Source organism: Mycoplasma sp. 480 (assembly GCF_051353065.1).
Classification (GTDB): Bacteria; Bacillota_I; Bacilli_A; order Mycoplasmatales; family Metamycoplasmataceae; genus Mesomycoplasma_A.
This window is the reverse complement of record NZ_CP195722.1, coordinates 634,385-749,727: the sequence shown is the minus strand read 5'-3', so window position 1 is coordinate 749,727 and position 115,343 is coordinate 634,385. Positions and strand designations below refer to the sequence as shown.

Below are 115,343 nucleotides of genomic sequence, written 5' to 3'. Positions count from 1 at the left end.
GAAAGCTTATGATGCAATTTTAGGGTTTTCTAATGAAAAATTTACTGATGTAACTGATTATGTAAAACAACAATATGAAAAAGGAATTTATGATGAATTTTTAGTTCCAGCAGTAAATTATGAAGTTGAAAAAAATGACTTTTTAAGAAATAAAAACTCTGTAATATTCTTTAACTTTAGACCAGATAGAGCAAGACAATTAAGTCATTTGATTTTAAGAACTAATCTTTATGATTTTATGCCAGAAAAACAAGTTCATGTACATAATTTTGTTTCAATGATGAAATACGAAGGAATTGAAACAAATATTGCATTTGAAGAAACTGAAGTAAAAGAACCAATTGGAAAAGTTATAGAACAAGCAGGTTTAAAACAATTAAGACTTGCAGAAACTCAAAAATATGCTCATGTAACATTCTTTATGGATGGTGGTAATGATGTAGAATACAAAAACAGTGAAAGAATAATGGTTCCTTCTTTAAAAGTTGAATCTTATGCTGATGCTCCACAAATGTCTGCAAAAGAAATTACTGATAAATTATTAGAAAGAGCAAAAGAATTTGACCTTGTGATTATGAATTTTGCTAACCCAGATATGGTTGGACATACAGGGAATTTAAAATCAGCAATAAAAGCAGTCGAAATTTTAGATGAGCAACTTGGAAGAATTAAAAAATGAGTTGAGGAAAACAATGCAATTCAATTTATAACAGCAGATCATGGAAATGCCGAAATTACAGAAGATGAAAATGGTAAACCAGCAACAAAACATACTTCTCAACCTGTAATGTTAATTACAACAGATAAAACTTTAAAATTAAAAGATGGAAAATTAGCAAATATCGCACCAACAGTTTTAGATTATATGGGTATACAAAAATCCAAATATATGACTGAAGAATCACTGATTATAAAAAAATAATTTAAATTAATAGGAAAAATAAAGAAAATTTCCTATTTTTTTATTTTTTTAAAATTTTTTCACAAAAAAAGAAATATTAAATAGAATGAAAAAAAGAATTGTTAGAATTATTATGTTTTTACTTATTTGTTTTTTATTACCTTTTTTCAGTTTTTCAGCAGGTGTGCAAAAATATGAAAATAAAGATAAAATTTCTATATTAAACAAAGAAAAGTTATTCAGTAACATTAATTATATTGAAACTTTTAAAAAAGACTTTGACTTAGATTCACAAAATATAGCATTTTTAATAAAGAATCAAGAAAAAGAAAAATTTAGTCAAAAAAACAAATTTTTAATTCAAGTTATAAGTGAAATTAGCCCTAAAACAAAAGTCAATATTTATTATTTTAATAATGAAGATGATTATAAAACCATTCTTAATAAGATTAATACAGAAAAAAATAAAGGAATTTTTCATTTTTATGATCAGGTTGATAAAAATGATGAAAAAAATGAAGAAGCTTTAAAATTTCTTGAAAAATTTTCAGATATTAATTATATAGGTAATTTTTTTCCTGCAATTTATAAAGAAAATAATATTTTTTTAGATAGTTTTAATTCTATTTTGGTAGGAAATATAGGAACTCGTTTAAAAGGAAATATTGTTGATTTTAATTCTTTAAAAAAAGAAAATCAGTATGAAAATAAAAAAACAAAAAATGGCAAAATTTCTGCAAGCATTGTAGCAACAACTGCTTGAATTTCAAATACTGAAGAAGGTAGTATGGAAGATGCTTATTTAGCAACAGCAATAATAATAGCTACATTTTCAAGAATGATTATTGAAGATACAAGAAAAAATTTAAAAGAAAAAACTCTTTTAGCAATTAATTCTTTGCTTTCTTCTGCTAAAAATAATTTAAATTTTAATGAAAAATATTTTAATAATTTTTGACTTAAAATAGGTAGTGGAGTTTTTGATTTTGAAAAGTCCATTAAAAACTATCAAAGGTCTAAACTTATTAAAATTGAGAACACATCAAAAGAAAATGAAATAGCATATTTACAGGAATTCTCTTTTTTAAAGGAACAAGACTTAAATTTAACTATTTTTTGATATGATCAAGAAGGAGTGCGAGATAAAGAAAAATATCAAAAATATTTAGAACTTAAAATGAGTCAAGTGGCAGCAAGCTGACAACCTAATCCTGTATTTGGTGATATAACTAGTGAATATTTAAGAAAAGAGTACAAAAAAACTTTTTATTCTAAAAATGACTTAGATTTATTTTTAGATTTTTACGATGGTGGTTGAATAGAAATAGGTAGTTCAACAAGCAAAAAAGCTAATGTTGAGAAAATTTCACTGAAAATTCCTTATTCTGGAAAATATAGAATAAGAGTTAAAAAACCAAAAGAAAAAATAAAAGAGAACAGTAAATTTGTTCTCAATTACTAAGAAAGACCATTTTTTGTGTTTTTTTCTTTATAAAATGTGTTTATTTTCTTTCTTTTTTCAAAAAATAATGTAAAATTTTTATATATTAAAAAATAAAAATAAATTTAAAAGTTTTTATTCAAAATAAAAATTTTAAAAGTAATATAGAAAACAAAATTTTAAAAAAGAGGAAATATGATTAGAAAATTTTATTGTTCTAAAGTAGAAAACCATAATACAAAAACAGTTGAATTTCAATTTAAAGCAGCTAAACAACCAGATCATTTAGTTTTTAACAGTTTAGAAGAAACTATTAATTATTTCAAATCATTAAAATTAAATGCAACAATGTGACTAAGAGAAAACAGAATTTTTGTTAGTTCAATAAAAACAAGAATTGGTGAAGAAGAAGATTCAGAAGTTGAAGTTGAAATTGTTCATTTTGAACCTAAGAAAAAAGAAGTAGAAGTTGAATGAAACGTTTCTGATGATTGTGAAGAGTGCAAAAAACTAGATGCAAGTGTAGAGACTTGAAATAAAGTTGAAGAAGTTAAAAAAGAAGAAGTGAAAGTTGTTTCTCATTCTTCTTCAAATGTTGCAGAAGGAAATTGTAATTGCGAAATGTGTGCAATTGCCTCTTCTATCGAAGATTCAAACAAAGTGGTTGAATTAAAAGATGAAACTTTAGATTGTTCAGAATGTAAAGAATGCTCTGAATTTGAAGAAGAAGATGACAATAAATGTAATTGCGAATTGGAAGAAGAAAAAACTCCAATTTTAGAAACAAAAGAAAATATTGTTGTTGAAGAAGAATGTTTAGAATGCAAATTAGAAGCAGAAGTTGGTTCTGACTGTTATGAATGTAAAGAATGTGATTTAGAGGAAAATACATCTAAAGTTGTTTCTGCTGTAGAAATATCATCTGATTTACCAAACTCTAATTCATGTGAAGTATGTGAAAATAATGTAGAAATTGAAAAAGAAGAATGCAAAGGTTGTCAACTACAAGAAAATGAACAAACTTGTTCAGAATGTGACTATAGTGCAAATGATAATAAAGAAATTATTTCATCTACAAACAAAGAAGTTGAATTGTCACATATAGATTGTGATGAATGTTTAAGATTACTTGAAATTGAAAATCAAAATTTAATAAATGGATGTAATATTTGTGATTCATTTGTTAAATCAAACGTATCACCTTCAACTCAAGTTTTAGCTGAAAATGAAGAAAAATCAAAAGATTTTGTAACTTTAGAAGAAAAAAATAAAGTAGAAATTTCTTCAGATTGTGAAGCTTGTGCAAAAGCAAATCAAGTAGAATTAGAAGAAAAATGTTCAGGATGCGAAATCTTATTCAAAAAATCAGATATTCACCATGTAACAAACTTGGAATCAAAAGAAGGATGTCAAGAATGTTATAATATAGAACAAGAAATCGCTAAATGAAATGCTGAATTAAATAAATATTCAACTATTGAAAAAGAAGAACAAACAATTATTTCTTCTCCAAAAACTTCATCTGTTGTATCTAATAAAGAAAATCCACAACTAATAATAAATGAAAATTCTGAATCTTTAGTTGTTTCAGGTAAGGTTTTAGTTTACCACACTAATGAAAAAATAAATGTAGATGAAGAATATGTTTTAGTTAAAAAATCTACAAAAGAAGCAATTGATGTTGAAGTTGTTGAAATTTCTAGTTTAGATATTAATACAGGTACTCAAAACGTACAACAAACTAAAGAAAGTATCTGAACTAGAACAAACTATGTTCTATGATTTATTTTCTGAATATTACTATTACTTTTATTAGTATCATTATTAATTTTCTTCTTGGCAGTTTAATAATAAAAATTAAAACGTATCAAATTTATTAAGATACGTTTTTTTAAAAAGAATAATAATGTTAGCATTAGTTATACTTACTTTTATACTTGTCTTTATAATATTTCTATCAATAGGAATAAAAGAAATATTAATTTTAATTAAAGATATAAAAAGTAAAAAATCAAAATTCAGAGAATTAGCTGATTCTAATAAAAATAGAGTAATAATAGAATTAAAAAACGCAGTTGATGAACTTTCAAGAACTAAAACAGGAGCAATAATAACTATAGAAAATCACGATAATATTGAAAATTTAAGAACAGATGGAATAAAAATTGATTCCAATATTTCTTCTTCACTTTTACTTTCTATATTTAATAAAAACTCTCCACTTCATGATGGAGCAGTGATAATTCGTGGAAATAAAATGATTTATGCTTCCACCTATTACAAAATAACATCTAAATCAATTAATAATAAATTTGGTTCTAGACATAGAGCGGCAATGGGAATTAGTGAACAATCAGATTCAACAACTATTGTTGTTTCAGAAGAAACAGGAGGAATTACCATTGCAAAAAATGGTAAATTTGAATACGTTTTAATAGATGATTTTAGAAAAATTTTAGAAACAAAACTTAAAAATTAAGAAACAAAGGAGGGCAGAATATGACACCTATTGAAAATGCTATTGAAAAAAAAGATATTTCTTGGATTAGGGAATATTCGAAAAATACTCCTATTGTAACAATCGCCGATGAGGTAGAAAAATTAAATGATATTCATAGAATAATTTTCTTTAGAATGTTAAATACAGAAGTAGCAGGAGATGTTTTTTCTTATTTGCCAATTGAAATACAAGAAAATTTGATTCATAATTTTTCTCAAGATATGCTTAATCAAATTGTTGATGAACTTTATACAGATGAAATTGCAGATTTAATTGAAGAAATTCCACAAAATTTAGCACAAAAAATATTAAAAAACATCGATCCAGAAACAAGAAAAGCATTAAACAGAATCTTAAGATATAATGAAGATCAAATTGGTTCGGTGATGTCTGTAGACATTATAACTTTAAAAGAAAATTGAACCGCAGGACAAGCTTTAGAATATATTAGAAATAAAAAAGATGAAGTAGAGTTAACTCATTATTACTACATTGTTAATAAAAATAAAAAATTAGTTGGTGCTTTAACTTTAGAAGATATCGTTTTTTCAAAAGTATCTTACCAACTTAAAGATATTATGTTTGCAGTTCCTAATGTTTATACAACAGACTCAAAAGAAGAAGTTGCTAATATCTTTGCTGAACACGATATGTCAGTAATTCCGGTAATGAATTCATCTAATAAGCTTGTTGGAATGGTGACTTCAGATGATATTATTGATATTTTTCAAGAAGAAGCTACAGAAGATATTTATAAAATGGCAGGAATTAGTTCGAAGGTAGTTGAAGAAGAATACTTAAAAACTAAAGTATTAACCATTGTAAAATCAAGAATATTTTGATTAATAATTTTGATGTTAGGTTCTACTTTATCACAAGTTGTTATTCAACTTTTTACCGATTCACTTGAAAATAGTTCAAGTTTAAAAGCTTTAGGACTAGGGATATTTATTTCAACAATTGTTTCGATAATTCCTGTAATTTCGGGTTCAGCTGGAAATGCTGGTTCGCAATCAGCAACTACCATAACAAGAGCCCTTTCTTTAGGGGAAATAGAAAAAAGAGGATATTTAAAAAAGGTATTTTTCAAAGAAGTTAATGTTGGAGCAATTATTGGATTAATATTAATGCTAGTCAATTTTTCAAGATTAGTAATTTATTTTATGATAACAAAAGATATTTTTAATACAGAATTTATTACATCCAGTGAAGGAATTGTTACTAAATTACCTAAATATGCCTATATTTTAATAATTTCAGCAGCAGCTTCTGTATCAATGTTTTTGGTAATTATCTTTTCAAAAATTTTAGGTTCTGTAATACCTTTATTAGCAGCAAGAATGGGTAAAGATCCAGCTGTTATGTCTGCACCTATTTTAGCAACTTTAACAGATGCAACTTCAACTTTTATCTTTTTTGGTATAACTATTTTAATATTCTTATTAATTTAGTCTTAATTTAATATAATTTATATAAGGAGAAAATAATATGGATCAAGTAACAATATGAGTTATTGCTGGGGTTTTACTAGCTTTAATTATCGGAGTTCTTTTATTTCAAATAATTTCAGAAAGAATCAAAAGAAAAAAAATCAAAAAAGAAAAAGCAGAATTAAATAAAATAGAGCAAGAAGTAATTGAAGCATCTGTATATAAAGTGAATGCAATAATGGAAATTAACGATGACTTTTTAAAAAAATTTGTAGTTTCTGTTGGTGATAAAAAAATGAAGGACATTCGTAGTTTTGCAGAAAAACAATTAAAAGAAATCACTCATGAAAAAAAATATAAAAAAATTTTTATTCATAATAAATTGGAAAGAGATACTACAATTCATCAAAATATTTTAAATTTAATTGAAAATAAATCAAATTTATGATCTAAAAAAAATCAAGAAGAAATAAAATATTTTAAAGATATGGAAAAAATCTTTTTAGAAAAAAATTCAGAAGAATATTTATCTAAAAAAGAACAATTTAAGCAAGAGGTTTTATCAAATGTCTAAAAAGAAAAATATTCCCAATTATTTAACTATTTTTAGAATGATTTTATGAATTCCTTTTGTTATTCTTTTAGTCATTTATTACAATAATGCACATTATAAATATGCCTTTAAAGATAGTTTTATTAATTTTCATCTTTTAGCAGTTTCTGTTATCATCTTCTTGCTTGCAATGTTTACAGACTTTTTAGACGGATATTTAGCAAGAAAATGAAATGTAGTTAGCAATTTTGGAAAACTATTTGATCCAATTGCAGATAAAGTTATCACAACAACTGCATTAATATTTTTAGGACTATTTAATTTTACAGAAATTTGAGTAGTAATTGTTTTCATTGTTAGAGATATTGTTGTGGATGGATGTAGAAATTTAGCAGCAAAAAATAATTTAAATATTAGTGCTTCTATTTGAGGAAAATGAAAAACCTTTATTCAAAGCTTTGCTATTCCTTTCCTTTTCTGAATAACACCATTTTTTATTAATAATACAAACTGAGTTTGAATCTACTGAGTTGTAAATATCCCGCTTTTTATAGCACTTATTTTCTCTTTATTTTCTGGATTTTTATATGTGAAAGAAATGACAAAAATTCTAAAAAAATAATATAAATTAAACTTCTTTTTCCCAAGAAGTTTTTTATTTATTTTATATTTCTTTTTAGATAAATTTAAAAACTTTTAGATAACTTTATTGTATAATAGTAATAATAAATTAGTTAAATTAAGGAGAAAAAATGACCCCACATATTAATGCAAAACCAGGGAAAATTGCTAAAACAGTTTTAATGCCTGGAGATCCATTAAGAGCAAAATTTATTGCTGAAAAATTTTTAACAAATGTTGAACTTGTAAATACAGTTAGAAATATGTTTATGTACACTGGATTATACAAAGGAAAACCAATTACAATCGCTGCATCAGGAATGGGAGTCCCATCAATTGGAATTTACTCATATGAATTATTTAAATTTTATGATGTAGATAGAATTGTAAGAATAGGTTCTGCAGGAGCTTATACAGCAGATTTAAAATTATACGATGTTTTATTAGCTGATAGTGCTTATTCAGATTCACACGCATTTTCACAACTTGTGCTTGGAGAAAATACACATTTATTAGAACCATCTAAAAAATTAAATGCACAATTATTAGAAAATGCTTTAAAATTAGGAATTAATTTACATGTAGGAAGAGTTCACTCATCTGATGTTTTCTACTCTTCTAGACCATTAAATAAGACAATTGAATTAACAAAAGCAGTTGCTGTTGAAATGGAATCATTTGCTTTATTTGCAAATGCTAAAAAATTAAATAAAGAAGCTGCTTGTTTATTAACCATTTCAGATAATTTAATTACAAAAGAAGAAACTTCATCAGAAGAACGTGAAACTAAATTTTTACAAATGATGGAAATTGCTTTAGAACTTGCATAAAACAAAAATAGACTAACTTTTAGGTTGGTCTATTTTAAAAAAAGAAAAGTGAGAAAAAAATGAGAATAGTTGATTTAATAATAAAAAAAAGAGAAGGTTTTGAACTTACAGATAAAGAAATTGAATTTATTATTCATAATTATGTAAGTGGAGAAATTAAAGATTATCAAATGTCTTCCTTTCTAACAACAATTTTATTTAAAGGAATGACACCTAAAGAAATTGGTAAATTTACTTTAGAAATGATGAAATCAGGAAAAATAATTGATTTATCTTCAATTCACGGAATAAAAGTTGATAAGCATTCAACTGGTGGTGTTGGTGATAAAACAACTTTAGTAGTAGGTCCAATTATAGCAGCTTTAGGTGTTCCGGTTGCTAAAATGTCAGGTCGTGGACTTGGACATACAGGTGGAACTATTGATAAGTTAGAATCAATTCCAGGTTTTGGAGTTGAGTTAACTGAAGAACAATTTATCAATCAAGTAAATAAAATCAAAATTGCAGTTATAGGACAGAGCAATGACTTAGTTCCTGCTGATAAAAAACTTTATGCTTTAAGAGATGTTACGGGAAATGTATCATCAATTCCACTTATTGCATCTTCAATTATGTCTAAAAAACTAGCAACTGGTTCAGATGCAATTCTTTTAGATGTAAAATGTGGAAATGGTGCTTTTATGAGTAATTTAGAAGAAGCAAAAAAATTATCCGAACAAATGATTACTATAGGAAAACAACTTAATAGAGATGTTAGAGTAGAAATAACCAATATGTCTAGACCAATGGGAAAAGCTATTGGAAATAAAAATGAAGTTTTAGAAGCTATTGAAACTTTAAAAGGTAATGGACCAAAAGATTTTGTTGAGCTATGTTATTCTGCTTGTTCTACAATTCTAAAACAAGCAAAAGTTACAAACGATGAACAAGAAGCTTTAAAAATGATTGAAGAAGTAGTTCACAACGGTAAAGCACTTGATAAATTTTATGAATTTGTAAAATTCCAAGGCGGAGATGTTGATAAATTGAAAGCTGCTGATTTTTGAAATCCAAAATACAAATTAGAAGTATTTGCCCAAAAAGATGGATATATGGAAATCACTTCCGCATTAGATTTTGGTATCGTTGCTTCAAAACTTGGTGCAGGAAGGGAAACAAAAGAAGATTCAATCGATTTTGAAGCAGGAATACAAATTAACAAAAAAACAAATGACAAAGTTAATAAAAACGATCTTTTATTCACACTATATTCTTCAAATCCAATAAATGAAGAATTAGTTCAAGAATTAAAAGATTCATATAAAATAAATTCTCAAACAGTAGAAAATAAAATAATTTTAGAAAAAATGGAGTAAAAATGAATTGAGCAAAATTAATTGATCACACTTATTTAAAACCAGAAGGAACAACAAAAGAAATTAATAAACTTGTTGCTGAAGCAAAAGAATACGGTTTTAAAACAGTTTGTGTAAACTCATCATGAGTAAAATATGTAAAAGAAAAATTAGAAAATTCTGAAGTAGGAATCACAGCAGTGGTTGGTTTCCCTTTAGGTGCAATGATTACACAAGCAAAAGCACAAGAAGCAAAACTCGCTGTTAACCACGGAGCTGATGAAATTGATATGGTTATTAATATCGGGAAATTAAAAGACGAACAATATGAATTTATTTTAAACGATATTAAAGCAGTTAAAAAAGAAATCGGTTCTAAAATTTTAAAAGTTATTGTAGAAACCGCTTTATTAACTAAGGACGAAATCAAAAAAGCAACAGAAATAGTTTTAGCTTCCGGAGCAGAATTTGTTAAAACTTCAACAGGTTTTTCATATAGAGGTGCTTCAGAAGAAGATATTAAAATTATGAAAGAAGTTGTAGGAGACAAAATTGAAATCAAAGCAGCCGGTGGAGTAAAAAGTCTAGAAGACTTGAAAAAAATGTATGATCTTGGTGCTACAAGATTTGGAACATCATCAGGTGTTCAAATTATGCAAGGAATAGCTTTAGATAAAAATAATAACTATTAAAAAACCAAATATACAGAAAAATAAAGGAGAAATATAAATGGTAAAAGTTTTAAATCACCCCCTAATTACTACAAAATTAACAATAATGAGAGACGAAAACACAACACACCATTTATTTAGGGAATTACTAAAAGAAATTTCAACATTAATGGTGTATGAAATTTTAAGAGATTATAAAACTGTCGATTGTAAAGTTAAAACAGCAGTGGGAGTGGAAACTATTGGACAAAAAATGGAACAAGAAATTGTCATAGTACCAATTTTAAGAGCTGGTCTTGGGATGGTAGAAGGAATTTTATCACTTGTTCCAACATCAAGAGTTGGACATATTGGAGTTTATAGAGATGAAAAAACTTTTGAAGTTCATGAATACTTTTATAAAATACCTAATGTTTCTAAAGATTCTTTAATTTTAGTGGTAGATCCAATGCTTGCCACTGGAACATCAGCAGTAGATTCTATTAGTAGATTAAAAGCTGATGGATTTAAAAATATAAATTTAGTTTGTCTTGTTGGTGTGCAAGAAGGAATTAATCATGTTTCTTCTAAACATCCAGATGTTAAAATCTTTTTAGCAGCAAAAGACGAAAAATTAAATGATAAAAAATATATATTACCTGGTCTTGGAGATGCAGGAGATAGGATTTTCGGTACAAAATAATGAATAAATTTGCAACAGTTGATATTGGCGGAACTAATGTTCGTTTCGCTTTAATAAAAGAACACAAAATTACAAAAAAAATTAAATTTCAAACAAACACAACTAACTGACAAGAAACACTTGATAAAATAGTTAAACTTATCAATACATATGAAATTAATAAATTAGCAGTTTGCATTCCAGGACCTGCTAACTACAAAGATGGTATCATCTTTAACACTCCTAATTTAAAAGGTTGAAAAAATTTAAATGTTAAAGAATACCTTTTAAATAACACTAAATTAGAAAAAATTGTTTTTGAAAATGACGCTAATGCTATGGCTTTAGCTAACCATCATTTTTATAATCAAAATAAAGAAGATATAACTCAATTTTTTACCATTTCTACAGGATTTGGTGCAGGATTAGTTATTAACAACCAAATTTACACTGGAGTAAATCATTTAGGACAAGAAATTGCTAGAATTCCTCTTGGAGAACCACTTTTTAGCACATTTCATTTATCTAAATATGCTGCAGAACTATTTGTTTCTGGAACAGGTTTTGCACTAAGAGCTAGTCAATTAAAAGATAAAAAAGTAGATGCAAAAGAAGTTTTAGAAAATTACAACAAAGATGAAACTTTTGAAAGAGTTTATAATGAATCTGTTATAACTTTAGCTAAAACTATTGCTACATTTATAGGGATTTTAGCTCCGAATTTAATTGTTTTTGGAGGTTCAGTAACTCACAAAAACAGTTTCTTTGTAAAAGAAGCTATTAAAATGGCAAAAACACTTTGTGATAAACAACAATTTAAACAAGTTAAGTTTAAATTTGATAAATTAAAGGACAATTCAGCACTTATTGGATTAAGTTATTTATTAAATGCATAAAAACTTTTCTTACTCCAAAGAAAGAGTTGTGTTTTCAATTGTATTTACAGCTATTTTTCTTTGTTTATCTTTAATAGCTCTTTTTCTAAGTAAATATATAGCGTGACCACTTGGGGATTTTGGTTTAAAAATTGACCTATCAATTATCTTTATATTTCCAATCGCGTTCTTTTTGCGTTATAGATATACTTTAATTGCTTTATTAATAAGATTTCTTTTAGGACCAGTAATTCAATTAAATATAGATGCAACGGGTTATTTGGGACATTTTATTTTATTAGTAGCAAACTTGATCTTTATATTTAGTTTTTTCTTGTTTAAAAAACTTTTTGAAAAAATAATTAAAAATAAAAACTGGTTTATTGTTTTATCTTTAGTTTTATCTATTATAGTTACAACTATTGTAATTACCACATTAAATATTTTTGTTTTTAATTGACCATATTTTTATTTATATGGTTTAAAAATGAGTTATAAAGAATATTTAACTGAATATTTTACAGTTTCTTTAATTACTTTTATTCCATTTAATTTAGCTAATTACCTTCTTTCTTCAATATTAACCTTTGGAATTATTGTATTTTTAGAAACTTATTATAAAAATCACAGAAAACAAAAACATCATATTTAAAAAACAAAATATGATGTTTTTTTATTGAAACGGACTCAAAATTTAATTAACTAAAAGGGCATAAAATGAATTTTTCCATAAAAATTCATAAAAAATGCAACTTTTTGATTTTATTTTATAAAAATTATTCATATTTTTCTATAATTTTATATGTAATCAAAAATTAATATTTTTAAGGAGAAAAATGAAATTAAAGAATATTTTAATTAAATCAAGTCTAGTGTTAACACCAGCAATCGCTTTTGCAACTGTTGTTTCTTGTGGTGAAAAAACAACAAATCAAACTTCAACTAACCAAAATTCAGAAGATAAAAACATTTTAGATAATCAAAGATGATTAGCTAATGTTTGAAATTCAGTTTCAGCAGAAAAAGATGCTATGGCATACACTTTATACCAATCAGCAATGAAACAATTTGATACTTTAGTAGAAGGACAAACAAGTGTTTTTGAACTTGATAAAGTAAAAACAAATGGAGAACATGTAACTGTTACAAATACAACAGAAGGAAAATCTATTCCAGTTGTATTTATGGATTTAGATGAAACAGTTTTAAATAACTATGCTTACCAAAATTACTTAGTGTTACATAAACAAACATTTAATGCAGATTCATGAAATCAATTTGTTCAAGATAAAAAAGCTAAAAAAATAGCAGGAGCTATTGAATTTATTAAACACGTATGATCAAAAGGTGGAGTTGTTATGTTCAACTCAAATAGAGAACAAGAAAATCAACTAGAACCTACAAAAGCAAATTTAGTAGCTGAAGGATTAGAAGCAAAATACATGCCAAAATGAATTTGATGAATGCAAGGAGTTGATTTAACCAAAGACAAACCATGAGATCACATTCAAAAAGATGCTAATGGAAAAAGGGTAAAATCTGCTAAAGAAGCAAGAATGAATTTAGTAAGTTCTGATAAAAAATTTGACTTAAGTGCTGAACAATCAGGAGCAACTGCTGTTTCCTTTAAAGTTGTTATGAGAGTTGGAGATAACTTTGATGATTTCAACGACATAGCATCAGCTAAAAAATCTAATACAGATAGAAAAACAGTATTAGAAACAACAAAAAAATTATTTGGTAACTTTGATGTTAATACAAAAGGAATCAAATATACAAAAGGCACAGATGGTCAAGTAACTCACGAAAATGAAACTTGAGCAGAAGGATATGTTCTAATTGGTGGTAATGCTTCATATGGTGGATTTGAAGAAGGACTTGCAGAAGGATATTATGGACTTTCTGATGATAAAAAAGTTGCAGCACTAAAAGCAGCACTTAATTCATTAAAATGAAAAGATTAAAATAGATTTTAAAAAAATTAGCACTTTTTATTGGAGAGTGCTAATTTTTATTATATAATTTTATTTATTGTATAATTAAATAATTAAATTAAGCAAAGGGGAGATATGCAAAATAAAACAAAAAACAAAATGTTATTATTAAATTTCGATGAAGTCTTTCTTTTTACTAAAAAAGTAATTAGACTAGATGAACAAGAATTTAAATTTTTATGAAAAGAAAGGGAAAAATACGGGGAAAATAACGATTTAAGTGAAGGTTTTCCTGTGGTTATTTCTCATTTTGATTTATGAATCGACTCTACAATGAATATGGAAGTAATTCCTGATGAAGAAAAAGTTGGTATAGTTTGAAGAATAATTGATATAAAAAGAGAAATGAAAACTTTTGTTGAATTAAATATGTTGCCAACAGCTCAAAAGGTTAAAATTAATTCTTTTTCTCCGGTAGATAAAAGTTTTAGTAGAATTATTGGTCAAGATGTTGATGCAGAATTTATAAAGTTTAATTCTTCTAGTCTTGGTGCTGTAAAAGCTGGTATTAGAAAAATGGAAGAAGAATTTTCAAATCATTCTTTTTTAAAACCAATTAAAGAATTTTTTGAACCACTTTTTTCATTAAAAAATTTAATGGATGAAAATGAAATTATTTTTCCACTTTTAGCAATTGCTGAAGAAGTAGATTTACCAAAAGAATATAAAAAACGTTTAATTTTTGCAACAGATAATTTACAAAGATTAGCAGCAATGGCAGATTTTATTAATAGTTTGATTCAAGAAAGAGCAATTGTTAATGAAATAGAAAATAAAATGAAAAAAACTCTTGATAAACAACAAAAAGAATTTATTTTAAGAGAAAAAATGAGAGCAATTCGTCAAACATTGGGTGATGAAGATTCACAAGAAGAAAAAAATGAAAAAGAACTATTTAAAAAAGATGATGAAAATAAATTTCCTTTAGAAGTAAGAGAAATAATTAAAAATGAAACAAGAAAATTAAAAGGAATGTTGTCTAGCTCTCCTGAAGCCAATGTAACTAAAAATTATTTAGATTTAATTTATAATTTACCTTGAAGAAAAGTAAAAATTGATCATTTAGACATAGAACAAGCATCCAAGGAATTAGCAAAAAAACACTTTGGTTTAAAAGATGTTAAAGAAAGAATTTTAGAATTTCTTGCTGTTTTAACAAACATAAAAAACAAAAATGATGAGAAAAAATTAAATATTATTAAGCCATTGCCAACAGAAAATGCTGCTTTAGATTTAAGTTTATTTGATAAACATTCTAATAAATTAAATAATAATATGCCTATTTTAACTTTAGTTGGTCCTCCTGGAACAGGAAAAACTTCTATTGCTCAATCTATTTCTGACGCCATTGGGAGAAAAATGATAAAAATTTCTCTTGGTGGAGTTAGAGATGAATCAGAAATTAGAGGACATAGAAGAACTTATGTTGGAGCTATGCCAGGAAAAATAATTAATGCAATTAAAAAAGCAGGTGTTTCTAACCCGGTTATCTTGTTAGATGAAATTGATAAAATGTCTTCAGATTTTAGAGGAGATCCTGCATCAGCAATGCTAGAAGTTTTAGATCCAGAGCAAAATAAATTTTTCCAAGATCATTATTTAGAAACAGAATATGATTTATCTAAAGTTATTTTTATTGCAACAGCAAATTACTTTGATGGTATTCCCGAAGCTCTTGCAGATAGAATGGAAATTATTGAATTATCTTCCTATACTTTATTAGAAAAAAAAGAAATTGCTAAAAATCATTTATTAGATAAAGTTTTAAGCGAAACTCAATTAGATAAAAAATACTTTAATATTGATTTAGAAACAATTGAATACATTATTAAATCTTATACAAGAGAAGCGGGAGTAAGGGATTTAAAAAGAAATTTAGATAAAATTGCTAGAAAAATTATCGTTAAACTATTAAAAAACGAAATTAGCAAAGACAAAGATTTTATAGTTGATAAAAAAGTTGTAACAGATATGCTTGGAATTGAAAAATTCTCAGATGATATAAACGAAACTAAACCACAAATAGGGATAGTTAATGGACTAGCTTACACTGCTTATGGTGGTTCAACATTATCAATTGAAGTTAATACCGTTCCTTCTACCAAAGCTGAAATTAAATTAACTGGTCAATTAAAAGATGTTATGAGAGAATCTGCAGAAATAGCTATTAGTTATGTTCGTGCAAATGCTAAAGAATTTGGTATTGATTTTGATTTTGAAAATAATCAAATTCACATTCATGTTCCTGAAGGTGCGGTTCCAAAAGACGGACCTTCTGCCGGTGTAACTTTCACTACCGCAATTATTTCTGCTTTAGCTAAAAAACCTGTTTCTCCAACAATAGGAATGACTGGAGAGATAACATTAAGAGGAAAAGTATTAGCAATTGGTGGTTTAAAAGAAAAAACTCTTGCAGCATATAAATTTGGTATTAAAACTATTTTCATTCCTAAAGATAATGAAAAAAACATTGTTGATTTAGCTGAAGAAGTTAAAGAAAATATTACTTTCCACCCAGTTTCTAACTATCAAGAAATTTACAATTATATTTTTAAATCTCAAACAAAAAATAAATAATTTAAAAACAAAAATTCAACCAAAATCATAATGGTTGATTTTTTATTTAATGAATACCTTTTTTCAAAAAGTTAAAATAATATTAAAAAAACAATTTTTTATTTTGTTTTTTACCAAAAAAATATAAAATTATACATATGAAAAAGCTTGATAAAATTACACCTTGAAAAGAAAACTTTGCACAGTGATATGTGGATGTTATAAAAAACGGAGAATTAATAGAATATGGTCCTGTAAAAGGAACTATAATCTTTAAACCTAATTCTTATGCTATTTGAGAAAATATTCAAACAGAAATGAATAAATTATTTAAAGAAAAAGGAATTCAAAATGTTTATTTACCAATGCTAATTCCTGATTTCTTTATTAATACAGAAAAAGAGCATGTGGCAGGTTTTGCTCCTGAACTTGTTACTGTAACACATATTGGTGATAAAAAATTACACAATAACCTGTATATTAGACCTACTAGTGAAGTTTTATTTGCTGATTTGTTTAAAAAAAATATTGAATCTTATAAGGATATGCCTTTGATTTATAACCAATGAACTTCAGTTATGAGATGAGAAAAAACAACAAATCCTTTTTTAAGAACTAGTGAATTTTTATGACAAGAAGGACATACTGTTCACTCCGATGCAATGGAAGCTAGAAAATTCACAAGAGACATGATTAAACTTTATGAAAGATTTTTAAAAAAATATTTAGCTATTCCTACAGTTGTTGGTAAAAAAACACCAAGAGAAAAATTTGCAGGTGCTTGTTCTACTTATACAATTGAAGCTATGATGAAGGATGGAAAAGCACTTCAATCAGGAACTTCCCATTATTTAGCTCAAAATTTTTCACGTGCTTTCAAAATTATTTTTACAAATAAAGATAATAAAGATGAATTTGCTTATCAAACATCTTGAGGTTTATCCACAAGATTATTAGGTGCTTTAATTATGACTCACGGAGATGATTCTGGAATTGTAATTCCACCAAGAATAGCTCCAATTCAAGTTGATATTCTCGAACTTTTTGCAAATAAAAATCCACAAGTGTCAAAAACAGTAAATCAACTAGAAAAATGACTAGCTAAAAAACTAAAAGTTAGAGTAGATAGAAGCGATAATCAACCAGGATATAAAGCGGCTAATTCAGAAATTCAAGGAGTTCCTATTAGAGTGGAAGTAGGACCTAAAGATGTTGAAGAAGGTGTAGTTACAGTAGTTAGAAGAGATACATTACAAAAAGAAAAAGTAAAAATTTCTATTTTAAGAGATTATCTTGAAGACAAATTAATTGAAATTCAAGATAGTATGTATCAAAGAGCTAAAAAAAGACTTGAAGACAATACAGTAGTTGTAAATAACTATGAAGATTTCAAAAAAGAAATTGCTAAAAATAAATTTGTTATTACTGCATTTAATGGAGATGAAAAAGAAGAAGAAATGATCCAAAAAGAAACTGGTGCTACTTCTAGATGTATTCCATTTAAATATTTAAAACCAGTTGATGAAGGCTTATGTATGTTTTCACAAAAACCTTCAAAAAGATATGTTCTTTTTGCAAAAGCTTACTAAAAAACACAAGTTATTTAAACTTGTGTTTTTCTTTCTTTATGTTCAAATAATTATTTATCACTATTTTGGTTATTTGATTCGTTTTTGTTTTGTTTTTCTGTATTTTTGGTATTTTTATGTTTTTCTTTTTTTTCGATTTTAGTTTGTACTTTTGATAAAAATGCTCCTGCAATAACCCCGGAAGGAATCGCAAAGATAGCTATACCTATAATTGACATAATTACTACTAAACTTCTAGCAATATCAGAATGGGGAGTTATATCTCCATACCCAATAGTGGTTAAAGTAATGGTAGTAAAATAAATAGCTTTAGGAAACGTATTTACATAACTGCCTAAATCTTCTTCTGGTATTTTATTGTTTTTAATATAATCTAACTCTGCATCTAAAATAATTAAAGAGAAGAGTAAAATAACAATTATTATAAAAACAAAAATATTGGTTAAAATTGTTTTTTGTGTTTTAAAAACAGAAAATAATGAAGAAAATGATGAAAATAAATTTAATAATAAAATTATTCTAATCATTCTTAAAAATTTAAAACTTTTTAATAATGTTATTCAAGAAATATTTAGTTCTGTTGGTGTTAATAAATCAATAGAATATAATGAAGGCAATATTGATAATATTAAATTAAAAGATAAGACAGAAAATACAAAGAAAATCCTTGGATATTTATGTTTTTTTACATTTCTAACAGGAGCACTTCACATTCATAAAAGATAATCAAATATCATTAAAAAGAATGTGAACACTTCCATAAACCCTACTAAATGTTTGATTCCTGAAGAATCATTATTATTTAAGTAAAGTGCTAAAATTGTGGTACTGAAAATTGAAAGAATAGAAAAGAAGAAAATCACTGAAAAATATATTATCTTAGTTATTTTAACTTTTTGTTGATGTTCGTCTTTAATACCTTTCATATTTTCTCTAGTAGCAACTATATTGTCCAAAATAGTTAGAAAATAGTCACTTTTTAAAAAAAATAATTTGTTTTTCATAATTGTATTATACTAAAATGTAATAAAATTATATAAATATGAAAGATAAAATAATTTTTATAAAAAAAGAAGAAAATTTAGAAGATATAGTTAACTACATTTTTCAATTTAATTGAAAATATTTATATTTAAATGGAGATTTAGGAGCAGGAAAAACAACTTTGACAAAATTAATTGCAAAAAAGTTAGGTATTAAAGAAAATGTAGTTTCTCCTACTTTTAACAAAATGAAAGTATATTCTAACTTAATACATATCGATGCTTATAATTTGTTAGGTGATTTAGAAGAATTTGAAGATTATTTTGAAGATAAAAAAGTTATAATCGAATGATCTAAAAATTTAAATTTAGATTATGAAAATTTTATTGCCATTGATATAAAATTTTCAAACGATGAAAGAATTTATGAAATTACTATAAATACGGAGGATTAAAATGAAAATTTTTATAGATACAACATTAAATGATTTAGTTGTGGCTCTTTTTGATTCTCAATATAAACTTATTGATTATGTTTTAGAAACTGAATTAAAAGAAAAATCAGAAAAATTACCTTTAGTTTTTAAAAACCTTTTAGAAAGAAATCATCTTAGCTTACAAAATATTAATAGTTTTTACATTAATTTAGGCCCAGGAACATTCACAGGAAGCAGAATAGCTTTAGTTTTTTGTCGTACTATCGCACAATTAAGTAACATTAATATTTACACAACTTCTAGTTTTAATTTAGTCTCTTTACATACAAAAAATAAAGAAATTGCATATATTGATGCCCGTGGTAAATCTTCTTATAAAGCAGTTGTTCAAAAAGGAAAAATTCTTTCAGATATTGAAGTGGTTGAAAGAAATGAAAACTGAGCAATCGATTATTTAGATGTAATAAATAATTTCTTTGATTATCAAAAATTATTTAAACTAGAAGAAAATTTGCTTGAAATTCAACCAATTTATGTAAAAAAACCACATATCGGTTAAGCTGGTAAAAATTTTCCTTTTTGTGTTAAAATTAAATTAGACAAAAAGAGGGAAAAATGAAAAGAAATATTTTTATTAAGAAAATTAAAAATATTATTACTATAAGTATTAGTAATTATTTTTCATTTTTCAAGTAAATTAATTTTTTAATAATTGTTATATTTAAAAATAAATGATTACTTGAAAAAGTAATTTTTTGTCAAAAAAAGAAAGGAAATTATTGTATGAAAAAATATTTTAGCAGTAAATGAATTATCGTATTTTTTACAATTTTTTATTTATTTACTATATTAAGTTCATCTCTATTAGTTTTATATTTGGTAAATTTAATAGATGCAATAGAACAAAAAAATTGGGAAGAATATAATAAATTTATTATTGCAAATGCAGTTTTATCATCTTTATTTGTAATTTCAACGTTTTGTTATTTATTTTTAAAAAATAAATTAAATATGAAAATAAATCAAACATTAACAAAAGATGCTATTACAAAAATTTCTTCTATTTCTAATTATGAAATAGAGAAAAATAAAGAAGGAAAATATTTAATTTGAATTAAAGAAAGAATTCCTGAAATTACTAGTTTAGTTTTTGAACATTCCTTAGAAGGTTTTTTAAAAACTTTGACTAATATTGCAGTTTTAATCATTATGTTTTTTATAAGTTGAAAACTTGCTTTAATAGGAATTGCAGTTTTAATTTTAGCATTTATAATTCCTTTATTTTTAAGTATTTTAGCTGGTAAAATTAATGAAAAATATGTTGTAAATCAAGAAAATCTTATTTCTTCTTTACAGACAGTTTTCAATGGTTTTAAAATTTTATATTATTTAAATAAAGAAGAAAAAATTATTCAACTAGTTAATTCAATTTTGAATAATTGAATAAAAGAAATAAATACTAAAAAATCTAAAGTAATTTTGCTTGAACTAATTAATAGTTTTTTTCAAATTATTTCATCAATATTATTACTTTTTATAACAGGATATTTCATTTTTTATCTAAATGAACCTGTGGGAACAATTTTTGTTATACCTTCTTTCTTTATGGGATTTGCTCATAATTTTAGAGAAATAATTATGTTACTTCAATATTTTGGAACTTATAAAGAATATATTAAAGAATTTACGGGTGCAAAAGAAATTACTAAAGAAAATATTGTAAAAGAAAATATAGATAAAATCGAAGTAGAATCTCTTGATTTTAACTATGAAGAAAAAGAAATTTTCAAAAATTTTAATTTTACTTTTAAAAAAGGTAAAAAATATGCTCTTATAGGAAAATCCGGATCAGGAAAATCTACCTTGTTAAATATTTTATTAAAACAAATTGATGATTATAAAGGAAATATCCGTATAAATGGAAAAGATTTAAGAGAAATTAATATAAATAATTTAAAAGAAAATTTAATATTTTTATCTAATAGGGAAGAATTGTTTTTTGATTCTATTTATAATAATATTTCTCTTTGAGAAGAGAATCAAGAGCAAAAAGTTCAACAAGCATTATTAAAAGTAAATTTAGAAAATTTAGATTTAAATAGAGAACTTAAACAAGATGATGAATTATCAGTAGGAGAGAAGCAAAGAATTAACATTGCAAGATATTTCTTTAAAAAGCCAGATTTATTAATTTTAGATGAAGCAATGTCTAATATTGATGAGAAAAATGCAAAAATAATTTTAGAAAATATTTTCAAAAATAATCCCAATTTACTATTTATAAATTGTACACATCATCTTAAAAATCCAGAATTTTATGATCACGTTATAGAACTAAAAGGAGATGAAAATGAATAAAACATTAAAAAATATGAAATTTACTTTTTCTGTTTTTCTAATTTGTTCTATTTTAATAAGTGTTATAGAAATGGTTCTCTCAATTATTGAAGGTTATGCAATTGATAGTGTTTTAAAAACCTTATCATTTATTAAAAATGATCTTTTTTTAACTTTTGGTATTTTAATAATAATATTAATTTTAGCAAATGTGGTTTTATTTGTAAGTAATTATTTTTACTTTACTTTTTATAATAAGCTTTTGCTTTATGTTGCAAAAAGTATTTCTAAAAACTTTTATAGTGATTTTTTAAATACTAATGCAAAAGGGATGAAAAAATATAGTCCAGATTTAGCTTTTAATTCAATTATAAATAATGGTAGTGCAATTACATCTCAATCCATCATTCCTTTAGCACAATTAACTGCAATATTAGTGAATTTACTATTTATTTTCTTATTTTTTGGAATAACTAATTGAGTAATTTTATTAATAGTTTTAGCAATTTTTACTTTAAGTACTATTCCAAATTTAATTTCAGTTAAAAAAGCAAAAATATATACAGAACAAAAACAAATTTCTTTTAATCAACTCTCTTCTAAACTTACTTATTGAATAGATAGATATACTGTTTTATATTATGCTAATAAAGAAAATATGCTTTATTCCTTTATAGAAAAAGAAATTTTAGATTATTATTTCAAAACTTATAAAAAAGAAAGATTTAATATTTTTAATAATAGTCTTTCACAATTAGTTGTGGAAGCAGGTGAAATAATAGGAATAATTATTTTGGTATTTATGTATTTTAAAAACGATTCTTCTGTAAGTATAGGGATGATTTATATTTTTAAAAAAGTTATTGAAAATTCTAAAACTGAATTTCTAGATTTTATTTCTGAATTTAAAAAATTTGTTGCTTCAAAAGAAATTTATAAACTTTTAGAAACAAATCTTGAAAAAGAAGAAAATCAGTTAAAACTTGATTCAATAGAGCAAATAGAAATTAAAAATTTAAATTTAAGTTTTGATAATAAAGTAATTTTTAAAGATTTCAATCAAACCTTTTCTAAAGGGCAAAAATACGCATTAATTGGTGCTTCTGGTTCTGGTAAATCAACACTGCTTAGTGTTTTATTAAATGATTTAGATAATTATCAAGGACAAGTTCTTATTAACAACCAAGATATAAAAACATTCAACGATAAAAGTATAAAAAATGCTATTTCTTACTTAGATAATCAAAATTTTGTTTTTGACAAAAATGTTTCTGAAAATGTTTCCTTGCTTGAAAATGATGAACAAAAAATAAAAGAAGCATTAGAATTTGTAGACTTAAATAAAGAATTAGAACAAAACGCATTTTCTAGTGATTTTGATAGTTTTACATCTTTATCTTTAGGACAAAAACAAAGACTTGCACTTTCTAGATTGATTTACTTTAATAAAGATTTTATTATTTTAGATGAATCATTATCTAATTTAAATAAAGAATTAGCACAGCAAATTTTAGATAAATTTTTAGATAGCAATAAAACTTTAATTTACGTATCACATCATTTAGATTCAAAACAATTAAATAAATTTAATAAAATAATAAATTTAAATGAAATATAATAAAATCAAGAACACTAAAATAAGTGTTCTTTTCTTATTATTTTTTTAATAAATATGCCTTTAAAAATAAATTTAAAAAAAATTATTAAAAAATATTTTGATTTTTGTATTTTATGTTATAATTTTCAACGGAGAAGTAGCTCAGCTTGGCAGAGCGCTACGTTTGGGTCGTAGTGGTCGCAGGTTCAAATCCTGTCTTCTTCACCATGGGGGGGTAGCTCACTTGGCTAGAGCGCCTGCCTTGCACGCAGGAGGTAGAGGGTTCGACTCCCTTCCTCTCCACCATGGCTCTGTAGCTCAGTTGGTTAGAGCGTTCGGTTCATACCCGAAAGGTCAAGAGTTCGACTCTCTTCGGAGCCACCATATGGAAACCCAGCGGGTTTATTTTGGACCTATAGCTCAGTTGGTTAGAGCAACCGGCTCATAACCGGTCGGTCACTGGTTCGAGTCCAGTTGGGTCCACCATGGGCAATTACCCAAGAGGCTGAAGGGACTAGTCTTGAAAACTAGCAGGGGCTTCACCGCCCGCGGGGGTTCAAATCCCTCATTGCCCGCCATTTATTATTAAATAAGGTAATAACTTAAAAATAATTCCAATGTTGTCAATTTACAACATTTATATAGCGGAGTGGAGCAGTTGGTAGCTCGTCGGGCTCATAACCCGAAGGCCATAGGTTCGAGTCCTATCTCCGCAACCAACGGTTCAGTGGTAAAGTGGTTTAATACGTCTCCCTGTCACGGAGAAGATCGCGGGTTCGATCCCCGTCTGGACCGCCATGGCTCTGTAGCTCAGTAGGTAGAGCAACGGATTGAAGCTCCGTGTGTCACTGGTTCGATTCCTGTCGGAGCCACCATTTCAAAAAATGACCTCACCTTTTGAAGGTGATTTTTTTATTCTTTTTAAAAAGAATGATTAAATTAAAAAATGTAATTAAATCAGATAAATAAAAACCGTTTTGCCCCATAAAACAGGCATAAACGGTTTTTTAATTAACCAAACTGGGAAACTAATAAAAAAAATCAATCTTAATAGATTGAAATATTTCTTATTTTAAAAGTAATTTAATGAATGCATGATTTTCTACCACTTCTTCTACATGTGTTGCTTCGTGAGAGTGGAAAGAAAGCATCATTAAAGTTCCTATAATTCCAATAGCAAAGAATATTAATGATCAATATCATTCTTTTTTTGAACCATTTCTTAAGTGAATGAACTCTGGAACAAGTTCTATTACAACAACAAAAGTTAGGATAGAACCACCAGAAGCATTAATTATTGGTAGTAATCATCAAATTGTTTGCAAATGTCTATTTATAAATGCACCTATAGTCATAATAGGAATTAATAAAAGAGTAGTTAATAAGTTATAAATAACTGCTTTTTTAATTGTTTGACCATATTGTACTTGTCTATAATAAACAATTAAAATTTCAATTACAATGTGAATGTTAAATGTAACAATTAAACCTACATTAATATCTTCACCTACACTTATTCTTGAGACAGTAGCTCCTAAAATAAATCCATCAATTGTTCTATGTGATAAAAGCAATAATATAGCTAATCAAGCAGATTTAGGATTATCGATATCACTAAAGTTTATAATGTGGTCGCTATGACCATGTTCATTATGGTCTTTGTGAACATCAGAAACACCAAAAAAACGCACAAAAATATATCTAACAATAAAAATAGTACCAATTCCAATAATTGCTCCTGAACCAATTATTGCTAAAGTCAATAATTGTTCATTATAAACACTTTTACTTAGAAAATCTTTCAATTCATCTTGATGATGAATTTTGTGTTCGATGGTATCAAAACCTTCTCTTAAAAATCCTACTGTTCCTATAATAATTAGCATTCCTGCACTTAGGGCATATAAGTAAATATTTGAACTTCTTTTAATAGTTGGTTTTAATTTAGCAATTAGTAAAACCATTGTAATTGGTACTATTAATAATATTGATATATATATTAATAGATTAACAAAAATTGCTAAATCAATATTTCCATTAAAAGACTCAGCTTTATATGGGAACATATTTTCCTTTCTACATTAAAATTAATTATAAATTTTAGCATATTTTTTAATTAAACAAGTATAATTAACCTATGAAATTTCCAAAATTATTATTTTTAGATTTAGATGGAACACTTTTAGATAAAGGTATAGGTGTTTGAGCTAAAATGAGTGAAAAAAATAAAGATGCTGTTTTAGAATATTCAAAACAATATCCTGTTGTTATTTCAACAGGTAGAACCTTTAATCATGAAGTAGAAAAAATAGCTAAATCAGTTAATGCTAAATTTATAGTATGTCAAAACGGTTCCATTATACTTGACAAAAATTTTAAGGAAATTCAAAACTATAAAATTTCTCAAGAAGTAATTAAACAAATTTTGGATGAAGTAATTAATCAAAAACTTACTTTTGTTGCAAATCCTGGATCAATAGTTTATGGACGTGGTTTTTGAAATAAAATATATTCTTTATTTTCTCACTTTAGTCATAAAGACTATGAAGAGTTTGAAATCAAAGAATTAAATAAAATTCTTGTAATAGGACATTCAAAAAAGAAAATTAAAAATTTATTTAATGATTTAACAACTAAATTTCATAACCAAATAGACGCAAGAATTGTGGGTAAAAATTACGCAATTGAAATTACAAGACATGATTGTTCAAAAGGAGAAGCAGCAAAAACCATAGCAGAATTTTTAAATATTGATTTAAAAGAATCAATGCACATTGGCGATTCTATGAACGATTCTACAACAAAAAATATTGTAGGTACTTTAGTAGCAATGAAAAGTGGTTCTAAAAGGTTGCAAGAAATTGCGGATGTCGTAGGACCGAGAAAACAGAACGGCGGAGTATCAAAAATACTAAAATCATTTAAATAAACAAATTTATTGTATAATTAAATATGTAATTATACAAGGCACCATAGCCAAACGGCCAAGGCATGGGTCTGCAACACCCTGATTACCGGTTCGAATCCGGTTGGTGCCTCCAAATTGCGCCCGTAGCTCAACTGGACAGAGTGTTTGGTTACGGCCCAAAAGGTTAGGGGTTCGACTCCTCTCGGGCGCGCCAAATCATCTTATTGACCATAAAGGAAATTTTTAAAAAAGTTTCCTTTTTTCTTATTTGTTTTTCTATATAATTAAATTATGGAAATGAAAATAAAATATAATTATAAATTACATAATATTACTGAATATTCTTTTTTGGAATCAACAATTACAATAGATAAACTTATTTATTTTGCTAAAGAAAATAATTTTTCTTATGCATCTATTTGTGATAGAAATAATATGTTTGGAGTAGCAAAATTAATTGATGAGTGTCAAAAAAATAATTTAAAACCCATAATTGGAATAGATTTAGATGTAGAAAAATATAGATTTTTAATTTTTGCTAAAAATTATAAAGGTTACTTAAAATTAAGTAAATTAAGTTCTGAATTTTTTGCAAAAAAAGAGATTTTTATTTCTGATTTAGATGATGAAAATTTGATAGTTATTGACCATTTTGATTATGGTTTTTATGCAACAAATAAAGAAGTTCCAAATATCGTTAACTTCTACAAAAATAGTAAGGAAATAAATGATGAAAAAACTGTTTTTATAAAGGAAAATCGCCTATTTTTAGAAAAAGATAGAGATGTTTTATCTACACTTTTTTCAATTAATAATAAAGAAATAAAAAATGATTTCTTTGCTTTGTGTGAGCAGGATGAAATAAATGAAAAAAACAATAAAAATATAGAAAAAATTATAGATGATATTAATATAATTTTTCCAACACAACTAAATCCTTTACCTAAATTTAAAAATGATAAAAATTTAGATTCTAAAGAATATTTAATGGATATTATTAAAGAAAAAGCTAATGCTAAAAGTGATGAATTAAAAAAATTTGCTGATAGTTTACCAAGAATAAAAAAAGAGTTAGAAATTATTAATGAACTCGGTTTTTCAGATTATTTTTTAATCATTTGAGATTTAATTAAGTGAGCAAAAGAAGAGAATATTTTTATTGGACCAGGAAGAGGTTCAGTATCAGGATCCCTTATTTCATATATTTTAGACATAACAGAAATAAATCCGCTGAAATATGACTTATATTTTGAAAGATTTTTAAATCCAAAAAGAGTAACAATGCCAGATATAGATATAGATATTCAAGATACAAGAAGAGAAGAATTAATTCATTATTTAATTAATAAATATGGCAAAAAAAATGTAGCACTAATTACAACTTTCCAAACTCTTGGAGCTAAAATGGCATTTAGAGATGTTGCGAGAGTTAAAAAAATTTCTGTTTCAGAAGTTAATGAAATTTCCAAATTAATTCCAAATGATTTTTCATTAAAACAAGCATATGAAAAAATACCTAAATTCAAAGCAAAAATTAACTCAAATCCTTTATATTTAGAAGTTTTTGAAATAGCTAAAGAAATAGAAGGACTTCCACGACAACATGGAACACATGCTGCTGGAGTTGTTATTAGTGACAAAGAAATTGAAACAGTAGTTCCAACTTTATATACAGATAATAATTTTTTAGAAACTCAATTTCCTATGGAGTATCTTGAAAAATTTGGATTATTAAAAATTGATTTATTAGGTTTAAAAAACTTAAGCGTTATTCAAGATGTGATTGAACTTGTAAAGGCAAAAACAGGATTGCAAATCAAAATTGAAAATATTCCAACATATGACTTAAATACTAATTTATTACTTTCAAAAGCACAAACAAACGGTGTTTTTCAACTGGAATCACCAGGAATGAAAGAAACTTTGAAAAAAATTTCCGTCACTTCCATTGATGATGTTGCTGCTATAATCTCTCTTTTTAGACCAGGACCAATAAAAAATATTGATACTTATGCTAAAAGAAAAAAAGGTTTAGAAGAAATTCCAATTATCTCTAATGATTTTGACCAAATTTTAAAAAGCACATATGGAATTATCATATACCAAGAGCAAATTATGCAAATAGCTCAAACTGTTGCTAAAATGGATTTTGCTGATGCAGACATTTTAAGAAGAGCAATTTCTAAAAAAGATATTCATTATATGGAAGAGTTAAAAGAAAAATTTTATTCTGGAGCACTTTCAAATAATTATTCCTTAGAAACTGTTGAAAAAGTTTTTTCTCAAATAGAAAAATTTGCAGAATATGGGTTTAACAAAGCTCATGCAGTAGCTTATGCTGTTTTAGCATATAAAATGGCATATTTAAAAAGTAAATATACTCAATATTTTTATGCTGCTTTAATTAATAATGCAAGTGGTTCTCATGAAACAATTAAAAAATATGTTTTAGAAGCTCAAAATTTAAAATTTGAAATCGAATCTCCAGAAATAAATAGTTCTTTAAATAGTTGTGTTATAGTTGAAAATAAATTAATTTTACCTTTTATTATGATTAAAGGTCTTGGTATTATTGCAACACAAAAAATTATTGAAATAAGATCTAAAGGTCAATTCACTTCATTTTTTGATTTTTGTTTAAAAATGAAAATGAATAAAATTACTGATTCAATTATCAAAACTTTAATTTTTTCAAATACTTTAAGAGAATTTGGAAATATCTTTGAACTTGAAGAAAAATATAACCAAATTTCTTTATATATAGATATAATCGTAGAAAAACAAGGTGATGATTTTTCTTTAAATGAAGAAATTTATGAAAAAACAAAAAATGAATTTTTACAAAATGATATAAAAATAGAACTAGATAATGCTAAAATAGAATTAATTCAAAATAAAGAGTTGTCTTATCTTGGAATGACTTTTACAAAGGAAAAAGCAAGTAAATTTGAAGGAAAAATCAAACTTGCAGATATCCACAAAGGAACTAAGCACATTTTAGCTTTAAAAGTAGTTTCCAAATCTTCTTTCCATGATAAAAACAATAATGAAATGGGTAAAATTACTCTTAAAGATAGTTCAAAAATAATTGAAATATTAATTTTTTGAAGAGAATGAGAAAAAATTAAAGAACTAAAAATTAATCATTATTATGAATTTGAAATACTAAAAAAAGAAAATGATGATTTTAAAATTTCATCTATTATAAAGGAGTTATATGAATAAAAAAATATTATTAGTGGATGCCAATTTACTACTTTTTAAGTCATTTTATGGAACAATTTACAACAATTTAAATAATAAAGATGGTGTTCCAACATCAGCAATCAACGCTTTCTTTTACACTTTATTAAATGTAATTGATTACATTGATCCAGATTGTTTATATCTAGCTTTTGATTCTGCTCAAAAAACAAAAAGACACGAAATGCTTGCTGATTATAAAGATGGCAGAAAACAAGCACCAGAAGAACTTTGAATTCAATTTGATTGAATTAAAAAAATATTAACTGAAATGAATATAGTTTTTGAAAACATTCCAACTTTTGAAGCAGATGATTTAATTGCTACCTTAGCAAAAAGATTTTCAGAAAATGAAAATGAAATTATAGTATTTTCAGAAGATAAAGATTTATTGCAATTGGTAGATGACCATGTATCAGTATTAAACAAAAGAAGAGAAGAATATACACTAAAAACAAGAAAAAACTTTTATATTTATGAAGAAATGGATCCAAGACAAGTTATTGATTTTAAAGCACTTGCTGGCGATCAATCTGATAATATCAAAGGTGTTGAAGGTATAGGAGAAAAAACTGCTAAAAAACTATTAAATAAATTTAGTAATATTGACAATATTTATAGAAGAATTGAAGAAGTTTCAGATTCTTTAAAAGAAAAATTACTTGCAGATAAAGAAAATGTTTATTTATATAGAGAAATTGTAAAATTAAACGACCAAGCAACAACTAAACACACAATAGAAAGTACAACTTTTAAATTTAGAAGAACAAAAGAATTAGCAAATATTTTAGAATATTTAGAATTAAAAAATTTAGAAAAGAAAATAGACAATTTTTAAGATGATAGCAGTTATTGGAAAATATGGTTCTGGAAAAACAACCTTTTTAAAAAAAATAGAAAAATACGGTTATAAAGTTTTATACACCGATGATTTTTATAAAGAATGCTATGCAAAAAACGGAGTTTGCGTTTCTATAATTAAAGAAAAATTAGGAATAAATTTTATTAAAAATGATGAAGTAAATAAAGAAGAAATTAGAAACTTTATTCTTAATGACAAAGGCAATATAAATAAATTAGAACAATTAGTTTATCCGGTGCTTGAAGAACATTTAAGCAAGTATAAATATGATTTTGTTGAAATACCAAATTTATTTACGAAAAACGCAAATTTTCTTCGTTTTTTTTCACAAATTTTAAATATTCAAACAACCGAAGAAAAAAGGCAAAAAAATATTGAAAAAAAAGGTGTGAATAAAAAAATTTCTGAATTAAATAATTTCCTAAATAATGGAAAAATAGGCAAAAAAGTTGTTAATATTTCGTGAGAAGATATAGAAAAAGAAAACTTTTTTGAAGATTTTTTTACAACTTTAAAAATACTATAATAAAATAATTTCACTTAAATAAAAAAACAAAATTTTAGGGAGTAAAATGAAAAGCAAATATAAATTAGAATTAGAAAAAAGAATAACAGATTATGATATGGAAATCATAGAGAATTTTTACTTACCTATTATTGGGGCAAAAGCTGTATTTTTGTTTAGTTTTTTACATAATAAAGTTAAAGCAAACTTATCTTTAAGTTCTCTATTTTTTGAAATTGAAGAATTTATTATTGAATTAAATATGAAAGAAGATAAATTCAAAAAAAGCAAACAATTTTTAGAAGCTGTTGGTTTAATTAGAACCTACTATTCAGAAGACTTAGATGAATACATTTTTTTACTAAAAAAACCTTTAGAAGTTGAGACTATTTTAAAAAATAAATTATTTTTAAATGAAATAGAGAAAAAAATAGGACAAAAAAAATTAGAAAAATTAATAAATAAATTTGAAGTTAAATTAACTAATACAGATGATTATGAAGATATTAGTACAAGCTTTTTAGAAGTTTTCAAAATCGATGAACAAAAAATATCTAATACAGTAGAAATTGAATTAACTAAGGTTAATGACAATTCAACTGCTAAAGAAACTTTTAATACTGAAAGATATTTAAATTTTTTAACTAAAAAATCTGTAAAACCTTCTTTAGTAAAAGAAATTGATAAATTTTTAGTTCATATGAGTCAAGAATCTATTAATGAAGTGTTAAGTTTTTGTTATGAAGTTAATGGTAAAATAAATAGAAAGTATTTTATTACCATAATATCTGATTTACTAAAAAAAGAAATAACTGAAGCAAAGGATATTAAAAATGAGTTAGAAGATGCCCTTTCTTTTAAAAAGAGTTCCCAAACTAATATTTTAGATTTAGATGAAGAAGAAACTAATGGTTCTAATAATTCATTTAAAAATAAAGAAAAAGAAGTTTCAGAAAATGAATTAGAAAAAATATTAGATTTTTTATAGAAAAGAGAATGGTATAAAATGAAATTAAATTTAGATATCTTTTCTAGTGAACAAGAAAAAGAAATAATTGATAAAAAGAAACAACTAATAATTCAAGAAATAAAAAGAAATAGTAAAACATCTGAAATAATTGAACAATATTCAATTTTGGATCAAGAAATTGAAAAAAATTTAGATTTATTTATTCAAGTTTTAGAAAAAAATGAAAATTTTGAAGTTTCAATCGTAAGAACTGAAACAGGAACTTTGAAAAAAGTATTTATTTTATCTGAGAAAAGAAAAAAAGAGAAATATAAACAAAATTTTTGATTAACAGAAATTTTTAGTTTTGATGTTGATTTAGACTTAAAAACTCTTTTAAAACAAAATCAACAAAAAGATACAAAAATTAACTCAAGATTTTTAAAAGTCATAGAAAAATATAAAAATTTAGAGCATGGCTTTTATTTTTATGGCGATATGGGAGTGGGAAAAACAAAATTTTTACAAGCTACATCAGTGCATTTTGCTAAAAAAAATAATTCTATAATTTTTTTAAATATTCCTATTTTTCAAACTTATTTAAATAATAAAATAACTTCCAAAACATTAAATTTAAATGAAATTTTAGAAAAATTGAAAAAAGTAGATAAATTATTTTTAGATGATTTTGGTTTAGAAAAAAAATCAATGTGATTCAGAGATTCAGTTTTATACGAAATTTTAAATTATCGTTTAGAAAATTCAAAAATAACTTTTTTTAGTTCTAATTATTCTTTATTGGAACTCAAAAAAATTTATTTAGATTCTTTTGTGGACAACAACAAAAAAGAAGATGAAGAATTTAAAGTTACAAGATTTATAGAAAGAATTAAAGGACTTACTGAAGAGTATAAAATTTTTGGAAAAAATTTAAGAAATAAATAAAAAAATATTCTTATTTTCATTTATAATTTAATTAAAATTATGAATGAAAATAAAGAAAATAGAAGACAAAAATGAAAAAAATATAGAGATTCTATTAATGGATACTCTTTTTTTTATTTTGCTCTTTTAGAAAAAGATGTAAAACTTAAGAAAAATTATTATAAAATTAAAAAAATAGTAGAAAATTTTAATAAAAAAAGCACATTAAAAATAGATGATTTTTTAATTTTAGAAAATTTAGATAGAGAAAAAAAAGCAAATAGTAATTTAGAAGATGACAAAAATATAAGTTTAAATTTTAATTTTTTAAATAATAAAATAAATGAGTTAAATGCTTTTTTAAATGAAAAAAAGGAAAGAATTACATTTGTAGAAAACATAAATATAGATTCACATATTTTTGATGAAGAGATTCAACATGTTGAGTCAATTAATATCGAAAATGAAAGGATAGAAATGAAAAAAATAAATATAGCTATCGATGGACCTTCAGGAGTTGGTAAATCCAGTGTTTCTGAACTCCTTGCTAAAAAATATGACTTAAAATTTATTAATTCTGGATCATTTTATAGAGCAATTTCTTTGTATTTTTTAAATAAATTAGGAGAAAATAATTTTTCTCAAATATCAAATGAAAAATTTGTATTAGAAAATTGAAATATAGACAAATTGCATTTAGATCAGAAAGGTAATTTATATTTAGAAAATAAGCTAATTAATTCTAATGATTTAAGACAAGATGTTATTTCATGAGGAGCAAGTAATATTGCCAGATATAAAGAAATAAGAAAGCAAATAGTAAAATTTTTACAAGATTATTCAAGTAAGGAAAAAGGGGTAATAATGGATGGAAGAGATACAACATTTGTTATTTTACCTAATGCTGAGTTAAAAATATTTTTATGAGCTTCTGCAGAAGTTCGAGCATTAAGAAGAATGAAACAAAATAAAGAAATGGGATTTGAAACAGATTTTGAAAAACTCAAAAAAGAGATTGAAGATCGTGATTTTCAAGATATGAATAGAGAAAATGATCCTTTACACAAAGCAGAAGATGCTATTTTAATTGATTCTTCTAAATTGACTCTTGAAGAAGTAGTGGAAGAAATTTCAAAATTAGTTGAGCAAAGGATGAAAAATGAGTAAGAACATAGTTGCAATTGTAGGAAAACCTAATGTTGGTAAATCAACTTTTTTTAACAAATTAATAGGAAAACGTGTATCAATAGTTCATGATCAACCTGGTGTAACTAGAGATAGACTTTATGAAGAAGTTGAATGAACAGGAAAGAAATTTAAAATAATAGACACAGGTGGAATAGAAGTTGAAGAAAGAATTTTTCAAGAGCAAATAAGAATTCAAGCACAAATAGCTATTGAAGAAGCTGATTTAATTATTTTGATGCTTGATGGAAGAAATGAAGTAGATAAAGACGATTTTTTCGTAGTAAATTTACTTAGAAAAAGTGGAAAAAAAATCCTTGTTGCATGTAATAAATTAGAAGGAAACAAAGAATTTGATTATTCAATTTATAAACTTGGTTTTGAAAAATATTTTCCACTTTCAGCTATGCATAGTGAAGGTATAGGAGATTTATTAGATGAAGTAGTTGCTCATTTAAATTTCGAAAATACAGAAAAATCGGATAAATTTAAACTTTCAATAATAGGTAAACCAAATGCTGGTAAATCATCATTGCTAAATTCTCTTCTTAATGAAAATAGATCTATTGTTTCTCCGATAGCTGGTACTACAAGGGATTCTATATCTTCTTTTTTAACTATTGATAATCAAGAATTTGAAATTATTGATACAGCTGGAATAACAAGAAAATCTAAATTAGTTGAATCGGTTGATCATTACGCCTTAATGAGAGCTATGAATTCCTTATCAGAAAGCAATTTATCTTTAATTATAATTGATGCAACACAAGAATTAAGTCATTTTGATTCAAGACTTGCTGGTTATGCATTTGAAGAAAATAAACCAATAATTATTGTTGTAAATAAATGGGATTTGGTTGAAAAAGAAACAAATACTATGGTAAATTTTGAAAAAAAACTTAGAAAAAATTATAAATTTTTAGATTGAGCTTCTGTTGTATTTATTTCTGCTTTATACAAGAATAGATTAGAAAAATTAAAAGAAGAAATTCTTCATGTAAAAGAAAATTTACAAAGAAAAATTCAAGCAAGTCTTTTAAATGAAGTGTTAATGGAAATTCAAATAAGTCAACCTGCTCCATCATTAAAAGGAAAAAGACTGGAAATTTCCTTTATAAAACAAGTAGAAGGACCTATTCCAACTTTTTTACTTTTTGTTAATAACAAAGATTATGCACATTTTACTTATTTAAGATATATTGAGAATCAACTTAGACAGTATTTTAATTTTAAAGGAACACCAATTAAATTAATTTTAAAAAACAAAGGTGAGAATAAATAATGAAAAGAAAAGAAATTTTAGTTGAACTTTCACAAAGAACTAAATTAAACATAAGACATTGTGATTTATTTTTAGACTCTTTTATTAATTTAGTTATGGATAAATTAAATGAAGAAGAAGAAATTTTGATTCCAAAATTTGGAACTTTTTGTATAACAACTCAAAAAGCAAGAGAAACAATTTATTGAAAAACCAAAGAAAAATATATTGTTGAACCTAAAAAAATTCCAAAGTTTAAACCAGCAAAACATTTTAAAGAATCTATATCAAATAATATTAAATAGATTCGATAAATGGTGCAAAATCAATAATTCCTGGATACATTAAATCTATTTCAATCCCTTCTTTTGATAAAAAATCAATATTTATTGATTGTTCACTATTTAGATCAATTTTATTTGCTGAAATAAGGAAAAATCTTTCTAAGTGTTTAAATAATATTATAAAGAAACTAATACCGCCATGTGCATTAATGTTTTTTAAATATTTTAATTGATGATCTTTTATGTTTTGTTTAGGTAAGTAATTTTCATTTGTGCTTTTAGCTTCAAAACAAATAAAAAAACCTTTATAAATACCATAATAATCAACAGTACTTTTTTTAGAAATAATTGCATTTTCTAACTCATTGTTATTTGATACTTTTTTAAAAGAAATATCTAAATTCTTTTTGTGAAAAATTGCAATATTATTTTCTAAATAAAATTTAATAGTATTATTAATTATTTTTTCTAAGATCATTCCTCTGTTTTTAGTGTTTTGCATACTTATTATTTCCTTTTTTTACTACTTTTGTAAGAAAAAATACAAAAATGAGAAAAATACAATATTTTTCCTATTTTTCGAAAAAAAAGTATAATTATAAATATGATTGGGGTAGATATAATTTCAATTTCCAGATTTAAAGGAAAAAAAGAAAATTTTATAAAAAGAATTTTGTCAGAAAATGAATGAAATTCTTTTATAAAAACAGAAAATAAAGAAAAATTTTTAGCTACAAGGTGAGCAATTAAAGAAGCAATTTTTAAAGCAGATAATAAATATTTTAATTTTAAGCAAATTGATATTTATAAAGAAAACAAAAAGTATAAATTTCAAAATTTTGAAATATCAACCTCAAATGATGAAGATACAGTTATTGCAGTAGCAATTAAAAAAGAATAAAGGAATATTATTATGAATATAAAATTTAAAAAAATTCTGTTTTCTCCTATTTGATTATATAGATTTAATAAAATTAGGAGAATGGCAAAAAAATATAAAAAAGGAAAAATTGAATTAAAACCACAATTTAGAAACGATTTAATTTTAAAATATGCAGAAAAAATTTTAAAATTATACAATGTTGAAATTGAAGTAAAGGGCAAAGAAAATTTAACTAATAAAAATTTTATTGCTGTTGCTAACCACTTGTCTAATGGAGATTCTTTTATTTTATTTAGTGCTTTGCAATCCGATATTGAGTTAAAAACAGATCCAAGAAGAATATTAACCTTTCTTGCTAAAAAAGAACTCACTAAAAATTGAGTTTCTAGAAGTATTTTAAATTTAATTGATACATTTTTTATTGACCGTTCTAAAATCAAAGAATCATTTAAAACTTTAGATGATTTCGGAAATTTTGTTAAAACCAATAAAACTATAGGAATAATTTTCCCAGAAGGAACCAGAAGCAAAGATGGTAAAATGCAAGATTTTAAAGCAGGAGCTTTTAAAATAGCTAAAAAAATGTTTTTACCAATTTTACCTATAACTATTAATTATAGTGGACTAATGTTTGATTCCAAAAGAAAAGGAAAATTAAAGGTAGAAGTTATATTTCATAATTTAATAAAACCACTAAGTTTTAGTTCTCAATCAAATGAAGCAATAGCTGCAAGAGTAAAAAACATAATAGAAAGTAAATATATTGTTAGCGATCCAGAAAAAAGAAGTAAAAAGGATAAATAATGGAAAAATTAGAGAATGAATTAAAAGACAAAACTAAAGAAAATATAGATAAAATAGAAGAAAATCTTGAAAAAGAAATCGAAGCAGAAAAAAATAATGATGCTGATATAAATATTGAAAATTTTAGTGGACCATTAGATTTATTATTATCTTTAGTAAAAGAGAAAAATTTAGATATTTTTGAAATAAACTTAGCAGAACTTGCTACTGACTATTTAAGAGTTATTGATAGAATTAAGGATACTCACTTTGAAATAGCGACTGATTATCTTGTTATGGCAGCAACTTTGATTCAAATAAAAGCAAAAATGCTTTTAGCAGAAAAAGATGAAGTTATAAAACAAGAAATTGAAGAAGATAAAGAAAAATTATTAAGATTACTTGCTGAATACCAACAATTTAAACCAATTTTTCAACTTTTAAGAGAGCAAGAAGAAAAAAGATCTCACATTTTTATTAAAAAAGCAAATGATTTGGAAGAATTTGTTAGACCTATTGACAGAACACAAGTGGATGGAAATTCTTCAAAAACTAAATTAACGCAAATTTTAACTTTAATGTTTGAAAGATTACATGCTGAAAAATTAAGACAAATTAAAATCGATAGTGTTAGTGTTACTCCTGGCGATCAAATGAAAATGATAAGAGAGTTATTTGCAAAACACGGAAAAGTTACTTTTGAAATGATCTTTTCAGTACCTTCCATAAAACACTTTGTAATTACTTTAATAGCATTATTAGATATGAGTAGAAAAGAAGAAATTATCTTAACACAAGAAGAACAATTTGCTACAATAATAATAGAAAAAGGACCAAACTATGAAAAATAAAATAATTGAAGCTTTAATTTATATGCAAGGAGAAGAAGGGATTTCTTCTGAACAATTACAACAAGTTCTAAAGTTAAACACAGTTAATGAAGCAAGAAGTTTGCTAAAAAGATTTGCAGATAACTTTAACAGACTTGAACGAGGAATCTTTGTAGTTGAATTTAATGATGTATTTAAATTTGCTACAAGAGAAGAATTTAAAGAATATATTTCTGATTTAGTAACAATTACAAGAAGACACAAATTATCAAATGCAGCTATTGAAACTGCAGCAATTGTTGCTTACAAACAACCAGTAACTAGATCGATGATTAGTGACATTCGTGGAGTTGCTTCAGATGCAATTGTTGCTTCCTTATTAATGAAAGGAATAATAGAAGAGGTGGGTGTTTCACCAACTGTTGGACAACCAACTTTATATGGAATTACAAATAGATTTTACGATTATTTTAAATTAAAATCTCTTCAAGATTTACCAAAATTTCACGAGTTTGATCAATTTGTAGAACCATCTGGAGAATTCGATGAAATAGAGGAAGTTGAAGAAGAAGCTTTTGATTTATTCGGTTCACAAAGAGAAAAATAATTTTAGGATACAATGACAATAGATAATAATAACGAGCATTTAATTAATCATATAAACGAAGAAAATACAGAAAAAATGGATTCATTAGCAACTGATGGAGAATTTTTTCTTTCCGAAAATGAATTAAAAACTGCAAATATAATTTCATCCGAAATCGTAGCTAAATTAGGCAATTCTGAAGAAGAAATTAATGAAAATAGTGTTTTTCTAAAGGCTACTTTATTTAAAAATATGCTTCAAAAGTTATCAAATAAGAATCATAAAATTTTCATATATTTTGATCATGATGATATCAATTATGCTTTTGCAGAAATTTTTATTAAAATCTTATCAAGTGATCAAAATAATAAAATAACAGTTTTAAATGCAGAAAATAATTTAACTAAAGATTTTGCATTAAACGAAATTTTTAAGCAAAGTTATGATTACTCCATTTTATTTTTAAAAGAAAATGATTTTTATAAAATTGTTTTCAAAAAAAGAACTTGAGATAACTTAACAAAAAAAGAAGAACAATTTTTAAATAAACTAGAATTATTTAATACTTTAGCTTTTAATAAAGTTCAAAACAGAGAAGAAGGTATTGTTTTTTTAGATAAAAGAATTATCAAAAGTAACAAAACCGTTTTTTCTGATAATAAGTATTTAATTTCTATTGACAAAAAAGATGATTTATCTGTATTTTTACCATATAAAAATATTTCTATCAAACATTTTAATGGCTTTTTAAATGGTAAAGAAATTCCTTTAAAAAGAGAAATTAAACAAACATTATTAAAAGAAAAAAAAGAAAAAAAAGATATTCTATTTTTTAATAATATTCAAAAGCAAACAAAAAATATCTTTGTTAAAAATTTAAATAATAAATATATAGAATTAACACAAGATGATATTAACTTACTGACTGTTGAGTATATTAGTGATAAAAATAATGGTTTAAATAATGTTGAATTTCATATTTTAGATGATAAATTATCTATTTTTCAAAGACTTTTAAGAGATAAAGGAATTACTAATATTATACAAAGTCCAAAAGAAATTTCTTTAACTGATTTTGTGTTTAAAAACAAAAATAAGATTAAAAACTTAGTTTTTGTTTATGATGGAATTAAAATTTATAAAATCGATTTTAGCAACAAAAATGATTTAGTTGGATTTGAAAATGTAGCAGATATTTTATTTAATATAGAAGTTTTTGATTATTTTAAAAACAATAAAAAAGATATTTGCAATTCATTAACAAAGATAAAAAAAGAAATTGATATTAATGTTTCAAGATTTAATCAAACTATAGCTATGAGTTTTAACTCCTTTTTAAAATTTGTTAAAAAAATCAAAAGAGAAAAAATGATTTCTAAATATAAAATTTTAGAGTTTGATCTTAAAAAGCAGGAAAATCTTTCTTCAAAAAGAACAATTTCTATAAAACTAACTTTAGAAAATGGATTTATTATTAATTTCTATTTTGATAAAGTGCAAAATTTACTACAATTTTCTACTTTTTCAACCTTTATACACAAACAAGAAATCAATTCAATAATTAAAAAAGAAGATGAAATCAAAAAAGAAATTATAGATTTTTCTATTTCATTAAAAGAAACAAACATAAATAGTAAGATTAAAAACATTTTTAAGTTCGCTTCGTTTTTAGTAATAATCTTTGTGATCTTTGTAATTTTATTTTCAACCATTTATAGAACTAAAGAAAGTGATGCTGAGGGAGTTTTAGGAATATTTGTTATTTTTTACAACATATTTTTAAATAATTATTTAAATAGATTTTTTAGTATTGCAATTGGTTTATCCTTTTTATTTTATTATCTATTTAGCACGTTTATGCTCTATAGAATACTTAAAAAACAAGGAACTAAAGTTAAGTTCAAACATTTATATTTAGCAATTTTTATAGGAACTATTGTTCAAAATATTACTCCTTTTGCTTTTGGTGGTGATTTATCTTCATATTGATATTTACAGAAAAAAGGGTATAATAAATCACATTTAGCTTCTGCATTTGCTTTATCATCACTATTTCAACAAATATCTATTTTAATAACTTCTTTTATTTTTATTCCATTAGGTTTTTATTTATATAGAGATACTCTTTTAGTTGATATAGATGCTAAAAAAATAATAACTTTTATTTCTTTAATTTTAGGAATATTATTAAATATTGTTCTGTTTTTTATTATTCTACTAATTTCAGTTGTTAAACCAGTTCAACACTTTATTATAAGAGTTATCATTTTCTTTCATAAACTTCATCCTTTATATTATTTTAGTAATTTAGATAGAAAAAAAATAGTTTTAGAAAATAAATTCTCTGAATTTAAAAACAATATTAAAAATGTCTTTAAAGATATTAAATTATTTTTAGAGTGTATATTTTTATATAAAATTTTAAATTTCATATTAAATGGTGCTATTTTTATTGCTTTAATGATTCAACCTAAAATACTTGAAGTATATAATGCACCAGGTCAATTTATGTATTGATTCTTAAATTTTTTAGCAGGAAGTGCTCTTGTAAATACAGCAAATAACCTTTCTCCAACACCTGGTGGAATAGGGACATCTGATTGATTATTATTAGTAATTTTTAAAAATATTTTTGTTGACAAAAATGTTGTTGATTTAGAAAACAATCTTAAAATATTTAGTTTTTCACTTAAAATTTTCTACTGATTAGTACCTAATATTTTATCTGGATTAATGTTATTAACACTTTATTTAGGAGAAAAAAGAGTAGATAAATACAAAAACATTGAATCACTTATTAGTATTGATTCTAATTTATCTAAAAACTACAAAAAAACAAAAACAATTTATTTTAAAAATGCTTTAATTATTTGAATAGTTTTTTCAATATCCATTTTATCTATTATATTTTTTCATTAAATAAAGAGAAAATAATCAAAAATAATAAAAAAACCTCATTGTGGAGCAATGGGGTTTTCATTATCTAAATTTAGATAATTAAGTGTAATGAACTATTTATTTAAATATTCATTAATAAGATGTTAACTTTAATTTTATAAAGTGGGACAATTTATTGGGACACATTTTACCAGTGATATCACTGGTAAAATTTTTTTACTTTGAAATTCAAGAATTTCAAATTTCATTTGGGGTTTTTCAATTTAAAATTGATTGTGGTCTTTCTTCATTATATCAATTTATATAATTATTAATCATTTCTTTTAAATTATTAAAAGTTAAATTTTTAATTTTAATGTGTGATAAACATTCGCTCTTTATATTAGAAAAGAAATATTCAATTTCTCTATTATCTAATGAATTACCAACTCTTGACATTGAAATTATTCCATTATTTTTTTCAATAATTTCTACAAATTTATTAGAAGAATAAACGCTTCCATGATCAGTATGCATAATTCATTTTTCATTAAAACTTAAATCTTTATTATGTTCTATAACCAAATTTAAATCATTATTTCTTGATAAATTTCAAGAAACAATCTTTTTAGTTTTGTGATGAATTGTTGCTGAAAAATATACATGATTAGAATCAAATACATCTTTAGGAGAGATTATATAAGAAACATCTGTTGCAAAAATATTGTTGTTTTTTCCTTGAAAATCTCTATTAATTATGTTTTCAAATTTTACTGAAGTATTTTTATCTTCTCTTCTTTTGGATTTTTTTCTAACTATGCAAAATAAATTTAATTTATTCATAATTCTACCTATTTTCCTGTAATTTATCTTTATTTTATGTTTTTTTTCGATAAAAACTTCAAGTCTTTTTCTTCCATACAAACAGTTATTTTCAGTAAAACCTTCATAAATCAATTTTTCTTCTTGATTCAATTCTTTTGCTTCAACATTTTTATTCTTGTTTCTGTAAAAAGTTGATTTAGAAATTTTCATAGTGAAGAGAAATTTTCTAAAATTTCTTGCTTCTTTTTTTTCTTTTTTTTGCTCTTCTTCATGTTCTTTTACAACACGATTAAAAATCTCATCAAAAACTTCTTTAGGTAAAACATCTTGATAAATTTTTATGGATTTAATTAAAATTTCTCTTGGGATACTATCCCAAATTTTTTTCTCTTCTTCTGGTGTTAAGATTTTTCTTTTTCTTCCAACGCCTTTATTTTTCTTAGGTGATTTTCCTGTTTGAGATTCTAAATTCATACCTAAATTATAAAGTTTAACTTTTTCTTTAAAAAACATTTTTTTAAAATTAGTTGGTTCTGTTTTTCTAAAATGAAAATATTGGGTTCAAAATAAATCTAAATTTCTCATTTTCTCACAATTAGCTAAATATTTTTTAATTCAATATTTTCATTCTTCTGGTTTTAATTGTTTTGACATTTTTCTCCTTAAATAAAAACATAAATTTGGTGTCCCAAATTTATGTCCCTGTTTATTAGTTATAATTTTAGTTTTTATTATTAAATTCTTAAGTTATAAATTCTGTAAAATTATATAACTATAGTGTAATGAGAAATCTCTTTACAATATTATTATAACACTTTTTCTAAAGGTGATTATGTAAATTTTACAAATTATTAATCAAAATGTCCCAGGGCATTTACTAATGTAAAAAACTCTATTATTTTTTCATAGAATTTTTAAATGTGTTAATCTTAAAATGACACAAAAATTTTAGGAAAAACAAACCAAAAATCCCAATTTTTTCCGTATTTTCGTAACAAAATAAATTTTGTGGTAATATTAAAATGTGACTAAGTTTTTTGTCACAGAAAGGGGTGATGAATCCATTATTTCATTATTTATAGATAAGGTGTTAACTCTAATTTTAGTTATAATTTTAGTTTTTATAATCAAATTCTAAAATTATAAATTTGTTAAAGTTCATCATCTCAAAAAAAATAATAAAAAAACCTCATTATGCGTCAATGGGGTTTTTCATTATCTAAATCTAGATAATTAAATGTGATGAATCCATTATTCATTATTATTATAACACTTTTTCTACAAATGTTTTGTAAATTGTAAATTTTTTATTAGAACAGAAATAATTTGTCACGATTTTTTAAAAAATTATAAATTAAACTAGTTTTTATTGATTTTAGATTTTTTGGTTTTTATATAGTTTTCAAATTCTTCAAAAATTTTTCATGCATTATTAGAAAATTCTCCTTCTTTTTTAAATTTTCTAATAATTTCTTTTGTGTTTGTATCTTTTTCTACAATATATTCTAAACTATTTAAAATATTTATTAATGACTTGTCAGTAATTTTATCTGAACTTCCTAATTCCTTATAATAAGCTTTTATTTCACTTAATAAATTTTTGAAAACATAAAGGGAAATAAAGGAAAAAAACGCACTTTCTTCAATCTGGTTTTGATTATACACCAACATTGAATTAGTTTCATCATTGCTTTTTAAAGTTTTGAATATTTCTTGGATTTTTTCTTGATTTCAATAGAAATCTAATTCTGCTTCTGATAAAGAAGTTTTATAAACAGAAAACGTTTTTATTTTTTTAGATTTAAAAGAATTATTGGTTTTGATATTGTTATTTTCATTTTTAGAAGCAGTTTTTGTTTTATATGGAATTATAAAATCTATATTGTTAGATTCAAGAAATTTTATATTTTCAGCAGAACTCATTTCTTTATTAATTATTATTGTTAGTTTATTGATAGAAATTCTTTCTTTTAATTCTTCAAATAATGGAATTAAGGTTCCAACATATTCTGTATTTTTAGCAAATGTTTTATAAAAAATAGGTATTCCTTGATCATCGTAAATCGTAGATAAAACAACTTGATCATCATAAAATTCATAATCTTCAAAAAAACTAAAGTCTTGTAAATTGTCCTTTATGATATTTTCTAAATAAATAGTTTTTGAATCAAAAAATAATAAGTTGTTTTCTTTGTTGATTTTATTTTTGAAAATAAAATCTAAAATTTTAGACTTATTTTTAAATAAAATACTTAAAGCTTGATGGAAATTACTTTTGGAATAATCTGAATTTAAAGTTGTTATGTTTTTAATATAGAATTCTTCAATTATCCTTTTAGGATTTATTATTTTGTTGGCTATTTGATAAGAAACCACTTCTTTCATTTCTTTATTTTGGTCAAAAGTAATTTGATTTAATAATTTTATATCTTCAATATATTCTTTTATAAATTCAAAACCATAATATAAGATATCTCAATACGTAACTCGGTTTTCTAATGCTCTGTCTATTTCTGATTTTAAAAAAACTAAATTAACTTTTTCATCGTATTGTTTGATAACCTCTTTAATTATAGCTTCGAAATTTTCATTTTTCTTTTTTAATTGAATGACGTTTCCTAGTCCTAAAAGTTTAACATTTTTTCTGGTTTTTCCATTAACTTGTCAATATCCAATATTTTTATAAGTTGCCTTTTTTGGTCCAGTTGAGTTATATAGCATTAATTTCATAGTATTAATTATATATTAATCATAATTTTTGTTTATAAATAAATTATTAATAAAATTCAAAAGTTGGTTTTTAACGATGTAAAAAATTTTATCATTCTTTCATTGATTGTTAAAAGTTTTAATCTTAAAATGACACAAAAATTTTAGGAAAAATAAACCAAAAATCCCAATTTTTTCCGTATTTTTGTAATAAAATAAATTCTGTGGTAATATTAAAATGTGACTAAGTTTTTTGTCACAGAAAGGGGTGGTGAACTATGTTTTATATTATTCATAGAGAAAATGATAACCTTAATTTTAATCATAATTTTAGTATTTATTATCAAATTCTAAAATTATAAATTTGTTAAAGTTCATTACCTCAAAAAATAATAAAAAAACCTCATTGTAGCGCAATGGGGTTTTCATTATCTAAATTTAGATAATTAAGTGTAATGAACTATGTTTACAATATTATTATAACACTTTTTCTACAAATGTTTATAAAAATGTGAAAACAAAAATTATATATCATTAATAGTGCAAAATTACGGATTTAAAAAAGAACTATTTGAGAATTTAATTTTTATTTAATAAAATTGAATTTTATAACTTATATATTTTTTGTTAAGTTTTTAAGTCAAAAATAAAATGAAATTAAATTTGTTTGTGTATTTTTAAATTTTATAAATAAGGAGAAAGATGAAAGTTAGAGATTTTTTAGAATATTGTACAGAAATTAATTTGTCTAAAAATACAATTAGACAATACGAATATATACTAGGAGATGTTTTAGATGTTGATAATAAAGAATTTAAAAAAGTAATTGAAATTATTATTGATGATAAAAAAGGTGGTGGATACCAGCATACTTTAAAAGATATTTATCATAGTTTTTTAAAGTATACAAAGGATGAAGAAAAATTAGAAAAATTAAGCAAAATCAAACTCAAACCCATCCCGCTCTACTTTAGAGCGATAATAACAAAAGAAGAACTTTATGAAAAAACAACAATTAAAACTAAACGGAAAACAGAAATTTTTTATAAAACAATAATTCGTTTTTTATTTGAAACAGGAATAAGAATTGGAGAATTAAAGCATTTAAATATTAGAGATGGCAGACTATATACTATAGGAAAAGGTAATCGTGAAAGACAATTGTTTTATAAATATGAAACATTAAAAATAATGTTTGAAAATTGAGATAAATATAAAAATGCCAAGCCAAATACAGTGGCTAAGCAAATCAAGAAAATTTTAGGAAAAATTTATTCACCACATAGTTTAAGAAGATCTTTTGCTAGTTTTCTTTTAAAAAATGATGCAAATCCTAAAATGGTACAAATGTTAATGGGGCATATTAAAATTACAACCACTTTTAAATACTTGCATTTTTCTGAAAGGGAAAATCAAGATATGTACAATAAAATCTTTTATGAAGAATAAAAATTTGTTTTCCTGAATGAAAAAAATGCAAAAAAATGCAATTTTTTCATTTGTTTTATTATTTTCTAAGTTTTTTAAATAAAGCTGCTATATAATAAAACTATAAAATATATTTATAAAAAAGGAGAAAAAATGAAAAAATTTGATGTAGTAGTTTTAGGTGGTGGTCCAGGCGGATATAGCCTTGCTAACATTTTAGCTACAAATGGAAAAAATGTCGCTTTAATTGAAAAAAGCGACTTAGGTGGAACTTGCGTTAATAGAGGATGTATTTCTACTAAAACTTTAATTAAATCTGCAAAAGTTTATGAAACTGTCAAAAAAGCTAAAGAATTTGGTATTCATTTAAATGGAAAACACTTTCATTTAAATGAAATTCAAAAAAGAAGAAAAGATAATAAAGAATTACTAAACACTAACATTGAAAAATTATTAGTTTCTAGCAATGTAACCATTTTTAAAGAATATGGTGAAGTTTTAAGTAATAAAACTATAAAACTAACTAACGAAACTATTGAATTTGATAAATTAGTTTTAGCTACCGGTTCTTCTAGTAGAAAATTAAACCTTAAAGGTTTTGAACAAGGTTACCAAGAAGGATTTTTAATTGATTCAGATAAAGCACTAACATTGGAAAAATTACCAGAATCAATGACAATAGTTGGTTCAGGTCCAATTTCTTTAGAATTTGCTTATTTCTATTCAACTCTTGGAGTTAAAATTACTATTTTAGAAGCAAGAAGTTTTATGGGTAATTTTGACATTGAATTACAAAAAAATGTTAAAAATTACTTACTAGAAAAAGGTGTTGCAATTTATGAAAATGTTAAACTTCTAGAAGTGAAAGATAAAACTTTATTAGTAGAAATTGATTCAAAAATACAGGAATTTTCCGATGATTTAGTATTAATGGCAGTTGGTAGAGTTGCTAACACAGAATCATTTAGTAAACTTAATCTTGAATTAACTCCTACTGGTTTTGTTAAAGTAAATGACAAAATGGAAACAAGTGTAAAAAATGTTTATGCAATTGGAGATGTAACAGGTATTTTACTTCTTTCAACAACTGCTTATAAAACAGGAGATATTGTTGCAAAAGAATTATTAAATAAAAAACACAACGAGGTAGTAAATCCTAAATTTATTCCTTGATCTGTTTATTTAAATCCTGAATTTGCAGGAGTTGGTTCAAGTGAACAACAATTAATTAATTCTAATGTAGAATATGCATCATTAGTATTACCTGCTGCTGCATTACCAAGAGTACATGCTGATGGTTTAGATAAAAAACACGGTTTTGTTAAATTTTTAATTGATAAAAAAACAAATAAAATATTAGGAAGTTTTATGTTTTTAGAAGGAGCGCATATTTTAATTAATGAAATTGCTCATGCTATCCAAAATGATTGAACATTTACTGACTTACAAACTAAATCATATACACACCCAACAATTGCAGAAGCTGTTTATTATGCAGCAAGAAACTTTACTTTTAAAAAATAATTAAATCAAGGCATTCAAAAAACTCACTAAATGTGAGTTTTTCTTATTTCCAGTGCCGGAACAATGGAAACTGCTAACAGCAGCTCTACTAATAATAATATAATTATAGCACAAAACCGTTTTTATAATTATACTTTATCAAGTTTCCCAGCAAATAGTAAAAAAGTTAAAAATCACCCATTTTTTGACTAATTTTATTGTTTTTATTTTTTCTTTATACCATTTTATTATTATTTATTACTGAATATAATAGAACTTAAGAGTGATTGAGAAAAATGAAATCTGCCATCTTTTTTAATTCCTGCTTTTTCTCAATCAAAATTATTAAGTTTTTCAAGAATCTCCATAGTTTCATCAAGAGAACAAAAAGTGTAAATCGAAAGAACTGATGCATCATAATGTATAAATTTGTTCTCTTGTGTATTTTTTAAAATATAAAAAGGTTTTTCTTTTCTTGTTAAACAATTAACAAAAATTTGAAAAGAAAAATTATGTGGACTTTTAGGAGTTGGTCTTATCCACTTTTCAGGCTCGTAAGCTATTTTTGTTGTTTTTAATGTTCTTTCAGTTTGTGAATTTATAAATTCTGTAAGTCCTGCTTTAATTTTGCTATTAAAACCAGAAGCGCCGCCTACTTTTACTACTATTTTATGATTTAATTCTAAAGGCTTACCAAATATTATTTTTCCATTATTATAAAAATATTCTAACTTTTTAGGATGATTTTTAGTTTTAACTATTTTTACTATAGAAGTAGGAACTGATGCGTTTTCTCACACGTTTTCAGAAATGGGTTCTCAGTATGTTATGGAAAAATTATCATATATATGTTTTATTAATTTTTTAGCACTACTATTGGAAAATATTTTGCTTGATATAATTCAAATTAATTCTCCATTTTCTTCTAAATCAAATAAAGCTTTTTCAAGAAAAAAATAAAATAAATTAGGTTTGTGATTTAGAAAGTTTGAATGCAAATTTTCTTGAATGTTTTTAAAGTCTACATAAGGAGGATTTCCTATTATAACATGCAAATTATTAATCAAAATGTCCCGGGGTATTTACTAATCAAAATGTCCTCTTTAGTAATATATAATAATAATAATAATTGAATATTTACTAAAGGAGAATAGGGATGAAAAGTACAGAAATTGAAATAACAAAGTGACAAAAAAGAGAGCAAAAGAACTAACTTTTATTAGAAATAACATAGAAAAAACCAATAAAGAATTATCTAATTTGTTAAATATCTCAGTCAAAACTGTCACAAGACATAGAAAATTAATTAAACAAAATGCTGGTAAATCAATTTATGTAAAACATAAAAATGCCAGAAATAATCATTCTAAAAAATATAAAGATGATATTTTTAATCAATTTATTACTAAATATAATGATGAATTAAGAAATATAATAAACAAAAGAGCGATAACTCTTAGAATACCACTTAAATATTTCTATGAAGATGAAATGCAAAATATGAAAGAAAAACCTTCTTATTCTACTGTAATAAGAAGAACAAACCAACAATGTTTAATGACTCCTTATACAAAAAAGAAAACTAAAGCAGACATTAAAAAAAGAATTAGTGGAATTGAAAGCGGAAAAATAAAAGTAAAAATTTCCGACCATATTTTTGCAATTGCTAAAGAAAATGAATTAAGAGATCAAAATAATAACAGAAGAATTATAAGCAAAAATGCTTTAGAATTCGGTGAAATCGTTGAAATTGACGCTTGTTATGAATATTTTATTAAATCACTTGACCAAAAGATTTTTATTTATCACGCAATTGATGCAAGTTCAGGAAAACTTCTTGCTTTTTATGCTGATACACAAGAAACAAACAAAGGTTATATGAAATTACTTGAAATGCTTTTTGAAAAATATGGTTTTCCAAAACTAATTATTACTGATAAAAGAACAACATTTTTCAACTATATAAATCCTGAAACCAATATGGTTCAAGAGTTGAAAAATAGGGGTATACAGGTGTTTTCGAGCAGCATTGCTACTCATAAACCTAATGTAGAAAGATCATTTAAAAGTTCTCAACAATTTTATCCTTTATATTTTTTCAAAAAAAAATTTAAATCCATAGAAGATTTAAATTCAAATCACAATGATATTATAAACTCTTATAACGAGAATTTCAAGAAAAAAGTGACAAAAAATAATGTTTTTACAAAAGCACAGCCAGAACAATTAAGAATTTATCTCCCTATAAAAAGAAAATTCACAGCAAATTGTTTTAGAATCGATAAAAAATATTACACATTAGATAAAAATACTTTTGAAAAAACATTCGGAATTCCTAATACGGAATTTGTTGCTGTTTTAGATAGTGATTTAAATATAAAAATCAGAATTGGAAATGAAATATGAACAACAAGAGAGATAAATGAAGAATTTAGTAGAGAGAACAAAAAGGAATATGATTTTGAACTTTTAGAAAAGAAAGAAATTGAAAAAATAATAAAAGATACTAAAACTCGCGGACAAAGTTTTTATAAAATGATTGACAAAAAAATTTCAACTAATAAAGATAAATTTGATAACCAAGAATTTGAATTATTACAAAAATTTATAACCATAAACGAAAAAATTTTAAACAAAATGGAACAGTGGTACGACAATGATTCCAAAGACACAAGATAAGACGACGAAGTCGGCGTAATCTTGTTTGTGCCTTTTGCTCTTTTTGGCGAAAAAGAGTGCCCCCCTTAATTGCAATTAAGGGGCGGGGGGGTTAAAAAAACTCAGCCCTTTGAGGCTGAATTCATCAAAAAATTAATGTTAAATTTAATTTTTGATATCATTATTTTAATTGAAATAATTATTATTTTCATATCGCTAAAAAAAGGACATTTTGATTAATAATTTACATATTATAACATCACTTTTAAAGTTGGTGTTAAAATATGAATCAATGATGACTTCTTTATGACTTATAGTACTATCTTTTTCAATTGCAATAATTTCCGAATTGCTGTATTTTTCCTTTAATTTATAATAAAAATTACCTGTTCCAGATGAAGGTTCTAAAATACGTTTTGGATTTTGTATAGATATTAATTTAATCATTTTTTCAACAATAAATTCTGGAGTAAAAACTTGACCTAAATTCTTTTTATTTAATTGTATTATATTATTCATTTTCATCACCTTTTTTTGTAAAGTATTTATTAAAATCATTTAATATATTTGCTCTTTTTTCTATACTTTCTCTTAGGTAATGTAAAATAAATTGTCTCACTTTATTCTATAAATTCTCTTTCTTTTTTTCCTAACTTTAATTCTACAAAAAAAGCAAGGATTTGGCAAAAAGTCGTTAAATTCGAAGAATTTACATATATCAAAGTGAATTAATTTAAATTACTCATTATCATTAATGCTAAAAATTAATTTTTCACCTTTTGTGTCAGCAAAAGCAACAACCATTTTTAATCAATTAATTGCTTCATTTTCTTTTAGCATTACTTTTTTTGACAAAAACTTGTTTCACCATTCTATTTTGATTAATAATTTATATAATTTTTTAATCATAAAAATTAAAAAATATATAATTGAATAGTATGAAAAAAAACATAAAAAAATTTTTAACTTTTGAAGAACAAGTTGCAAAATTAAAAAATGATAAGAAAATGAAAATAGAAGATGAAAATGAAGCAACAGATTATTTAAAGAGTAATAATTATATTCAATTTATTACTCCTTATAAAATAGCATTTGCAAGGAAAATTGAAAATTTTGATTTAACCAAAATTAAGGAAAAATGAAATAATTATAAAAAAGAAAATATTTTTACTTTAAAGGATTTATTTATTGATGAAAATAGATTAAAACACTTATATTATAATGATTATTCATTCAAATTATTAAAAAAAATAAATGAAAATCATAAAAATCTAGCAATTAAACTATTTTATAAAATTTTAGAAATAGAAGCTAAAATGAAGACACAAATTGCTTATTATATTGCTAAAAATATACATTTAAATTCAAATAATAATTATAATAGTAATTGATTTGATTTTTTAAAAGAAAATGCTCCAAAAACAGAATTTGAATACAGATTTGAAAATAACAAATTTCATAGTAAGAAAATAATATTTAAATATAATAATGAAAAGTTTTTTTATTCTGTTAACAAAAATAAAAAAACTTTAGTAAAAGAAATAAAAAATTTATCTTTATTGTTCAAGGATTTTAACTTGAATGATGATAATGAACAAAGAAAAATTACAAAATTTTTAAATCAAAGAAAAAAAAGAATAGAAGAATATAATTTTTTAATTTCCAGCATTGAAAAAAAATTTTTAAAATTTAATTTTATTTGGAAGGATATAGAAAAGTTTGAATTTGGATTATTAAATAATTTATTATTTTTTTTGTTTGGAATTAGTAAAGATAATAAACTATTTGATTCTATTTTTCCAAGTAAATTAGGTTTTGATGAAATTAGTAATTTTTTATATTTTACAAGAAAATTAAGAAACCACATTGCTCATCAAGGAAATTTACAATATTTTTATTTGAAATATATAGAAAAAGAATGTTTTTTAAATATAAAAGAAATCAATAAAATTGTCTTTTATAATAAAATAAATTATTTAAAAAAAGTTAATAATTTTAATTATTTCCCTTATAGATTTGATATTTTTTTAAAAAACAGAAAATATAGTTTAAATTATTTTTTTATAGAACAATTAGAAAAAATTCTAAATTTCTAGAAAAATATGGTAGAATATATTTGTATATGGCCTAACTCACCAGGTGTGAGAAGTTTAGAGGTATGAATTCCTTTAAACAAAAAACTGCTTTTAAAAGCAGTTTTTATTTTTTATTTCTTTTTAACTAATTTAAATTTTTAATATATTTAATAATTCCGCTAATTTTATTTAAATAACAGCAAATAATTAATTTATATGCTAAAGGAATTTCCACTAGAGATATCTCAAAAACCTTGAATGAATTATACGGAATCGAAGTAGAACCAAGTTTTATTAGTAGAGTAACCGATAAAATAATGTCACAAATTATAGAGTGACAAAATGGACCATTAGATAAAACTTATGGTATGGTTTTTATTGATGGAATACGTTTTAAAGTTAAATAAGATAATAGATTAGTTGAAAATTTGTGTATATTGTTATGGGTTATTCTCTGGATGAATACAAAGATGTTTTAGGGTTCTGAATAGGAGAATCAGAAAGTGCAAAATACTGAATGCAAGTCTTAAATGACATAAAATTATGGGGAGTTGAAGAAATTTATTTAATTTCCAGTGATAATTTAACAGGAATTTCAAACGCTATAAAAGCAGTTTTTTCAAAAACTCAAATTCAAAAATGTATAGTTCATCAAATTAAAAATTCTGTGAAATTTGTCAACTATAAAGACATTAAAGAATTTACTTCAGATATGAAAAATATTTATCAATCTAATAACATTGATGAAGCTTCTCGATTTCTTCAAATATTTGAAGACAAATGAAATAGTAAATATCATTATACTATAAAAAGTTGGAGAAATAATTTTGATGAACTTTCTACTTTCTTCAATTTTCCAAAAGAAATTAGAAAATTAATTTATACAACAAATGTAATTGAAAATCTTAATAGAAATATTAGAAAAATTTCTAAAAATAAAACTTCATTGCCTACTGAAGATTCACTTATGAAAATAGTTTATTTTGCAATTCAAAATCAGCTAGAAAAGTCAAAAACAATTACCCCGAATTGAGGGCAAATTTTAAATCAATTAAAAATAGTATTTGATGAAGAATAATTAAAAAAATCATAAATAACTTACAAAAATGAAGATTAAATTCCTAACCCGTCTTTCCCAGTTTCCCCTAAGAAATTAGAATAAAATCGGAATTTATAAATTTTTACTATATATATCTATATATATAGTAATTTTTATTAAAAAAAATAAAAAAAATAATTGCACTTAATTGCATTTTGTGGTATAATATAAGGATGGAAAAGAAAAATTTAATATTATTTAATGTTTCAGGAAACAAAAAAGGTGTAATTTATAAATATGTTGGATGAACAACGGGTTTTGGAAAAGCACCAACAAGATGATTCAGTCTTGGAAATTTAGAAAAATTACTTGAGAAAAAAGAAAATGCGGTAGAAATTCTAAAAGAAAAACTAAAATCTTTTTCTTCGCTTGATAAAAAAGAAAGAGTTCAGTCTGCGTTATTAGAAGCTTTGGAAAGTGATGAACTTGTAAGAGTAAATAAAAATGTCGGACATGAATTAATCGAAGACTTGCTTAATAAACACAACATTTTTGAGTCTTTTGAGAAAACAAGACATAAAGATATGAAGAAAATTTTCAATTTTTTAGTTGCAAAAAGGATTTATAATCCTTCAAGTATTTTTTCTTCTTTTAGTGATCAAGGTGAATTTAATAGTGATATTTCAGCATCAAAAAATAGTTTTTATAGACTTCTTGACATTGTTGAAAACAATCAAGCAAATCTTGTAAACGCACTACATCAAATGGTATTGAAAGAAACAAACAGAAATTTAAGTGAGATTTATTTTGACTCATCAACTGTTTATTTTGAATCTTTTCAAAGAACAGGTTATAGACAAACCGGTTATTCAAAAGATGGAAAGTTTAAAGAAGATCAAATTGTAATTGCCTTAGCATGCGATGGAAATGGAATTCCTTTCCATATCAAAGTTTTTAGTGGTAACACTCCAGATTCAAAATTCTTGCTTGAACTTGAGCAAATGTATAAAATTAAAAACATAACTGTAATCGCAGATCGTGGAATGAGTACGTCCGGAAATATCAGATTTTTAGAGCAAAAAGGTTATGGTTTCATCATTTCTTACAAAGCAAAAGCAAGTTCTAAAGAATTCAAAGAATATGTTTTGAATGATAAAGATTATGTTTATGTAAATGATAATTTAAAATACAAATCCACCGATTTCTTTTCCACTTTTAAAAACAAAAGGGTTACAGAAAATGTCAGAAGAAGAATTGTAACTATAAGTAAATCAAGAGCTTTAAAAGATAGAGAAGATAGACAAAATTTAATTAATAATTTCAAAAAGAAACAAAATAAAGATGGAACTGTTGATTCTTCAAAAATGCTTGGAACTAAAAAATGTAAATACTTTACTGAAATATCAAAATTAAAATTTGAATTGGATTACAAGAAAATTCAAAGAGACGAAGAATTCGATGGTGTTTATGTATATGAAACTAATTTATTAAATTTAAGTGAATCTCAAATAATTCATTTATATTCTAAACAATGACAAATTGAATCAAATTTTAGAAGTTTAAAAAGTTATTTAGCAATAAGACCAACTTATGTTTATTTAGATAGTCACATTGTAGCTCACACACTTTTGTGTTTTGCTTCATTAGTCGTTTTAAAATTATTTATTCATAAAACAAATGAATATTATTTTAAACACAGAATAAATAACCACCTTACTGAATGACAATTTATTAAAATTTTAAGTTTAGTAAGAGAAGAAATATTTATAAATAACATTACTGGAGAAGAAATAGAAAGAAAAAGAGAAAAATCAGGAAGCGATATAGATCTTTGAAATAAGTATGATGAGATCAAAAAAATTGTAATTAAATCAGATAAATAAAAACCGTTTTGCCCCATAAAACAGGCATAAACGGTTTTTTAATTCTTGAAACTAGGAAAGACGGGAAAAATAGTATTTGATGAAGAATAATTAAAAAAATCATAAATAACTTACAAAAATGAAGATTAAATTCCTAACTTTTGTTTTGTCTATTTATGATTTTTTGTCTAATTTTAATAGATTTCTGTTTTGCTATTCTCAAATCTCTTACTAAAAAAGTAAGCAAGAGAAATTTAGACAAAATATCTTACACTTCCATTAAAGTAATCAATACAATGTTGTACTTTAAATAATTATTTTTATTTCATTTTTATTATTATTTATTACTGAATATAATTGAACTTAACAGTGATTGAGAAAAATGAAATCTGCCATCTTTTTTAATTCCTGCTTTTTCTCAGTCAAAATTATTAAGTTTTTCAAGAATCTCCATAGTTTCATCAAGAGAACAAAAAGTGTAAATCGAAAGAACTGATGCATCATAATGTATAAATTTGTTCTCTTGTGTATTTTTTAAAATGTAAAAAGGTTTTTCTTTTCTTGTTAAACAATTAACAAAAATTTGAAAAGAAAAATTATGTGGACTTTTAGGAGTTGGTCTTATCCACTTTTCAGGCTCGTAAGCTATTTTTGTTGTTTTTAATGTTCTTTCAGTTTGTGAATTTATAAATTCTGTAAGTCCTGCTTTAATTTTGCTATTAAAACCAGAAGCACCGCCTACTTTTACTACTATTTTATGATTTAATTCTAAAGGCTTACCAAATATTATTTTTCCATTATTATAAAAATATTCTAACTTTTTAGGATGATTTTTAGTTTTAACTATTTTTACTATAGAAGTAGGAACTGATGCGTTTTCTCACACGTTTTCAGAAATCGGTTCTCAGTATGTTATGGAAAAATTATCATATATATGTTTTATTAATTTTTTAGCACTACTATTGGAAAATATTTTGCTTGATATAATTCAAATTAATTCTCCATTTTCTTCTAAATCAAATAAAGCTTTTTCAAGAAAAAAATAAAATAAATTAGGTTTATGATTTAGAAAGTTTGAATGCAAATTTTCTTGAATGTTTTTAAAGTCTACATAAGGAGGATTTCCTATTATAACATCACTTTTAAAGTTGGTGTTAAAATAGGAATCAATGATGGCTTCTTTATGACTTATAGTGCTGTCTTTTTCAATTGCAATAATTTCCGAATTGCTGTATTTTTCCTTTAATTTATAATAAAAATTACCTGTTCCGGATGAAGGTTCTAAAATACGTTTTGGATTTTGTATAGATATTAATTTAATCATTTTTTCAACAATAAATTCTGGAGTAAAAACTTGGCCTAAATTCTTTTTATTTAATTGTGTTATATTATTCATTTTCATCACCTTTTTTTGTAAAGTATTTGTTAAAATCATTTAATATATTTGCTCTTTTTTCTATACTTTCTCTTAGGTAATGTAAAATAAATTGTTTAGCTTCATTATAAGTTCTGTATTTTAAATTTTTATTTTTGCTTCAAATACACTGAAATGGTAAATTATTTCCATTGGAAACTAAAGTTTCTATTTGTTTTAAAGAAGTATAGAATGATTCTTTTAAATTATTTTTATCAATGATCAAAAAATAATAATCTTTATAGTTTTCTTTAATATTGTCGTGAAGTTTTTGAAAATAATCATTTCAATTTATTTGATTTGAAAAATCTGGTTTATTTCCAGTTAAGGCAAAATAAATGCCACCTTTTGAATTCAAATTATCACCAGAATTATTGTCTAGGGAGGTTATTTTTAAGTTTATAGGAACAAAATATTCAGAAGTTTCACCTTCAATAGCTAAATCATATCATTCTCTTGGTTTGCTATCTGTTAGTTTTAATTCCATCTTCGAAATTTTTTGAAAAAGAAATATTAGAAACTTTGATTTCTTCAACTATTGCAAAAATAATTGTTTCTATAATTTTTTTGTCTTTTTCTCTTTCCTTTTCTATCCTTGTCATACTCTCCCACTTAAATATTCCGTTTTTGCTTAAAATATTAAAGAAAAAAACTAATTTAGGAAAAATGCCTTGTTTTTCCTACTTTAATTGATTTCGCTGTAATGTTTTGGTTTAGGTAAAGCAACTCTTTTGTGCTCGCTAATTTTATGTTGTTTTTCTATTAGGGTTATAGTTTTTGAATCAAGTTTACTTTTGTCTTTAAAGTAAGTTTCTAAATCATTGTAAGTAAAACCTAATTCTGCTTCATCACTTTGGTTTTCTCATAAACCTGCTGTTGGTGTCTTATTAATAATACTTTCTGGAATTTCTAAATATCTTGCCATTGCTCTTACTTCACTTTTAGTGAGTTGCACAATAGGCAATAAATCAACTCCACCATCACCGTATTTAGTAAAGTAACCAAGATACATTTCAGAGAAATTATCAGTTCCTAAAACAAGATATTTATGCTCTTGTGCAAAGGAATAAAGAGTAGTCATTCTTAATCTTGGCTTAATATTAGCAAGTGCTAATTTATCATTTAAAGGTAGTGCTTCTACTAATGTTTGGTAGGTTTCTTTTAAAGAAATAGTTTCGGTTTTTAAAGAAAATTTTTTCACAAGAGCAGCAATGTCTTCTTGATCATTTTGCATACTATTGATCGGCATTATGATTCCTAAACTATTATCTGGAAAAGCTCTTTTAGCAAGTGTTGCTACAAGAGCAGAATCAATGCCACCTGAGATACCAACAACAACACCTTTCATGTTTGCTTTTGCAACTTCATCTTGCAATCATTTAACTAAATAATCTGTATATTTTTGAACATTCATAGTGCAAAAATTTTAGCACATTAAACTTTTAAAATTAAAATAAAAATCAGTTTTTTAGCAAAAAAACACTTTTAGTGTGCTCTTTTGCTTATTTTATGATTTTTTTGGCAAAATGTGGTAAAATTTTGTTATTTATTAATGTAATAAATATTAGATTATTATTTTTATAATAATTTAATAGAAATCTTACCATAAATTTTTGGTAAGAAAAATTAGTAAAAAAATTGAAATAAATCTAAAAAGGACAAGTTATGGAAGATAAAAAAAATAAAAAATTTACTAAAAAATTAGCGGCTATAATTGCCTTAGCTTTTGGTGGAGCGGTTATAGGTTCTGGTATATTGGCTCCTTTTTTCATTTTTAAAAATTGAAAAGAAATCCAATATGATGTTATTGATATAGAACAAAACTTTTCAAAAACAACAGATACTAGTGTTGCTTTTGATTTTGCTTTTAGTGATGAACAAACTTATAGACTGAATGGAACACCTATTAAAGTTTCCATCTTAGATGCAAACAAAAATGTTGTGCAATCTGGAGATGCAAGATATGTTGAGAGTTTAAGAAAATGAAGTTTTGATTCAACTGGATTTGAAAACAAACTGTTAGCTGGTAGAAAATATGAAATCTCTTTTGAAACTGATTCAAAAAGCATTACAAAAGAGAAAAAGAAATTTAATGTTTTAAACGAAAACAAAAAAACAGTTGTAACTAAAGCCAACGTTTCTCAATTTGAAACAAGTAGTTTAAACTCTAGAGAACAACAAGTTACTGTTAAATTTGCTGATGAAATTAAATCTCTAGATGGTAAGAAAGCGATTTTAAAATACCACTACACAACAGTGTCACAAGGAAACGCTCCTGACAATCCAAGTGATATTAAAAACGACGAAACAAGAATTTCTTTTGACCAAGCTGTTGAAATTAAAGACGGAAAAGCACAATTTGTTATCAAGGGATTACAACCAGCAAGAAAATATGTAATTGAATATGTAGCAATCGTTGATGAAAACGAATACAACGGGATTGTTTCACAAAGAGAAATTGCCGTTCCTTATGACGTTGAAGCAAAATCAACATTTGAAACTAAACCAGTTAAACTAGAAGTAAATAACGTTCAAACAATCAAAATGGGAACAAATACTGGACAAATTTCAGTAGGTTTTCTAAAATCTAATGACGAACCAGAAATTTCATTAGTTGGTAAAAGCACAAAATTAAAATACAAAATCAAAGGTACAAGTGAAATAAAAGAAATTAGTTCTACAGTTATTGGTAATTCATCTATTTTTGACTTTAATGCCAAAGATGCAGCATCAACTTTACAAGAAGGAACAGAATACGAAATTGTTTCTATTGAAGCAGCAGACTCATCAGTTGAATTTAAAGATACTTTAAGTGCACCAGACTCTAAAGCATTATTCTTTAGTACTCAAGAAGCAGTAAGTGCTATTACTTTTGGACCAAGAGAACCAAAACAAAAAACATTCACAATTGACATTATTTCCCAAGAAAATAAAGGAAATTTAGATGGTGCATCTATTGAAGTTTCATTAGAACCATTTAATGATAAAGCAATTCAAAAACAAGTTTTAACTAAAAAAGAAGGTACAGCAGATGTTTATACCGCTACTTTTACTGCTACCGATTTACTACAAGGAATAACATATAAAATTGCTAAAGTAAAAATTACACCAAAAAACAACCCAGAAGATTCATTCAATTTACCTTTTAATAATGCTATTGATCAAGATGAAAACTTAAGATCATTTACAACAGTTGTTGGACAAGCAGATTTACACATTCAAGGATTTGCAAAAGCAGGACACAACTCTGCTACTGTTAATTTAGTTTATGATCCAGAAAACAACTTTTTAAGTGGAAAAACCCTTATTTTAACTTACAAAAAAATTAATCCTGCAAGCGAGCAAGAATACACTGTTGAAGCTGTTGCTAATGCTTTAAAAGCGACTTTTGAACTTGGAGGAAACTCAACTGTTATTAATAAAAATACAGATGACGCTTTGGCAACACCTGCACCAGCAGCAGAACCATTAGATGCAGGTACAACTTATAAATTACTATCTGTAAGATTAAAAGATACAACAGATATTGAAACTGTTTTAAAAGCAGATGATGAAAGACAAAAAGAATTTACTACAAACTCAAGAATTAGAAGAATTGAATCATTAAATATTACTGACACTAGTGCAACTATTAAAGTAACTTTTGCTGATGCTATTAAAACTATTACCACAACCGAAGCAGAAGATGGTACTAAATCACCTTCACATAGAAAAGCAAAATTAATTTACCAAGTAAACAACTCTAAAGAAGGACAAGAAACTTTACAATCTTCACCTAAATCAACTGAATTAGTTGATATTACTGAAGATGGTGCAACCTTTAATATAACTGGTTTATTAAAAGGTGTAGAATACCAAATTACAGGAATTCAATTTGATATTGAACTACCAACTTTCTATGGAAGTGAAGTAAGTTCAAGAGCAGACAACAGCTTTACTACAACCGCAAAACAATTTGATGTACAAAACATCCGTTTTGAAAACGAAAGTGAAACCAGTGCAGATATCCTACTTTCCTTTGATTTAAACTCTGACATTATTTTAATTAATAAAAAAGTAGATGTTTACTTTAAAGAAGCAGATGATGCAAATGCTACAGAGCAAAAAGTAACAACAACTATTGACGAATTAGGAGTTGCTAATGCTCATGCAACTAATTTAGCTGAAGGTAAAAAATACATAGTAACTAAATTATTACCACACATTGAACCAGAAGCGGGAAACGAAGCATTACAAGAAGCAGACTACCGTTTTGTTATCCCTTCTACTTTAGATTCTAAAAAAACTTTCTATACTAAACCAGCAGTTTCTTTAATTACCAGAACCAACTTAACTGAAAATTCTGCAACTTTTGACTTAAGCTTTGTTAATGCAGATCCTGCATACTTAAAAGCTCAAGGTAAAATTAAAGTGGCATACACTAATGCAGATGGAGTTTCTGCCTTTGTAGAACAAGATTTAACACTAGAACAATTCAACTCTAAAAAGGTAATTGTAACTTTAAATAACTTAGAAAAAGTTACAAGTTACACATTAGATAAAATTTCAATTAACGGAATTGAAGTACCAAGAGTAACTTCTTTTGATCAAGAAACTAATAAATTTACAACACCTTCTACAACATCAAAAGTAATTTCCTTAAATCAAATTACTAATGGTGATAATGATGTAACTTTTGAATTAGCATTCGATAATGTTATTGACAAATTTATGGATACTAAAGAAGTAAATGTTACATTAACTAAAGACAACTCTACCCAAACAGTTGTTGCAAGAGGGACAGTACAAAGTGGAATTTTAAGAATTCACGCAGAAACATTAGAAGCAGGAACTAAATACAACATTACTAACTTTGCATTAGCAGACGCTTCTAGCGAGCCAATTAGCATTGCTTTTGCTGATTCTGTGCAAGTAGATAAAAGATTTGTTTATACAAGACCACTTGTTAATTCATTTAATTTCAACGATGTAGCAGAAAGAACTGCTACTGTAGTAGTACACTTTGCTGATTCACAAAATAACTACAATGGTAAAAATGTAATTTTTTCTATTTTAAATAAAACAACTAATGCTGTTAGTGAAATTAATTCAACAACTTTAAGTTCAGGACAAACAATAGAAAATAACCAAATTTCTATTGCTTTAAGCAATTTAGATAAATTTACAGAATATGAAGTTGTAGGAGTTAAAGTTAATGTTTTAAACTCTAACTTTGAAGACATTACAATTAAAACAGGAATTGCTAAAACCTTTAATACAACTGCAACTAATGTTGCTGTTTCCAGAATTACTGTTGAAGATGTAACTAAAAAATCTGCAACTGTTTCTTATGTATTTGATAACATTGATGCTTACTTAAATGAAAGACAAGTAACTTTACATTACACCGTGCAAGACGGAAGTGAACAAACTGCTACTGCAACTGTTAAAAACACTCTTGGAACCATTCACGCTGATTTTGAATTAACTAATTTAGAAGAAGGTTCACAATACAATGCAAGCAGAATCACAATTGATAATATTGCTAATATTACTAACGATTCTACTACTTTCTACACTTTAGGAGTAGTGCAAAATGTTGTAGCAACAACAGTGCACCAACAAGATGCAACTATTACTGTTACATTTAAAAATGCTGATACTAATAAAACCTTTAATAATAAACAAGCATTGATTAAATTTGCTTCAGCAGCAAATGGAACATTAAAAACCGCTACTGCAACTGTTACAAACAACAGTGCAACATTTACATTAAACTCTTTAGATAAAAACACTAAATACATCTTACAAGATGTTTCATTAGAAGAATCTGCAAATGATTACAGAATTATTGAATTAGATAAATCATTTACAACTGAAAATCAAACTGAGAGAATTAGAGACTTTACTACAAGTGCAACAAGTGCAACTGTAATTAGTATTATTGAAGATGCAAATAGTAAAACTAAATCTTCAACAAGTGTTACATTCCAATTTGATAGAGTTGTTGATGCTTTCCTTGCAGACAAAAGTGCAACTTTAACTTACATTAATAAAAAAGATGGAAGCACTAACCAAACATCAAGTGCAACTACAGTTAACTCTGCAACTAACTCCTTAACCTTTAACTTAGACAACTTAGAAGAAGGAGCAGGATTTAGTGTTGTTTCTATTAACATCGATGGTGTAAGCGTTGACTTTAAAACTAATGTTAATAAAGACTTTTCAACCTTACCAGTTGTAAGTGCTATTACTTCTACTGTTCCTACAACAAATGACAGTGATACACAAATAGGATTAACTTTAACTTTTGGTGATGGATTACATTCACTAAATGGTAAAAGAGCAAATGTTTCTATTAGTAGTGCAACTAATGGTTCACAAACCCTTTACACTTCTGATGCAACCATTACTAATAACTCTGTTTCCTTTAACTTAACTAACTTAGATAAAAATAATCAATTTGTTATTGATGAAGTAATAGTAGATGGAACTACTATTGAATTTAATAGTACAATAAATGATTCAAACAATGCTTCTAGAAGATTTAAAACTACTGCTAAACAAGCAAGAACAACTAGTTTACAAACTATTGAAGCATCTAAAGATTCAGTATTATTATCACTTAACTTTGATATTAACAAAGATTGATATTTAGTTAATAAACAAGCAAAACTTAAATTCACAAAAGGAAGTGAAGAGTTTGAAACTACTGCAGCAACAATTAATGATGAAGGTTCATTAATCATTAATGTTAATGCTCAAACATTAATAAATAGTAAAATCTTATCTTCAGGAACAGGTTATACTCTAACTGAAGTAATCATTAGTGAAAATAATGATACTAATACAACTATTAGTTTAGAAGATCTCAGTGATAAAATCTTTAGTACTTTATCAACCATTAATGCAATTAGTGCTATTACAACTACTGAAAATTCAGCATCATTCACAATGACTTTACAAACTCAAGATACTTCTCTTGTAAACAAAAGAGCATTTGTGCACATTGTAAACAACTCCACAAATGCAATTACTACAGTAGAGTCAACTGCAAACTTTAACGATCAACACCAAGTTACATTCAATGTAACTGGATTACCTAAAAATGATACATACACCATTTTAGGATTAAGTATTGGTTCTTCAACTGCTCAAATTCTTGAATACGAAACCACAGTTCAAGAAAGTGCTAAAACCTTTAGAACACAACCAACAACTGCAACTGTTACAGGTATTAGTTATAAATGACTTGATGCTAATAAATCAAAAGCACAAGTAACACTAAGTTTTGACTCTGACGTTGACTCCTTTATGAACGGTAAAGCACTTAAACTAAAATACTACAAAGTACAACCAGATAACGGAGTACACGTTCGCGATGATGCTATTACCGTAGCAAAACAAGATGGTCAAGACATTATTGTTCGTGGTTCTACAATCAAATTCATCCTCCAAGGAAGAATTGATGCTAACGGAAATCAAATTAATAATACTTCAAGTTATAGTTCTAATATTCAAACTGCTACAGGTGATGGAACTGAACCAAGATCAGCAGCATTTAAAGGACTTATACAAGGGGCAAAATATAGAATTGAAAGTTTACAGACAGTAGATACAAATGAAAATATAACAATTAGTTTTGCTAATAATTTAACACCAGAAATGAAAGATCTATTAACACCAGATGGGGTTATTGGATATAATGTCGGTTTAAGTGCAGCAGAAGGTAATGTTGTGGAAGAAAATGGTGCTAGAGTAACTGTTAAAGCATCTGTAAGTAGTTTAAAAGATTTAGTTGCTATTAATGCTGCAAATCCTGGAAATAGATTACAAAATATTCCCGGTGCTATTAAATTAAAAATTTATAACATAGCAACAGGTAAATATGAAGAAATGGGAGTTAATAAAGTAGTATTCAGAGATTACAACACTTTCTGAATAGAATTTCAAGGATTACTTTCCAAAGAATCTAGATATCAAATCGTAAGTATTCTTATTGATGGAGTTCCTACAGTTAACTCACCAACTGGATACAATTTAGCTGATGGTTCAAGATTTAATAGTAATAGTGATTATGCTACTGTTACAAATATTGAATATGGTGAAAAAACTACAACAAGTGCAAAAATGTCTATAAGTTTTGCTAAAGCAGATGAAAACTTATTAAGAAATAGAAAAAGAATTACTGTATCTTACAGAAAAAGAGGGACAAACGATACACCTACAACAATTCAAGGACAAATCGATGCTAATACAAAAAAATTAGAATTAAATATTACAGGATTAGAACCAGGTGCTGAATATGAAATCACTGCTGTACGTATTGAAGAAGTAAGTATAAGTATAAGTAATCAACCATTCCCAGCATTTACTTTAACTGAAAATCAATATAAACCAAATGTTGTTAGAACATTTAGTACAACTCCTGTAATTGATTTAATAACAAAAGGAACTATTGATCAAACAACTGCTGTTGTTACAATAAGATTGAAAGGTGATGTTTCTGATATAGCAGATAATTCTGCAGGAACAATTGTTCTTTCAAAAGGAGCACCAGATTCTACTGATTTTAGTGCTTATAATACAGCTCAAAATGTTTTCTTTGATAAAACAAATAAAACTATTAGATTTGATTTAAGTAATTTAGATAAAGACACTCAATACAATGTTAGAAGTTTAACTATAGGTGATAATATATACAGTTGAGATAATAACATTACTGTAGAAAACAGACAATTTAGTACTTCAGGAACTACTGCTACAATTACTAATATTGCATATTCTAATATAATAAATACAGAAGCAAGAATTACTGCAACTATTGCAACTATTGATAGTTACGTAAATACAAGGAACTTGAAAGTAGTTTATCAAGAATTAGATGATTCTAATAACCTTGTAGGTCAACCACTTTTATCATCTGATGTAATTATTGAAAACAACAACGCTGTATTTAATTTAAGTAATTTAAAAAATGGTAAAAAATATAGAGTAATTCGTTTTGAAAATACAGTACCTTCAAGTGATTCAGCTCACCAAAGTGTAGGATTTAACATAGATAATGGAGTAAATACAGAATTTGCTTCTTATGTAGGTATTAAAACAGTTGCAAACACAACGCAAGAAGAAAGTGCTACATTAACTGTAACCTTAAAAGATTATGAACCAACAAGAGTAATAGGAAAACTTGCTATTTTAAGACTTCAAGGTATTGATCAAGATATTTATGCAACAGTTGATAGTAATCAAGTAGCAACTTTTGTAATTAGAAATTTAGCTAAAGAAACAACATATACAATTGACACTATAAAAATAGATAATAATACTTTAAATTATTATGAAAGTGTAACAGAACAAAATAAACAATTTACTACATTAGGTAATACTGCAACTATTACTTCTATTAGTAATGCTAATAACACAACAAATAGAGTTGATGTCACTTTAACTTTTGCAGCTAAAGATAAATACTTAAATAATAAACAAGTAAAACTATATTATAAAGAAGCAGAAGATACAACTTCAGCAACCGCTAAAACTAATGCAACAGCTGCAACCGTTACTTTAAATGGACAAATTGCTACTGTAACATTTGCTTTAGATTCTAATGACGTGCAATCAGGTAAAAAATATGAAATATTAGGACTAAAATCACAACCAGATGAAAACGCTATAACCTTTAGTATTTCTAATTCAATTAATATTTCAGCACACGAAACCAAATTCTTTGAAACCAAAATAGCACGTCCTGTTATTACTGGAGCACAAATAACTTCAACTGATAACCCAGAAGGTAAAAATAACACCTTCTTATCACATGTTAGTGTAACTTTTAGTGATCCTAACGATGCTTTAAATACAAACTTAATTAACTCATGAAACTTCCAACTTAAAAATAGTAAATCTGGATCAGAACAAATTGTAAGTGATTTACAATTCATTAATCGTTCTTATACAAGAGATAACTCAACTAATACCACAACTTTAACTTTTGATATTAAAGGAGATATCCTTAAATGAGTAGGAAGAGTTAATAAGTTAGAGATAGACTTTAGCTACTTTGATAACTTAGAGAAAACTCATTCAATTTCAGGAACCTTTATTAATGAAAAAACCATTAATAATACAACAAGTACTATCGACTTAGAAACTCAAGAAAGATATGTAACTACATCTCTTTCTGGTGTTGTTACAACTGGTTATGATATTGAATTCAATCTTAAAGTTTACGATCCAAAACAAACCTTAACTAACTTTGGTTCAGCAACTGGAGCATATAATTATGCTCCTAGTGATAATAGAAGAGAATTTTTATCACCAAATGGACTCACAAATGAACAACCTACAACAACAGGTAATGCTTTAAGTTTTATCTTAAGAGCTAAACAATCCTTTATTAACTTTACAGGACAAGCATGAGCAGGATTAAGTAGAAATAATTTCTATTATAATTCTGGATTAGAACAAGATAGATCAACAACCGAAGAACAAAATCAATGATGAGCAATTGCAAGTTATGGAACTACAAGACCTGCAGGACTTAATACTCCTTATCCTGATGGTGATTTACCAAATAGAAACTATTTAAATAACAATAATTTACCACCATTAGACAAATGAAAATTTAGAGCAGAAGGTAGAGATTGAACTAACGTTACAAAAGCATTTAAGAAAGAAATTTTATGAATTAATCGTGAAACTACTGGTGAAAATGCTGATATGGTTGATATAAAAATTAGAATAACAGCAGGTGGAACAAGAAATGAAGCATCTCGTGATTATTTAATTGCTAAAATATTCAACTTTGATTTAAATGACTTTAAAATTCAAAATGAAAAAACACTGTTTGCTTCTAAATCATCTACTGTTTGAGAAAATTATCAAAGTCCTTTATTAACTGGTTCTGGAACAAGTTTCATAGGAACCGCTGATGGAAGTTCTAATTTCTGAGATTTAAATTTTGGACCTACAATATTTAACTCTAACACCGGAGTTTATGACAAAGGAAAAATTTCTTTAAATAGAGTTGAATACAATGAAAATACAGGGAAATTAAAAGCAATTATTGATTTACCAAATACAACCCCACCTACTGGTGGATTAAATACAGATACAAATAATGGTAAAGGATTTATTGCTTATGCTTTATTTGTTAATTCAAAAGGTGATGAATATGTATTTGGAGATAAAAATGGTCAAGGATTAGACTTTTTAAGAAATATTACTTATAGACCTAGTGCAGATGGAACAAATCAATATGACACTGCAGAAATTGAATTTGATCTTAAAAATACAACAATTCCACTTTCTCAATTACCAGAAGAAAATGAAACACTTAGATTTGTAAATGTTATTTTCTCAAGAAATGGTTATGGAACTTTCTTATACCCAATGAACTGAACAGAAGTAGATAATTCATACAAAGAAATTCAATTCAAAAGATAATTTTAATAAATACATTCTAGCTTTAGGATGTATTTTTCTGTTTTATCAAGACATTAAAATAAGAAAATTTTTCTATTTTTTAGTGCATTTTTGCCCATAAAAATTATAAAAATTTGTTTTTTTGCTAAAAATGATATAATTATTATATTTATAAATATAATAGAGTCAAAAGAAGGGAATTCTAATGAGTAAAAAAGTGAAAATAATTTTATCTGCAATTGCAACTACTGCAGTAGCAGCAGGAACTACAGCGGTTGCTGGATATTATTTTTTCAAAAAAAACGATACACCTACTTCCATTCAACCAACTGAAGCAACTTCAAATAACCAAACAAATTTAGATAAAGAACCAAAAGTTAATGAAAATGGTTCTATTCAAAAAAAGAAAAAAGAAGAAATTGAAACTAAAACAGAAACAAATGTAAAACCTAAAGAAGTAGAAACAGAAAAATCAGTATCACCTTCAAAAGAAAATCCACCCACCACTGTTGAAAATAAAAAAGAAGAACCAATAGTTGAATCAGGAGATCAAGAATTTGAAAATGCTCCGCAATTAGAAGTTAATATTGATAACTCCACTTTAAGATTTAGTGAAATTCATAAAGAAAACTTTTCAATTAACAACTCAAATAATAATTTAAGTTATTCAGTAGAAAGTTTTAGACTAAATGACGATCAAAGATCAATCTCTGTTGTTGTTAAAATAATAAAAGCAGATAAAAGTAAAACTTACACCATTGATAATTTTACTGACTTCAAAACTGAAGAGCAATATTACATTGAATTATTGAATTCTAAAACAGAAGCATTACAAGTGCATCTTATTGCAGGTAATGAAAATAAAAAAGCAAATGAATATACCATCAATAATTTTGAACTAAATAACCAAGATAATAATTTTACTTATGAATTAACTTCACTTTCAACAGTGCAATCAAATCAAGAAACAGGAATAAGAACTACTGTTGTTAGTGGAACTATTTCTAAAGATAATCATTCTCAAAGTTTTAACAAAACAGTTACTTGAAACTTTGAAACAGATAGAGAAGTATTAGCAAGGGTAATAAAAAACAAACAAGTTTATCAAGCAGAAATTGATAAGATTCTAAATAAAAAACTAATCCCTGCTGAAATATCTTTAAGTTCAGAAAAGATTCAATATTATGATTCAAAAGAAGATGTGTATTTTATCTTTAATAGAGCAGAAGAATTAAATGATTTTGAAGGAACTGCAAGATTACAATTTGAAGTAAGAAAAAATGATTCTGCTGCTTCATTATCATTAACATTTAATGGATTTAATAAAATTGTTGCTGAAGATAAAGATTACAATAATACTCATAGATCTGCTACTTGAAATATTAATGCACCAGAATCAGATAGTACAAGTTATAAAAAAGAATATGTATTTACAAGAGTTGGTCTTGGTGGTAAAATAGGGCGAAACTATTGATATGTTAATTCAGATAAATCAAAAGATATTGTTTTTGAAATTACTAAGAAAAACAATAAACCAATTTATGTTTATAATTTAGAATTAATCTTTATGCATTATGGTGGATATTATAATGACAATGATTTCTATCATATTGAATATAAAACTACACCAGATGGACAATGACAAAAAGCAGATATGTCAACAAATGTTAAGTGAGATCAAGTACATAATGCTATTCCACATATTCATAACAAAATTGATATCAAAAAAGATGTTGTAGCAATTAGAGTTGTATTTGAAAAAGGAAAACAACCAACATATTACACACATATTTCAAGTTTAATGCCTTATATTAAACAATATCAATATGAACAAGAAAATATAACTAATACAGATGATAATATCTCAACAACAAATCAAGAAAATCCACCTGTTACAACTAATAGTGATTCAGAACCTGCTGTAAATCAACCAGTAACTCCAGTGCAAGAAGAACCAACAGTAGAACAACCAACTACTTTAAATGATAATGAACAACCTTCTGTTTCAAGCGAACCTTCTTCAAATGATTCTTCTAAAGTTGTAAATACTGATGATTCAATTCAAGAACCTACAACAACTTCAAGCACTGATTCAAATGATAAAACAGACACAACTACCGTTTCACAACCAACAGAAAATGAACCTGCTACAGTTACAGAAAACCCTTCAAATAATTCCGATAATACAACAACAGATAATGAACCAGTTTCAAATAATTCATCAGAACCTGTTGAACCAGCAGTATCAACATCAAACGAAGAACAACCTGTTGTATCAGAACCAAATGGAAACACTGCAAGTGAACCAACTACAGAAGAACCAACAGTTAGCGAGCCAGTTGATGAAGAATTTGAAAATGCTCCGCACTTAGATGTAAGTATAAATAACTCTACTTTAAGATTTAGTAAAATTCAAAAAGAAAACTTTTCAATTAATAATACAAATAATAATTTAAGTTATTCAGTAGAAAGTTTTAGTTTAAATGAAGATCAAAGATCAATTTCTATTGTTGTTAAAATAATAAAAGCAGATAAAAGTAAAACTTACACCATTGATAATTTTACTGACTTCAAAACTGAAGAGCAATATTACATTGAATTATTGAATTCTAAAACAGAAGCATTACAAGTGCATCTTATTGCAGGTAATGAAAATAAAAAAGCAAATGAATATACCATCAATAATTTTGAACTAAATAACCAAGATAATAATTTTACTTATGAATTAACTTCACTTTCAACAGTGCAATCAAATCAAGAAACAGGAATAAGAACTACTGTTGTTAGTGGAACTATTTCTAAAGATAATCATTCTCAAAGTTTTAACAAAACAGTTACTTGAAACTTTGAAACAGATAGAGAAGTATTAGCAAGGGTAATAAAAAACAAACAAGTTTATCAAGCAGAAATTGATAAGATTCTAAATAAAAAACTAATCCCTGCTGAAATATCTTTAAGTTCAGAAAAGATTCAATATTATGATTCAAAAGAAGATGTGTATTTTATCTTTAATAGAGCAGAAGAATTAAATGATTTTGAAGGAACTGCAAGATTACAATTTGAAGTAAGAAAAAATGATTCTGCTGCTTCATTATCATTAACATTTAATGGATTTAATAAAATTGTTGCTGAAGATAAAGATTACAATAATACTCATAGATCTGCTACTTGAAATATTAATGCACCAGAATCAGATAGTACAAGTTATAAAAAAGAATATGTATTTACAAGAGTTGGTCTTGGTGGTAAAATAGGGCGAAACTATTGATATGTTAATTCAGATAAATCAAAAGATATTGTTTTTGAAATTACTAAGAAAAACAATAAACCAATTTATGTTTATAATTTAGAATTAATCTTTATGCATTATGGTGGATATTATAATGACAATGATTTCTATCATATTGAATATAAAACTACACCAGATGGACAATGACAAAAAGCAGATATGTCAACAAATGTTAAGTGAGATCAAGTACATAATGCTATTCCACATATTCATAACAAAATTGATATCAAAAAAGATGTTGTAGCAATTAGAGTTGTATTTGAAAAAGGAAAACAACCAACATATTACACACATATTTCAAGTTTAATGCCTTATATTAAACAATATCAATATGAACAAGAAAATATAACTAATACAGATGATAATATCTCAACAACAAATCAAGAAAATCCACCTGTTACAACTAATAGTGATTCAGAACCTGCTGTAAATCAACCAGTAACTCCAGTGCAAGAAGAACCAACAGTAGAACAACCAACTACTTTAAATGATAATGAACAACCTTCTGTTTCAAGCGAACCTTCTTCAAATGATTCTTCTAAAGTTGTAAATACTGATGATTCAATTCAAGAACCTACAACAACTTCAAGCACTGATTCAAATGATAAAACAGACACAACTACCGTTTCACAACCAACAGAAAATGAACCTGCTACAGTTACAGAAAACCCTTCAAATAATTCCGATAATACAACAACAGATAATGAACCAGTTTCAAATAATTCATCAGAACCTGTTGAACCAGCAGTATCAACATCAAACGAAGAACAACCTGTTGTATCAGAACCAAATGGAAACACTGCAAGTGAACCAACTACAGAAGAACCAACAGTTAGCGAGCCAGTTGATGAAGAATTTGAAAATGCTCCGCACTTAGATGTAAGTATAAATAACTCTACTTTAAGATTTAGTAAAATTCAAAAAGAAAACTTTTCAATTAATAATACAAATAATAATTTAAGTTATTCAGTAGAAAGTTTTAGTTTAAATGAAGATCAAAGATCAATTTCTATTGTTGTTAAAATAACAAAAGAAGATAAAAGTAAAACTTACACCATTAATAATTTCACTAACTTCAAAACTGAAGAGCAATATTATGATGAATTATTAACAGAAAAAGTTCAAAATTTAGCTTTAGTAATTAAACCTGAATCTAAAAACAAAAAACTTAATGAATATGCAATTGAAGATTTTGCTGTTAATATTCCTGATAGTCAATATCAATATAATCTAAGTTCATTTAGTGCAGTAAGTGAGAATCAAGAAACAGGAATTAGAACTACAACTATTAGTGGAACTATTTCAAAAGATAATCACTCTAAACCTTTTGCAACAGAATTAAGTTGAAGTTTTGAAACCGATAAACAAATTGTTGCAAGAGTTATTGCTAATAAGCAAAAATATCAAGCAGAAATTGATAAGTTATTTAACAAAAACTTAATTCCAAGTGAAATTCAATTAAATCCACAAGTATTGCAATATCACGATCAAAAAGATGACGTGCAATTTACTGTTGTAAATAAGGCACAATCATTAAAAGATTTTGAAGGAAGTGCAACACTACAATTTAGAGTAACTAAAAATAATGCATCTGATACTGTTTCATTAACATTTAACGGATTTAATAAAATTGTTGCTGAAGATAAAGATTATAATAATAGACATAGATCAGCTACTTGAAATATTAGTGCACCACAACCTAGTTCAAGTTGAAAAAAAGAATATGTATTTATTCCAGTTGGATCTTGAGGGTATCTTGGTAAAAACTATTGATACACAAATGCAAATCCAAAACAAGATATTCATTTTGAAATCACTAAGAAAAACAATCAACCAATTTATGTTTATAACTTAGAATTAATCTTTATTAGAGATGGTTCTTACTATAAAGATCAAACATTCTATCATATAGAATATAAAACAGCAAATAATAACAATTGACAAAGAGCAAATATGAATACAATTGTTAAGAAAAACCAATGACACCACGGTGTTCAACACGTTCATAATACAATAGACATTAAAAAAGAAGTAACAGCAATTAGAGTTGTATTTGAAAAAGGAAAACAACCTAAATATGTGCATATTTCAAGTTTAATGCCTTATGTTAAAGAAAGATAATATAAAAGGAAGTAATTATGAGTAAAAAAGTAAAAAATAAAAAAGGAATTGCCTTAGGTGCTTTACTTGGAGCATCCATAGGTACAACAGCTGCTTTTGTTCCACATTTATTTAATGACAAAACAAAAAAAGCTGAAACAGTTAATATTAAAGAATTTGAAGCAACCAATATTGGTTTAAATAGTGCTACAGTTAAATTCAAGTTAGATCTTGAATCATTACCTGAAAGATATAAGAAAACCTTATCAAGTAATCCACAATTAAACGTTAACATTATTGAATCTAAAACTAATAGAATTGCCGATACAGAAGTAGCAACATATAATGCAGAAACACAAGAATTTTCATTAGATGTTACTTCATTAAAACCTGGAAAAATCTATAATCTACAAGTTGTTGATTTAGCAAATGATAACTTAACTTTTGAAATGAGTACAAGTGCAGGTTTCATTGTTACAAAACCTGAATTAGAAAAACTAAACTATAACCTTAATAAAAGAGAAGTTTCTCTAGAATTATTCTTTTCTGATGAAGAAAAAATTCTTGTTGGTAAAGAAGTTACAATTCAAGTAAAAGAACAAAATAACACAAGTGCACAGCCACAAACTTTAACAGGAAAAGTAGAATTAGTAGAAGGTAAAGATTTAGCAGGTAACGACAAACACAGTGTTGTATTTAAAACCAAAGTAGAAGGTTTAAAAAGAAACACTACTTATGAAGTTACTAGTGTTAAAATCGATAATAGAGAAGTAGAAGCGAAAGCTGACTTAGATCGTACTTTTAAAACTTCAATACCAACTACAATTGTAAAATCATTAACTCAAACTGAAAGCACCAAAAACACTGCTAAAGGTGAAATATTATTTTCAGGAGATGATGAAGATGTTGAAAATAAACACATTAATGTTACTTATGCACAAATTACCAAAGATGAAAACGGACAAAAAACAGGTTATACAAACATTCAAACCCTTTCTAATTTAACTCTAACAAAAGTTGAAAAAACAATTGATAATAAACAAGAAACATTCTATAAAGTAGATTTAGATTTAACTAACTTACAACCAGGTTCTTCATATGAAATTCTTAGACTTTCATCAGTTAATAGTGATGATTTAGAACACGCAGTAAATGCTATTCTTCCACGTGAAGAAGCAGATAAATGAATTTTATCTACAAATCTAGTTGTTGCTAAAATCTCAACCGATACACAAGTTGAAAAAACAGCATTTATTACAGTAACTCTAAAAGATGATTCATATACTAAAAACGGACAAAGTGCATATTTAAAATATGCTCTAACAACAGAAAAAGATGATGCTACTAAAGTTAAAACCGTTAAAGGAAATGTTATTGGTAACTTTATTAGATTCAATTTACAAGATTTACAAGGATTACTAGAATACACTATTACAGAAATTGGAATAAGTGAACCAGGTAGAACTGCAGATCAAGAAAAACACACTGCATTTGATTTTACTAAAAACTTTGATCAGGCAACCAAAAGCTTTATACCAACTGTTTCAAATATTTTAATTAACGATGTTAATGTAACTGACAAAAAAGAAAGTACAGCAAAAGTTGTACTAGAATTTGAACCAAACAATGATTTTATTGAAAACAGAAAAGCAAAATTACAATTTTCTGCTTTAGGTTCTAATGATGTTGTTACTTTCCCTTCACCTGCTACTGATAATCAAACAGTGGAAGGAAAAGTAATTTTTAAACAAGATAACAAATTAAAAGTAGAATTTGACTTAACTGGATTAATTGGAGGAACAAGTTATTCTATTACTGGATTAACTCTTGATGCAGATTCAACTAAGAGCGCTGTAGAAAATAACTTAAAAATTGATTTTTCAATTAATTTAGATGGTTCTAAAAGAAGATTTATTACTAAACCAGTAATTAAAGATATTAACTATACAAACTCAGATACTTCCGCAAGCCTAACATTTACTTTAAATAACTCATATACAGATAAAGAACAATCCTTTGAAGGAAAAACAGCTACTGTTAAATATAAATTAAGAACAGATGCTAATGCTGCAGTACAACCAGGTGAAGATACGGCAGAAAAAACAGTTACAGCACAAGTAAAAAGTAACTACATTGTTGTTGATTTAGATAATTTAACACCAAACAAAACTTTTGAAATTACTTCAGTAGAAGTTCAAGGTTATACAACTTCAGATACAAATAAACCAAATGATATTTTAGCTGTTTCTAGTGATATAACAGAAGATAAAAAACTATTCTATACAACAGCTGTTTCAGCTAATATTAATAATATTACTAACACACCACAAACAAAATCAACTTCACAATTAGTATTTACTTTTGATGATAGATCTAAATTCTTAGCAGGTAGAACTATTATAATGAAATACAGAAAAGTGAATGCTAGTGTTTCAACCCAAGATTCTACAATTGAAACAACTGTAAGTGCAGATGGAAGCAGTTTAACTTATGATTTAACTGGTTTAGATATAGGAACTAAATATATTGTTAGTTCACTAACACTAAAAAAAGATGCTGCAGATGCAGAAGACAAACCTTTAACTAGAATTGTTTTTGATGCAAAAACAGTTGCAGAAGAAAACAAAATCTTTAGAACAACTAACGGGGTAAGTGGATTTGAATTTAGAACTCCAGTTGAAACAAAAGCTAGAGTTATTGTTTCAATTGCTGACGCTAGTCAAGAATACGAAAATAAACAAGTAAAACTAGTTTATACTAAAACAGATGCAAACTCCACTGAAACAACTACTGATGCAGTTGACATTATTAATGGTAAAGCAGTATTTGATTTAACTAATTTAGAAAAAATCAAAGAATACAAAATTACTCATGTTAAATTAGTAAATAATGGTACTGAAACTGATATTCCTTTAAAAACATCATTAACAGATAATGATAAAAAATTCATTACTTCTGCTCAAAGTGCAAAAGTTGCTACAATTGAAGAAGATGCAACAATGAGAACTAAAAACTCAGCAGTTGTAAATGTTTCATTTGATACTACACACGATAGTTTCTTTGCAGATAACTCTTACACTCTAAAAATGAGATATAAATTAAGAGGATCTAATGAAGCAATTCAAGAAGCAACCGGTGTTTTAGATGCTTCTACTAAAAAATACAAATTTACTTTCTCAAATCTAAAAGAAGGTTCTGTTTACTACATCATTGGATTTAATGGAGAAAAAGATAATAAAAACATTGATGTTATTTTAGATGATGTTACTGAAAACAAAAAACAATTTTCAACTAAAGCAACAGTAAACTCTATTTCTGTAAATACTTCTGAAGAAGCAAAAGCAAGAATCGTAGTAAGATTTAACGATGCAAAAAGAGAAATTGTTAACAAAAAGTTAAAAATTGTTGTTAAAAAACAATCAGAAAAAACTGTTGAATCTGCAATGAAATATGTGTATACATCAACATCAGATTCAGGATTATATGTATTTGATTTAGCAGATTTACCAAAAACAGAAACATTAGAAGTAGTGGGTATTTATGAAAAATCTAATGATTCAGATGCCGACTTTAGTCAACAAATTGATTTTGGAGCAGATCAATCAAGTACATTAGATACAACAAAAGTATTTACTGTTACTGCAATAAGTGCTACAGTTAATAAAGTTGAAGTTTCTTCAATTGAAAGAAATTCTGCTTCAGTAAAATTAACTTTTGATACAACAAAAGATTCCTTTGTTAATGGTAAAAAACTAAAATTAAGATATAAAGGACAAGATTCATCAGATATTATTGAAACCACAGGTGATGGTGAAACCATCGCTACAGACGGTACTGTTACAGTTAATTTAACAAACTTAAAAGAAGGTATCAGATATGATGTTGTAGGATTTACAGTTGAAAACTATAAATCTAACTTTGATTCTTCAACAGGTTCTCTTGCTTTATTAAGTCATAGACAATTTGTAACAAAATCAGCAGTTTCAAAATATGAATTCTTCCAAATTAGTGAAACTTCTACAAGAGTTGTAGTTTCTATTGAAGATAATGCTAGAGTAAAAGAAAACTTTAAAGCTAAATTAAAATATCATTTATCAAGTGATACAAATACTGAATTAGAAACCCAAACAGTAAGCATTTCAAACGGTAGAGCGGTATTTGAATTAACAGGATTAACTAAATCTGGTTCATATACAATTAAAGAATTACAAATTAGTGATCAAGCAAATTCAGATGCTAATTTAACTAAATTAGATGAATTATCTACTGTTACAGAAAATAGCAAACAATTTACTTTAACTTCACAAACTTCTGAAGTAACAACAGTAAATTCAACTACTACTTTAAATAGTGCAACAGTAACTATTAAATTAGGAACTGCTGATGCATTTACTATTGGTAAAACTGCAACATTAAAATTAAGAAAACAAGGTTCAGAAGCTGAAATAACTCAACAAGTTGCTTTAACTGATGATAGTGGAGTTCCAAAAGGAGAGTTTACATTTAATAGTTTAGATGCTGGTTCAATATACGTATTAACAGGAATCTCTATTGAAAGTGTTCCTAAAACAAGTTTTTCACAATCAATTACTGATTCAAATAAACAAGTAGTTACAACACCATTAATTTCTAGAGTAATTATTGCTCCATCAGCAGAAACTACTTATCAATTAAATGCTATTGTTCGTGATCCATTATCTGGATCAAATGACAATAGATCATTTGATAATAAGAAAGTAAAAATTACTTATTATGCAACCGATGCAGAAAGTACTAAATTAACAGTTGATTCAACAATTACTTTATCAAGAATTGATGCAACTTTAACTAATTTAGTTAAATCTAAAACTTATAAAATTGAAAAAATTGAATACAGTGCAACTGGAAATGAATTAACAGGTGATTTAACTGCATTTACATTTACAAGTGAAGTTCAAGATTCTAATAAACAATTTACAGTTGAACCAAAAACAGCACAAATTACAGAATTAAGTTATGAAACTATAACTAATAATAGTGCAACTGTTAAAGTTAAATTCTCAAATGATGTCGATGGTTACTTAAGTACTTCAAGTAAACAACTAAAAATTAAATACCGTTCTTCAGAAGATTCTGAAAGTAAAGAAAGTACTTTATCAAGTGCTACTGTAGAAAATGGAACTGTTGTTTATTCATTTGATTTACAAAACCTTGGACACGGAGCAAATGTTAGAATTATTTCAGGTATTATTGATGGTATAAGTGTTAACTTTGCTTCTACTATAACTGCAGAGCAAAAAGCATTTAACACTATTCCAACAGTTAGAGTTGTTAGAAACTTTAAAGCAGATGAAGAAGAAAGTTGAAACATCGAAGTTAGACTAAAAGACTTAAAAGAAACTTCAACTAATAAACAAATTAAAATTAAATATGTAAAAGAAAGTGCAGAAAATGATGTATTAACTTCAGATGCTGGAACTGTTAATTCAAATAGAGTAACTATTAAACTTTCAAATCTTGAAAAATACACAGGATACAAAATTAAAGAAGTTATTTTAGTTGATTCTTCTTCTTCTTCTTCACAAGAACAATCATTAATTTTTGAATCTTCAGTAACTGATGAAAATAAAAAATTCAAAGTAATACCAAAATTAGCAACAATTGAAGCAGTTGAAAACAAAACTTCAACAACTACAACTTCATCATTTGATCTTAAATTTGCTGATGCAGATAGAAATTATTTAAGTGCATATCACAACATTACTATTAAATATAGACAAAAAGGTCAAACAGACATTATAGAGAAAAATGGAACTATTAACACAACTACATTAAAAGCTTCATTTAGTTTTACTGTAGGAACTGACAACTTTGTTCAAGCTTCTTATGAACTATTATCAGTAATTTTCCAAGGAGATCAATTAAATTCTGGTGTTAAAAACACAGAACATAACCCTGAAGGTGTGTTAATCTTATTTAAGGATTCATTAACTAGAAATGATAAAACATTTGCTACAACAACAGATGTTGCATCAATTTCAACAGTAGGAGATGAAACTACTGCTGAAGCTACTGTAAGAATTAATGATAATTCTCAAACATATGTTGGTTCAAGACTAAAAGTAGTTTATACATTAAAAGATGATACTAATGAAATTACTTCAAGTGATGCAGAAATTGTACCAAGTACTGAAAGTGGTAAATCAGAAGCAGTTGTTAATTTAACAGCATTGAAAAAAGAACATACTTATACAATTAAGAAAGTTTTAATTAATAATACAGAAACTCCTTTTGTTGATAGTTTTGATAACAATAGCAAAACATTTAAAACAACAGGAAAAACCGCTACTGTTGATACTATTACTCAAGATGAAAGTTCAATTGCTAAAGATACTGCAACTATAACATTAATATTTGATGCAGCGGATGTATTCTTAGCAGGAAGTACTATTGTTGAACCAAATACAACTGCTAAAAATCTTTACTTAGTATTTTCTTCAAAAACAACAGGAGCAACAAAAACTTCTGAAACTGCAGCTATTGTAACTAAAGAAGGAGATAAAGCAAAAGTAGTCTTCAATTTAACTGGTTTAGATTCAGGGGATACTTATGAAATCATTTCAGTTCAAGAAAGAACTGGTGAACCACAAGCAAATGATGTGCAATTTAGTTTTCCAGATAATGTTAATAAAGACTTTAAAACATTACCTGCTTTAGGTTCTGTAACTAAAAACCTAAATACAGAGAAAAAAGCAGTATTAACTATTGATCTTGTTAATAATAATGATATCTTAGGGGAACCGAGTGCTTCAACTCAAGGAACTCTAACATATAGAAAAGTTTCAGATAATAGTAGTACTGAATTAACTGCTTCCTTCATTTACAATAGTAAAACTTCAATTTCTGTTGAATTGAATAATTTACAAAAAGATGAACAATATGAAATTGTTAAAGCTACTGTAAATAATAAAGATCTTGTTTTCACAACTGCAACTAACACAGATAATAACAAGAGATTTAGAACTTCTGTAAAAACAGCAGAAGTAACAATTACTGCTAATGATTATAAACAAGTAGGAGCAGGAACCTTTACACTTGCATTTGGAAACAGTGATGACTTTTTAAACAAAGAATGAACTGCTAATATTTCTTACCAAGTAACTAATGAACTTGAAAGAAAAGTTACACATAATACTCCTGTAAATATTACTAATAAACAAGCAGTATTTAGTTTAACCGGTTTAACTGGTGGTCAAACCTATCATATTACCGATATTACTTTAACTAAAGATTCAGCTAACACTGAAGCAAGTGTTGATTCAGTTATTGCAAGAGTTCAAGGAACTCCTGCACAAATCAACACTAAAGCAACAGTTAAAACTATTTCTTATGTTTCATCAACAGAAGGACAAGCAACTGTTAAAGTAGGATTTGATAATACTAACTTAGATATTGCAAACAACGGAACTGTTGCAATTACTTATGAATTAGTAACTCCACTTGGTGATGGAAATCACAGTGGAAATGCAACAGGAACAGTAGTGGTGTCTAATAATAATAATAATAGTGTTGCGACATTCAATTTAACTAATCTTGTAAAAGGACAAGAATACAAAATTACTGCAATTAAAAGAGATTCAACTTCAGGAGAAGATTTAACTTTCAATAGCAATATAAGTGAAGATACAAATTCTGAAAGAAGATTTACTTCTATTACACAAACAGCAGTAGTTTCTGCAATTACTTTCTCAAGTCAAACAGTAAATAGTGCTAGTGCTACTTTAACACTTGAAGATGAATTTGCTAAATCAGGTCAACATGCATCCATTTTATATAGAAAAGTAGGAACAACAGAAAGTTTCAACACTGCACTAGTTGAAGTTAATTCAGATAAAACATTTACAGTTAATTTAAGTAATTTATCAGCTGGTTCTCAATATGAAATAATAGGGGGAACATTAATTCCTTCATCAGCTGCAATAACAATTAAAAATGAATTACAAACTCAAAATAGTCATAAATTCTATACTAAACCAGAAATTTCCGCAATTGAAATTACTCCTAATTCAGAAACTGAAGCAAGAGTAGTATTAACTTTTGCAGATGCAGAAGGTTCACTAAATGGTCACTCACTACATTTAGATGCAATTTTAGCAACAAATGATGGTAATGCAGCAGCAAATCAAGTTCAAGCAAATGCAACTGTTGCAAATAATTCAGTTACATTTAACTTTAGTAATTTAAGTAAATATACCAGTTACAGAATAACAACTGTTGTTGACACAACTAATTCAAATACAGCAGTTCCATACAATAAGTTATTTAATACTAATGGAGAATTAGAAAGTTCTAAAGAGTTTAGAACTTTAGGAACTGCATCAACATTAGAATTTAATGCACAACAATTTGATGGAACTGATGCAACAACATCAAGTGCAAAAGTTAAATTTACAGTTCCAACTACAGATAGAACATATGCAAGAAATAAAAACTTAGCTTTAAGATATGTGCAACTTGCAGATGATGGAACTGAAGTTACAAATACTGAAAAAACTTCACCAGTTAATATTAGATTAGCAGAAGATGGTAACATTGAATTTAATTTAAGTAGTGATGTTGACGGTTTATTATCAGGAACTAAATATAAAGTAAAAGAAATTATCGATTTATCTCCTACTTCAGAAAGAATTACTTTTAATGTTCCAGCAGATTCTACATTCTCTACTTTAATTGAGCAACCACAAATTGTTGGAGTAACTCCGGAAGCATCAATTAAAAATAGTACTGTAACCGATAATCACTATGCTTATAAAACTAAATTTAATATACAGTTTAGTGATCCAAAATCAACAATTAAATGAGATACAATAAATTCTTGAAGTGTTGCTGTTGTTAGAAAACGAAGACACGAAGGTGAAGCGGATAAAAATATCACTAATTCAGAAATTTCATATAGCAGATTAAATGATACTTCTACTTTACAAGTAGAATTAACAACCGCTGATGTTAAAGAAATTCTAGGAGCAAGATTAGAATTTACAATTAGTGGTGTAACCTATTCTGAAAAAGTAGATAAAAGCGATAATAAAGTTATTACTACTTTAAATAGAACAGAAAAAGGTGGAGATATTTATGCAACAGTTAAATCTACTTATTTAGTTGAAGAAATAGCATTTCCACAACAAAATACAAACTTCTTCTTTGGATTAGCATTCAAAGTTTATGATCCAACTAGATCATTAAAAGAGTCACATCCATATAATAGTGGTAGTGGATTAGCATATACTTGATATGTATCAGATGCACCTTATACTCCAGTAATGACATTTGAATATACAGATGGTTTTGGAGCAGCATCTCATCAAGGTTTTGCAACTAACAGTGATAATACAACTATAACAAGCAGTAAATTTATTACTCCTAATTCAACTAAAGCAACTAGTCATTTTAAATTAAAACAATCTGCATCAGCATTTGTAAATAGTAGTTCTACTTGAACAGAATTTATGCCAAAACAAGCTATTGAATGGATGACAGCTAAAAGAGATCCGAATAATCCAGATTATATTTATGTAACAATTGGTGGTTCTACAAACAGAAATGATGGTTTAGGTTGAGGAAAACTTCATCAAAAATATATTAGAATTAAAGCAGGTTCTATATTTGCATTAACTAAATATGTTCCCGCTGATAAAACAGAAGCAACTAACTCTGCTACATATCTAACAAATGGTACAAGTGATGTTACTGAAGGTATAACATTACTAAGAGATGATATTACTACAAGAGCAACTTACACACTACCTATGCCTGCTGGTGATTTTAATAATGATGAATCTAAATTAGTATGAACATCTGACTCTGGACAAAATAATCTAAGATTAACTGGAAAACCAGGTACACATGGTAATCCAAGTCAAATTGATAATTATGTAACATTTGGTTCTACAACATGAGATAATACTAATAAAACCTTATCAATATCATATAGTCCAAATACAGCAAATGCCAATAGAGTAATTACTACAACTATTAAAGGTTATGCTGTCTTCCAAGATCAACAAGGTAATTTATACTTTGCAGGTGATAATCAAGGTAATCCACAAGCATTATCTACTAGTTCTACTAATTTTTTTAATAAAACAATTCAATTCCATGTAAATTACAATGGAATTTCAGAAGATGAAAAAGCTCCTGAAAATACACCATTAAGATTAATTGGAATTTGATCACAAGAAGATAGTACTTCTAAAGTAGCACCTGTATTCATTCATACAGATAAATTTGCAAATACTTTAATTGAGTTTGAAATCAAACCAACTAACTAATAATAATTTAATAAAAGTCTAATCTAGTAATAGGTTAGATTTTTTATTTACTTATTATCCCGTCTTTCCCAGTTGACGGGATTTTTTTCTTTTTTTTCATATATTTAATACTATGTATTAAAAAAAATATTTTTTTCTTTGAAAATCTTTCTATTATGGTATAATTACAATATGAAAAATCATTTTATACTTGAATGTAGTAATGGGAATGCTAAATATGCAACCGTTGTAAAATATTGAGAAAATAAAAAAGGTTATAAAAAAATTGCAAGTTTAGGAAATATTGAAAAATTAGAAAAAATAAATCCAAAATATTTAGAGATAATGAGAAAGAAATTGAGAGAAATTGATCCTAAAAACTCAGCAGAAGAAATAAAAAATATTTTATTAAGTGAAATTAAAAAAGATAATATTGAAAAATTTCTTAAAATGACTGAGATAAATCTAATTTATAATGTTGTCAAAAAATTAAATATTTTTGGTTCATTAAAAGAAAGTAAACATAAAGATTTAGAAGGAATTTTAGAATATCAAATAGCTTCAAAAATTCTTTATGAACAAAGCATTTTCCAAAGATTCAAAAACAAAGAAAAATTCGATAATAAAATAACAACTTCTAAAAATTCTTTTTATAGATTTCTTGATGTTTTAGTTGATAATGAAAAAGAAATTTTTTCCAATTTAAACAACATTATCACAAATGAAACAGGAAGAGATATCGAATTAGTTTTTTATGATTCTTCAACTGTTTATTTTGAATCTTTTCAAAGAAATGGACTAAGAATTCCGGGTTATTCTAAAGATGGAAAATTCAAAGAAGATCAAGTTGTTATAGGAATGGCAACAGATAGTAATGGTATTCCGATTTTTATAAAAGTTTTTAAAGGAAACACAGCAGATTCAAGCACAATGATTCCTTTTATTGAAGAAATGAAGAAAAATTACAATCTCAAAAAAGTTACTATTATCGCAGATAAAGGAATGTCAATAAACAAAAATCTCCGTTATTTAGAGCAAAAAAACATTGATTTTATAATTTCTTATAGGTTAAAATCATCAAGCAAAGAATTTAAAGAATTTGCACTTGCACAAGAAGGTTATATTGATATAAACCAAAGCTTGAAATACAAAGAATATCACTATAATTCCCATTGAAACGGAAAAAGAGTTAATGATACAATAAGAAGAAGAATTGTTGCTTTTAGTAAATCGAAAGCAAAAAAAGATTATGAAGATAGACAAATATTAATTAAAAATTTCCAAAAAAGACAAAACAAAATTGGAAGAGTTAGTGCAGAAGAAATTATAGGAATTAAAAAGTATAAATTCTTTAAAAGAGTAGGGAAAATGGAATTCGAACTCGATTATGAAAAAATCATAGAAGATGAAAAATTCGATGGACTCTATGTTTATGAAACTTCTAGACTTGACTTAAGTCCAGAACAAATTATTGAAATATATCACAAACAATGACAAATTGAAGAGAACTTTAGAACTCTAAAAAACACACTAAAAGTTAGACCAATTTATGTATGAAAAGATTCTCATATTTTAGGACATTTTATACTTAATTTTTTAGCGTTAGTTGTATTGAAATATTCCATTTTCTTAATAAATAAATTTTATAAAGATAATGGTGTTGTAGATAAAATAACAAATGATAAATTCATTGAAGCATTCAACTCTCAAACAAGTGTTGTAACTGAATTTAAAGGTGAAATAATTAAAGTAGAAACTTTAAATTATAAAACCAATGAAAACAACGATAATATCAAGTATTGATACGATATAAAAAGAGTTTTATCAAAAATGGTATAAAGAAAAAACAAAAACAATAAAATCAACCAAAAAAATGGTTGATTTTGTCTTTTTGCTATTAACTGGGAAACTCGGGTCTTCCAAGATCAACAAGGTAATTTATACTTTGCAGGTGATAATCAAGGTAATCCACAAGCATTATCTACTAGTTCTACTGATTTTTCTAATAAAACAATTCAATTCCATGTAAATTACAATGGAATTTCAGAAGATGAAAAAGCTCCTGAAAATACACCATTAAGATTAATTGGAATTTGATCACAAGAAGATAGTACTTCTAAAGTAGCACCTGTATTCATTCATACAGATAAATTTGCAAATACTTTAATTGAGTTTGAAATCAAACCAACTAACTAATAATAATTTAATAAAAGTCTAATCTAGTAATAGGTTAGATTTTTTATTTACTTATTATTTATATTGAATACTAGTTCAGTATTATCCCACCTCTATCTTAATTTGATTAAGTTTAGGTAGTATACTATAATCAAGTTAAAGTATATATATTTAATTATTTATTAAACCAAACAAAAAATAAATTAATAAAACAAAATTATTAAGACAAAATCAAATGTAAACTAATGTAAATAATGTTATAATAATATTAGTAATGATTAAATTACTAGTAAATTTACAAATTTACGGATAATCATATGAAGAGTTTATCGTCAGATTAAGCGTAATATTAAGTACTCAAACCTTCAATGTGCCTTTCTTAACAGAAAGGTTTTTTATTAAAGAGAAAAATGTTTCTTTAAATCAAACAAGATATTAATAATAAAAATAAGAACAAAATTAAATTTTAATATTTATGGTAATTTATTTAACCATAAAAGATTAAATCTTCCTGTGTTTCCCAGTTAACAAAGAAAAAAATAATAAAATTTAGATTGTATATATTTATTTATAAATATATACATTTTTTATTTTTTTTAATAAAATTCTTGCTATAACTTGCTATTTATGATATAATTTAAATATGAAATTAATGTTATTTAACTCTACGGGACCAAAAAAAGCAACATATAAAAATATTGGTTACTGAGATACAAGCGGAAGTTATAGAAGAAATATTAGATTATTAGCTTTAGGAAATCAAGAAAAGCTACTTAAAAAGAATCCTAATTATGAACAAATTATTAAAAGCATAATAAGTAAATATGACACAACCGTAAATATAGAAAAATTAGAAGCAGAAATAAATTCTGCACTTCTTTTGAGTTCAAATATTACTAAAACTAAAAATTTTAGTGCAGAATTTATTTTAGAATTTATGTATGATTTAAACATTTTTGAAAATTTTAATTTTGGTAAGCACAAAGGGATGAAAGAAATACTTTCTTATCAAATTGCTAATAGAATTTGTCAACCTTCAAGTATTTTTAAATCTTTTATAAATAAGTCTGAATCATATACAGACTTGGATTATTCAAAAAATAGTTTTTATAGAATGCTTGACTTATTAGAAGATAATAAGGAAAATATCTTGAAAAATATATCTAAAAAGTTTGTCAATGAAAACGAAACTATTTTTTTCGATTCAACCACAATTTATTTTGAAAGTTTCAAAAAAGAAGAATTAAGATTACCAGGATATTCAAAAGATGGAAAATTTAAAGAAGATCAAATTGTTTTAGCAATGGCGTGTAATTCAGAAAATATACCTATTTTTTATAAAATTTTTCCTGGAAATACTGCAGATGTAAAAACATTAATTCCTTTTATACAGGAATTTAAGGAAATTTATAAAAATACAAAAATTACAGTTGTTTCAGACAGAGGAATGAGTTCTGCAGAAAATATTAATTTTTTAGAAGAAAATAATATAGACTACATAATTTCAAAAAGAGCAAATATCGAAACAAAAAAATATAAAGAATTTTTATTAAAAGAAGATGATTATGTTGAGATATCAGGAAAGTTTAAATATAAAACTAAAGAAATTTTTGTAGAAAATAAAGAAAATAAAGGGAAAATAAGAAAACAAATTGTCACCTGAAGTAAATCCAGAGCTAAATTAGATAAACTAAATAGAGAGAATGAAATAAATAATTTTATTAAAAATCAAGACAAAAATGGATTTGTTAATGAAAAAAGAATGATAGGATACAAAAAAACCAAACATTTTAAACAATTGAATTCTTCTAAATATGTTTTAGATGAAGAAAAAATTTCAAATGATCAAAAATTTGATGGTTATTATGTATATGAAACTTCTTTAAAGGATTTAGATCCATTAAAAGTTGTAGAAATATACTCAATGCAATGAAAAATAGAAGAAAATTTTAGAACATTAAAAAATAATTTACAAATTAGACCAATGTATGTTTATACAACTAAACACATCCAAGGACATGTATTATTTTCTTTTTTATCATTATGAATTTTGAAAATGTTTTTATTAAAAATAAAAAATTTCTATAAAGATAATGGAATAATACAAAAAATTACAGATGAAAAATTTATTTTAATTTTAAAAAATTTAATTTATATGACAGAAGAAGATAGAAATAGCAATAAATTATTAACTTTTAAAAGATTAGATAACGAATTATCAGTAATGGCTTGAAATTTTTATGATGAATATATAAAATACATAAAATAGCAAGTAAATTTTTAAAAAAGCAAACGAAAAGTGCTGTAAAACAGCACTATTTGTATTTTTTCCCTATTAACTGGGAAACGCAGGAAATCTTAAATGATTAAGAAACTATAATTTAATTGTGTTAATTAAATATATTACTTCATAAATTTTTTATAAGGTTTAATATAAAAAATATTTTTACTTTTAACTATAAACTCAAAAAAACAAAATCAAAAGAATTTCAATATTTTTGATAATTTATTTACTGGTCTTAAAAAATAATCAAAAATTTTATTAATAAATTAATAAAGGAATTTTTAAAAAAATTTATTGTAATTGAGTTTAAAAACTGTGTTATAATCAAATTAGGTGAAAGGAAAAAAATGAACAAAATTTATAGTAACAAAAGAAAGTTAACTTTATGTGGTTGATTAAAAGAGAATGACATTAATTCTTATAATAATCCACTAAAGCTTCAAAAATTCTTACTATTTTATGAATTATTTTCTAAAATAGCAAACGAAGAATTTGATTTTTCTTATTTAAAAGGGTATGAAAAAGGTCCTGTATTTAGCAATGTCTATGGTGATTATAAAAATCAAAGAAGCACTTTCAACAAAATAGTAGAAGAAATATATAAAAATAATCAAGATAAAATAAATAGTGATAGAGCATTAAAATGTTCTTTCATAGTTAAAACTGCAACTGAATCCACTTTATCTAATGTTACTCATAAGTTAAATCTCTGAAAATCAAAAGAAGAATTAATAAATAAAAAAGATAAAAATGTTCCTTTGGATGAAAAAGATTTTAATAATGATGATCAAGAATTAATTAAAACAATAGATTCAATGTACTTAATAGAACAAATTAAAAATTCAGAAGTAATTCATATTAAAGAAAAATTCTTTGTTTTTTCAAAGCAAGATTTTAATAATCTCACAAATAAACAAAAAGAAATTCTTGAAGAAGTAGCAGATAGCGATGAATTATATAATCCAATATATGTAGAAATAGATGAAGAAGATGGAGGTCTTATATTTGATTAACTTGAAAGTTACAATAAAAAAGGTTGAATTATATTAAATATTTCTTGTGATGAATGAACTTAATAAAAAAATAAAAGGAGAAAAATGGACAAAATTTTTAGCAATAAAAGAAAATTAATGTTATCTGGTTGACTAAAAGAAAATGATATTAATTCTTATAAAAATTCACTTAAATTACAAAAATTTTTATTATTTTATGAAATTTTTAGTAAATTAGCACAAGAAAAAGCAGACTTTTCTTACTTAAAAGGATATCAAAAAGGTCCTGTTTTTAGTAATGTCTATGGAGATTATAAAAAAAGCAGACTTCTTTTTAACAAAGAAGCGGAACAAGAATATTTAAATAATAAAAATAAAGTAAACAACGACAGAGCATTAAAATGTTCTTTTATTGTGAAAACATCAACAGAAAAAACTTTATCAGATATTACTCATAAACTTAATTTATGAAAAGTTCAAGAAAATAGAATATTGAATAAAGAAAAAAATATAATTTTAAATGAAAACGATTTTAATCAAGAAGATGAAAAGTGAATGAAAAAAATAGATCGTATGTATCCATTAGAAATGGTTAAAAATTCAGAAGTAATTCATATTAAAGAAAAATACTTTGTTTTTTCAAAGCAAGATTTTCAAAACCTTACAGAAAAACAAAAAGAAATTCTTAAAGAACTTGCAGACAGTGATGAATTATATAATCCAATATATGTAGAAATAGACAAAGAAGATGGGGGATTGCTAGTTGATTAAAGTTAAAGATGTTATTAAATTAAGAATTCCTTTTCCAAGTAAAATTTCATATTTAGCAAGAAAAACTCATATGTATATTTGCATTAAAAAAGAAGGAATGAATTACGAATTTGTGAAATGTCAAACATCAAAAGCAGAAATTATTAACTTGAAAATAATAAAAAATTATTATGAGGAGCAAGTGGATAAAAATATAAATCCTTTTGTTGTTGAAACACTTATAGATTTAGATAAAATTTTTATTACTTCTACAGTTAAATATGATGATAGAATGAAAACTGAAATTAGATCAAATATATCAGATGATTTACTTAATGATCTAAAAAACAAATTAAAAAAATATGAACCTACTAGAATTTTACTCAATGAACAAGAATTAAAATTATTAAATAAATGAATAACCTAATTCTTATTATTGTATTTTTTCATTTAAGGTTAAATTTAGTAAGAAAATATAAAAATAAAAATTTTTCCAAAAAAAGCAGAATAGTGTTATACTAATATTAGTAATCGTTAAATTACTAGTAAATTTAAAAATTTACGGATAATCATATGGAGAGTTTATCGTCAGATTAAGCGTAATATTAAGTATTCAAACCTTCAATGTAACCTTTCTCAATGGAAAGGTTTTTTTAATTGAATAGAAAAATGTTTCTCCCGTCTTTCCCAGTTGACGGGATTTTTTTCTTTTTTTTCATATATTTAATACTATGTATTAAAAAAAATATTTTTTTCTTTGAAAATCTTTCTATTATGGTATAATTACAATATGAAAAATCATTTTATACTTGAATGTAGTAATGGGAATGCTAAATATGCAACCGTTGTAAAATATTGAGAAAATAAAAAAGGTTATAAAAAAATTGCAAGTTTAGGAAATATTGAAAAATTAGAAAAAATAAATCCAAAATATTTAGAGATAATGAGAAAGAAATTGAGAGAAATTGATCCTAAAAACTCAGCAGAAGAAATAAAAAATATTTTATTAAGTGAAATTAAAAAAGATAATATTGAAAAATTTCTTAAAATGACTGAGATAAATCTAATTTATAATGTTGTCAAAAAATTAAATATTTTTGGTTCATTAAAAGAAAGTAAACATAAAGATTTAGAAGGAATTTTAGAATATCAAATAGCTTCAAAAATTCTTTATGAACAAAGCATTTTCCAAAGATTCAAAAACAAAGAAAAATTCGATAATAAAATAACAACTTCTAAAAATTCTTTTTATAGATTTCTTGATGTTTTAGTTGATAATGAAAAAGAAATTTTTTCCAATTTAAACAACATTATCACAAATGAAACAGGAAGAGATATCGAATTAGTTTTTTATGATTCTTCAACTGTTTATTTTGAATCTTTTCAAAGAAATGGACTAAGAATTCCGGGTTATTCTAAAGATGGAAAATTCAAAGAAGATCAAGTCGTTATAGGAATGGCAACAGATAGTAATGGTATTCCGATTTTTATAAAAGTTTTTAAAGGAAACACAGCAGATTCAAGCACAATGATTCCTTTTATTGAAGAAATGAAGAAAAATTACAATCTCAAAAAAGTTACTATTATCGCAGATAAAGGAATGTCAATAAACAAAAATCTCCGTTATTTAGAGCAAAAAAACATTGATTTTATAATTTCTTATAGGTTAAAATCATCAAGCAAAGAATTTAAAGAATTTGCACTTGCACAAGAAGGTTATATTGATATAAACCAAAGCTTGAAATACAAAGAATATCACTATAATTCCCATTGAAACGGAAAAAGAGTTAATGATACAATAAGAAGAAGAATTGTTGCTTTTAGTAAATCGAAAGCAAAAAAAGATTATGAAGATAGACAAATATTAATTAAAAATTTCCAAAAAAGACAAAACAAAATTGGAAGAGTTAGTGCAGAAGAAATTATAGGAATTAAAAAGTATAAATTCTTTAAAAGAGTAGGGAAAATGGAATTCGAACTCGATTATGAAAAAATCATAGAAGATGAAAAATTCGATGGACTCTATGTTTATGAAACTTCTAGACTTGACTTAAGTCCAGAACAAATTATTGAAATATATCACAAACAATGACAAATTGAAGAGAACTTTAGAACTCTAAAAAACACACTAAAAGTTAGACCAATTTATGTATGAAAAGATTCTCATATTTTAGGACATTTTATACTTAATTTTTTAGCGTTAGTTGTATTGAAATATTCCATTTTCTTAATAAATAAATTTTATAAAGATAATGGTGTTGTAGATAAAATAACAAATGATAAATTCATTGAAGCATTCAACTCTCAAACAAGTGTTGTAACTGAATTTAAAGGTGAAATAATTAAAGTAGAAACTTTAAATTATAAAACCGATGAAAACAACGATAATATCAAGTATTGATACGATATAAAAAGAGTTTTATCAAAAATGGTATAAAGAAAAAACAAAAACAATAAAATCAACCAAAAAAATGGTTGATTTTGTCTTTTTTGCTATTAACTGGGAAACTCGGGCCTTCAATGTAACCTTTCTCAATGGAAAGGTTTTTTTAATTGAATAGAAAAATGTTTCTTTGAAGCAAAATAATATTTAATAAAAAAATACTTAATTGAAGACATTTCTACATCAACTAATAAATTTAAAAATTTTTTAATTAATACATAGAATAGTTTTTGGTGATTTTAATTATTAAAATTTCTAATATATTTTTTAATAATGTTATTTAAATATTTAAATTAAGAAAAAAAATAAAAATTTACTTGAAAAATTTTGAAAATATTGTAGAATAATAAAGCAACTTAATTGTAATCAACATTTTTAGTGATTCTAATTCAATTATCAAAAAATAATCATATAAAATATTTGGAATTTTTGTAAAAAGTGTTATAATTAATTTTGTATGATTTTCACACAAAATCATTATGAAATTTAGATCTTTCAAAACTAGATGCAATAACCATAATAAACACACAAATCAATTTCAAGAGTTTGATCCTGGCTCAGGATGAACGCTGGCTGTGTGCCTAATACATGCATGTTGAACGAAGCAGTGCTTGCACTGACTTAGTAGCGAATGGGTGAGTAACACGTACCTAACCTACCTTTAAGATTGGGATAACTACTGGAAACAGTAGCTAATACCGAATATGGGTTTTCTTCGCATGAAGAAAATTTAAAAGAAGCTTCAAAGCTTCACTTAGAAATGGGGGTGCGGAACATTAGCTAGTTGGTAGGGTAAAGGCCTACCAAGGCGATGATGTTTAGCCGGGCCGAGAGGCTGTACGGCCACACTGGGACTGAGATACGGCCCAGACTCCTACGGGAGGCAGCAGTAGGGAATTTTCCACAATGAGCGAAAGCTTGATGGAGCGACACAGCGTGCAGGATGAAGGCCTTCGGGTTGTAAACTGCTGTTGCAAGGGAAGAAAAAATAGAGTAGGAAATGACTTTATATTGACGGTACCTTGTTAGAAAGCGATGGCAAACTATGTGCCAGCAGCCGCGGTAATACATAGGTCGCGAGCGTTATCCGGAATTATTGGGCGTAAAGAGTTCGTAGGTTGTTTGTTAAGTCTGAAGTTAAATACTGGAGCTCAACTCCAGCCCGCTTTGGATACTGGCAAACTGGAATTACAAAGAGGTTAGCGGAATTCCTAGTGAAGCGGTGGAATGCGTAGATATTAGGAAGAACACCAATAGGCGAAGGCAGCTAACTGGTTGTACATTGACACTGAGGAACGAAAGCGTGGGGAGCAAACAGGATTAGATACCCTGGTAGTCCACGCCGTAAACGTTGATCATTAGTTGGTAGAGAATTTACCGATGCAGCTAACGCATTAAATGATCCGCCTGAGTAGTATGCTCGCAAGAGTGAAACTTAAAGGAATTGACGGGGACCCGCACAAGCGGAGGAGCATGTGGTTTAATTTGAAGATACGCGTAGAACCTTACCCACTCTTGACATCCCTTGCAATGCTATAGAGATATAGCGGAGGTTAACAAGGTGACAGATGGTGCATGGTTGTCGTCAGCTCGTGTCGTGAGATGTTAGGTTAAGTCCTGCAACGAGCGCAACCCTTGTCTTTAGTTACTAGATTATGTTGAGGACTCTAGAGAGACTGCCTGGGTAACCAGGAGGAAGGTGGGGACGACGTCAAATCATCATGCCTCTTACGAGTGGGGCAACACACGTGCTACAATGGTTGGTACAAAGAGAAGCAATATGGTGACATGGAGCAAACCTCAAAAAACCAATCTCAGTTCGGATTGAAGTCTGCAACTCGACTTCATGAAGTCGGATTCGCTAGTAATCGCAGATCAGCTACGCTGCGGTGAATACGTTCTCGGGTCTTGTACACACCGCCCGTCACACCATGGGAGTTGGTAATGCCCGAAGCCGGTTAGTTAACTTCGGAGACGACTGTCTAAGGCAGGACCGATGACTGGGGTGAAGTCGTAACAAGGTATCCCTACGAGAACGTGGGGATGGATCACCTCCTTTCTACGGAGTACATATAGACATCTTTATTTAGCAATTTAAAAATCCTAAAATAAGCGTAAATTAATATCATTTTAGGTAATTATGGGCTTAGCTAAAGAGCATTGCATCTAGTTTTGAAAGGTTTAACTTTCATTAAATAGTTCTTTGAAAACTGAATAGCAAATATTTGAAAAATTTCAAAATATTTCAACAACAACATTACAAAAAATAACCAAGTCTAACTGTAAAAAGTTAGAATTAAATTAGATACCTTAGATATACAAACAAAAACAATAGGCTTAAAAAAATATAAGTTATATTAGCTTTTAAATAAGTAAGAGTATATGGTGGATGCCTTGGGTCTGGAAGTCGATGAAGGACATGAATACCTGCAATAAGCCTCGTAGAGCTGGATTATGCTATGAAACGGGGATTTCCGAATGGGGGAACCTAACTAGATAAACTCTAGTTGCTTTACAATGAATTCATAGTTGTAAAGGCGAGACACGTTGTAAACTGAAACATCTTAGTAGCAACAGGAAGAGAAAATAAATAATGATTTCGTTAGTAGTGGCGAGCGAACACGAAAAAGCCCAAACCATCATTTAGATGGGGTTGTAGGACATTCTATATAGAGTTACAAAAATTTATTATAGTTGAAAAAGTTGGGAAGCTTTGACAAAGAGGGTGATATCCCCGTAAACGAAATAATAAATTCTCTTGAATGTATCCTGAGTAGGGCGGGGCACGTGAAACCCTGTCTGAATCTGCCAGGACCACCTGGTAAGGCTAAATACTAACCAGACACCGATAGTGAAACAGTACCGTGAGGGAAAGGTGAAAAGAACCCCGGGAGGGGAGTGAAATAGATTCTGAAACCGTATACTTACAATTAGTCAGAGCCCGTTAATGGGTGATGGCGTACATCTTGCAGTATGGACCGGCGAGTTATGTTAACATGCGAGGTTAAGTGGATAAAAACGGAGCCGTAGGGAAACCGAGTCTGAATAGGGCGCCATAGTATGTTGATATATACCCGAAACCAGGTGATCTATCCATGAGCAGACTGAAGCTTAGGTAAAACTAAGTGGAGGGTCGAACCGTAGTACGCTAAAAAGTGCCCGGATGACTTGTGGATAGGGGTGAAATTCCAATCGAACCTGGAGATAGCTGGTTCTCCTCGAAATAGCTTTAGGGCTAGCGTGTAGTGTTAAGCATTGGGGGTAGAGCACTGAATATGGAATGGCGGCGCCTAGCTGTACTGACTATAATCAAACTCCGAATACCAGTGTGTATTACTATGCAGTCGGAACATGGGTGATAACGTCCGTGGTCGCGAGGGAAACAACCCAGATCGTCAGCTAAGGTCCCAAAATTATGTTAAGTGAGAAAGGTTGTGAGGTTTCATAAACAACTAGGATGTTGGCTTAGAAGCAGCCATCATTTAAAGAGTGCGTAATTGCTCACTAGTCAAGAGATCTTGCGCCAATAATGTAACGGGACTAAACATAATACCGAAGCTACGGGTATGAAAATGCGTTAGAGGAGCGTTCTAAGCGGCGGTGAAGCTAAACCGCGAGGATTAGTGGAGTGCTTAGAAGTGAGAATGCCGGTATGAGTAACGATTCGGAGTGAGAATCTCCGACGCCTATTGGGAAAGGTTTCCTGGGGAAGGTTCGTCCACCCAGGGTTAGTCAGGACCTAAGATGAGGCAGAAATGCATAGTCGATGGATAATAGGTTAATATTCCTATACTTCCTATAAAAGTGATGGAGTGACGGAGAAGGATAGTACTACCACTTATTGGATTGTGGGGTAAGTAATAAGAAGGATAACTTGGCAAATCCGGTTATCATAACTTTAATTTACGATGCATAGTGAAAGAGCAATCAAGTAACGAATTGTATGATTTCATGCTTCCAAGAAAAGCTTCTAGCGTTAATTTTATAGGAACCTGTACCGAGAACGGACACACGTTCCCAAGATGAGTATTCTAAGGCGAGCGAGAAAACCAATGTTAAGGAACTCTGCAAAATTATCCCGTAAGTTCGCAAGAAGGGATGCCTACTTTATGTAGGCCACAGTAAAATGGGGGGGGTGACTGTTTATCAAAAACACAGCTCTCTGCTAAGTCGCAAGACGATGTATAGGGGGTGACGCCTGCCCAGTGCCCGAAGGTTAAGTGGAGCTGTAAGCATTAGCGAAGCAGTAAAATGAAGCCCGGGTGAACGGCGGCCGTAACTATAACGGTCCTAAGGTAGCGAAATTCCTTGTCAACTAATTATTGACCTGCACGAAAGGCGTAACAATCTCCCCACTGTCTCAACATTGGACTCGGTGAAATTATGGTCCCAGTGAAAACGCTGGGTACCCGCATCAAGACGAAAAGACCCCGTGGAGCTTTACTATAGCTTCGTATTGAAAATTGGTCTAACATGTGTAGGATAGGTGGGAGACTTTGAAGTAGGAACGCCAGTTCTTATGGAGTCAACCTTGAAATACCACCCTTGTTATATTGATTTTCTAACCTGCTTCCATTATCTGGAAGGGGGACAGTGCGTGGTGGGTAGTTTGACTGGGGCGGTCGCCTCCTAAAAGGTAACGGAGGCGTTCAAAGTTACACTCAGTATGGTCAGAAACCATATGAAGAGCGCAAAGGTAAAAGTGTGATTGACTGCGAGACCTACAAGTCGAGCAGGTGCGAAAGCAGGACTTAGTGATCCGGCGGTACATTGTGGAATGGCCGTCGCTCAACGGATAAAAGCTACCCCGGGGATAACAGGCTTATCTTCCCCAAGAGATCACATCGACGGGAAGGTTTGGCACCTCGATGTCGGCTCATCGCATCCTGGAGCTGGAGTCGGTTCCAAGGGTTTGGCTGTTCGCCAATTAAAGCGGTACGCGAGCTGGGTTCAGAACGTCGTGAGACAGTTCGGTCCCTATCTGATGTGGGCGTTGGAATATTGATGAGAGCTGCTCTTAGTACGAGAGGACCGGAGCGGACGTATCACTGGTGCTCCAGTTGTTTCGCCAGAAGCATAGCTGGGTAGCTAAATACGGAAAGGATAACCGCTGAAGGCATCTAAGCGGGAAGCCTCCTCAGAGATTAATGTTCCCTTGAAATTCCTTATAGACGATGAGGTTGATAGGTTGGATGTGTAAGTGTAGTAATACATTGAGCTAACCAATACTAATAAATTGATTGATTTAATAGCTAAAATTTTAGGTATTTAATTTAATTTGAGAAGTAATTTGCTATTCAGTTTTGAAAGAACTATTAGCTCCTGAAAGGAGTTTTTTTATTATTTAAATACTTAAATAATAAACTTTTTAATGAAAGAATTTTTATTCAAAAAAGCAAAAAAATGTTTATAATTTAATGGTAGCAACGTAGAAGGAGAGGGATGGAATTTAAAATTTTAGATTTATTTTCAGGTGCTGGTGGTTTTTCATCAGGTTTTGAACAACATAAAGATTTTAAAACTAGTATTGCTGTAGATTTTGATCAAAATGCCTTAAAAACCTTTAAATTTAACTTTCCTAACACTAAAATAATTTGTGGTGATTTAACTTCAAAAGAAGTAAAGTCGCAAATTATTGAAACTGCTAAACAAGAAAAAATAAATATGATAATAGGTGGACCACCTTGTCAAGGTTTTAGTTTAAAAGGAAAACTTAAAGGTTTAGATGATCCAAGGAATTTTTTATTCTTAGAATATTATAATTTAGTCAAAGAATTAAAACCAGAAGTTTTTGTTATTGAAAATGTTAAAAACCTTTTAAATACACTAGATGGTTATTTCATTAAGCAAATATATGAAAAATTTACTAATCTTGGTTGTCAAATTAATTATGGAATTTTAAATGCTAAAGACTTTGGAGTACCGCAAAAAAGAGAAAGAGCAATTATTATTGGTTCTTTATCTAAAAACATTGAATTACCTATCAAAAATACAGAAAAAATAGTTACTGTTAAAGATGCTATTTCTGATTTAAATTATTTAGAATCTTCAGAAGGTTCTTTTGAGTCAGATTATAAATTTGAAGCACAAAGTGAGTATCAAAAAACAATGAAAAGCAATAAATTATTTAATCATCAAGCAACAAATCATTCACAAATTGCTTTAGAAAAGTTAAAAATGATACCTTCAGAAGGTGATAAAAATCACCTTCCAAAAGAACTTTGAGGTAAGCAAAAATTTAATACAACTTGATCAAGATTAAAATGAAATGAAGTAAGTCCTACAATTGATACTAGATTTGATACACCTTCTAATGGAAAAAATTCTCATCCTATTTTGAATCGTTCTATTACACCAAGAGAAGCAGCAAGACTACAAAGTTTTACGATAGTTTTGTTTTTTTAGGACCAAAAACTAGTATTTGCAGACAAATAGGAAATGCTGTTCCACCACTTTTAGCCAAAGCTATAGCAACACAAATTGCAAAGTCATATAATAAAAAAGAAAAAGAAAGTAATTATAAATTATATAATGGTGATGCTTATAAAATAGTTGATGATCTTATTGAAAATAAAATTATGGTAGATCATATTATTTGTGATCCACCTTATAATATTTCAAAAGAAAATAATTTTTCAACTCTAAACTCACCGAGAAAAGGAATTTTGTTTGGACAATGAGATCAAAATTTTGATTTATTTAGTTGAATTTCAAAGTATGTGCAACTTTTAGACGATAACGGTTCAATAGTTATTTTTTGTTCTTATAAATATATGAGTTTTATAATAAAAGAACTAGAAAATAATAAAATAGAAGTTAAAGATGTTTTAGTTTGACAAAAAAGCAATCCAATGCCAAGAAATATAAATAGAAGATATGTTCAAGATATGGAATTTGCAATTTGAGGTGTTAAACAAAAAGCAAAATGAATATTTAATAAACCAAAAGAAAAACCATATTTAAGATCGCTTTTTGAGTTCCCTATTGTATCAGGGAAAGAGAAAGTTGATCATCCTACTCAAAAAAGTTTAAAATTAATGGAAGAAATTATCAAAATTCATACAAATGAAGGGGATTTAATTTTAGATCCTTTTATGGGTAGCGGAACTACAGGGGTTGCTGCATTAAAATTAAAAAGAAATTTTATTGGAATAGAAAAAGATGAAAAATACTTTAAAATAGCAAAAGAAAGAATTGAAAAAATAAACATAAAATAATTTTATGGAGGTTTAGTATAATGGTAGTACAATGGATTCCAAACCCATTGGTAAGGGTTCGATTCCTTTAACCTCCGCCATATGTAAAAACACCAAATGGAGTAAAATGGAAAAAGAAAAAAACATATTTAATTATTTAATAAAAAATACGTCCAAATTTAATTTATCAAGTACAAATTTCTTTGAATTTTTAGATTTAAATGGAGCTAAAAAACTGATTTATGCTTTTGAAAAATTAATTTTTCAAGAAAATAAAAAACAAAAAATTTTTATTGCAAATCAAAATAGCGAAAAAGCAGATAAAATTAGTGAAATTTTTATTTCTTTATTTGAATTTAAAGATACTAATCAAATTACAACATTAAGAAAAAAAGATTCTATTTTTTTTCCTTTGTTTGCTTTTGCTTCTAGAAAAGTAGGTTTTGATTATTCTATTTATATTAGTGAAAATCCTTTAAGCAAAGAAATAAGTATTAGCTTTTATAAAGGAAATATGCAGTTTTTGAGCAAAGAGGAAATTGAAAAAATGAAATTTTATTTTGAATATGAAACAAATTTAGAATTTGAGAACATTCAAAAAAATAATAGTTTTTCAATTTTGAAAATTGACAATATTGTTGAAAATTTTGCAACCACTTTAATTAATGATTTTATGCTACGAAAAAATGATTCTAAAATTCTTAATATAGGTTTTTTAAATAAAAATAATGACATTAAATTATTACAACAAAAGATAGTTGGAAAAATGGATTTAAAATTTAATTATTCTCCTTTTAGCATAATTAAAAGTAAAATGATTAATAAACTTTACTTTAATTTATTTAAAAAATCTGATGTTTTAATAGATTATGAAAATGACTTTAATAACATTATTTTTTATGTTAAAAATAAAAATAAATATATAAAAATAAGTGATATTGAACTATTTATTACTATATGTCATTTTTTAAATACTGAATTAAATACTACCAAAATTTTAATGAATAATGAATTATTTAAAATAATAGATTTAGAAGTAATTAAACAGAGACTTTTAAATAAAGAGGGTATTAACTTAATTAATGTCAATTTGGATTCTAAAATGAATATTACTATAGAACAAAAAACTTCTTTAGTTTTTGACAATCCTTTTAAAAACCTTATTTTGTTTTTAAATTTTCTAAATTATTGCAAAACACAAAATTTAAATTTTGAAAAAATACGTGACTTTTTAAAGAAAATTTATAAATACAACGAATTAGAATTTAATTCCTTAACAAGTAAAATTAATCTAGAAAAAACAAAAAATATTTTCTTTGAAAAAGGATATAAACTGATTTTTGAACATCAAAATGATTCTATGCAAACATTTTATTGTTATTTTGAAAACAAAATGAGTGAAAAAATTTGATTTTTTTATAATTTTTCTTTTTGTAATGCAAAAATTATGTATGAATCCAAAAAAAATGTAAAATATAATTATTTTATGCACAAATTAATAAAAAGGATTAAAAATGACAACAAAATTTAAACAAAAAGAATATAGATTATTAAATAATGGAAAATCCCTTGAAAAAGGAGATGTAATTTCTTTTAAAGCAACTAACACAATGTTTGAAGATGTAGAAATCAAAAATTTTGATAAATTAACAATTATCTCTATTTTTCCTTCTTTAAACACTAGAGTTTGTGATGAACAAACAAAAGAAATTTCTAAATTAGCATCAGAATTTAAAGAAGTAAGATTTATCTCTATTTCACTTGATTTACCAAGTGCTATTGCTGAGTGAAAATCAATAAATTTATTACCTAATATTGAAATCTATTCAGACTACAAACATAGAGAATTTGGACTAAAATACGGATTTTTAATTGATCAAGTATTTTTACTAAATCGTGGTTATATAGTGTTAAACAATCAAAATAAAGTTATAGATTTTTCATACAACACAGATGTACATGAACAAATAAATTTTGAAAAAATTAGAGAAATTATCAACGAAAATATTTAAATTCAAAATATTAACTTTAAACCGCACCAAGCGGTTTTTATTTTCTTCTATCATTGTAAAAATTTCACTTTTTTCTTAAAATATTTAAAATTTTTATTATAATTTATATACTTTTATGATAATTACTAAATAATAAATAATATCAAATAAAAAATTTTAAAAAAATCTCAAAAAAATTTGGTTTTTTTAAAAAAAATAGTATAATTATAAAAGTATGTTAATACGAGACAAGCTCGAGTGGCGGAATAGGTAGACGCAAGGGACTTAAAATCCCTCGGTGGCAACACCGTGCTGGTTCAAGTCCAGTTTCGAGCACCAGTGCGCCCTTAGCTCAGCAGGTAGAGCAAATGGCTTTTAACCATTGGGTCAGAGGTTCGAATCCTCTAGGGCGTACCATTTCAATATATTGTCCAAAGAAAATACCTTTATAGGTATTTTTTTATTTTTTAATTAACTAAAATAAAGGAAAAATAGATGTTTTCAAAAAAATGAAAAAAACTTAGTTTCCTAAGTTAGTTATTTTTAGCATTTTTCATTGAACGCATAACAGCTTTAATTTGTGTTTCAGAAGCTTTTCTTCCCATTTGTAGGAACATAGCTCTAATCATTTTTTCAGTAATTGGAGGATTTTCTTTTATTTGTTTTTCAAACATTTTCTTAGATACTAAAACTCCGATGATACCACCAACAATAAATAAAATTACTGCAACAGCAATAACAATACCTATTCAACCACCAAGACCTACTCCCCCAGCTGTTTCCACAACTTTTACATTAGTTGTTTCATTAAAAATTTTTAACATAAATTTCCTCCTATGATTTTTCTCCTTATATTATACCAATCAATTAATAATTTTAGGTGAAAACTATTAATTTTATTAATTATTATTATATTGTTTTTTTGTTTTATAAAACAATAGTTCATCCAATAATTCAGGAAATTCCGATAATACAAAAAACAAGACCAAAAAATAAAGGACTAACTAATTTTATTTTTTCTCAAACTGGTAAATACATTCCAGTACTTTCATAGTCAATGTTTTTTACACTCTTTTGGTTGTTTTTTTCTTTATATTTAATTAATTGCTTTTCTTTGTACTCTTGTGCTTTTCTTTTTGTTCTTGGATAATAGAAAAATAAAATAATTCCAAGAACAATGAAAAGAGATCCAAATAAAATGGTTGCTCACAAAGGTAAACCATCTAATTTTTTATTTTCTAGTGATCCTATTTGATTCATAATATTAAATTATAAAACTTTTTAAAAATATATTATAATTAAAATAATATTTAATTAGGAGGAATAATGTTTAATGTTAATGATTTTAAACCAGGGATAACTTATCAAGAAGATGGTGAACTTTTTATTGTTTTAGAGTCCCAGCACTCAAAACAAGGTAGAGGTCAAGCAACAGTTAAAGCAAAAGTAAAAAACTTAAGAACAGGAGCTACAACAATTAAATCCTACACAGGTGGAGATAAAGTTGAAAAAGCTCATATAGAAAAAACAGGTATGAATTATCTATATAATGACGGAAACGAAATTATTTTAATGGATGAAGAAACCTATGAACAAATTGGAATTGATGTTTCTAAACTTCAATGAGAATTGAACTTTTTAAAAGATGGATTAAAAGTTATTGTTAGAAAATTCGAACAAGAAATTTTAGATATCGAATTACCTATCAATATTGAGTTAAAAGTAATTGAAGCTCCAGAAGCCGTTAAAGGAAATACTACAACAAACCCACAAAAAAAAGTTATTGTGGAAACAGGTTTTGAAGTTGAAACACCTATGTTTATTAAAGAAGGTGAAATTATTATTGTTTCAAGTGAAACAGGAAAATACGTTGGAAGAGCTGGTAAATAAATATGAATTACGTTATTGTTAATTACGGTCTTAATCAAATTTATACTGTTTATGAACAATCATTTTTACAAACAGTAAAATCTGTATTTTCTAAAACTGATTTTGTAAAACTAGATGGTGATGTTAAGATAAAATTTAACAATTCCAATACCAATATTAGTATAGAAGCTCAATTTTACATTTATGAAAACAAACATGAATTTAGCGATATTATCAATAACTTAATTAACTCTTTAAGAGAATCAATTAAGTTACTTATAGGGATAGATGCTGAAAATATTTCATTGTTTTATAAAGGAAAAATAAATAAAAAATAAAATTAAAGGATAAAAATGAACTACAATAAAAATTTAGATCAACTTTCCATTAATACTTTAAAAATTAATGGAACAGCAGCAATAAATAAAGCAAATTCAGGTCACCCAGGGATTGTTTTAGGTGCTGCAACAATTATGCACACTTTATTTTCAAGACATTTAGTTTTTAACCCAATGTCTCCAGAATGAATTAATAGAGATAGATTTATCTTATCAGCAGGACACGGCTCAGCATTATTATATGCTCAATTAAGAGTTTTAGGATTAATTAAAAAAGAAGATTTAATGAACTTTAGACAAATGGATTCTTTAACACCAGGTCACCCAGAATTTGGACATACAATAGGAGTTGAAGCAACAACTGGACCACTTGGTCAAGGAATTGGAATGGGAGTAGGACTTGCACTTGCAGAAAGTCATTTAAATTCTAAATTTTCTGAAATTAACCACTATACATATGTTTTATGTGGTGATGGAGACCTTCAAGAAGGAGTTGCTAATGAAGCTTTATCTCTTGCAGGAAAATGAGAATTAAACAAATTAATTATTTTACACGATTCAAACGATGTGCAACTTGATACAAAAGTTGAAGCAGTAAATGCAGATGATTTAAGACTAAAAATGGAATCACTTGGATTTTTCTACCAACAAGTAAAAAATGATGTAGAAAAAATTTCTAAAGCAATTGAAAAAGCAAAATCATCTAAAAAACCTTCATTTATAGAAGTAAAAACAATCATTGGTGAAGGTGCAACAAAACAAGGAACAAGCGATGTGCACGGTGCTCCACTTGGTAAAGACTTTGAAAACCTAAAAAGCAAATTAAATTGAACAATGGATGATTTTGAATTACCACAAGAAGTTGAACAATATTACAGAGAAACTCTGTTTAAACGTGGAGAAGATGCACAAAATTCTTTTACAGAATCAGAAGAATTAAAAAATTATTTAGAAAATGCTAATAAAGAAATTTCTATTAATTTAACATTAAAAGAAAATGATGCTACTAGAAATTCTTCAGGTGCTGTTATTAAATATTTAAACGAAAATACACAACACTGAATTGGTGGATCAGCAGACTTAGTTGCTTCTACAAAAGTTGGTGGAGCTGATGGGGTATTTTCAGTTGAAAACAGACAAGGAAGAAACCTATTATTTGGAGTTAGAGAATTTGCAATGGGAGCAATTGCAAACGGACTTGCACTTCACTCAGTTCTAAAACCTTTCGTTTCAACATTCTTTGTATTTTCAGATTATGTAAAACCAGCAATGAGACTTTCAGCATTAATGAAATTGCCTGTAACTTATGTATTTACACACGATTCAGTGTTTGTTGGGGAAGATGGACCAACTCACCAACCAATTGAACAATTAGCTATGCTTAGATCATTGCCTGGAATTAAAGTTTTAAGACCTGCTGATGAAAAAGAAGTAATTGCTTCATATGAATTAGCAATTAATTCAGTAAATAAACCACACGTTATAGTTCTAACAAGACAAAACATTACTTCACTTGCTTCAACAAATAAAGACTTATTTAAACAAGGAAGTTACTTTGTGAATAAAACAAATTCTAAATACGCTTTAGTTGCAACAGGAAGTGAACTAGCAACAGCACTAAAAATTGGTAAAGAATTTGATTTAAACGTTATTTCAGCATCTAACTGAGATAATAAAGTGCTTTGAAACCCTATGAACACTATTTCTATTGAAGCGGCTTCTACTTTTGGATGAGCTAAATTAGCAAGACACAATATTGGACATGATGATTTTGGTTATTCAGCTCCAGGTGATCTAGTTTATAAAAAAATAAAACTTGATTATGAATCAGTAAAACAATACGTTTTAAAACACTTTAAATTAAATAAATAAAGAAGGTGTATTACAAAAACAACAAATTTACAACCAAATACACCATCAACTGATTCCAAGTATTTTACTAAATCAAAAATTTTTAAAATTACAATTTCCGATATAGTTTTAAGTGGAATTTTAATTGCTATTTATTTAATAATTACTTCTATTTTAAGATTAACGATTTTTACAAGTAAATTAAACATTAGTTTTGAAATACCTTTTAGTATTATTTTAGGTTTAGTTTTTGGACCTTTTAAAGGTGCTTTTCTTGCAATAATTGCAGATACTTTTACTTTGCTAATAGTTGGAAGTATAGCAACTTGAATGATTGAATATGCAATTGTACCACCACTTATCGCTATAGTTTCTTGATCTTTGTTATATATTTACCAATTAAAAAATAAATGAAGTTTTATAGTTATAATCACTTCATTTGCTTTGGTAATAGTTACAATGCTTTTAATTTACTTTTTAGAAGTTTTAAATACTACCAAAAATGTTAGAATTGAAAATATTAATAAAGACTGAAGAAGTTTTTTTACAAAAGAAATAGTATTAACTTTTATTTCTATTTTTTCAATAGTAAGTATTGCAGTTTTTAGTTTCTTTATTTTTAAATATTTTAAGACTAAAAAAGAAATTTATTACCTTTTAACCTTTATTTTCGCAACTATTTGCATTATAATAATCATTTTCCGTTGACTTTGAGGACCGATTGCTTTTATTAATTATTACAATCGTTTTATCACTGTTAAAACAAATAAAGGAAGAGAAATTAGTGGATATTTCTACTTCTATCTTACTCCAATAATTTTAAAAGGTTTAATTACAATTCCAATTTATACAACAATATTAACATTATTAGTTCCTATCTTATTAAAACTTAAAAAGAAATACGATCAACCAAAATATTAATAATAAAACTCATTCGTTTGAATGAGTTTTTTAGTATTTTAATATTATGGTTGATTTCTATAATCTAAAAACTTCTTTCGCTTTTCAGTTAATTGTTGCTCTGGAATTTTTTCAATTATTTTACATAGAACTGGATTATTTTTGCAATAATCATTCATATTTTCTTTATCTAAAAAGACTATTTCTCCATTTTCAGAATTAAAAGTGAAATTATTATCATCAAATTTTTTATGTAAAGTTGGTGAAAGGTTTAAATAATTTTCTTTATCAGAGATAAAATTTAATAATTTATTAATTTCTGTATCATCTTTATTTTCTGTATTAAAGTTTGAATATCAGTAATTTATAATCATCATTTTAATCTTATAAACGGGAAAAATGTGAGCTTTTTCAATTGGTTCACTTCTTGAAAAAGGAAAAACATTTACTTGATTTATTTTACTTCTTTCTTTTTCAATTGTTTTTTCAAGTGTTTCTTTTTGTCTGCTAATTAAATTTAAATTATTTAAATAGATTTTTTTCTTTTCAGGTGAATCATTTGAATTAATTATTTTTATTGATTCATAAATATTTTTAAAAATATTTGTTGATTCTTTTTTATTGTTAATTTTTGCTTTGAACTCTTCAATATAATCATATTCAAGACTTGTTTGATAATAAATTTTTTCATAATTTGAAATATTATTGTTAAGTTTAGTAGAAAAATTTTTGAAAAATAAATGAAAATTTCTCTTGAAAATTTCGTTTTCCTTACTCAAAATCAAAGGAGCATTTTCAGGTTTAGATAATTCCCCGGCAGGATTAGAACCTCTAACTAGAGTAATAATGTTCTTAATTGTTTCATTTCTAAAATTATCTTTTAAGAAATTATTTATAATAGAAAGTTCTTTTTCATTTAATTTTACTAATTTTCTATCACTCAAACTCAATCTTTTTTCTTGAGTAAATCCAAGTAAATTGAATAGTTCATCTCTTTTTTTAAACATTGCAATTTTATCCCTAAATCATCTTTCTGTTGTTTTTAAATCAATAAAACATTCATCAAGTTTGAAGAAATAATCAACTATAACAAGTGATTCTTTCATATAAATGAAATAAAATTTCCCCTTAAAACTTGCACTTGTAGTGGTTTTGGAATCATAATTTTTTGTTTCAACATCAAATGAATTTCAAACTAATTTTGGGTTATTCATAATTCTCCTTTATAAATTCAACAATTTTTTCAAATATTTTTTCAAGCACTTCAACTGAAATTGAATTTCCTGCTAAAAATGTCATTTTTTGTTCGCTTAATAAATTAGAATCTTTAATCTTTTTTATATCTTCTTTACTAAAACCCATATATAATAAAGATTCTTCTCCATTTATTACTCTTATTTTCTTTGTATTTTCAAAGAAAAATTTTATTCTGGAATTTGCTCCTGAAGCAGTTAAAGTTGGACCTAAATGAGTATTAGCATAAATATAATTTTCAGAATTAAAATTTGTATAATTATGTATAAATGCTTTTTTAATATTATTTTTGGTTACATAAAACTCATCTATTTTTAGCTTTTTTAATTTATCTTCAAGTAATTTATCTTTAGGTGTTTGTTCTGTATCTTCTTTTATTATTTTGTTGAGTTTTTTTGTATTTTTAATAATTTCTGGTCATTCAAAACCATTTTTATTTAAAGTTGAAATCATAAAAACTCTTTCTCTATTTTGTACTGAATTGAAATCTGAAGAATTGATAATTTTTCAAGTAGAAAAATATCCAAGACTTTTTAAAAAGTCTATTCATTTATTGAAGTCATCATTAAATTTTTTACTTGCTGGGCTCTTTACATTTTCAAGCAGCAAAACTTTAGGTAGTCTATCTTTATTGGCAATTAATAACCTTTGAATTTGAAGTAATAAACCACTTCTTGTTTCTTTTGTTATTCCTTTTTGTTTACCTTGCTGTGATAAATCTTGACAAGGAAAAGAATAAGTAAAAATATCTATACCATTTGGTATAACTTTTACTTCTTTTATATCATTATAAAATGAAGGAGTCTCCTCAGAGAGAGAGAGAGAGAGAGCACTCGGCAGTTTTTATAAATTTTTCAAAAAATGGATAAATTTGTATTAAATATTCATCGGATTTCTTATTAAAAAATCTGTTAGAAACCAAATTTTTACTATCATTACTGGTAGTGTAAGATATTTTGTGTAAATTTCTCTTGCTTACTTTTTAGTAAGAGATTTGAGAATAGCAAAACACAAATCTATTAAAATTATACAAAAAATCATAAATAGACAAAACAAAAACCAGGAATTTAATCCTGTTTTTGTAAGTCATTTATGATTTTTTAATTACTCATTATCAAATACTATTTTTAATTGATTTAAAATTTGCCCTCAATTTGAGGTAATTGTTTTTCACTTTTCAAGTTGATTCTGAATTGCAAAATAAACTATTTTCATAAGCGAATCTTCGGTAGGGAAGGAAGTTTTATTTTTAGAAATTTTTCTAATATTTCTATTAAGATTTTCAATTACATTTGTTGTATAAATTAGTTTTCTAATTTCTTTTGGAAAATTGAAAAAAGTAGAAAGTTCATCGAAATTATTTCTCCAACTTTTTATTGCATAATGATATTTACTATCTCATTTGTCTTCAAATATTTGAAGAAATCGAGAAGCTTCATCAATATTATTAGATTGATAAATATTTTTCATATCTGAAGTAAATTCTTTAATGTCTTTATAGTTGACAAATTTAACAGAATTTCTAATTTGATGAACTATGCATTTTTGAATTTGAGTTTTAGGAAAAACTGCTTTTATAGCATTTGAAATCCCTGTTAAATTATCACTGGAAATTAAATAAATTTCTTCAACTCCCCGTAATTTTATGTCATTTAAGACTTGCATTCAGTATTTTGCACTTTCTGATTCTCCTATTCAGAAACCTAAAACATCTTTATATCCATCCAAGGAATAACCCATAACAATATACACAGATTTTTCAACTAATCTGTTATCTTCTTTAACTTTAAAACGTATTCCATCAATAAAAACCATACCATAAGTTTTATCTAATGGTCTATTTTGTCACTCTATAATTTGTGGCATTATTTTATCAGTTACTCTACTAATAAAACTTGGTTCCACTTCAATTCCATATAACTCATTTAATGTTTTTGAGATATCTCTAGTGGAAATTCCTTTTGCATATAAATTAATTATTTGTCCTTCGATATGAGAAATATCATATTGAAATTTAGGAACAATTTGCGGTTCAAAATTAGATTTTCTATCTCTTGGAATTTCTATTTCCATATCTCCAAATTGTAATTTAACATTTTTAGTATACGAACCATTTCTATAATTATCTTTAATAATTTTTTCATGTTCATATTTATCATAACCTAAATGTTTTTTCATTTCTTCTTGAAGAATTGATTCAAGAAGATTTTTTGTATTATTTTTTACAATTTCATAAACATCTTCGATTGTTTTTGGTTTATATTTTTCGTAAAGCTCTTTTGCAGTTTCTAATTTTTTATTCATAAAAAAATTTCTCCTTATAAATATTTTAATTTAAATATTTGCTATTGAGAAATTTTTACACAAAATTTATTACACTTCCTCATTACTTAATTTTAATTTAGATAAATTTTCTTTAATTTTATCTAAATTAATTTTATTTGTGTGACTTTCCTTCTTTTCATTTATTAAATCATAAGCAATTATTGAATCTATAAATCATTCAATTAAACCCATTGATTTGACAGTTATATTCATTTTGTTTTTAATATTGTTTAGTGCTTTAATTTGCGAACCAATTCCAGCAAAAGCTTCAAAAATTTTTATTTCTCTCTTTTTCATTTCTTTTTAAGTATATCGCGTTTCAAAAATAAACAAAAATCATTTTTTTATCTCTCTTTCTTTAAAAAATCTTGTCAAGAATTTAAAACATTGTTAGTGTTTATTAATTTTTGTTTGTATTTCTGATTTGAATTAGTGATGTAATCAAAAAAGTAATCTAAAATAACAAGGTGAGAAATTTTGGAAGCAATAGGTACTAATTTATCTAAATTATTGATTTTGGCATAAGTTATTTTTATATCAATTAATTCAGAAAATATTTTTTCAATATTTGAAGTAATTACTATTGTTTTTGCTCCAAATTCTTTTGCTTTCTTGAGAGCAAAATAAATTTCATTATTTCTAAAATTATTGCTCAAACAGATGATTGCATCATCTTTTTCAAGAGTTCCAAGTAATGGAAACATAGTGTGGAAATCCAGTTCAAAAGTTGCATCAAATCCTATTTTCTTTAGATTTGCACAAAATTCAGAAAGAATTTTTCCACTTGAACCAAGTCCAAATAATAGCACCTTTTTTGCTTTATTTAAATAGTTAGTAGCAAGTTTGATTTTATAGATATTTTCTTTTTGCACAGCAGAATTAATTGCATACTGTTGAGTCTTATAAATATTAAGAAAGTTCTTTTCAGTTTTTAAGAATTTTGTAGAAATATCTAAAATATCTAACTCTTTTATTCTTTTGTTAATAAAAATAGTTAGTGCTCTATAATTGTTAAAACCATATTTCTTGGCAAATCGTGAAATTGAAGCCTCGGAGCAATAAATTATCTGTGATAATTCTTGCTGAGTAAGGTCAAATTCCTTTTCATGGAATAAATTTATAAACTCAAGAATTTTTAATTCTACGTTAGTTAAAGAGTTAATTTTGGTCAAAATATTGTTAGTCATATTAATAATATTTTAATATATTAAATAATAAATGAAAGAAACTTTCAAAAATTTATTTTTTTCTTTCATTTATAATAAAATTATTTATGGATAATATAAAGGAGATTTTATGAAATATTCACAAAGTGTTTGTGCTATAAATAGTTTTGAATCACTTAAAATATTAGATGAACTTTCAAATTCTGGTATGACTCATATTCATATTGATTTTATGGATAGTTTTTATGTTCCAAGTTTTGGTTTTTCTTTCGAACAAGCAAAATTTTTAATCGAAAGATTCAAACATATAAATTTTGATGCTCATTTAATGGTGAAAAAACCTTTAAGATTAATTGAAAAATTAATCGAAGTAGGATTCAAAACGATTTTTATGCCAGCAAATGAAATATCACTTGAAGATTTTGTAGATGCTACTAAAAATTATCCAAATATTTGCTTTGGAATAATGTTAGAAGCAAATAATAATCCAGAAGACTTTAGAAATATAATATTAAATTCAAAAAAAATTCTTTTGATGACTATTGATAAAATAGGTGGTACTGGACAAAAATTAAATAATTTATTATTTTCAAAAGTTAATATAATTAAACAAATAAATAAATCGATTGAAATTTATTCAGATGGTGGCTTAAGAGTGACAAATAGTGATGAATTTTATCAAAATAATATAGATGTAGCTGTTGGTGGTTCCATAATATATTATTTTGATAGTGCTAATAAATTTATGAAATGATGAATAGAGAAATATGATTCTTAATATAGCAGTAATTGTTTTAGGTTCGCTTCTTGGTTTTATACTTTTAGTAGTCATTATTTGACGTTTATACGAGAAAATTAAAGGTAAAAAAAGCAATTTCAATTCTTCTAAAATTGGAAACACATCTAAAAAAACTCTTGAAAAACTATTGATTTTTGATTCATTAAATGATTCATTAACTTTAAGCAATATTCTTGTAAAAAATAATTTTGCTAAAAAAGGTTATTCGCTTTTTAGTGGAGTTGTTCTTACAAAAGAAAAAATTTATTTAATTTCTGATTGTGTTTCACTTGACAACTATGAAAAAATTTTAATTGATGAAAAAGGTGTTTTTTTACAAAAAAATAATAAATCATTTAAAAAAGATCTTTGAGAAACCTATTGATTAAATGAGTCATCAAGATGACTTGAGAAAAGATTCAAAGATAAATATGAAATTTTAATTCTTGTTGATGAAAATCTTAATAGTGATTTAATTGAAAATAAAACAAAATACAGATTTATAGATATTTATTCATTAAATAAAGAAATAGAAACTCAAAGTCAAACTTTAATGAATCCACAAAAGGTAAGTGAAATATTTTTAAAAAACAATTTATTTAAAAAGGAAGATTCTAAATAATGAAGTTTAATATTTTAGGGATTTTTCTTTTAGTTTGTGTTTTGATAATCCAAATTTTTATTGTTTTTGTTTATAAAATAAACTTAAAAATAAAATATCAAAAAATTGGTTTAAATTTGGTAGAAAAACCAACAGTAATTGTTCAGAAAAATTTAAGTACTAAATTCAATAAAATATTTAATTTAAGTTTAAATATTAGTTGATTTAAAACTCAAATTAATATAAAAAAATCCTTGTTCTTTATCTCTAAAGAGAATTTAGGTTCAAATATTTTTTCACTTGTTAATTTACTTCACTTTAATTTTTATTGTTCAAATATAAAGAAAAATACAGAAAAAATAACTCTTATCTTTAAATATTTAATGATTTTATTATTTAGTACAGGTTGAGTTTTACTTACTATGGATTTATGAATTTGATCACTTTGTGTATTATCTTTATTTATTTTACTATTAGTATTTGAATTTGTTTTTAGTTATAAAATTTCTAAAATAGCATATATACAAACGAAAAATTATATTATTGAAAAATATCATAATCAAAATCTAAACTTAATTTTAAGTTATTTAAAATACAAAAGATTTTCACTTTTAGAAAAATATTTAACTTTTTATATTACTATCATTCAAGAATTAACTATTAAGTTTAAAAATTGGGGAAAAAATGAATAAAAAAACTAAACAAGAGTTAATTGAACATTTAGTTTATAAATATGCACTAGATGAAAAATATTTATCACAATTGTCATTAGAACAACTTGAAGAACTTTATCAAGAAAAAGAAAAAGAATCGTTATTAATTGCTAAAAACCCAAATAAATTCTTTTATATTAAAAGTTTACCTGTTCCAAAAGAAGTGGAAACAAAAACTTCTACAAAAGGTGGTTGAATAATATTTGGAGCATTTATTACAGTAATTATTTTTGCAATTGTTTTGTTTTTATTATTAGCTTTCTTAAAAAATTAAAATAAGGAGAAAAATGAAGTTATTTGACAAAAAAATGATGGAATGACAAGAAAATTGTCATGATTGAAAGGAAGTTGTACACAAAGGTGTAGAACTACTTGTAAAAGAAAATAAAGCTACATGAGAATTAGAGACAAAAATTTTAGATTCAACTGCACAATACGGAGCTTACTATGTTTTAGAAAAAGGAATAGCACTACTCCACGGACCTGCAGGAGATCATTGTTTAGAAGCTGCAACTTCCACACTTATTTTAAAAGATGAAGTAGTTTTTAATAATCAAGAAGATAAAAGTGCAAGAATTATTATAACTCTTTCAGCACCAGATAATACTTCTCACATTGGTTTTATTCAAGAATTTGGAAATTACTTTATGAATGAAGAATTTAAACAAAAAGTTTTAAAAGTTAAAAATATGCAAGAGTTTTTGGATTTAATAGAAAAATACGAGGTGAAATAATGAACATTAGATGTGTTTGTGGTTCTGGTTTAGGTTCAAGTCTTTTATTAGAAATGAATGTCAAATCAGTTTTAGATAAATTGGGAGTAGATTACGAATCTGTTGAACATACTAACATTTCATCATTTTCAAAAAATGGTGTTGATTATGTAGTTGTTGGTGCAGATGTTGCTCCTACATTGGATTTTCCAAAAGAAAAAATGGTTGTTTTAACCAACATTTTATCAAAAGATGAATTAGAAAAAAAATTAAAAGAATTATTAAAAATATAATTTTAGAAAGGAATTAAAATGGCTTTTCTTTTATGAATGCTTAATTTTTTAAAAGCCTTTGTAGCAGTGCCTGCTTTATTAGTTGGTATTTTTACAATGATTGGTGCCCTTGTTTTAAGAAAAAAGGGTTCACAAGTTGTAGTAAGTACTTTTAAAGTTATTGTAGGTTTCTTAATTATGGGTGGTGGAGCTGGAGTTCTTGTTGGTTCACTAAACAAGTTCCAACCAGTTTTCCAAGCTGTTTATAGTTTAAATGGTATTATACCTAATAATGATGGTTTTGTTGGAGCTTTAGCAAAAGCATTACCAGAAATTGCTACTTTAGGTTCAATTATAATGTTAGTTGCAATGTTGTTAAACATTTTATTAGCACTAACTTCAAGATTTAAATATGTTTATTTATCAGGACACGTTTTATACTATACTTCCTTAATGTTAGCAGCAGTAATGTATGTAATCGGTTTTGATTTTCAAAATAGTGTTGCAGACTTTGTTTTAGCAATGTTTGCAGGAGCTGCTCTTTTAGCAGTTTATATGGTTATTTCACCAGCAGTTCAACAAAGATACATGAGACAAATTGTTGGGAGTGATGAAATCGCTTTAGGACACACTGGTGGATTTGGTTATGCTTTATCTGGATTAATCGGTGAAGCAGTTTATAAACTTAAAAAAGGAAAAGTTCTTTCAACAGAAGAAATTAAATTTCCACAATCACTATATTTCTTTA

84 protein-coding genes, 13 tRNA genes and 2 rRNA genes (2 of these 99 running past the window's edge) are annotated in these 115,343 nt (G+C 25.9%); 80 read left to right on the top strand and 19 right to left on the bottom strand.

Annotation, left to right across the window (positions count from 1 at the left end; all coding sequences use genetic code 4):
- The 16 genes from gpmI to proS form a co-directional block, all read left to right on the top strand.
- Positions 1–922, top strand: the 3' portion of a protein-coding gene (gene gpmI, locus ACR34G_RS03185; RefSeq protein ID WP_436358512.1) for a 2,3-bisphosphoglycerate-independent phosphoglycerate mutase. It extends 593 nt beyond the left edge of the window; only the last 922 of its 1,515 coding nucleotides appear in the window; its start codon lies off the left edge, out of view; its stop codon occupies positions 920–922.
- A gap of 85 nt (positions 923–1,007) precedes the next feature.
- The gene (locus ACR34G_RS03180) at positions 1,008–2,363 is read left to right on the top strand and encodes a hypothetical protein (RefSeq protein WP_436358510.1); all 1,356 of its coding nucleotides are present in this window, start codon (positions 1,008–1,010) and stop codon (positions 2,361–2,363) included.
- Positions 2,364–2,537: 174 nt separating this feature from the next.
- Positions 2,538–4,190: a hypothetical protein gene (locus ACR34G_RS03175; protein ID WP_436358509.1), complete on the top strand. Its 1,653-nt coding sequence runs from the start codon at positions 2,538–2,540 to the stop codon at positions 4,188–4,190.
- 58 nt (positions 4,191–4,248) lie between these two features.
- Positions 4,249–4,821 carry a diadenylate cyclase gene (locus tag ACR34G_RS03170; RefSeq protein ID WP_436358508.1) on the top strand — a complete coding sequence of 191 codons (573 nt, stop codon included), beginning with the start codon at positions 4,249–4,251 and terminating at the stop codon, positions 4,819–4,821.
- 20 nt (positions 4,822–4,841) lie between these two features.
- Complete coding sequence (gene mgtE, locus ACR34G_RS03165; protein ID WP_436358506.1) at positions 4,842–6,293, top strand: magnesium transporter; 1,452 nt, start codon at positions 4,842–4,844, stop codon at positions 6,291–6,293.
- A 37-nt stretch (positions 6,294–6,330) separates the two neighbouring features.
- A complete protein-coding gene (locus tag ACR34G_RS03160) occupies positions 6,331–6,846 on the top strand; it encodes an MHJ_0274 family protein (protein WP_436358505.1) in 516 nt (171 codons plus the stop codon).
- Positions 6,839–7,447 (top strand): CDP-diacylglycerol--glycerol-3-phosphate 3-phosphatidyltransferase, encoded by a 609-nt coding sequence (gene pgsA, locus ACR34G_RS03155; protein ID WP_436358504.1) that lies wholly within the window; start codon positions 6,839–6,841, stop codon positions 7,445–7,447. Before ACR34G_RS03160 ends, pgsA begins: the two co-directional genes overlap by 8 nt.
- A gap of 130 nt (positions 7,448–7,577) precedes the next feature.
- Positions 7,578–8,276: a purine-nucleoside phosphorylase gene (gene deoD / locus ACR34G_RS03150; protein WP_436358503.1), complete on the top strand. Its 699-nt coding sequence runs from the start codon at positions 7,578–7,580 to the stop codon at positions 8,274–8,276.
- Between the two features lie 59 nt (positions 8,277–8,335).
- Positions 8,336–9,631, top strand: coding sequence for a pyrimidine-nucleoside phosphorylase (locus ACR34G_RS03145; protein WP_436358502.1), 1,296 nt, complete (start codon positions 8,336–8,338; stop codon positions 9,629–9,631).
- 2 nt (positions 9,632–9,633) lie between these two features.
- The gene (gene deoC / locus ACR34G_RS03140) at positions 9,634–10,302 is read left to right on the top strand and encodes a deoxyribose-phosphate aldolase (protein ID WP_436358500.1); all 669 of its coding nucleotides are present in this window, start codon (positions 9,634–9,636) and stop codon (positions 10,300–10,302) included.
- A 37-nt stretch (positions 10,303–10,339) separates the two neighbouring features.
- A complete protein-coding gene (upp, locus tag ACR34G_RS03135) occupies positions 10,340–10,963 on the top strand; it encodes a uracil phosphoribosyltransferase (RefSeq protein WP_436358499.1) in 624 nt (207 codons plus the stop codon).
- Complete coding sequence (locus tag ACR34G_RS03130) at positions 10,963–11,838, top strand: ROK family protein (protein ID WP_436358498.1); 876 nt, start codon at positions 10,963–10,965, stop codon at positions 11,836–11,838. The genes upp and ACR34G_RS03130 overlap by 1 nt, the downstream gene beginning before the upstream one ends.
- A complete protein-coding gene (locus ACR34G_RS03125; protein ID WP_436358497.1) occupies positions 11,831–12,469 on the top strand; it encodes an MPN527 family putative ECF transporter permease subunit in 639 nt (212 codons plus the stop codon). The genes ACR34G_RS03130 and ACR34G_RS03125 overlap by 8 nt, the downstream gene beginning before the upstream one ends.
- Positions 12,470–12,653: 184 nt before the next feature.
- The gene (locus tag ACR34G_RS03120) at positions 12,654–13,781 is read left to right on the top strand and encodes an HAD family acid phosphatase (RefSeq protein WP_436358496.1); all 1,128 of its coding nucleotides are present in this window, start codon (positions 12,654–12,656) and stop codon (positions 13,779–13,781) included.
- A 105-nt stretch (positions 13,782–13,886) separates the two neighbouring features.
- Positions 13,887–16,388: an endopeptidase La gene (gene lon, locus ACR34G_RS03115; RefSeq protein WP_436358495.1), complete on the top strand. Its 2,502-nt coding sequence runs from the start codon at positions 13,887–13,889 to the stop codon at positions 16,386–16,388.
- A gap of 137 nt (positions 16,389–16,525) precedes the next feature.
- Complete coding sequence (gene proS / locus ACR34G_RS03110; protein WP_436358494.1) at positions 16,526–17,956, top strand: proline--tRNA ligase; 1,431 nt, start codon at positions 16,526–16,528, stop codon at positions 17,954–17,956.
- A gap of 50 nt (positions 17,957–18,006) precedes the next feature.
- Here proS and ACR34G_RS03105 read toward each other — a convergent pair whose 3' ends face one another.
- Positions 18,007–18,960 (bottom strand): potassium channel family protein, encoded by a 954-nt coding sequence (locus ACR34G_RS03105; protein ID WP_436358493.1) that lies wholly within the window; start codon positions 18,958–18,960, stop codon positions 18,007–18,009.
- 38 nt (positions 18,961–18,998) lie between these two features.
- On the opposite strand from ACR34G_RS03105, the gene tsaE reads away from it, so the two are divergent.
- From tsaE to ACR34G_RS03045, 12 genes are all read left to right on the top strand, one after another.
- Positions 18,999–19,394: a tRNA (adenosine(37)-N6)-threonylcarbamoyltransferase complex ATPase subunit type 1 TsaE gene (tsaE, locus tag ACR34G_RS03100; protein ID WP_436358492.1), complete on the top strand. Its 396-nt coding sequence runs from the start codon at positions 18,999–19,001 to the stop codon at positions 19,392–19,394.
- Between the two features lies 1 nt (position 19,395).
- The gene (gene tsaB, locus ACR34G_RS03095) at positions 19,396–19,935 is read left to right on the top strand and encodes a tRNA (adenosine(37)-N6)-threonylcarbamoyltransferase complex dimerization subunit type 1 TsaB (RefSeq protein ID WP_436358491.1); all 540 of its coding nucleotides are present in this window, start codon (positions 19,396–19,398) and stop codon (positions 19,933–19,935) included.
- Between the two features lie 224 nt (positions 19,936–20,159).
- On the top strand, positions 20,160–21,734 hold the full coding sequence (locus tag ACR34G_RS03090; protein ID WP_436358490.1) for an ATP-binding cassette domain-containing protein: 1,575 nt from the start codon (positions 20,160–20,162) through the stop codon (positions 21,732–21,734).
- Positions 21,727–23,331 (top strand): ATP-binding cassette domain-containing protein, encoded by a 1,605-nt coding sequence (locus tag ACR34G_RS03085; RefSeq protein WP_436358489.1) that lies wholly within the window; start codon positions 21,727–21,729, stop codon positions 23,329–23,331. Before ACR34G_RS03090 ends, ACR34G_RS03085 begins: the two co-directional genes overlap by 8 nt.
- Before the next feature lie 130 nt (positions 23,332–23,461).
- A tRNA-Pro gene (locus tag ACR34G_RS03080) sits at positions 23,462–23,538 on the top strand.
- 1 nt (position 23,539) lies between these two features.
- Positions 23,540–23,616 (top strand) — tRNA-Ala (locus ACR34G_RS03075).
- Between the two features lies 1 nt (position 23,617).
- Positions 23,618–23,694, top strand: a tRNA-Met gene (locus ACR34G_RS03070).
- Positions 23,695–23,719: 25 nt separating this feature from the next.
- A tRNA-Ile gene (locus ACR34G_RS03065) sits at positions 23,720–23,796 on the top strand.
- A gap of 1 nt (position 23,797) precedes the next feature.
- Positions 23,798–23,888: transfer RNA gene (locus ACR34G_RS03060), tRNA-Ser, on the top strand.
- Between the two features lie 65 nt (positions 23,889–23,953).
- Positions 23,954–24,029, top strand: a tRNA-Met gene (locus ACR34G_RS03055).
- Positions 24,030–24,031: 2 nt separating this feature from the next.
- Positions 24,032–24,108: transfer RNA gene (locus tag ACR34G_RS03050), tRNA-Asp, on the top strand.
- 1 nt (position 24,109) lies between these two features.
- Positions 24,110–24,185, top strand: a tRNA-Phe gene (locus ACR34G_RS03045).
- 192 nt (positions 24,186–24,377) lie between these two features.
- On the opposite strand, the gene ACR34G_RS03040 is transcribed toward ACR34G_RS03045, so the two are convergent.
- Positions 24,378–25,376: a hypothetical protein gene (locus tag ACR34G_RS03040; RefSeq protein WP_436358488.1), complete on the bottom strand. Its 999-nt coding sequence runs from the start codon at positions 25,374–25,376 to the stop codon at positions 24,378–24,380.
- Positions 25,377–25,447: 71 nt separating this feature from the next.
- Here ACR34G_RS03040 and ACR34G_RS03035 point away from each other — a divergent pair, with 71 nt between their 5' ends.
- The 11 genes from ACR34G_RS03035 (at position 25,448) to ACR34G_RS02985 (ending at position 35,452) form a co-directional block, all read left to right on the top strand.
- On the top strand, positions 25,448–26,239 hold the full coding sequence (locus ACR34G_RS03035) for an HAD-IIB family hydrolase (protein WP_436358487.1): 792 nt from the start codon (positions 25,448–25,450) through the stop codon (positions 26,237–26,239).
- A gap of 37 nt (positions 26,240–26,276) precedes the next feature.
- Positions 26,277–26,351, top strand: a tRNA-Cys gene (locus ACR34G_RS03030).
- A gap of 4 nt (positions 26,352–26,355) precedes the next feature.
- Positions 26,356–26,432, top strand: a tRNA-Arg gene (locus tag ACR34G_RS03025).
- A gap of 83 nt (positions 26,433–26,515) precedes the next feature.
- A complete protein-coding gene (gene dnaE / locus ACR34G_RS03020) occupies positions 26,516–29,443 on the top strand; it encodes a DNA polymerase III subunit alpha (RefSeq protein WP_436358486.1) in 2,928 nt (975 codons plus the stop codon).
- Entirely contained in the window at positions 29,436–30,299 is an 864-nt protein-coding gene (locus tag ACR34G_RS03015) for a 5'-3' exonuclease (protein WP_436358485.1), read from the top strand. The genes dnaE and ACR34G_RS03015 overlap by 8 nt, the downstream gene beginning before the upstream one ends.
- A 1-nt stretch (position 30,300) precedes the next feature.
- The gene (gene coaE, locus ACR34G_RS03010) at positions 30,301–30,849 is read left to right on the top strand and encodes a dephospho-CoA kinase (protein ID WP_436358484.1); all 549 of its coding nucleotides are present in this window, start codon (positions 30,301–30,303) and stop codon (positions 30,847–30,849) included.
- A gap of 46 nt (positions 30,850–30,895) precedes the next feature.
- Positions 30,896–31,816 carry a DnaD domain protein gene (locus ACR34G_RS03005; protein WP_436358483.1) on the top strand — a complete coding sequence of 307 codons (921 nt, stop codon included), beginning with the start codon at positions 30,896–30,898 and terminating at the stop codon, positions 31,814–31,816.
- A gap of 18 nt (positions 31,817–31,834) precedes the next feature.
- Positions 31,835–32,722, top strand: coding sequence for a DnaA ATPase domain-containing protein (locus tag ACR34G_RS03000; RefSeq protein ID WP_436358482.1), 888 nt, complete (start codon positions 31,835–31,837; stop codon positions 32,720–32,722).
- Positions 32,723–32,761: 39 nt separating this feature from the next.
- A complete protein-coding gene (gene cmk / locus ACR34G_RS02995; RefSeq protein ID WP_436358481.1) occupies positions 32,762–33,868 on the top strand; it encodes a (d)CMP kinase in 1,107 nt (368 codons plus the stop codon).
- Positions 33,861–35,168: a ribosome biogenesis GTPase Der gene (gene der / locus ACR34G_RS02990; protein ID WP_436358480.1), complete on the top strand. Its 1,308-nt coding sequence runs from the start codon at positions 33,861–33,863 to the stop codon at positions 35,166–35,168. Before cmk ends, der begins: the two co-directional genes overlap by 8 nt.
- On the top strand, positions 35,168–35,452 hold the full coding sequence (locus ACR34G_RS02985) for an HU family DNA-binding protein (protein ID WP_436358479.1): 285 nt from the start codon (positions 35,168–35,170) through the stop codon (positions 35,450–35,452). Before der ends, ACR34G_RS02985 begins: the two co-directional genes overlap by 1 nt.
- Here ACR34G_RS02985 and recU read toward each other — a convergent pair.
- Positions 35,445–35,933 (bottom strand): Holliday junction resolvase RecU, encoded by a 489-nt coding sequence (recU, locus tag ACR34G_RS02980; protein ID WP_436358478.1) that lies wholly within the window; start codon positions 35,931–35,933, stop codon positions 35,445–35,447. The two genes, ACR34G_RS02985 and recU, sit on opposite strands and share 8 nt — an antisense overlap.
- A 102-nt stretch (positions 35,934–36,035) precedes the next feature.
- Here recU and ACR34G_RS02975 point away from each other — a divergent pair, with 102 nt between their 5' ends.
- The 5 genes from ACR34G_RS02975 (at position 36,036) to ACR34G_RS02955 (ending at position 41,432) form a co-directional block, all read left to right on the top strand.
- Positions 36,036–36,332: a holo-ACP synthase gene (locus ACR34G_RS02975; protein WP_436358477.1), complete on the top strand. Its 297-nt coding sequence runs from the start codon at positions 36,036–36,038 to the stop codon at positions 36,330–36,332.
- Positions 36,333–36,413: 81 nt separating this feature from the next.
- Complete coding sequence (locus tag ACR34G_RS02970) at positions 36,414–37,118, top strand: lysophospholipid acyltransferase family protein (RefSeq protein ID WP_436358476.1); 705 nt, start codon at positions 36,414–36,416, stop codon at positions 37,116–37,118.
- Entirely contained in the window at positions 37,118–37,948 is an 831-nt protein-coding gene (locus ACR34G_RS02965) for a segregation/condensation protein A (protein ID WP_436358475.1), read from the top strand. The genes ACR34G_RS02970 and ACR34G_RS02965 overlap by 1 nt, the downstream gene beginning before the upstream one ends.
- Positions 37,938–38,534 (top strand): SMC-Scp complex subunit ScpB, encoded by a 597-nt coding sequence (gene scpB / locus ACR34G_RS02960; RefSeq protein WP_436358474.1) that lies wholly within the window; start codon positions 37,938–37,940, stop codon positions 38,532–38,534. The genes ACR34G_RS02965 and scpB overlap by 11 nt, the downstream gene beginning before the upstream one ends.
- Positions 38,535–38,546: 12 nt before the next feature.
- Positions 38,547–41,432 (top strand): lysylphosphatidylglycerol synthase domain-containing protein, encoded by a 2,886-nt coding sequence (locus ACR34G_RS02955; protein WP_436358473.1) that lies wholly within the window; start codon positions 38,547–38,549, stop codon positions 41,430–41,432.
- A gap of 195 nt (positions 41,433–41,627) precedes the next feature.
- Here the strand turns inward: ACR34G_RS02955 and ACR34G_RS02950 are convergent, their stop codons facing one another.
- Together ACR34G_RS02950 and ACR34G_RS02945 are read right to left on the bottom strand one after the other, a co-directional pair.
- Positions 41,628–42,869: an IS3 family transposase gene (locus ACR34G_RS02950; protein ID WP_436358472.1), complete on the bottom strand. Its 1,242-nt coding sequence runs from the start codon at positions 42,867–42,869 to the stop codon at positions 41,628–41,630.
- 705 nt (positions 42,870–43,574) lie between these two features.
- A complete protein-coding gene (locus ACR34G_RS02945) occupies positions 43,575–44,945 on the bottom strand; it encodes an IS1634 family transposase (RefSeq protein ID WP_436358471.1) in 1,371 nt (456 codons plus the stop codon).
- A gap of 681 nt (positions 44,946–45,626) precedes the next feature.
- On the opposite strand from ACR34G_RS02945, the gene ACR34G_RS02940 reads away from it, so the two are divergent.
- Both ACR34G_RS02940 and ACR34G_RS02935 read left to right on the top strand, forming a co-directional pair.
- Entirely contained in the window at positions 45,627–46,373 is a 747-nt protein-coding gene (locus ACR34G_RS02940) for a tyrosine-type recombinase/integrase (RefSeq protein ID WP_436358470.1), read from the top strand.
- 132 nt (positions 46,374–46,505) lie between these two features.
- On the top strand, positions 46,506–47,876 hold the full coding sequence (locus tag ACR34G_RS02935; RefSeq protein ID WP_436358469.1) for a dihydrolipoyl dehydrogenase: 1,371 nt from the start codon (positions 46,506–46,508) through the stop codon (positions 47,874–47,876).
- Between the two features lie 230 nt (positions 47,877–48,106).
- On the opposite strand, the gene ACR34G_RS02930 is transcribed toward ACR34G_RS02935, so the two are convergent.
- A complete protein-coding gene (locus tag ACR34G_RS02930; RefSeq protein WP_436358468.1) occupies positions 48,107–48,922 on the bottom strand; it encodes an Eco57I restriction-modification methylase domain-containing protein in 816 nt (271 codons plus the stop codon).
- Between the two features lie 118 nt (positions 48,923–49,040).
- Between ACR34G_RS02930 and ACR34G_RS02925 the strand changes: the two genes are divergently transcribed.
- Positions 49,041–50,534, top strand: coding sequence for a hypothetical protein (locus ACR34G_RS02925; protein ID WP_436358467.1), 1,494 nt, complete (start codon positions 49,041–49,043; stop codon positions 50,532–50,534).
- 195 nt (positions 50,535–50,729) lie between these two features.
- On the opposite strand, the gene ACR34G_RS02920 is transcribed toward ACR34G_RS02925, so the two are convergent.
- Complete coding sequence (locus ACR34G_RS02920) at positions 50,730–51,032, bottom strand: N-6 DNA methylase (protein WP_436358466.1); 303 nt, start codon at positions 51,030–51,032, stop codon at positions 50,730–50,732.
- A gap of 419 nt (positions 51,033–51,451) precedes the next feature.
- On the opposite strand from ACR34G_RS02920, the gene ACR34G_RS02915 reads away from it, so the two are divergent.
- The 4 genes from ACR34G_RS02915 (at position 51,452) to ACR34G_RS02900 (ending at position 55,510) form a co-directional block, all read left to right on the top strand.
- Entirely contained in the window at positions 51,452–52,609 is a 1,158-nt protein-coding gene (locus ACR34G_RS02915) for a hypothetical protein (protein ID WP_436358465.1), read from the top strand.
- A gap of 182 nt (positions 52,610–52,791) precedes the next feature.
- Positions 52,792–52,995 (top strand): transposase, encoded by a 204-nt coding sequence (locus ACR34G_RS02910; protein WP_436359220.1) that lies wholly within the window; start codon positions 52,792–52,794, stop codon positions 52,993–52,995.
- Between the two features lie 23 nt (positions 52,996–53,018).
- Positions 53,019–53,666, top strand: a complete 648-nt coding sequence (locus tag ACR34G_RS02905; RefSeq protein ID WP_436358464.1) for an IS256 family transposase — start codon at positions 53,019–53,021, stop codon at positions 53,664–53,666.
- 194 nt (positions 53,667–53,860) lie between these two features.
- Positions 53,861–55,510, top strand: a complete 1,650-nt coding sequence (locus ACR34G_RS02900; protein WP_436358463.1) for an IS1634 family transposase — start codon at positions 53,861–53,863, stop codon at positions 55,508–55,510.
- A 316-nt stretch (positions 55,511–55,826) separates the two neighbouring features.
- On the opposite strand, the gene ACR34G_RS02895 is transcribed toward ACR34G_RS02900, so the two are convergent.
- From ACR34G_RS02895 to nadE, 4 genes are all read right to left on the bottom strand, one after another.
- Positions 55,827–56,885 carry an Eco57I restriction-modification methylase domain-containing protein gene (locus tag ACR34G_RS02895; protein ID WP_436358462.1) on the bottom strand — a complete coding sequence of 353 codons (1,059 nt, stop codon included), beginning with the start codon at positions 56,883–56,885 and terminating at the stop codon, positions 55,827–55,829.
- Positions 56,878–57,390: a hypothetical protein gene (locus ACR34G_RS02890; protein ID WP_436358461.1), complete on the bottom strand. Its 513-nt coding sequence runs from the start codon at positions 57,388–57,390 to the stop codon at positions 56,878–56,880. Before ACR34G_RS02890 ends, ACR34G_RS02895 begins: the two co-directional genes overlap by 8 nt.
- On the bottom strand, positions 57,368–57,505 hold the full coding sequence (locus ACR34G_RS02885) for a hypothetical protein (RefSeq protein ID WP_436358460.1): 138 nt from the start codon (positions 57,503–57,505) through the stop codon (positions 57,368–57,370). Before ACR34G_RS02885 ends, ACR34G_RS02890 begins: the two co-directional genes overlap by 23 nt.
- 83 nt (positions 57,506–57,588) lie before the next feature.
- The gene (gene nadE / locus ACR34G_RS02880) at positions 57,589–58,317 is read right to left on the bottom strand and encodes an NAD(+) synthase (protein ID WP_436358459.1); all 729 of its coding nucleotides are present in this window, start codon (positions 58,315–58,317) and stop codon (positions 57,589–57,591) included.
- Positions 58,318–58,568: 251 nt separating this feature from the next.
- On the opposite strand from nadE, the gene ACR34G_RS02875 reads away from it, so the two are divergent.
- The 4 genes from ACR34G_RS02875 (at position 58,569) to ACR34G_RS02860 (ending at position 85,823) form a co-directional block, all read left to right on the top strand.
- Entirely contained in the window at positions 58,569–68,330 is a 9,762-nt protein-coding gene (locus tag ACR34G_RS02875) for a hypothetical protein (protein WP_436358458.1), read from the top strand.
- A 184-nt stretch (positions 68,331–68,514) separates the two neighbouring features.
- Positions 68,515–73,719 (top strand): lipoprotein 17-related variable surface protein, encoded by a 5,205-nt coding sequence (locus ACR34G_RS02870; protein ID WP_436358457.1) that lies wholly within the window; start codon positions 68,515–68,517, stop codon positions 73,717–73,719.
- A gap of 17 nt (positions 73,720–73,736) precedes the next feature.
- Positions 73,737–84,005 carry a hypothetical protein gene (locus ACR34G_RS02865; protein WP_436358456.1) on the top strand — a complete coding sequence of 3,423 codons (10,269 nt, stop codon included), beginning with the start codon at positions 73,737–73,739 and terminating at the stop codon, positions 84,003–84,005.
- Positions 84,006–84,176: 171 nt separating this feature from the next.
- Positions 84,177–85,823, top strand: coding sequence for an IS1634 family transposase (locus ACR34G_RS02860; protein ID WP_436358455.1), 1,647 nt, complete (start codon positions 84,177–84,179; stop codon positions 85,821–85,823).
- A 191-nt stretch (positions 85,824–86,014) separates the two neighbouring features.
- Here the strand turns inward: ACR34G_RS02860 and ACR34G_RS02855 are convergent, their stop codons facing one another.
- On the bottom strand, positions 86,015–86,167 hold the full coding sequence (locus ACR34G_RS02855) for a hypothetical protein (protein ID WP_436358454.1): 153 nt from the start codon (positions 86,165–86,167) through the stop codon (positions 86,015–86,017).
- A gap of 644 nt (positions 86,168–86,811) precedes the next feature.
- Here ACR34G_RS02855 and ACR34G_RS02850 point away from each other — a divergent pair.
- The 14 genes from ACR34G_RS02850 (at position 86,812) to ACR34G_RS02785 (ending at position 102,232) form a co-directional block, all read left to right on the top strand.
- Positions 86,812–88,428, top strand: coding sequence for an IS1634 family transposase (locus tag ACR34G_RS02850; RefSeq protein ID WP_436358453.1), 1,617 nt, complete (start codon positions 86,812–86,814; stop codon positions 88,426–88,428).
- 362 nt (positions 88,429–88,790) lie between these two features.
- On the top strand, positions 88,791–89,456 hold the full coding sequence (locus ACR34G_RS02845; RefSeq protein ID WP_436358452.1) for a hypothetical protein: 666 nt from the start codon (positions 88,791–88,793) through the stop codon (positions 89,454–89,456).
- An 84-nt stretch (positions 89,457–89,540) separates the two neighbouring features.
- The gene (locus ACR34G_RS02840) at positions 89,541–90,206 is read left to right on the top strand and encodes a hypothetical protein (RefSeq protein ID WP_436358451.1); all 666 of its coding nucleotides are present in this window, start codon (positions 89,541–89,543) and stop codon (positions 90,204–90,206) included.
- Positions 90,199–90,612: a hypothetical protein gene (locus ACR34G_RS02835; RefSeq protein WP_436358450.1), complete on the top strand. Its 414-nt coding sequence runs from the start codon at positions 90,199–90,201 to the stop codon at positions 90,610–90,612. The genes ACR34G_RS02840 and ACR34G_RS02835 overlap by 8 nt, the downstream gene beginning before the upstream one ends.
- A 363-nt stretch (positions 90,613–90,975) precedes the next feature.
- The gene (locus ACR34G_RS02830; RefSeq protein ID WP_436358449.1) at positions 90,976–92,622 is read left to right on the top strand and encodes an IS1634 family transposase; all 1,647 of its coding nucleotides are present in this window, start codon (positions 90,976–90,978) and stop codon (positions 92,620–92,622) included.
- A 540-nt stretch (positions 92,623–93,162) separates the two neighbouring features.
- A 16S ribosomal RNA gene (locus ACR34G_RS02825) occupies positions 93,163–94,687 on the top strand.
- Positions 94,688–94,990: 303 nt separating this feature from the next.
- Positions 94,991–97,881 (top strand): 23S ribosomal RNA (locus ACR34G_RS02820).
- Together the 16S and 23S rRNA genes form the textbook arrangement of a ribosomal RNA operon.
- A gap of 189 nt (positions 97,882–98,070) precedes the next feature.
- Positions 98,071–99,033, top strand: a complete 963-nt coding sequence (locus ACR34G_RS02815; RefSeq protein ID WP_436358448.1) for a DNA cytosine methyltransferase — start codon at positions 98,071–98,073, stop codon at positions 99,031–99,033.
- 173 nt (positions 99,034–99,206) lie between these two features.
- Entirely contained in the window at positions 99,207–99,845 is a 639-nt protein-coding gene (locus ACR34G_RS02810) for a DNA-methyltransferase (protein WP_436358447.1), read from the top strand.
- 6 nt (positions 99,846–99,851) lie between these two features.
- Positions 99,852–99,925: transfer RNA gene (locus ACR34G_RS02805), tRNA-Trp, on the top strand.
- 26 nt (positions 99,926–99,951) lie between these two features.
- Positions 99,952–101,355, top strand: a complete 1,404-nt coding sequence (locus tag ACR34G_RS02800) for a hypothetical protein (protein ID WP_436358446.1) — start codon at positions 99,952–99,954, stop codon at positions 101,353–101,355.
- A complete protein-coding gene (locus ACR34G_RS02795; protein ID WP_436358445.1) occupies positions 101,339–101,836 on the top strand; it encodes a redoxin domain-containing protein in 498 nt (165 codons plus the stop codon). The genes ACR34G_RS02800 and ACR34G_RS02795 overlap by 17 nt, the downstream gene beginning before the upstream one ends.
- A gap of 231 nt (positions 101,837–102,067) precedes the next feature.
- Positions 102,068–102,154 (top strand) — tRNA-Leu (locus ACR34G_RS02790).
- A 2-nt stretch (positions 102,155–102,156) separates the two neighbouring features.
- A tRNA-Lys gene (locus tag ACR34G_RS02785) sits at positions 102,157–102,232 on the top strand.
- A gap of 116 nt (positions 102,233–102,348) precedes the next feature.
- On the opposite strand, the gene ACR34G_RS02780 is transcribed toward ACR34G_RS02785, so the two are convergent.
- Entirely contained in the window at positions 102,349–102,639 is a 291-nt protein-coding gene (locus ACR34G_RS02780; RefSeq protein WP_436358444.1) for a YneF family protein, read from the bottom strand.
- A gap of 103 nt (positions 102,640–102,742) precedes the next feature.
- Positions 102,743–103,075, bottom strand: a complete 333-nt coding sequence (locus ACR34G_RS02775; protein ID WP_436358443.1) for a hypothetical protein — start codon at positions 103,073–103,075, stop codon at positions 102,743–102,745.
- A 66-nt stretch (positions 103,076–103,141) separates the two neighbouring features.
- On the opposite strand from ACR34G_RS02775, the gene efp reads away from it, so the two are divergent.
- The 4 genes from efp to ACR34G_RS02755 all read left to right on the top strand — a co-directional run bounded on the left by efp (position 103,142) and on the right by ACR34G_RS02755 (position 106,794).
- Positions 103,142–103,705 (top strand): elongation factor P, encoded by a 564-nt coding sequence (efp, locus tag ACR34G_RS02770; RefSeq protein WP_436358442.1) that lies wholly within the window; start codon positions 103,142–103,144, stop codon positions 103,703–103,705.
- Between the two features lie 2 nt (positions 103,706–103,707).
- Positions 103,708–104,022: an MMB_0454 family protein gene (locus ACR34G_RS02765; RefSeq protein ID WP_436358441.1), complete on the top strand. Its 315-nt coding sequence runs from the start codon at positions 103,708–103,710 to the stop codon at positions 104,020–104,022.
- A 15-nt stretch (positions 104,023–104,037) separates the two neighbouring features.
- Entirely contained in the window at positions 104,038–105,894 is a 1,857-nt protein-coding gene (locus tag ACR34G_RS02760; RefSeq protein ID WP_436358440.1) for a transketolase, read from the top strand.
- A gap of 309 nt (positions 105,895–106,203) precedes the next feature.
- Complete coding sequence (locus tag ACR34G_RS02755; protein WP_436358439.1) at positions 106,204–106,794, top strand: hypothetical protein; 591 nt, start codon at positions 106,204–106,206, stop codon at positions 106,792–106,794.
- A gap of 44 nt (positions 106,795–106,838) precedes the next feature.
- Here the strand turns inward: ACR34G_RS02755 and ACR34G_RS02750 are convergent, their stop codons facing one another.
- From ACR34G_RS02750 to ACR34G_RS02730, 5 genes are all read right to left on the bottom strand, one after another.
- Positions 106,839–107,987 (bottom strand): MAG4270 family putative restriction endonuclease, encoded by a 1,149-nt coding sequence (locus ACR34G_RS02750; protein ID WP_436358438.1) that lies wholly within the window; start codon positions 107,985–107,987, stop codon positions 106,839–106,841.
- Positions 107,980–108,810, bottom strand: a complete 831-nt coding sequence (gene dcm / locus ACR34G_RS02745) for a DNA (cytosine-5-)-methyltransferase (RefSeq protein ID WP_436359219.1) — start codon at positions 108,808–108,810, stop codon at positions 107,980–107,982. Before dcm ends, ACR34G_RS02750 begins: the two co-directional genes overlap by 8 nt.
- 321 nt (positions 108,811–109,131) lie before the next feature.
- A complete protein-coding gene (locus ACR34G_RS02740) occupies positions 109,132–110,331 on the bottom strand; it encodes an IS256 family transposase (RefSeq protein ID WP_436358437.1) in 1,200 nt (399 codons plus the stop codon).
- A gap of 69 nt (positions 110,332–110,400) precedes the next feature.
- On the bottom strand, positions 110,401–110,649 hold the full coding sequence (locus ACR34G_RS02735) for a hypothetical protein (RefSeq protein ID WP_436358436.1): 249 nt from the start codon (positions 110,647–110,649) through the stop codon (positions 110,401–110,403).
- A gap of 47 nt (positions 110,650–110,696) precedes the next feature.
- Positions 110,697–111,539 carry a MurR/RpiR family transcriptional regulator gene (locus ACR34G_RS02730; RefSeq protein ID WP_436358435.1) on the bottom strand — a complete coding sequence of 281 codons (843 nt, stop codon included), beginning with the start codon at positions 111,537–111,539 and terminating at the stop codon, positions 110,697–110,699.
- A 109-nt stretch (positions 111,540–111,648) separates the two neighbouring features.
- Here ACR34G_RS02730 and ACR34G_RS02725 point away from each other — a divergent pair, with 109 nt between their 5' ends.
- The 7 genes in view from ACR34G_RS02725 to ACR34G_RS02695 are tightly spaced (at most 18 nt apart) and all read left to right on the top strand, a layout consistent with a single transcriptional unit that may run on beyond the window.
- Positions 111,649–112,296: a hypothetical protein gene (locus tag ACR34G_RS02725; protein WP_436358434.1), complete on the top strand. Its 648-nt coding sequence runs from the start codon at positions 111,649–111,651 to the stop codon at positions 112,294–112,296.
- Entirely contained in the window at positions 112,286–112,918 is a 633-nt protein-coding gene (locus tag ACR34G_RS02720) for a hypothetical protein (RefSeq protein ID WP_436358433.1), read from the top strand. Before ACR34G_RS02725 ends, ACR34G_RS02720 begins: the two co-directional genes overlap by 11 nt.
- Positions 112,918–113,589 carry a hypothetical protein gene (locus ACR34G_RS02715; RefSeq protein WP_436358432.1) on the top strand — a complete coding sequence of 224 codons (672 nt, stop codon included), beginning with the start codon at positions 112,918–112,920 and terminating at the stop codon, positions 113,587–113,589. The genes ACR34G_RS02720 and ACR34G_RS02715 overlap by 1 nt, the downstream gene beginning before the upstream one ends.
- Positions 113,582–113,884, top strand: coding sequence for a hypothetical protein (locus ACR34G_RS02710; protein ID WP_436358431.1), 303 nt, complete (start codon positions 113,582–113,584; stop codon positions 113,882–113,884). Before ACR34G_RS02715 ends, ACR34G_RS02710 begins: the two co-directional genes overlap by 8 nt.
- Before the next feature lie 13 nt (positions 113,885–113,897).
- Positions 113,898–114,344, top strand: coding sequence for a PTS sugar transporter subunit IIA (locus ACR34G_RS02705; protein WP_436358430.1), 447 nt, complete (start codon positions 113,898–113,900; stop codon positions 114,342–114,344).
- Positions 114,344–114,616: a PTS galactitol transporter subunit IIB gene (locus ACR34G_RS02700; RefSeq protein WP_436358429.1), complete on the top strand. Its 273-nt coding sequence runs from the start codon at positions 114,344–114,346 to the stop codon at positions 114,614–114,616. Before ACR34G_RS02705 ends, ACR34G_RS02700 begins: the two co-directional genes overlap by 1 nt.
- 18 nt (positions 114,617–114,634) lie before the next feature.
- Positions 114,635–115,343: the 5' end (the start) of a PTS ascorbate transporter subunit IIC gene (locus tag ACR34G_RS02695; protein ID WP_436358428.1), read on the top strand. The gene runs 821 nt beyond the window's last position; 709 of the gene's 1,530 nt are visible here — the first part of the coding sequence; it begins with the start codon at positions 114,635–114,637; its stop codon lies beyond the right edge, outside the window.